Source organism: Rhizobium sp. P1_B8, from assembly GCF_056406515.1.
In genome coordinates, this window is record NZ_JBFTZZ010000004.1 from 221446 (window position 1) to 322576 (window position 101131).

General features: G+C 61.0%; 93 protein-coding genes, 1 tRNA gene and 1 pseudogene (1 of these 95 cut by a window edge). 73 read left to right on the forward strand and 22 right to left on the reverse strand.

The window, feature by feature from the left end; all coding sequences use genetic code 11:
- Window positions 1-675: the beginning of a YbaL family putative K(+) efflux transporter gene (gene ybaL / locus AC1D2N_RS07945; protein ID WP_130651729.1), read on the reverse strand. It extends 1146 nt beyond the left edge of the window; only the first 675 of its 1821 coding nucleotides appear in the window; the start codon lies at window positions 673-675; the stop codon falls past the left edge of the window.
- A gap of 34 nt (window positions 676-709) precedes the next feature.
- On the opposite strand from ybaL, the gene AC1D2N_RS07950 reads away from it, so the two are divergent.
- Complete coding sequence (locus AC1D2N_RS07950) at window positions 710-1015, forward strand: helix-turn-helix transcriptional regulator (RefSeq protein WP_018244791.1); 306 nt, start codon at window positions 710-712, stop codon at window positions 1013-1015.
- 6 nt (window positions 1016-1021) lie between these two features.
- On the opposite strand, the gene AC1D2N_RS07955 is transcribed toward AC1D2N_RS07950, so the two are convergent.
- A complete protein-coding gene (locus AC1D2N_RS07955; protein ID WP_018244792.1) occupies window positions 1022-2443 on the reverse strand; it encodes an ArnT family glycosyltransferase in 1422 nt (473 codons plus the stop codon).
- Window positions 2444-3273: 830 nt separating this feature from the next.
- Here AC1D2N_RS07955 and AC1D2N_RS07960 point away from each other — a divergent pair.
- From AC1D2N_RS07960 to visR, 13 genes are all read left to right on the forward strand, one after another.
- A complete protein-coding gene (locus tag AC1D2N_RS07960; RefSeq protein WP_477981061.1) occupies window positions 3274-4902 on the forward strand; it encodes a globin-coupled sensor protein in 1629 nt (542 codons plus the stop codon).
- A gap of 63 nt (window positions 4903-4965) precedes the next feature.
- Window positions 4966-5262 (forward strand): STAS domain-containing protein, encoded by a 297-nt coding sequence (locus tag AC1D2N_RS07965; RefSeq protein WP_003545491.1) that lies wholly within the window; start codon window positions 4966-4968, stop codon window positions 5260-5262.
- Window positions 5259-5624 (forward strand): chemotaxis response regulator CheY1, encoded by a 366-nt coding sequence (gene cheY1, locus AC1D2N_RS07970; RefSeq protein ID WP_003545492.1) that lies wholly within the window; start codon window positions 5259-5261, stop codon window positions 5622-5624. The genes AC1D2N_RS07965 and cheY1 overlap by 4 nt, the downstream gene beginning before the upstream one ends.
- Before the next feature lie 17 nt (window positions 5625-5641).
- Window positions 5642-7933 (forward strand): chemotaxis protein CheA, encoded by a 2292-nt coding sequence (locus AC1D2N_RS07975; protein WP_018244794.1) that lies wholly within the window; start codon window positions 5642-5644, stop codon window positions 7931-7933.
- 4 nt (window positions 7934-7937) lie between these two features.
- Complete coding sequence (locus tag AC1D2N_RS07980) at window positions 7938-8405, forward strand: chemotaxis protein CheW (protein WP_012756045.1); 468 nt, start codon at window positions 7938-7940, stop codon at window positions 8403-8405.
- Window positions 8402-9310 carry a protein-glutamate O-methyltransferase CheR gene (cheR, locus tag AC1D2N_RS07985; RefSeq protein WP_026230582.1) on the forward strand — a complete coding sequence of 303 codons (909 nt, stop codon included), beginning with the start codon at window positions 8402-8404 and terminating at the stop codon, window positions 9308-9310. The genes AC1D2N_RS07980 and cheR overlap by 4 nt, the downstream gene beginning before the upstream one ends.
- A complete protein-coding gene (gene cheB / locus AC1D2N_RS07990) occupies window positions 9307-10350 on the forward strand; it encodes a protein-glutamate O-methylesterase CheB (protein WP_018244795.1) in 1044 nt (347 codons plus the stop codon). Before cheR ends, cheB begins: the two co-directional genes overlap by 4 nt.
- On the forward strand, window positions 10351-10740 hold the full coding sequence (locus AC1D2N_RS07995) for a response regulator (RefSeq protein ID WP_003556488.1): 390 nt from the start codon (window positions 10351-10353) through the stop codon (window positions 10738-10740).
- A complete protein-coding gene (cheD, locus tag AC1D2N_RS08000; RefSeq protein WP_018244796.1) occupies window positions 10737-11291 on the forward strand; it encodes a chemoreceptor glutamine deamidase CheD in 555 nt (184 codons plus the stop codon). The genes AC1D2N_RS07995 and cheD overlap by 4 nt, the downstream gene beginning before the upstream one ends.
- Before the next feature lie 16 nt (window positions 11292-11307).
- Window positions 11308-11697, forward strand: a complete 390-nt coding sequence (gene cheT / locus AC1D2N_RS08005; RefSeq protein WP_018072555.1) for a chemotaxis protein CheT — start codon at window positions 11308-11310, stop codon at window positions 11695-11697.
- A gap of 211 nt (window positions 11698-11908) precedes the next feature.
- Window positions 11909-13600 (forward strand): flagellar basal-body MS-ring/collar protein FliF, encoded by a 1692-nt coding sequence (gene fliF, locus AC1D2N_RS08010; protein WP_018244797.1) that lies wholly within the window; start codon window positions 11909-11911, stop codon window positions 13598-13600.
- Window positions 13601-14047: 447 nt separating this feature from the next.
- On the forward strand, window positions 14048-14794 hold the full coding sequence (gene visN / locus AC1D2N_RS08015) for a transcriptional regulator VisN (protein ID WP_026188624.1): 747 nt from the start codon (window positions 14048-14050) through the stop codon (window positions 14792-14794).
- 8 nt (window positions 14795-14802) lie between these two features.
- On the forward strand, window positions 14803-15549 hold the full coding sequence (visR, locus tag AC1D2N_RS08020) for a transcriptional regulator VisR (RefSeq protein WP_018244799.1): 747 nt from the start codon (window positions 14803-14805) through the stop codon (window positions 15547-15549).
- 110 nt (window positions 15550-15659) lie between these two features.
- Here the strand turns inward: visR and AC1D2N_RS08025 are convergent, their stop codons facing one another.
- The 6 genes from AC1D2N_RS08025 to motA form a co-directional block, all read right to left on the reverse strand.
- Entirely contained in the window at window positions 15660-16103 is a 444-nt protein-coding gene (locus AC1D2N_RS08025; protein ID WP_018244800.1) for a hypothetical protein, read from the reverse strand.
- A gap of 5 nt (window positions 16104-16108) precedes the next feature.
- A complete protein-coding gene (gene flhB, locus AC1D2N_RS08030) occupies window positions 16109-17188 on the reverse strand; it encodes a flagellar biosynthesis protein FlhB (protein ID WP_026188625.1) in 1080 nt (359 codons plus the stop codon).
- Window positions 17189-17521: 333 nt separating this feature from the next.
- Entirely contained in the window at window positions 17522-18562 is a 1041-nt protein-coding gene (fliG, locus tag AC1D2N_RS08035) for a flagellar motor switch protein FliG (protein ID WP_018244802.1), read from the reverse strand.
- A gap of 28 nt (window positions 18563-18590) precedes the next feature.
- Window positions 18591-19178 carry a flagellar motor switch protein FliN gene (gene fliN, locus AC1D2N_RS08040; RefSeq protein WP_018244803.1) on the reverse strand — a complete coding sequence of 196 codons (588 nt, stop codon included), beginning with the start codon at window positions 19176-19178 and terminating at the stop codon, window positions 18591-18593.
- 65 nt (window positions 19179-19243) lie between these two features.
- Window positions 19244-20194, reverse strand: coding sequence for a FliM/FliN family flagellar motor switch protein (locus AC1D2N_RS08045; protein WP_018244804.1), 951 nt, complete (start codon window positions 20192-20194; stop codon window positions 19244-19246).
- Window positions 20195-21067: a flagellar motor stator protein MotA gene (motA, locus tag AC1D2N_RS08050; RefSeq protein WP_018244805.1), complete on the reverse strand. Its 873-nt coding sequence runs from the start codon at window positions 21065-21067 to the stop codon at window positions 20195-20197. It abuts the gene before it with no gap.
- A 254-nt stretch (window positions 21068-21321) separates the two neighbouring features.
- Between motA and flgF the strand changes: the two genes are divergently transcribed.
- The 13 genes from flgF to fliP all read left to right on the forward strand — a co-directional run bounded on the left by flgF (window position 21322) and on the right by fliP (window position 30284).
- Window positions 21322-22056, forward strand: coding sequence for a flagellar basal-body rod protein FlgF (gene flgF / locus AC1D2N_RS08055; protein ID WP_018244806.1), 735 nt, complete (start codon window positions 21322-21324; stop codon window positions 22054-22056).
- Window positions 22057-22077: 21 nt separating this feature from the next.
- Window positions 22078-23475, forward strand: a complete 1398-nt coding sequence (gene fliI, locus AC1D2N_RS08060) for a flagellar protein export ATPase FliI (protein WP_130651731.1) — start codon at window positions 22078-22080, stop codon at window positions 23473-23475.
- A gap of 2 nt (window positions 23476-23477) precedes the next feature.
- Window positions 23478-24020 carry a hypothetical protein gene (locus tag AC1D2N_RS08065; RefSeq protein ID WP_018244808.1) on the forward strand — a complete coding sequence of 181 codons (543 nt, stop codon included), beginning with the start codon at window positions 23478-23480 and terminating at the stop codon, window positions 24018-24020.
- A 180-nt stretch (window positions 24021-24200) separates the two neighbouring features.
- Window positions 24201-24593 carry a flagellar basal body rod protein FlgB gene (gene flgB, locus AC1D2N_RS08070; protein WP_018072565.1) on the forward strand — a complete coding sequence of 131 codons (393 nt, stop codon included), beginning with the start codon at window positions 24201-24203 and terminating at the stop codon, window positions 24591-24593.
- Between the two features lie 4 nt (window positions 24594-24597).
- A complete protein-coding gene (gene flgC / locus AC1D2N_RS08075) occupies window positions 24598-25014 on the forward strand; it encodes a flagellar basal body rod protein FlgC (RefSeq protein ID WP_130651732.1) in 417 nt (138 codons plus the stop codon).
- Window positions 25015-25016: 2 nt separating this feature from the next.
- A complete protein-coding gene (gene fliE, locus AC1D2N_RS08080; protein WP_018244810.1) occupies window positions 25017-25358 on the forward strand; it encodes a flagellar hook-basal body complex protein FliE in 342 nt (113 codons plus the stop codon).
- Window positions 25359-25377: 19 nt separating this feature from the next.
- On the forward strand, window positions 25378-26166 hold the full coding sequence (flgG, locus tag AC1D2N_RS08085; protein WP_018244811.1) for a flagellar basal-body rod protein FlgG: 789 nt from the start codon (window positions 25378-25380) through the stop codon (window positions 26164-26166).
- A 15-nt stretch (window positions 26167-26181) separates the two neighbouring features.
- Complete coding sequence (gene flgA / locus AC1D2N_RS08090; RefSeq protein WP_018244812.1) at window positions 26182-26664, forward strand: flagellar basal body P-ring formation chaperone FlgA; 483 nt, start codon at window positions 26182-26184, stop codon at window positions 26662-26664.
- On the forward strand, window positions 26661-27782 hold the full coding sequence (locus AC1D2N_RS08095) for a flagellar basal body P-ring protein FlgI (RefSeq protein ID WP_018244813.1): 1122 nt from the start codon (window positions 26661-26663) through the stop codon (window positions 27780-27782). Before flgA ends, AC1D2N_RS08095 begins: the two co-directional genes overlap by 4 nt.
- Window positions 27779-28321, forward strand: coding sequence for a MotE family protein (locus AC1D2N_RS08100; protein ID WP_018244814.1), 543 nt, complete (start codon window positions 27779-27781; stop codon window positions 28319-28321). Before AC1D2N_RS08095 ends, AC1D2N_RS08100 begins: the two co-directional genes overlap by 4 nt.
- The gene (gene flgH / locus AC1D2N_RS08105) at window positions 28318-29034 is read left to right on the forward strand and encodes a flagellar basal body L-ring protein FlgH (protein ID WP_003556536.1); all 717 of its coding nucleotides are present in this window, start codon (window positions 28318-28320) and stop codon (window positions 29032-29034) included. The genes AC1D2N_RS08100 and flgH overlap by 4 nt, the downstream gene beginning before the upstream one ends.
- 12 nt (window positions 29035-29046) lie before the next feature.
- The gene (locus AC1D2N_RS08110; protein ID WP_018244815.1) at window positions 29047-29550 is read left to right on the forward strand and encodes a flagellar basal body-associated FliL family protein; all 504 of its coding nucleotides are present in this window, start codon (window positions 29047-29049) and stop codon (window positions 29548-29550) included.
- The gene (gene fliP / locus AC1D2N_RS08115) at window positions 29547-30284 is read left to right on the forward strand and encodes a flagellar type III secretion system pore protein FliP (RefSeq protein ID WP_018244816.1); all 738 of its coding nucleotides are present in this window, start codon (window positions 29547-29549) and stop codon (window positions 30282-30284) included. The genes AC1D2N_RS08110 and fliP overlap by 4 nt, the downstream gene beginning before the upstream one ends.
- A 242-nt stretch (window positions 30285-30526) precedes the next feature.
- Here fliP and AC1D2N_RS08120 read toward each other — a convergent pair whose 3' ends face one another.
- Window positions 30527-32443 carry an O-linked N-acetylglucosamine transferase, SPINDLY family protein gene (locus AC1D2N_RS08120; RefSeq protein ID WP_065276529.1) on the reverse strand — a complete coding sequence of 639 codons (1917 nt, stop codon included), beginning with the start codon at window positions 32441-32443 and terminating at the stop codon, window positions 30527-30529.
- A gap of 445 nt (window positions 32444-32888) precedes the next feature.
- On the opposite strand from AC1D2N_RS08120, the gene AC1D2N_RS08125 reads away from it, so the two are divergent.
- The 26 genes from AC1D2N_RS08125 (at window position 32889) to folD (ending at window position 58541) form a co-directional block, all read left to right on the forward strand.
- Window positions 32889-33794, forward strand: coding sequence for a flagellin N-terminal helical domain-containing protein (locus AC1D2N_RS08125; RefSeq protein ID WP_018244818.1), 906 nt, complete (start codon window positions 32889-32891; stop codon window positions 33792-33794).
- Between the two features lie 281 nt (window positions 33795-34075).
- Window positions 34076-34984 carry a flagellin N-terminal helical domain-containing protein gene (locus AC1D2N_RS08130; protein ID WP_018244819.1) on the forward strand — a complete coding sequence of 303 codons (909 nt, stop codon included), beginning with the start codon at window positions 34076-34078 and terminating at the stop codon, window positions 34982-34984.
- A gap of 247 nt (window positions 34985-35231) precedes the next feature.
- Window positions 35232-36143 carry a flagellin N-terminal helical domain-containing protein gene (locus AC1D2N_RS08135; RefSeq protein ID WP_018244820.1) on the forward strand — a complete coding sequence of 304 codons (912 nt, stop codon included), beginning with the start codon at window positions 35232-35234 and terminating at the stop codon, window positions 36141-36143.
- Window positions 36144-36443: 300 nt separating this feature from the next.
- A complete protein-coding gene (locus AC1D2N_RS08140) occupies window positions 36444-37406 on the forward strand; it encodes a flagellin N-terminal helical domain-containing protein (protein ID WP_018244821.1) in 963 nt (320 codons plus the stop codon).
- 203 nt (window positions 37407-37609) lie between these two features.
- A complete protein-coding gene (locus tag AC1D2N_RS08145; protein ID WP_112905970.1) occupies window positions 37610-38239 on the forward strand; it encodes a hypothetical protein in 630 nt (209 codons plus the stop codon).
- On the forward strand, window positions 38236-39564 hold the full coding sequence (locus tag AC1D2N_RS08150; RefSeq protein WP_130651733.1) for a MotB family protein: 1329 nt from the start codon (window positions 38236-38238) through the stop codon (window positions 39562-39564). The genes AC1D2N_RS08145 and AC1D2N_RS08150 overlap by 4 nt, the downstream gene beginning before the upstream one ends.
- A 4-nt stretch (window positions 39565-39568) precedes the next feature.
- Complete coding sequence (gene motC, locus AC1D2N_RS08155) at window positions 39569-40864, forward strand: chemotaxis protein MotC (protein ID WP_112905972.1); 1296 nt, start codon at window positions 39569-39571, stop codon at window positions 40862-40864.
- Window positions 40861-42303, forward strand: a complete 1443-nt coding sequence (fliK, locus tag AC1D2N_RS08160; protein ID WP_130651734.1) for a flagellar hook-length control protein FliK — start codon at window positions 40861-40863, stop codon at window positions 42301-42303. Before motC ends, fliK begins: the two co-directional genes overlap by 4 nt.
- Window positions 42251-42808, forward strand: coding sequence for a transglycosylase SLT domain-containing protein (locus AC1D2N_RS08165; RefSeq protein WP_112905974.1), 558 nt, complete (start codon window positions 42251-42253; stop codon window positions 42806-42808). Before fliK ends, AC1D2N_RS08165 begins: the two co-directional genes overlap by 53 nt.
- Before the next feature lie 280 nt (window positions 42809-43088).
- Window positions 43089-43760, forward strand: coding sequence for a transcriptional activator Rem (gene rem / locus AC1D2N_RS08170; RefSeq protein WP_003545558.1), 672 nt, complete (start codon window positions 43089-43091; stop codon window positions 43758-43760).
- A 126-nt stretch (window positions 43761-43886) separates the two neighbouring features.
- Window positions 43887-45191, forward strand: a complete 1305-nt coding sequence (locus AC1D2N_RS08175) for a flagellar hook protein FlgE (protein ID WP_130651735.1) — start codon at window positions 43887-43889, stop codon at window positions 45189-45191.
- A 19-nt stretch (window positions 45192-45210) separates the two neighbouring features.
- A complete protein-coding gene (flgK, locus tag AC1D2N_RS08180) occupies window positions 45211-46698 on the forward strand; it encodes a flagellar hook-associated protein FlgK (protein WP_130651736.1) in 1488 nt (495 codons plus the stop codon).
- A 3-nt stretch (window positions 46699-46701) separates the two neighbouring features.
- The gene (locus AC1D2N_RS08185; protein ID WP_018244829.1) at window positions 46702-47748 is read left to right on the forward strand and encodes a flagellar hook-associated family protein; all 1047 of its coding nucleotides are present in this window, start codon (window positions 46702-46704) and stop codon (window positions 47746-47748) included.
- A gap of 34 nt (window positions 47749-47782) precedes the next feature.
- Window positions 47783-48130, forward strand: a complete 348-nt coding sequence (gene flaF, locus AC1D2N_RS08190) for a flagellar biosynthesis regulator FlaF (protein WP_003545562.1) — start codon at window positions 47783-47785, stop codon at window positions 48128-48130.
- Window positions 48127-48576 (forward strand): flagellar biosynthesis repressor FlbT, encoded by a 450-nt coding sequence (gene flbT, locus AC1D2N_RS08195; RefSeq protein WP_018244830.1) that lies wholly within the window; start codon window positions 48127-48129, stop codon window positions 48574-48576. Before flaF ends, flbT begins: the two co-directional genes overlap by 4 nt.
- Complete coding sequence (gene flgD / locus AC1D2N_RS08200) at window positions 48567-48995, forward strand: flagellar hook assembly protein FlgD (protein WP_018244831.1); 429 nt, start codon at window positions 48567-48569, stop codon at window positions 48993-48995. Before flbT ends, flgD begins: the two co-directional genes overlap by 10 nt.
- Before the next feature lie 105 nt (window positions 48996-49100).
- Window positions 49101-49367 (forward strand): flagellar biosynthesis protein FliQ, encoded by a 267-nt coding sequence (gene fliQ, locus AC1D2N_RS08205; protein ID WP_017967052.1) that lies wholly within the window; start codon window positions 49101-49103, stop codon window positions 49365-49367.
- A gap of 150 nt (window positions 49368-49517) precedes the next feature.
- Entirely contained in the window at window positions 49518-51605 is a 2088-nt protein-coding gene (gene flhA / locus AC1D2N_RS08210; RefSeq protein ID WP_018445802.1) for a flagellar biosynthesis protein FlhA, read from the forward strand.
- The gene (fliR, locus tag AC1D2N_RS08215; protein ID WP_018244833.1) at window positions 51602-52354 is read left to right on the forward strand and encodes a flagellar biosynthetic protein FliR; all 753 of its coding nucleotides are present in this window, start codon (window positions 51602-51604) and stop codon (window positions 52352-52354) included. The genes flhA and fliR overlap by 4 nt, the downstream gene beginning before the upstream one ends.
- Before the next feature lie 7 nt (window positions 52355-52361).
- Window positions 52362-52775: a hypothetical protein gene (locus tag AC1D2N_RS08220; protein WP_028734008.1), complete on the forward strand. Its 414-nt coding sequence runs from the start codon at window positions 52362-52364 to the stop codon at window positions 52773-52775.
- Window positions 52776-52807: 32 nt separating this feature from the next.
- Window positions 52808-53371, forward strand: coding sequence for a rod-binding protein (locus tag AC1D2N_RS08225; protein WP_018244835.1), 564 nt, complete (start codon window positions 52808-52810; stop codon window positions 53369-53371).
- Window positions 53372-53495: 124 nt separating this feature from the next.
- Window positions 53496-53861, forward strand: coding sequence for a hypothetical protein (locus AC1D2N_RS08230; RefSeq protein ID WP_003556590.1), 366 nt, complete (start codon window positions 53496-53498; stop codon window positions 53859-53861).
- Window positions 53861-54400, forward strand: coding sequence for a hypothetical protein (locus AC1D2N_RS08235; protein ID WP_130651737.1), 540 nt, complete (start codon window positions 53861-53863; stop codon window positions 54398-54400). The genes AC1D2N_RS08230 and AC1D2N_RS08235 overlap by 1 nt, the downstream gene beginning before the upstream one ends.
- A gap of 290 nt (window positions 54401-54690) precedes the next feature.
- Window positions 54691-55530: a WecB/TagA/CpsF family glycosyltransferase gene (locus AC1D2N_RS08240; RefSeq protein WP_028734007.1), complete on the forward strand. Its 840-nt coding sequence runs from the start codon at window positions 54691-54693 to the stop codon at window positions 55528-55530.
- A gap of 221 nt (window positions 55531-55751) precedes the next feature.
- Window positions 55752-57521, forward strand: a complete 1770-nt coding sequence (locus AC1D2N_RS08245; RefSeq protein WP_130651738.1) for a GumC domain-containing protein — start codon at window positions 55752-55754, stop codon at window positions 57519-57521.
- A gap of 120 nt (window positions 57522-57641) precedes the next feature.
- Window positions 57642-58541: a bifunctional methylenetetrahydrofolate dehydrogenase/methenyltetrahydrofolate cyclohydrolase FolD gene (gene folD, locus AC1D2N_RS08250; protein ID WP_018244838.1), complete on the forward strand. Its 900-nt coding sequence runs from the start codon at window positions 57642-57644 to the stop codon at window positions 58539-58541.
- A gap of 16 nt (window positions 58542-58557) precedes the next feature.
- On the opposite strand, the gene AC1D2N_RS08255 is transcribed toward folD, so the two are convergent.
- Window positions 58558-59583, reverse strand: a complete 1026-nt coding sequence (locus AC1D2N_RS08255) for a LacI family DNA-binding transcriptional regulator (protein WP_028734005.1) — start codon at window positions 59581-59583, stop codon at window positions 58558-58560.
- Between the two features lie 297 nt (window positions 59584-59880).
- On the opposite strand from AC1D2N_RS08255, the gene AC1D2N_RS08260 reads away from it, so the two are divergent.
- The 6 genes from AC1D2N_RS08260 to AC1D2N_RS08285 all read left to right on the forward strand — a co-directional run bounded on the left by AC1D2N_RS08260 (window position 59881) and on the right by AC1D2N_RS08285 (window position 67057).
- A complete protein-coding gene (locus tag AC1D2N_RS08260; RefSeq protein WP_130651739.1) occupies window positions 59881-61242 on the forward strand; it encodes an ABC transporter substrate-binding protein in 1362 nt (453 codons plus the stop codon).
- Between the two features lie 187 nt (window positions 61243-61429).
- Complete coding sequence (locus tag AC1D2N_RS08265) at window positions 61430-62443, forward strand: carbohydrate ABC transporter permease (protein WP_018244841.1); 1014 nt, start codon at window positions 61430-61432, stop codon at window positions 62441-62443.
- Window position 62444: 1 nt separating this feature from the next.
- On the forward strand, window positions 62445-63608 hold the full coding sequence (locus AC1D2N_RS08270) for a carbohydrate ABC transporter permease (RefSeq protein WP_018244842.1): 1164 nt from the start codon (window positions 62445-62447) through the stop codon (window positions 63606-63608).
- Between the two features lie 34 nt (window positions 63609-63642).
- On the forward strand, window positions 63643-65295 hold the full coding sequence (bglA, locus tag AC1D2N_RS08275) for a beta-galactosidase BglA (RefSeq protein ID WP_112905980.1): 1653 nt from the start codon (window positions 63643-63645) through the stop codon (window positions 65293-65295).
- 143 nt (window positions 65296-65438) lie between these two features.
- Complete coding sequence (locus AC1D2N_RS08280; RefSeq protein ID WP_018244844.1) at window positions 65439-66527, forward strand: ABC transporter ATP-binding protein; 1089 nt, start codon at window positions 65439-65441, stop codon at window positions 66525-66527.
- A gap of 176 nt (window positions 66528-66703) precedes the next feature.
- Window positions 66704-67057 carry a hypothetical protein gene (locus tag AC1D2N_RS08285; protein ID WP_018445791.1) on the forward strand — a complete coding sequence of 118 codons (354 nt, stop codon included), beginning with the start codon at window positions 66704-66706 and terminating at the stop codon, window positions 67055-67057.
- A gap of 118 nt (window positions 67058-67175) precedes the next feature.
- Here the strand turns inward: AC1D2N_RS08285 and edd are convergent, their stop codons facing one another.
- The 5 genes from edd to AC1D2N_RS08310 form a co-directional block, all read right to left on the reverse strand.
- A complete protein-coding gene (gene edd / locus AC1D2N_RS08290) occupies window positions 67176-68999 on the reverse strand; it encodes a phosphogluconate dehydratase (protein WP_018244845.1) in 1824 nt (607 codons plus the stop codon).
- Between the two features lie 77 nt (window positions 69000-69076).
- Window positions 69077-69775: a 6-phosphogluconolactonase gene (pgl, locus tag AC1D2N_RS08295; RefSeq protein ID WP_018244846.1), complete on the reverse strand. Its 699-nt coding sequence runs from the start codon at window positions 69773-69775 to the stop codon at window positions 69077-69079.
- Window positions 69776-69785: 10 nt separating this feature from the next.
- Window positions 69786-71261, reverse strand: coding sequence for a glucose-6-phosphate dehydrogenase (zwf, locus tag AC1D2N_RS08300; protein WP_018244847.1), 1476 nt, complete (start codon window positions 71259-71261; stop codon window positions 69786-69788).
- Between the two features lie 134 nt (window positions 71262-71395).
- Complete coding sequence (locus AC1D2N_RS08305; RefSeq protein ID WP_130651740.1) at window positions 71396-72694, reverse strand: NAD(P)/FAD-dependent oxidoreductase; 1299 nt, start codon at window positions 72692-72694, stop codon at window positions 71396-71398.
- Between the two features lie 9 nt (window positions 72695-72703).
- The gene (locus AC1D2N_RS08310) at window positions 72704-74140 is read right to left on the reverse strand and encodes a glutamine synthetase family protein (RefSeq protein ID WP_130651741.1); all 1437 of its coding nucleotides are present in this window, start codon (window positions 74138-74140) and stop codon (window positions 72704-72706) included.
- Between the two features lie 88 nt (window positions 74141-74228).
- Between AC1D2N_RS08310 and AC1D2N_RS08315 the strand changes: the two genes are divergently transcribed.
- The 4 genes from AC1D2N_RS08315 (at window position 74229) to AC1D2N_RS08330 (ending at window position 80813) form a co-directional block, all read left to right on the forward strand.
- Window positions 74229-75449 (forward strand): BaiN/RdsA family NAD(P)/FAD-dependent oxidoreductase, encoded by a 1221-nt coding sequence (locus AC1D2N_RS08315; RefSeq protein ID WP_130651742.1) that lies wholly within the window; start codon window positions 74229-74231, stop codon window positions 75447-75449.
- Between the two features lie 270 nt (window positions 75450-75719).
- A complete protein-coding gene (locus tag AC1D2N_RS08320) occupies window positions 75720-75863 on the forward strand; it encodes a hypothetical protein (RefSeq protein ID WP_003556626.1) in 144 nt (47 codons plus the stop codon).
- A gap of 311 nt (window positions 75864-76174) precedes the next feature.
- Window positions 76175-78706 carry a methyl-accepting chemotaxis protein gene (locus AC1D2N_RS08325; protein WP_018244851.1) on the forward strand — a complete coding sequence of 844 codons (2532 nt, stop codon included), beginning with the start codon at window positions 76175-76177 and terminating at the stop codon, window positions 78704-78706.
- A gap of 259 nt (window positions 78707-78965) precedes the next feature.
- Window positions 78966-80813, forward strand: a complete 1848-nt coding sequence (locus AC1D2N_RS08330; protein WP_028733999.1) for a methyl-accepting chemotaxis protein — start codon at window positions 78966-78968, stop codon at window positions 80811-80813.
- On the opposite strand, the gene AC1D2N_RS08335 is transcribed toward AC1D2N_RS08330, so the two are convergent.
- A complete protein-coding gene (locus AC1D2N_RS08335; protein WP_028733998.1) occupies window positions 80786-81022 on the reverse strand; it encodes a hypothetical protein in 237 nt (78 codons plus the stop codon). The genes AC1D2N_RS08330 and AC1D2N_RS08335 overlap by 28 nt on opposite strands.
- Window positions 81023-81112: 90 nt before the next feature.
- On the opposite strand from AC1D2N_RS08335, the gene AC1D2N_RS08340 reads away from it, so the two are divergent.
- Window positions 81113-81982 (forward strand): LysR family transcriptional regulator, encoded by an 870-nt coding sequence (locus AC1D2N_RS08340; RefSeq protein WP_130651743.1) that lies wholly within the window; start codon window positions 81113-81115, stop codon window positions 81980-81982.
- Between the two features lie 138 nt (window positions 81983-82120).
- Here the strand turns inward: AC1D2N_RS08340 and AC1D2N_RS08345 are convergent, their stop codons facing one another.
- Together AC1D2N_RS08345 and aceA are read right to left on the reverse strand one after the other, a co-directional pair.
- Entirely contained in the window at window positions 82121-82357 is a 237-nt protein-coding gene (locus AC1D2N_RS08345; RefSeq protein WP_018244855.1) for an SMc00767 family acetate metabolism repressor, read from the reverse strand.
- Window positions 82358-82378: 21 nt separating this feature from the next.
- Complete coding sequence (gene aceA / locus AC1D2N_RS08350; protein WP_018445780.1) at window positions 82379-83668, reverse strand: isocitrate lyase; 1290 nt, start codon at window positions 83666-83668, stop codon at window positions 82379-82381.
- Between the two features lie 190 nt (window positions 83669-83858).
- Between aceA and AC1D2N_RS08355 the strand changes: the two genes are divergently transcribed.
- From AC1D2N_RS08355 to AC1D2N_RS08375, 5 genes are all read left to right on the forward strand, one after another.
- Complete coding sequence (locus AC1D2N_RS08355; protein ID WP_113544477.1) at window positions 83859-85268, forward strand: helix-turn-helix domain-containing protein; 1410 nt, start codon at window positions 83859-83861, stop codon at window positions 85266-85268.
- A 126-nt stretch (window positions 85269-85394) separates the two neighbouring features.
- Window positions 85395-86492 carry a polyamine ABC transporter substrate-binding protein gene (locus AC1D2N_RS08360; protein WP_018244858.1) on the forward strand — a complete coding sequence of 366 codons (1098 nt, stop codon included), beginning with the start codon at window positions 85395-85397 and terminating at the stop codon, window positions 86490-86492.
- A gap of 95 nt (window positions 86493-86587) precedes the next feature.
- Window positions 86588-87730, forward strand: a complete 1143-nt coding sequence (locus AC1D2N_RS08365; RefSeq protein ID WP_012756109.1) for an ABC transporter ATP-binding protein — start codon at window positions 86588-86590, stop codon at window positions 87728-87730.
- Between the two features lie 4 nt (window positions 87731-87734).
- On the forward strand, window positions 87735-88646 hold the full coding sequence (locus tag AC1D2N_RS08370) for an ABC transporter permease subunit (protein ID WP_115157041.1): 912 nt from the start codon (window positions 87735-87737) through the stop codon (window positions 88644-88646).
- Between the two features lie 3 nt (window positions 88647-88649).
- Window positions 88650-89468: an ABC transporter permease gene (locus AC1D2N_RS08375; RefSeq protein ID WP_028733994.1), complete on the forward strand. Its 819-nt coding sequence runs from the start codon at window positions 88650-88652 to the stop codon at window positions 89466-89468.
- An 89-nt stretch (window positions 89469-89557) separates the two neighbouring features.
- On the opposite strand, the gene AC1D2N_RS08380 is transcribed toward AC1D2N_RS08375, so the two are convergent.
- Window positions 89558-91450, reverse strand: coding sequence for an AsmA family protein (locus AC1D2N_RS08380; RefSeq protein ID WP_028733993.1), 1893 nt, complete (start codon window positions 91448-91450; stop codon window positions 89558-89560).
- A 276-nt stretch (window positions 91451-91726) separates the two neighbouring features.
- Between AC1D2N_RS08380 and AC1D2N_RS08385 the strand changes: the two genes are divergently transcribed.
- Window positions 91727-93679, forward strand: a complete 1953-nt coding sequence (locus AC1D2N_RS08385; protein WP_028733992.1) for an acetoacetate--CoA ligase — start codon at window positions 91727-91729, stop codon at window positions 93677-93679.
- Between the two features lie 221 nt (window positions 93680-93900).
- Here the strand turns inward: AC1D2N_RS08385 and AC1D2N_RS08390 are convergent, their stop codons facing one another.
- Window positions 93901-97698, reverse strand: coding sequence for an ATP-binding protein (locus AC1D2N_RS08390; protein ID WP_130651744.1), 3798 nt, complete (start codon window positions 97696-97698; stop codon window positions 93901-93903).
- A gap of 213 nt (window positions 97699-97911) precedes the next feature.
- Between AC1D2N_RS08390 and AC1D2N_RS08395 the strand changes: the two genes are divergently transcribed.
- Window positions 97912-98361, forward strand: a complete 450-nt coding sequence (locus AC1D2N_RS08395; RefSeq protein WP_018244864.1) for a phasin — start codon at window positions 97912-97914, stop codon at window positions 98359-98361.
- A gap of 130 nt (window positions 98362-98491) precedes the next feature.
- Window positions 98492-98568, forward strand: a tRNA-His gene (locus AC1D2N_RS08400).
- 117 nt (window positions 98569-98685) lie between these two features.
- Here AC1D2N_RS08400 and AC1D2N_RS08405 read toward each other — a convergent pair.
- Window positions 98686-98867, reverse strand: a pseudogene (locus AC1D2N_RS08405) (IS481 family transposase); the annotation flags it as partial.
- A gap of 44 nt (window positions 98868-98911) precedes the next feature.
- Entirely contained in the window at window positions 98912-99925 is a 1014-nt protein-coding gene (locus AC1D2N_RS08410) for a nucleotidyltransferase and HEPN domain-containing protein (protein ID WP_130651745.1), read from the reverse strand.
- 298 nt (window positions 99926-100223) lie between these two features.
- Between AC1D2N_RS08410 and AC1D2N_RS08415 the strand changes: the two genes are divergently transcribed.
- On the forward strand, window positions 100224-101131 hold a 908-nt coding region (locus AC1D2N_RS08415), incomplete at its 3' end, for a MobA/MobL family protein (protein WP_477981082.1).

Below are 101131 nucleotides of genomic sequence, written 5' to 3' on the forward strand. Positions count from 1 at the left end.
AATGAGCTTACGACCGAAGACCAGCATCAGCGCCACGAACAGCGCCACCTTGACCAGCGTCATGGCTATCATGCCGCCGATGCCGAGATCGAGGTCGAACAGGCGGCTCAGCGCGGCCGAGAGCGGCTCGACGGGAGCGTGACCCTCACCGCCGATGCTGGCTGCGGCCGGAATCAGCACCAGCGCCAGCACCATGGCGAGATCCTCGACGATCAGCCAGCCGACGGCGATCCTGCCGCGCTCCGTCTCGACCAGGCGCCGCTCCTGCAGCGCTTTCAAGAGCACAACGGTGGAGGCGACCGAAAGCGCCAGGCCGAAGACCAGACTGCCGCCGGTCGGCCAGCCCATGAAGGCGCCAAGCCCCCAGCCGAGCAGTGTCGCAAAGGCGATCTGCACGATCGCGCCGGGCACGGCGATGCCGCGCACCGATAGCAGGTCTTTCAGGGAGAAGTGCAGCCCGACGCCGAACATCAGCAGAATGACGCCGATTTCGGCCAGCTCCGGCGCAAGGTTCTGATCCGCCACATAACCTGGCGTATGTGGCCCCACAAGCACGCCGGCGATGAGATAACCGACGAGCGGCGGCATCCGCAGCCGATGGGCGAAGGCGCCGAAGATGAAAGCCAGCACGAGGCCGCCGACGATTGTCGAAATCAAGGGCGTATCGTGTGGCATTGCTGTCTCCCGATCTGGAAATCCCGTTCGTAATATGACATATATGGTCTATATCGACCAATATGGGCAACTTGAAATCATGGGTCAAGGCGCAAGGGAAACAATTCTCACTCCCCCTCTCTGTCGCGCGGCGCGCGGACTGCTCGACTGGACTCAGACCGATCTTGCCGAGAGGGCTGCCGTCTCGCGCAGCACCATCCGCGATTATGAAGGCCGGCACCACGACATCCACCGCGCGACGGAGGCGCAGCTCCGCCTCGCCTTCGAGGAGGGCGGCGTCAAATTCGTGGAGATCGAAGGGGCGGGCACCGGCCTTTGCCTGCCTGATCCAGCCGGCTGAACCGGCTTAGGGTGCCAGGCAGGTGGCCGAGACCTTGTAGATGGAAAGCGTCTTGCCCTTGTAGTTGCCTTCCGTCGGCTGCCAGTTCTTCAGCACCTCGGGCGTCTCGGTGGCGCAGGTGAAGGCCCCGTCCGTCAGGAAAAGCACCTTGCCGCTGATGTCGGCAGGCAGAGCGAATTCCTGCTCGTAATAGCTCTCCGGAAGGCCCGCGGGCGCTCGCGCATAGATCCTGTAGGACGCATCGCGGAGCGTATAGAAGAGATCGGCGACCATGTCGCGATTGTCGGTGACGATGATGTCGGTGCCGGCTTGAGCGGCGAGTGCGGCGGCCTCGCGGCTGACCTCGGCGCGGCCGAGATAGCGCTTCATCAGCTCGTCGCCGTTCGGCAGCAGCAATTGATGCGGAAAGATCGTCGCCAGCGGAAAAAGCAGGCTGGCGATGCCGTTGATGGTCAACGACAGCCTGAGGCCCTTCGGCCACATCCGGTAAAGCAGCCAGACGGCAAGGATGGTCCCGGCGACATAGGCGGTCACCGCCCAGTTGGCGTAGGCCTTGGCGACCGTTGCCTGTAGCGTGATGAGCACCACCACCGGCATCGACAGCCAGACCAGTATCTTTTCCCGATCGTCGCTCCTGCCCTTGACCATACGGTAGACCGCCCAGAGCATCGCGAAGAAGATGATCGGCCCGACGACGCCGAACTGGGCGGAGAAGAATTCAAGCCCGCGACGGACATTGATACCGAGTTCGCTCCAATGGGCGATATCCTGCGTATGCCGCACCGTCGTGTTGTCGTGCTGCAGGTTCCACCAGAGGTTCGGCAGGGCGACGACGGCCGCGACCGCGACCGCGATGATGCAATCCCGGATGGCGATGCGCGCCGCCGGAATGAGGAGGAGGGCAAGCGCGCCGCCCGGAACGACGAACAGCACGGCATATTTCGTCAGGAAGGCGAGGCCGACGCTAAGGCCCATGACGAGCGCCAGCCCGACCGAGCGTCGCTGCGTCAGGCCGAAATAGGCAAGCAGCGCGATCGCGATGAAGAACAGCAGGATCACGTCGGTCGAGAAGAACACCGAAGAAAGCGCAACGCCGGGGAGCGTGATGTAGGTGGCGCCCGTCCAGCCTTCGATCTCCGGCCCGACGAAACGTTTTGCCGTCTTCATCAGCACCAGTGCCGCCGCCATGTGGATCAGCGGTCCGAGCAGCCTGATCCAATAGATGGCGTTGGAGCCGGAAAGCTCGGTCATCGCCCGGATCACCCAGGCAATCATCGGCGGCTTGGAATAATAGCCGAGATCGAGATTCTGCGACCAGAACCAGTACTGCGCCTCGTCGACGAAAAGGTCCGTCGCATCGAAATTGAGCGTGACGACGCGCCAGAGCGTGAAGCCAAGAACGATGAGGAGACCAGATCTGGGGGACATGAACCGATAGTTCCGCTGACATGAAAGGCGCGAGTGCGATACACCAAAGGTGCCGGACTGCCAACGGGGAAGGGTGGGTCTAGTGCATCGGCCCGAAAATAGGAATCGATTTTCGGAAAGCACGATGCGTAGATTCAAAGTGTTAGAGCGTCCTTTGTGCGTCCGAAAGGACGCACGGCGCTCTAATGCATGTCGCGCAAAACTGTGCAGCGGTTTTGCGACAACAACATGCGTAAAACAGAGAGCTAAATCGCGAGGAGCGAATCCGAAAGAATCGCGATGCGCTTTAGAACACCCGAAGCGCGCGGAGATCGCGGTTTGCAGCGAGAAAATCGAGACGGGCGACGGCGGCAAGCAGCGTCATTGCAATCAAGCAGGAACCCAATCCGAGAACAATCATTGCTCTGTCCTTGTCGACGTCATGTCTTGGTTATCGACCGGCATATAACACGGAGCTTGCGTGTGCCTTGTAGCAGCCGTGCAACTCCGCAGCAGTATTTGCTGTGAACGGCCTTGAATTGCTTCAAAAGCCTGCACCGCGAAAGGCTTATTAACCTTCAAGCAAGGAATTAACCATAAACATTGGGTTACACGTCGGAATGGGAAGATGCACTCGTTCCCACCAGGCATGACGCCGTCCCGCCGTACCGGGTTGATCCGGTATCCATCTCTTCAGACAGCTCCGAAACATAGCTGATCAGGGGGCTCGATCCGCCGGTTGCGACCGGTGGTGAGGACCGTCTCCACGCTTCGCGTTCATCGGATGCTGCGAAAGTTTTTGGCCGGGCCTTTGCCCGGAAAGTGGTTGGGGACAGGCGTTGAGGCAGGATATGCCATCAGATCAGGCTCGTGGCGCGCAGGCAGGCAGCTTGCGCGACCGCCTGCGCTTTGCCGGTCTCGACGCCGACCAGTGCGATCTGGTGCGCCGCAACCGGCCGGCCCTCGAAGCGCATCTGAAGGCGGGCCTCAGGGATCTCTTCCACAGGTTCCAGTCATTCCCCGACGCCTCGCGCAATTTCGAGAGCGAGCGCCAGGTCGACCGCCTGCACGATCTGCAGTCCTCGCATTGGGACGTGCTGACGGATGCGCGGTTCGACAGCCTCTATGCCGAGCGCGTCAAGGTTCTCTCCGATACCGAAAGCAAAATGGGCCTCGACCCGCGCTGGCACGTGGCCGGCCATGCCGTCATGCTGGAGCATGTCGTTTCCGGTCTCGCCGAGGAGATCGCCGGCCGTCCGCTGTTGCCGTCGGCCAAGCGCCGCACCCGCGAAATCTCCGACCTGATGACGGCGATCATCCGCATTGTCATGGTCGATGTGGAAATTGCCGTCTCGCTCCGCTTCAACGCGCTGCGCGCCGGGGAGCAGCGTGCGCTTGCCGACCAGCGCGCCGACAACGAGGCCGAGATCGCCCGGATCTTCGGCGATGTCATCGACGGTCTTTCCGCACGCGACCTGACGCGACGCGCGCCCGTCGACGGCGTCTATGCCGGGATTGCCGCCGCGCTGAACGGAGCGTTGGATGGCCTCCAGGCCGAGTTCGCCGCCATCACCGAGTGCACGGTCAAGGCGGAAGCGGCGACGGGCTCGCTTGCCGGTCTGTCGCGGCAGTTCGCCGGCACGGCTTCTGGCCAGGCCGATCGGCTGCAGCTTTCCGCTGCGGCCCTTGCCGGCATCGCCGGCAGTGTGCGCGATGGTGCTGCCGACAGCCGCGCTGCAGAACAGGCGGCCGCCACGACGCGCGCTGCCGTCGAGGCAAGCGGCGAGGTCGTCGGCCGCGCGATCAGCGCCATGGCCGATATCGAGCAGTCGGCCGAAAAGATCGGCCAGATCATCGGCGCGATCGACGAGATCGCCTTCCAGACCAATCTTCTGGCGCTGAATGCCGGTATCGAGGCCGCTCGCGCCGGCGATTCCGGCCGCGGTTTTGCCGTCGTCGCCCAGGAAGTTCGCGCCCTTGCCCAGCGCTCGGCCGAAGCCGCCCGCGAGATCAAGACGCTGGTGACGACGACCAAGGCGCAAGTCGACGCCGGCGTGCAGATGGTCGGGCGCACGCAGGATTCGATCGGCAGCATCGTGCGTCAGGTCACCGACATCAACGCCGCCATCGCCGGCATCGCCACTCGAACCGGCGAACATGCCGCCAACCTCGACAGCGTGACTTCAGACGTCAAGGGCCTGGGTGGCGAAGTGGCGGATAGTGCCGGCCTTGCGGAGCGCTCCGCTGAAGGCGCCGACCACCTCCACACCGTCATTCTCGAGCTCGGCCAGACGATTCGCGAATTCCGCATCGCCCGGGAAAATGCCACTGCCGGGCGTCAAGCACCGGTTCGCGTGACACCGCCGCGCGCCATCGAGGCCGCCGCCCGTCCGGCACCGGCCGTGGACGAATACGAAAATGACGATTTTGGCCTTCCACAGCCCTTCGCAGGCGTCGGAGGTGGGCGGAATGTTTACTAACCTATCGGATGATTGCCTCAGCTCGTCTTTTTGGGCCGGGGATAAGGGGACAAGGAAAAGCTGATGGCAGCAAAGAAGAGTGGCAAGACGCTGGATTTGACAGCGGTGCTCGACCTCAACGAGGCTTCCGCCTTGCGCGATAAACTCCTCTCCCTCCGGGGTAGCGGTCTTTCGATAGACGCTTCCGGCGTCGAACGGATCGGTGCTCTTTGCGCCCAGGTTCTGATGTCCGCCGAGAAGACCTGGGAGCAGGACAAGCAGCCGTTCACCTTCTCCAAGGTGTCCGACGCATTTCAGAAAACGATGCAGCTGGTTGGCGTCAATATTGACCACCTGCTTGCCAAGGAGATTCGGCAATGAAGAAAAAAGTGCTCACCGTGGATGATTCCCGCACCATCCGAAACATGCTTCTCGTGACGCTGAACAATGCCGGCTTCGAGACGATACAGGCGGAAGACGGCATCGAGGGCCTCGAGGTTCTCGAAGAGTCCAACCCTGACGTCATCGTGACCGACATCAACATGCCGCGCCTCGACGGTTTCGGCTTCATCGAAGGTGTCCGCCGCAACGAGAAATATCGGGCGATCCCGATCCTGGTCCTAACCACCGAAAGCGATGCGGAAAAGAAGAACCGCGCCCGCCAGGCCGGTGCCACGGGCTGGATCGTCAAGCCTTTCGACCCGGCCAAGCTGATCGATGCCATTGAGCGTGTAACCGCTTAAACCCAGGATTTGCTCCTATGGATATGAACGAAATCAAAGAGATCTTTTTCCAGGAGTGCGAGGAACAGCTCGCCGAGCTGGAATCCGGTCTTCTGAAAATGAATGATGGCGATCGCGATCCGGAAACCGTCAACGCGGTGTTCCGTGCCGTGCATTCGATCAAGGGTGGCGCCGGCGCCTTCGGCCTTGACGATCTGGTAGCCTTCGCCCATGTTTTCGAGACCACTCTCGATTGCGTTCGATCCAACAAGCTTGAGCCGAATCAGGATGTCCTGAAGGTGATGCTGAAGTCGGCCGACGTGCTCGCCGACCTGACGAACGCCGCACGCGACGGCGGCAGCGTCGATGAAAGCCGCAGCCGCGGCCTCGTCAAGGAACTTGAGGCGTTGGCCAACGGCGAATTGCCGTCTCCCTCGGCATCGTCCGAAGCGCCGGCGCCGAAGGCCGCCGCAAAGGCTGCTCCGGCCGCTCCGGCGCCGACCCCCAAGCCGACCGACGACAGCGGCTTCCAGCCAGTCCCCTTTTCCTTTGACGATTTTGGCGGCGAGGGCGATGCGGGCGGCATGCCGGCCTATGAAGTCATCTTCAAGCCGCGCTACGAACTCTATTCCAAGGGCAATGACGCCACCCTGCTGCTGCGCGACCTCTCGCGCCTCGGCGAAATGACCATCTACTGCAATACGGATGAGCTGCCGGGCCTCGAGGAACTCGATCCGGAAGGCGCCTATTTCTTCTGGAACGTCACGATCAAGACGGACAAAGGCGAGGACGCTATTCGCACCGTCTTCGAATTCGCCGAGTGGGATTGCGAACTGACGGTGAAGCCGGTCGAAGAAGCAAGGGCGGACGCGACCAGCAACGACGAACTGCCGATGGTGCCGGTCCCCTTCGATCTGTCGATCCTGGACGAAACGGGCGCAACGGAAGAGGTTTCCGCCTCAGACGCGCGGGCCGAGGAGACGGCCGCAGCCGTTGCCGCCGCCGAAACTGCCTCCAACGTCACGCAGATGGCCGCAGCCGCCGCCCGCGTCGAGAAGAAGGAATCGGCAGCCGCCGCAGCGGCCGCAGCAAGTGCTGCCGCCCAGAACAATGCCGCCGGTGCCGGCCAGACGATCCGCGTCGATCTCGACCGTGTCGACCGCCTGATCAACCTCGTCGGCGAATTGGTCATCAACCAGGCGATGCTGTCGCAGAGTGTCATCGAGAATGACACGACCGGCACCTCCTCGATCAATATGGGCCTCGAAGAGCTGCAGCAGCTCACCCGCGAGATCCAGGACTCGGTCATGGCGATCCGCGCGCAGCCGGTGAAGCCGGTGTTCCAGCGCATGTCGCGTATCGTCCGCGAAATCGCCGACATGACCGGCAAATCGATCCGCCTCATCACTGAAGGTGAAAACACCGAAGTCGACAAGACGGTCATCGACAAGCTGGCCGAGCCGCTGACCCACATGATCCGCAACGCCGTCGACCACGGCATCGAAACACCCGAAAAGCGCGCAGCTGCCGGCAAGAACACCGAAGGCACGGTCCGCCTCACCGCCAAGCATCGTTCGGGACGCATCCTGATCGAGCTTGCCGACGACGGCGCCGGCATCAACCGCGAGAAGGTCCGCCAGAAGGCGATCGACAACGACCTCATCCCGGCCGACGCCAACCTGTCGGACGAGGAAATCGACAACCTGATCTTCCTGCCGGGCTTCTCGACGGCCGACAAGATCTCCGACATCTCCGGCCGCGGCGTCGGCATGGACGTCGTCAAGCGCTCGATCCAGGCGCTCGGCGGCCGCATCAACATCACCTCGAAGCCGGGCCACGGTTCGGTCTTCACCATGAGCCTGCCGCTGACGCTCGCCGTCCTCGACGGCATGGTAGTCACCGTCGCCGGCCAGACGCTGGTCGTGCCGCTGACCGCGATCGTCGAAACCCTGCAGCCGGAAGCTGCCGCGATCCATTCCTTCGGTGCCAACCACCGGCTGATCTCGATCCGCAACAGCTTCTGCCCGCTGGTCGATGTCGGCCGCATCCTGAACTTCCGCGCCACCCAGGCCAATCCGGTCGAGGGCGTGGCGCTTCTGGTGGAATCCGAAGGCGGCGGCCAGCGCGCCCTGATGGTCGACGCCATCCAGGGTCAGCGCCAGGTGGTCATCAAGAGCCTGGAAGCAAACTACACCCACGTGCCGGGCATTGCTGCCGCCACAATCCTCGGCGACGGCCGCGTGGCTCTCATCCTCGATGTCGACGCGGTTGTCGGCGCCTCGCGCGGCCAGTCGCTCAAAGCGGAAATGTCGTTAGCAGCGGTGGGCTAAGGGAATGTCGTACACTGTAAAAAATCTGAACGAGGGGGATCGCGAGCTGATCGCGTTCCGCATCGGGGATCAGGAATTTTGCGTGAACATCATGTCGGTTCGCGAAATCCGGGGCTGGACCCCGGCGACCGCGATGCCGCATTCGCCTGGCTATATGCTGGGTGTCATCAACCTGCGCGGCGCGGTGCTGCCGATCATCGATCTTGCGGCCCGGCTCGGCATGAAGCCGGCCGATCCGACTGCCCGTCATGTCATCATCGTCGCCCAGGTCCGGCGTAAGGTCGTCGGCCTCCTGGTCGACGCCGTTTCTGATATCCTGACGGTGACCGACGAAACCATCCAGCCGACGCCCGAGATCTCCTCCGAACTCGAGCGTCAATTTGCCCGCGGCATTCTCGCCATCGAGAAGCGAATGATCTGCCTGATCGAACTCGAATCCCTCTTTCCAGAGACCGAAAGCGAAGCCGCATGAGTGTAATGGGCGCAAAAGATCAGAGGCAGGGATCCGACGAGGTCCTGGCGAGCGGAGAATATCCGCTGACGCGCCGCGACCTCACCGAGATCGCCGCGATGATCTATTCCGATGCCGGCATCTTCCTCAACGAGACGAAGGCGTCGCTGGTCTATTCGCGTCTATCGAAGCATATCCGCAATCTCGGTCTGTCCGGCTTTCGGGAATATTGCGAGCTCGTCGCTTCGCCGGCGGGTGCTGCGCCGCGCCGCGAGATGCTTTCGCACCTGACGACCAATTTTACCCGCTTCTTCCGCGAGAACCACCATTTCGACCACCTGCGCGACCATGTCCTGCCCGAACTTCTACAGCGGGCGAGATCGGGCGGCAGGGTGCGCATCTGGTCAGCCGCCTCCTCCGATGGGCAGGAACCCTATTCGATCGCGCTGACGGTGCTGTCGCTGATGCCGAATGTCGCGGACTACGACTTCAAGATCCTGGCAACCGACATCGATCCGAAGATTCTCGCGATCGCCCGGGCCGGCGCCTATGACGAGAGCGCGCTTGAAACCGTGTCGCCGGCTATGCGCAAGCAATGGTTCAGCGAAGTCGAGATACAGGGCCGCAGGAAGTTCCAGGTCGACGACCGCGTGAAGCGGCTGATCACCTACAACGAGCTGAACCTGATGGCGCAATGGCCGTTCAAGGGCAAGTTCGACGTCATCTTCTGCCGCAACGTCGTCATCTATTTCGACGAGCCGACGCAGATGAAGATCTGGCAGCGTTTCGCCGGTCTGCTGCCGGAGGGCGGGCATCTCTATATCGGCCATTCCGAGCGCGTTTCGGGTGAGGCAAAACACGTCTTCGACAATATCGGCATCACGACCTATCGCTATACGGCCAAAGGTCTCGGGAGGAAGGCATGAGCGCTCCGGCAAGAGTTCTCGTTGTTGACGACTCCCCGACGATGCGGGGCCTGATCACCGCCGTGCTGAGTTCCGACCCCGAGGTCAACGTCATCGGCCAGGCCGGCGATGCGCTGGAAGCGCGCGAGGCGATCAAGCGGCTGAACCCCGACGTCGTGACGCTCGACATCGAGATGCCGAACATGAACGGTCTCGATTTCCTCGAAAAGATCATGACGCTGCGTCCGATGCCGGTGATCATGGTGTCCACCATGACCCATCGCGGCGCCGAGGCGACGCTTGCGGCGCTGGAGATCGGCGCCTTCGACTGCGTCGGCAAGCCGGCGCCGGGCGAACTCAGGCCGTTTGGCGACCTCGCCGAGAAGGTCAAGGCCGCCGCGCGCACGCAACGCCAGTATACCCAACCTGCTGCCGCCGTCGCGCCACCACCCTCGGTCGCCGATTTCCGCGTCGGCCGCAAGATCGTCGCGATAGGCTCGTCGACCGGCGGTGTCGAGGCGCTGATCGCCGTGCTGCAGAAATTTCCGGCGAATTGCCCGCCGACCGTTATCACCCAGCATATGCCGCCGACCTTCACCAAGAGCTTCGCCGAACGGCTGAACCGCCTCTGTGCGCCGGTGGTGCAGGAAGCGACCGATGGTGCCCGTCTCGAAATCGGCAAGATCTATCTGGCGCCCGGCGGCGAGCGTCACCTCCAGGTCAGCAGCGCCTCGGCGCCGTGCTGCCGTCTCATTGACCGGGCACCGGTCAACGGTCACCGCCCCTCGGTGGACGTACTTTTCGATTCGGTCGCGGAACTGGCGGGCCGTAATGCCGTCGGCGTGATTTTGACCGGAATGGGCCGCGATGGCGCCGCCGGATTGTTGAAAATGCGCCACGCCGGCGCCAGAACGCTCGGCCAGAACGAAAAAACCTGTGTCGTTTACGGAATGCCAAGGGTTGCCCACGAACTTGGCGCCGTTGAGCAGCAGCTCCCGCTGTCTGCCATCGGTGAAGAAATATTGAAAATGACAGCCGCCCGAAAGGAAGGGACCGAATAAATGTCGATCGCGGAGAAAATCAAAGTTCTGATCGTCGATGATCAGGTAACGAGCCGGTTGCTGCTCAGCGACGCGCTGACCCAGCTCGGTTTCAAGCAGATCACCTCGGCCGGCGACGGCGAGCAGGGCATGAAGATCATGGCCGAGCAGCCGCACCACCTGGTGATCTCGGACTTCAACATGCCGAAGATGGATGGCATCGGCTTCCTTCAGGCTGTTCGCACCAACCCGAACACCAAGAAGGCGGCCTTCATCATCCTGACCGCCCAGGGCGACCGCGCGCTGGTGCAGAAGGCGGCCCAGCTCGGCGCCAACAACGTGCTCGCCAAGCCGTTCACGATCGAGAAGATGAAAGCGGCCATCGAAGCCGTGTTTGGAGCCCTGAAATGATCACTGAGGGGGCAGCCCGCCGCGTGCACATCATTCAAGGCGAGTACAAGGTTCTGAGCGATCCGAATGCGGTCCTCTCGACCATTCTCGGCTCGTGCGTGGCTGCGTGCCTCAGAGATCCTGTCGCCGGTGTCGGCGGCATGAACCACTTTCTGCTACCCGGTTCGGCGACGTCGCCGACTTCAGGTGGCGATGCCACGCGGTACGGCGTGCATCTGATGGAACTGCTGATCAACGGCCTCCTGAAGCAGGGCGCCCGGCGCGACCGGCTGGAAGCAAAAATCTTCGGCGGCGCGAAGACGATCTCGACATTCTCCAATGTCGGTGAGCAGAACGCGGCCTTCGCCGTGCAGTTCCTGAGGGATGAAGGCATTCCGGTGGTCGGTTCCTCGACCGGTGGAGAGCATGGACGCAAGCTTGAATATTGGCCGGTCTCCGGTCGTGCGCGGCAATACCCCCTGACCGGCGCCGAAACGCAGAGAACTGTCGCTCTCGAGCAGCGTCCCGCCGCTCCGCAGAAGCCCGTCGAAACCAGTATCGAATTTTTTTGATGGCGAGGATTTTCATATGACATTTAACCCGGTGATGGAGCCGCCTGCGCCTGTTGAAGCGCTGAGCGACATCCTGATGCGCATCGTGTCCGAACTGCACGATGTCGCCTATCTCATCGAGCGCATCGAGCCGCAGCTTCTCGAAATCGGCGGCGCCGAAATCCTGAATTCGCCGGATGCCATGAAGGTCATGCAGGGCATTGATCTGGCCGTGCAGAAATCGCGCGGCCTTGCCGAATTTATCGATACCATCACCGGTGAAATCCCGCACGGCTGGGCAGTCGATGTCGCAACCGCGCTCAGCCTCGTCAAGCTGGCAGAGATGCAGAAGGCATTGGGCGGCGCCACACGCCACGGCCATTCCCAGCCATTGAGCAAGGCAGCCGGCGACTTCGATTTCTTCTAAAGCGCGTCGCAATCTTCAGATTCGCGCCTTGCGCTTTAGGCCCATTTTGCGCATGTCGTTTTCGCAAAACCGCTGCACACTTTTGCGCGACATGCTTTGGAACCTTTTCGGCCCTGCCGTTCTTCACGAAACGCTCGCACAAGTTTCGCCGACTATTCGTCTGATGAGGCAATAAGCCTGCTTTGTCTTTGACGGATCGTGCGAGAACAGAATGAATCTGTTAAATCAATTAGTTCAGATATTTAAGAACTTCGGCGCCTTGGGCCGAACGCGCCTGATGATTCTTGGAGGCGTCGGTGCCGTCTCTATCGCAATCGTCCTTGCGGCTGCCCTTTTCGTCAACAAGCCGGCACAGGAAACGCTCTATGTCGGTCTGGACTCGCCGGATCTCAACCAGATCAGCATGGCGCTTGCCGAAGCCAACATCAATTTCCAGGTCGGCACGGACGGCACCAGCATCAGCGTCCCCGCGGGGATGACGGGCAAGGCCCGCTTGATGCTTGCCGAGCGCGGCCTGCCGAACAGCGCCAATGCCGGTTACGAACTCTTCGACAATGTCGGCTCTCTCGGCCTGACCTCCTTCATGCAGGAGGTGACGCGGGTTCGGGCGCTGGAAGGCGAAATCGCCCGCACCATCCAGTCGATCTCGGGCATAACAGCCGCACGCGTCCACATCGTCATGCCGGAGGTCGGAAACTTCCGGAAGGCGGAGCAGAAACCGACTGCCTCCGTCATGATTCGCGCCAGCGCGACCACCGGGCGCAGCGCAGCGACCTCGATCCGCCACCTCGTCGCCTCGGCTGTGCCGGGGCTTGACGTCGATGACGTGACCATTCTCGATTCCGCCGGCCAGCTGCTCGCTTCCGGCGACGAGGCGAGCAACAGCTCGCTGAACCGCTCGCTCAACATCGTCCAGAACGTTCAGCAGGAAGTCGAATCCAACATCGACAAGGCGCTGGCACCCTTCCTCGGCATGGACAACTTCCGCTCCAGCGTCACCGCCGATCTCAACACGGACGCCCAGCAGATCCAGGAAACGACCTACGATCCCGAATCCAAGGTCGAACGCTCGGTTCGCTCGACGAAGGAAGCCCAGCAGTCGCAGCAGAAGCAGTCCGATAGCGCGACGACGGTCGAGCAGAACATTCCGCAGGCGGCCCCCGAGGCCGGCGGTTCCGCCGGGCCCGAATCGCAGGACAAATCCGACAAGCGCGAAGAGCAGACCAACTACGAAATCAACAGCAAGACGACGGCGACGACCCGCAACAGCTATAAGGTCGAGAAGCTGTCGATCGCTGTGGTGGTCAACAAGGGCCGCATCGCCAAGATGGTCGGAGAACCCGCCGACCAGACCAAGGTTGACGCCTATCTTGCCGAAATGCAGAAGATCGTTGCTTCGGCGGCTGGCATCGACGCCAAGCGCGGCGACGTCGTCACCGTCACGGCCATGGACTTCCTCGAAAACCAGCTGCTTGAAGACGCCACCGGTGGCGTCCGAGTCATGGACATGCTGAGCCGCAACCTTGCCGGCATCATCAACTCGCTCGCCTTTGTCGCGGTCGCCTTCGTGGTGGTCTGGATGGGTCTGCGGCCGCTGGTGCGCAGCGTCAGCGGCAACGGCAGCTCCGCGGCTTTCGGCGACGCCACGCCGGAAGCGGCCGGCCTCGAGCTTCCGGACTTCGCGCCTGCATCAGGAGCCGCCGGTGGCGCCCTCATGGACGGCTTCGGGTCCGATTTCGGCTTCGACAGTACCGAAGACCTGCTCAGCCTCGGCGACGACGATGGAAACTTCAATCGGCGCGTCAAGGAAGGTCCGGAACGCAAGCTTTCCCGTATGGTCGAGATCAACGAGGAACGCGCCGCGAAAATCCTCAGGAAATGGGCGATCGACGACGCAGCGTAAAGCAAAGGCCGGGCAACCGGCCTTTTTTCATGTCGGTACCGAAGCTTGATTCCCCAACCGCTGTTTGCTGAAAAGCCGTGGCTGGAGATGCGAGAGACCTGGCATGACAATCAGGGTCGGGAATTCGAATAAGACGATAGACCCGACCACTGAAATGCGGCTGTAGCGCGACATGATGAGATTGACTCGCGTAAAACGCGAAGCAAGTTGCGATGCCGCCAGAATCACCTTAGCCTCCCTATATCTTGAAGGCTGGAACGAGTGATCGAATCAGTGCATTGGCGACAGCGAAAGTAAATCCCTAGAAGTCGGAGATGGTGATTTGCATCGGCTGGCTTACCCTTAGGTGATTCGAAATGGGATTCGAGCGGGACTTGAATTGAATCCCTTACAGAAAAATTGCTGTTGCACCGAGTTCGATCGTTTCTCAGCCGCAGGACGTTGCCAATGGATATGAATGTAATTCAGGCGAGCAAAGGCGAGAGGCAGATGGCGAATTTCGCGAGCGCGGTGGTGCCGGATCTGTTGCCGCGCGATAAGCTGCTCCAGCGCCTCCACGGTGTCACCAGCAGCGGCAGGTTGCAGTCTGGTCTGCGCGCACTGACGGACTACGTGGGTGCTTCGCACTACCTTCTGGCGCGCTGCGATCTCCTTCAGGAAAGTGGCCTCGATTTCATCGTTTCGTCTGATTGGCCCTTCGACCTGGTCAGGGACATCGCCAATGATCTGGTCCGCGGCTATGCCCGTTCCACCGAGCTGGAAAGATGCATGCAGGTCTTCCAGCCGAATTTTGCTCTTCTGCCTGACAGTGCCGAAGTTCCGGACGGCGCCAGCCGCCAATATTGTTCGGTGACCTTCAATGTCGGCCGGTCGCGGCTGGCTCTGATGTTCCTGTTCGGCGAGGGATTCATTCTTTCGCCGGAGCGGTTGCGCGATGTCGGTCTGCTTGCAGGTTATGTCGCGAGCTTCCTTCGCTGCGGCGGGACGAGGGTCGATCGCGATTTCGAATTGACGGACCGGGAACTGGAATGCCTGTTCTGGATTGCCGAGGGCAAGACCAGCGACGAGATCGCGATGATCCTCGGAATTTCCCGCAATACCATCAACAACTACATCACCAGTGTGATGCGCAAGACGGCGACCAAGACCCGGTCCGAGGCCATTGCTTTCGCCGTCCGGAATAATCTCGTATAGGGGGATCTATGGGGCACCCATCAGGCAGGACGATGAGCAGCGCTGAGCAGCTGCGCATGGTGCGTGTGAGCAGGATTTCCAGCCGGTCCGATCTTTTTCCGCGGCTGATCGCGATGCAGAAGCTCGTCGATGCGCAAGGATTCGCGATCTTCCGCGTCAGCGGTTCGGGCCTTCCGGCAAAGCAGCGGCTTGTCTGCGAGCTTGAGAACTGGGGACCGTCCAATGCCGGTTTCGGCAAGGCCTTCACGGACGCCTATGGCGATATTCTTCTCGACCATATCGACAAATCGCTGCTGCCGCTTTCATGGGCCGGCGGTTACGACCGTGCGGCGCCCGGTCCGGCGGACTTCGCGCCGTTCATGACACGGCTGCAGGACGGTATTCTGCCTTTCTCCGGACTTGCCTTTCCGGTGCGGCTCGGCGCCGTCGGCAACGGTTTCATCCTTTTTACCGGCGATGAGATCGATCCCTCGAGCGATACCATCGTCGAGCTGCACGGCCGCTGCTGCCATATCATGATGGATCTACTCTCGCTCGACGAACGCCGCACGGCCGCCGCCGAGGCGCTCAGCGAACGCGAGATCGCCTGTCTGCAGCTTGCGGGCGACGGCCGCATCAGCGAAGAGATTGCCGACAAGCTCGGCCTGTCGGTGCACACCGTGAACGCCTATCTCGGCTCGGCGACCATCAAGCTCGATTCCGTCAACCGTATTCAGGCGATCGCCAAGGCAATCCGGCTCGGTTATATCAGCTGAACCCGCGCAGTCCTTCCAGCGTTGCGCGTCTTTTAGACGCGCAAGCGACGCTGTAACGCTTTGAATTGCGGTCCAAGGCGAATGTGAAAGCTCGGTTGTCTTGAAAGTCGTCAGCCGGCCAGCGACTGAGGCAGCTGGTTCACGCTGTAACGCGCTTCCCGAAGGCTCTTTTTGAGGAAGATGGTGTTCTCGTCAGGATCGGCCGAGGGATCCTGGAAAGCGATATGATTGATCTCGATGCCGGCGTGATCTTCGGCAAGGGTGAGCTGCGCGTAGACGGTGACGCCGCGCGGTTTGATTTCCAGGTCGAGAACGACTTCGGGCTTGCCACCCCACTCCAGCGTATAATTGCCGCCCAGGCCGAAATTCACCGTGCCCGGATGAAAGAAAAGCTCCGCCGCCGAAGCGACGAGATCGGAAAGATTGCCGTAATACTCGAAGCGCAGCAGTGAAATAAGGTCAGAAGCATCCAGTAGGCGCAGTTCAGTGGCGACCGGGCTGATCGCGTCTGCGAGGATCTTTTCACGCTGGGTAGAGTGGGGACATTTTTTCATTCGGCTTATCTGACCCGTTTGTTCTTGGCGTCTGCGGCGTAGACCCGGTGGATGAGCTCCGCAACCGCCTTATAGAAGACTGACGGGATGACACTATCGATCGAGACTTGCGCAAACATGGAGCGCGCAAGCGGCGGATCCTCGAACACCGGTATACCGTTCTGCTCGGCAATCTCCCTGATTTTGAGCGCAATAAGGTCCTGACCCTTGGCCAGCACCACCGGCGCATCGTTTTCTTCACGCGCGTAACGCAGCGCCACCGCATAATGCGTCGGGTTTGCAATCACCAGCGTCGCGCGGTGCACGTTGGCGATCATGCGCCGGCGCGCGCGGTCGCGCATCAGCGAGCGCTGCCGGCTCTTGACGAAGGGGTCGCCCTGCGCCTGCTTGTTTTCTTCCTTCACCTCGTGCCGCGTCATCTTCAGCTCTGTGAACCAGTGATGGCGCGTCCAGAAAAGATCGGCGATCGCCACGATCGCGGTGGCGATCAGCATGACGATGATGATCTTGCGCATCGCTGCCATCATTCGCACGAGAATCGTCTGCGGATCGGAGAACATCGCGTCGATCGAGCCGAAATATTCGCTCCTGAGCACGAAGAACAGGATCACCCCGACGACGACGACCTTGAACAGCGATTTTCCGAATTCGACCAGGCCGGGCACGCTGAACAGTCGTGACCAGCCTTTGATCGGCGAGATACGCGAGGCCTGCGGGCGGATGCGTTCAAGCACCAGTGTCGGCAGATTCTGGAAGACGGAGGAGGCGATGCCGAACACCATGAACAGGATGAAGGCGGGCGCCACCAGCGCGGCACTTGCCCAGCCGAGCCGCCCGAACAGCGCTAGCACATCCGGCCCCGTCTCGATCTTCCATTGATCGGGCTGTTCGAAGATGTCGCGCAGCGTTTCACTCATGCGTCCGACGCTGTCGGGAAGGAAGAATACGAGGTAAATGAAGGTCGCGAGGATCGTCGCAAAGATGGAAAGTTCGCGCGAAGACGGCACGTTGCCCTTTTCCGCGGCATCGCTTTGCTTTTTCGCGGTTGGGGCTTCTGTTTTGCTGTCCTTGTCATCGTCTGCCAAGTCGCGGCCCTCCGTCAAAGAAATAGGCCGCAGCTAATGCATGCCGCCCAAAAAGGTGCAGCGGTTTTGCGATAACGACAGGCATCAGAACAAAGATCTAAAGCGCGTCGCAGGAACCGAGTTCTATGCGACGCGCTTTAGAGCGGTCTATGGCTGGAAGGGTAGTCGCCTGTGGCACGGCGATCAACAGCCGCCTTTCGGCATGCCGGATTTGTCAACAGTCTCGACGTGCCGATGCATGTCGCCTGGAAGTGTGCAGCGGTTCCGGGATAACGACGTGCATAAAACAAGGAACTAAAACGAGTCGCATGAATCAGTTCACTGCGACGCGTTTTAGGCGGCTGCCGAAGCGTCGCCTTCCTTTTCCTTGAGCTCGATCTGGCCGGAATTGGCCAGGCGAATCGCTTCCTGGGCCACGGCGCGGCGGGCAATCGCGATCTCGCGCGGATTGACGCCGCCCATGCCGCTCTGCAGATCCGATTCGATCATGCGGCGCTGGCGTGGGCTGATGGCGGAGAGAACCGATTCGCGAATCTCGGGGGGCGACCCGCGCAGCGCGACGGTGAGCACATCCGTCGAGATGTCGTTGAGCAGCATGACGCGGCTGCGCTGCGGCATGTACATGAGGTCCTCGAACAGGAAGATCTTCGGGCGAACCTTATTGACCGACTCGCGGCTGATCGATTCGAGCGAGCTGAGCAGCGTGTCGACCTGCGGCTTGTCGAGCTCGTTCATGAGATCGGCGACCTTCGTCGAGCCGGCTGCATTGCGCTCTGCCTCGACCTCGGCAAGCAGCGTCATGACCTGGTTTTCGATGATCTGCGCAGCCTTGGGGCTGACCGCCTTCATGTTGACCGTTCTGTTCATGATGTCGGCACGGCGGTTGTCGGGAAGCTGCAGCAGCACCTTGGCGCCGAAGGAGGAGGGCATCATCGAAAGAATATAGGCGACGGTCTGCGGATGTTCGCGCAGCAGGAACTGTGCGACGAATGCCGGCTCCGCCTCGCTGAGGCGATCCCAGATCGAGGTTTCGTAAGCCTGGAATGCGGTGCGGCGGCCGAGCAGGCTATCGACTTCGTCGGGCGTCAGGCCTTCTTCCAGAATGGCCTCGATCGCCTTGGCGTTGTCCATCAGCCCGGCACCCTCGGTGAAGAGGTCTTCGAACTCGGAGACGAGCAACAGCAGCTCGTCCGGCGGAATGGCGCGCAGCGACTGGGCGGATGAGATAATGGTCTGCAGTTCGGCCTGGGTGAAATACTTCAACAGCCGGCCGGCGACACCCTTTCCCATAGCGAGAAGAACAGCCGCCGCCTTTTCAGCCTGGGTCAACGGTTTCCCGGCTAGCGCGCCGCCGAAATCGTCAAAGTCCATCATGGTCTAACCTCTCCGTCCCACACAGGGATCAGGCTTTTTTCGTACTCAAAACTTCTATCAGTTTCACACCGAATCGCGTGTCGTCGTTATCAAGCACCGTAATTTCGCCGCGGGCAATCCTGCGGCCATTCACCATGATCTCGACCGGTTCACCGATCTTCTTGTCGAGGGCGATCGTCGCCCCTTCATTGAGGTTCATCAGGCCGGATACCTGCATGCGGCTGGTGCCGAGCATGATCTGGACGTCGATCGGGATGTCCATGATCAGGTCGAAGTTGGAATTCAAAGCGCTGCCGAGCGGGGCCGGGGACGCCTCGAAGGAGGAGCTGCTGCCGAAATCCATGCCGGCAGCCGGGCTGGCATCGCCGCCGCCGAAGTCGCCGCCGAAATCGTCGCTGCCAAAGGGGGTTTCCGAAGTCTCGCCACCAAAGGCCGCCAGGTCCGTTCCTGCTGCGAAGGGGTCGCTCTGCAGGTCGTCGCCAAACTGCGACAGGTCGCCGTCGGCATCCTGCTTCAGCACGCCGCGCAGATCGTCGATCGCCTGATCGAGATCCGCTTCGCTGCCCGGAAGATCCAGGGAGAGGTCGCTGTTCTGCTGTGTTTTCTTCGTAGCCATGAAATCACTATTCCAGTTGAAACTTGCCTCAAACTGCCTTTGCAGCCCAAAAGCCAGAGAACCGATTAATTCATTAAATGACGGATGAGTTCATCATCCGAGTTCATCGTATCCTTGACGCGGACCATGTAATTTTCGCCTGAACGCCCGAACTCGCACACATACAATTCCTTGCTGTTGGCGCTGACCTCGACACGCACGTCGCCGTGGTCGCGGAACGGAATGACGTCACCGACCATCAGCTTCGATATCGTGCGCAGCGTCAGGTCCTGCAGCCTGATCTTGGCCTCGAGCGTGACATGTGAGCGGCGGACCTGGTCACCGAGCTGTTCGGTCCATTCCGCCGAGTTGCTGCTGGCCTGGCGTTTCGGCTTCGGCGGCGTCACCTTGGTCTTGAGCAGTGCCGTCTGCGGAACGATCAACGAAAATTCCGAAACGATGCCGGCAAGCGTGATCGACATGTTGATGGCGGCCGCGAATTCATCCGGACGATCCTCCTGCGGCCGGGCGCGCATGTCATGGGCGTGCGGGGCCGAAAGGCTCGGTTCGAAACCGCCCGGCGCGTTGACGGCCGAGCGCAGCACCTTGGCGATCTTGTCGAAGACCATGACCGCCAGATCGAGCTCGATGATCGAAAGCATTCGGTCGGCCGGTTCCTCGATCGTATCGGCGGTGGCGCCGAGCAGATGCTCCATCAGCGTGATGACGAAGCCGTTGCCGCAGGCAAGCGTAATGTTCTGCGACCAGTTGCGCAGCGTCGCGTCGACGAGTGTGACGTTCGCGCTCAGGTCTTCGATGAGGTGGTTCTTGTAGCCGATCTCGCAGCCGAGATAGTTGACCGTCACATCGAGGCCGGTCTCGCTTTTGATGACGTCGGGAAAGAATTCGCTGTAGATTTCCCCGAAGGAACTGCAGATCTTGGCGACCCTGCCTCTGTCGCCAAGCCCGCCTGTCAGCTTGGCGAGGAGGGCAGGATCCATTGTCGGTTTGTCGTGCGAAGCATTGCTCATAGTCATTTAAGCCGCCTTGTTTTCGCCACCTGGGTTCATCATTTCCTGCTCGACCGCATCGATGGACGGACGCTCGTAAGCCGAGATCGTCTTGCGGCCGTATTCGAGAGCGACCTGCGGCACCGAGCCGTTCATATAGGCAAGCAGTGTCTGCTTGACGATGACGTAGAGGCGGTGCTGCTTGTTGCGCACGACCTTGATCTGGGAGACCAGCGGCGAGCAGACGCAGTAGGACAAGAGAATGCCGAGGAAGGTGCCGACGAGCGCCGAGCCGATCAGGTGGCCGAGCACTTCAGGCGAATCGTTGATGTGGGCCATCGCCTTGATGACCCCGAGAACGGCCGCGACGATGCCGATCGCCGGGAAGGAATCGCTCATGATCTGGATCGAGTGGTAGGGCTTCATCTTGTCGTGCATGATGGTGTTGAGCTCTTCGTCCATCAGCGCCTCGATCTCGTGGCTGCGAGCGTTGCCGATGATGATCAGGCGCACGTAGTCGCAGATGAACGCCGTAAGCTCCTTGTTCTTCAGAACCGTCGGAGCCGCCTGGAAGATCGTCGATTCGGCCGGATTGTCGATATGGGCTTCGATTTCGTTTCGCGACTTGGTGCGCAGGTCGCGCATCAGCGAATAGAGCACGCCGAGCGTATCGAGATAATTGCGTTCCTTCGGCACAGCGTGCCTGAAGGCTTCGCTGAGCGCCTTGCCGGAGTCCTTCACCACCTTCATCGGGTTCGCCATGATGAAGCTGCCGAGGCCGGCGCCGCCGATGATGAGGAATTCGAAGGGCTGGAACAGCGCGTCCACTTCGCCGCCCATGGCCATGAAGCTGCCGACGATACAGCCGCAAGTCACTATAAATCCGATAATGATATTCATCGTCAGCCCAATCTGAACGTTGCTTTTCTTTGAGACGGATAGGGTTTCTGCCTTGCGTGAGGCTGATGAAAGGCCCGATCGCGAGGCAGTTCCGCGTGCCAGCTTCGCGCAAGCATCTGCCGTCAGTCTAAAGGAGACGAATGGGTGCCCGCGCCCGTTTCTGAGATGCCGCCTCAGCGAAATCCCGGCCGAACCACTCAAGACGACGCCCGGCTTTTCGTCCCGTTCATCGCCAATGCTTGGAGCTTACCGACATGCAATCCGGTCTTTATGTTTCTCTGTCGTCGCAGATGGCCCTCGAAAAGCGTCTGAACACCATCGCAGACAACATGGCGAACGTGAATACGACCGGTTTTCGCGCCACCGAGGTGAAGTTCGATGAGATGGTGGCGAATACCAAGAACAAGCTGAACACCAAAGTCGCCTTCGTTTCCCAGGGCAACGACTATCTGAACGAGGGAAACGGCGAACTGCAGCACACCGGCAACATGCTGGATTTCGCCATCAAGGGCGATGCCTGGTTTTCGCTCGAAACGCCGGCCGGCCAGGTGCTGACGCGGGACGGTCGCTTCACGATCAAGGATACCGGCGAGCTCGTCTCGATCAGGGGATATCCCGTGCTCGACGCAGGCGGTGCGCCGATCCAGCTTAACACGAAAGGCGGCGAGCCGGCCGTGGGCACCGACGGCATCATCTATCAGGACAAACGCCAGGTCGCTTCGCTCGGCTTGTTCGAGGCCGATATCAGCAAGGGTTACCTGCGCTACGAAAACAGCGGCATCATGACCACCGACCAGCCGCGCGCCGTCGTCGACCGCTTCAATGTCGGTGTCGAGCAGGGTTATCTCGAAAACTCCAACGTCAACGCCATGCGCGAGATCACCCAGCTGATTGAAGTCAACCGCGCCTTCGAAAGTGTCTCGTCGCTGATGCGCGACAGCGAAGATTCCTTCAAGGAAGCCGTCCAGACACTTGGGGGCAGCCGCTAGGCGAAAGTTGAAAGTTAAAGTATGAGCACCACGCTACTGTCTGAGGACGGCCTCTCCCCTAAGCTGGCGCATCTGGCGGGCCTCGTCGACCGATACGCATCGCCGGAGTTCGCGGTTGCCCATGGCGGTCGCGTGCAGACCATCGCCGCCGGCCACTACACGGTTCACGGTCTCTCCCGCCATGTTCGTCTCGGCGAGTTCGTGGCCCATAAATCGGCGACCGGCATCCATCTGGGCGAAGTCGTGCGCGTCGAGCCGGAGCTGATCTATGTCTGCCCGATCGAACCCGGCGAGCCGATCGGCATCCACGATACCGTCATCCGCAAGGGCGCCTTCCGCATTTCACCGTCAGACAGCTGGTGTGGACGCACCGTCAACTCGCTCGGCGAGCCGATCGACGGGCTGGGTCCGGTCACCGAGGGGCTCGATCGCCGCTCGATCTCCAATACCGCGCCGCCCTCGATGACCCGCAAGCGTGTCGAGACCGGCTTCAAGACCGGCGTGCGCGCGATCGACATCTTCTCGCCGCTCTGCCTGGGGCAGCGCCTCGGCATCTTCGCCGGCTCCGGTGTTGGCAAGTCGACGCTTCTGTCCATGCTCGCCCGCGCCGATGCTTTCGACAAGGTTGTCATTGCGCTCGTCGGCGAACGCGGCCGCGAGGTGCGCGAATTCATCGAGGATACGCTCGGCAGCAATATGAGGAAGGCGATCGCGGTCGTCGCAACCAGCGACGAGAGCCCGATGCTTCGCAAGATGGCGCCGCTGACGGCCGTCACCATCGCCGAACATTTCCGCGACAAGGGCGAGAACGTCCTCTTCATCGTCGACAGCGTCACGCGTTTCGCCCATGCGATCCGCGAGGTGGCGACCGCCTCCGGCGAGCCGCCGATCGCGCGCGGCTATCCCGCTTCCGTTTTCACCGAGCTGCCACGCCTGCTGGAACGCGCCGGTCCCGGCCCCGAGGCCGCCGGAACCATCACGGCGATCATCTCGATCCTCGTCGACGGCGACAATCACAACGACCCGATTGCCGATTCGACGCGCGGCATCCTCGACGGTCATATCGTCCTGCAGCGCAGTCTCGCCGAAGAAGGGCGTTATCCTCCCATCGATCCGCTCGCCTCGATCTCGCGTCTTGCCCGCAAGGCCTGGACGCCGGACCAGGAAAAGCTGGTGTCGCGGCTAAAGGTGCTGATTCACCGCTTCGAGGAGACGCGCGACCTGCGCCTGATCGGCGGTTACCGCCAGGGTGCCGATCCCGATCTCGACATGGCGGTCAAGCAGGTGCCGATCATTTACGACGTCCTGAAACAGTCTCCGGGCGATCGCGACTCGCCCGATGCCTTTGCCGATCTCGCCGGCGCGCTCAAGGCTGCAGCCGGCATGGGCAATCAGGGCGGACCCATCCAGAGGAGATAGACGTGACTGAATTCGACGACGAACGCATCGCTTCCCTGAAGCAACGCAAGAAAACCGTCATCCTGGATCGGCTGCTGACCTATACCGGCCTGGCGCTTGCCGGCGCCTCCGCTTTCTTCCCCTGGTACGTGTTCTTCAACGCGGACAAGTTCGGCATCAATGTTGCCACCAGCAGCAATTCGCGCGAACTGCCGGATTGGCCGGCGCGCAACGTCTTCAGCGTCTCGCCGCTTGCCATGGTCAACAAGAACGAGGGGGACAAAAAGGCCCCGCCGATTGATCCGCTGACGACCGCAACGGTGTCCGATCTCGGCAAGGAGCGCGATGGCGGCCCCATATTGGAGGATCAGCCCTTCCCCGGCAAATCATCCTTCCGCCTGCTGCATGTTTCCAACGGCCGGGCGCTGATCGAGGATCCCTCCGGGATGTATGTGGTGCGCATCGGCTCGATCCTGCCCGATGAAAGCCGCCTTGCGACGCTCGAGCAGCGCGACGGCAAATGGGTGATCGTCACCTCCAAGGGCGAGACCTACCAGAACAACTGAACCTGTCCGCAAACCCAGGCAACAGGGGCTCCGCCGCGAACCGGCCGGAGCCCCTGTTCTTTTGCCCCTGTTCTTTTGATAGCGGCGGCGTTCGCACAAAAGCCTCTCGAAGCCTGAATTCCCGTAAGTCCCACGCAAGATTACCGCACTAGGTTCGGGACAGTAAAAACGGAGAGTTTCATGCAACCAATCCAACTTTTCGACTTGGCTTCGCGACAGGCGGAATGGCTGACGATTCGTCAGCAGGTTGTTGCCGGCAACATCGCGAATGCCAATACCCCGAAGTTCCACGCCAAGGACGTCACGCCCTTTGACGCTGTGCTCGACAAGTCCGACATCGCCATGGCGCGCACCAATCCGGCGCATCTCAGCGGTAATGATTTCAGCAACAGCGGCGATATCGACGTCAAGGAGGCTGCACTCGACCAGGAAATCGGCGTCCAGGAATCCGGCAATACGGTCGGTTTGGCCGAGGAGCTTTCCAAGTCGGGCGATATCAAGCGTCAGTACGATCTGAACACCTCGCTGGTCAGTTCCTTCAACCGCATGATGTTGATGACCGTCAGAAGGTAAAGTCATGGATCCGCTTTCAGCAGCAATGAAAATCGCCGGCTCCGGGCTCGAAGCGCAGTCAACGCGCCTGCGCATCGTCTCGGAAAACATCGCCAATGCCCGCTCGACTGGCGACACGCCCGGCGCCGAGCCCTATCGGCGCAAGACGATTACCTTCGGCCAGCAGATGGATCGCGCCAGCGGCGTCGAGACGGTCGGCGTCAAGAAGGTCGGCGTCGACGAAAGCGACTTCAGCACTGAATTCGATCCCAGCAACCCGGCTGCGGACAAGAAGGGCGTCGTCAAGCTGCCGAACGTCAACATCCTGGTCGAGATGGCCGATATGCGCGAAGCCAACCGCTCGTATGACGCCAATCTGCAGACCATCAAACAGACCCGCGATCTCATCTCCTCCACGATCGATCTCCTGAAGAGCCAATAATCATGATCAGCAGCGTCCAGAATGTCAGCAACCTGTCAATGACCCGTGCGCTCGGCGCCGCCGACGCCGAAAATTCCGCCTCGTCGTCTGCCGCCACCATGCCGGGCGCCGCTGGTGCCGCCAATGGCATGAGCTTCGCCTCGGTCATGGGCAACATGGCGAGCGACGCGGTCACCAGCCTGAAGGGTGCGGAAAGCATGTCCTTTGCCGGTATCAAGGGCACGGCCACGACGCGTGAAGTCGTCGATTCCATGCTCCAGGCCGAGCAGACGCTGCAGACCGCGATTGCCATCCGCGACAAGGTCGTCTCGGCCTTTCTCGAAGTCACCAAGATGCAGATGTAACTGATTTGAGGACGAACACATGAGAGCGCTCGCCATCGCAGCAACGGGCATGGATGCCCAGCAGACCAATCTGGAAGTCATTGCGAACAACATCGCAAACATCAATACGACGGGTTTCAAGCGCGCTCGCGCCGAATTCTCGGATCTTCTCTACCAGACCGAACGTGCTAAGGGTGTCGCCAACCGCGCCAACCAGGCCGTCGTTCCGGAAGGTGCCAATATCGGCCTCGGCGTCCAGACCTCGGCGGTCCGCAACCTGCATCTCCAGGGCGAACTGACCCAGACCGGCAACGATCTCGACGTGGCGCTGATCGGCAAGGGCTTCTTCCAGATCCAGTCGACCGACGGCACGACGCTCTACACCCGCGCCGGCGCCTTCAACAAGAACGACCAGGGCCAGCTCGTCACCATCGACGGCTACGAGGTCCTTCCCGGCATCACCATTCCAACAGGCTCGACCGAGCTGACGATCAGCCGCTCCGGCCAGGTTTCTGCCAAGCTGCCGGGTGCGACGGATGCGACCGTGCTCGGTCAGTTGACGCTTGCTGACTTCGTCAACGAGGCGGGTCTCCAGCCGCTCGGCGACAATCTCTTCCAGGAAACGGCGGCCTCCGGCGAAGCGGTCATCGGCAATCCCGATGAGGAAGGTTTCGCCTACATGAAGCAGGGTTACCTGGAATCTTCGAACGTTGACCCGGTGAAGGAAATCACCGAGCTGATCTCGGCCCAGCGCGCTTACGAAATGAATTCCAAGGTGATCACCACCGCTGATGAAATGGCCTCCATCGTCAGCAAGAACCTGAAGTAAGGGAAGGGCCGAAACATGATGTTTTGCCGGGCAGGACACATCTCAGGATGGGTGGCGGCAGCCACGATCGCAGTCGCGGGCATTATCTTGCCCGCGAACGCGGATGCCGGCATGGGTTATGCCGTCGTCCCGACCACGATCATCTACCCCGGCGACACTTTGTCGGCCAGCCAGCTTCAGGAGGTCGAGGTCACCAACCCCAACCTCGCCGGCGATTATGCCAAATCCGTTTCGCAGGTCGAAGGCATGGTTTCCAAGCGCACGCTGTTGCCGGGCCGCACCATCTCGGTTTCGGCCCTGCGCGAGGCCTATACCGTGACCCGTGGCTCCTCGATCCGCCTGGTCTTCTCGCTCGGGGCGATGACGATCTCCGCCGCCGGCACGCCGCTCGAAGACGGCGCGACCGGGCAGGTCGTCCGCGCGCGCAATATGGATTCCGGCGTCATCGTCAGCGGCACGGTGCTTGCGGACGGCACGGTCCATGTGAGGGCAAAATGAAATTGTTCTTCCGTTTCGTTACTCTTGTCGCGGTTCTCGCCATGAGTTTGGCTGATGTCGCGCCCGCCTGGGCGCTGACCTCCCGCATCAAGGACATCGCCTCCCTTCAGGCCGGCCGCGATAACCAGCTGATCGGTTATGGCCTCATCGTCGGCCTCCAGGGGACCGGCGACGGCTTCCGGTCCTCACCCTTCACCGAGCAGTCGATGCGCGCGATGCTGCAGAATCTCGGCATCTCGACGCAGGGCGGCCAGTCCAACGCCAAGAACACGGCGGCCGTGATGGTCACCGCCAACCTGCCCCCTTTCGCAAGCCCTGGCAGCCGTATCGACGTGACGGTGAGCTCGCTCGGCGATGCGACGTCGCTGCGCGGCGGCACGCTCGTCATGACCTCGCTTTCCGGCGCCGACGGCCAGATCTACGCCGTCGCGCAGGGTGCTGCCATCGTTTCCGGTTTTCAGGCGCAGGGCCAGGCGGCGACCGTCACCGAAGGCGTCACCACCGCCGGCCGCGTGCCTGGCGGCGCGATCATCGAGCGCGAACTGCCGTCCCGCTTCAAGGATTCGGTCAATCTCGTCCTGCAGTTGCGCAACCCCGACTTCTCGACGGCGATCCGTATCGCCGACATCGTCAATGGTTATGCCTCGGCGCGCTTCGGCGGCCCGGTTGCCGAAGCCAAGGATTCGCAGGAAGTCGTGATCCAGAAGCCGCGCACGGCCGATCTCACTCGGCTGATGGCCGACATCGAAAATCTCATCGTCGAGACCGATACGCCGGCCAAGGTGGTCATCAACGAACGCACCGGAACGATCGTCATCGGCTCGGACGTCCGCGTCTCGCCGGTTGCCGTCAGCTACGGCACCCTGACGGTTCAGGTCACCGAAACGCCGCAGATCATCCAGCCCGAACCCTTCTCGCGCGGCGTAACCGCCGTCCAACCGCAGACCGATATCGCCGCGCAGCAGACCGGCGGGCGCGTCGCGATCATCGACGGCCCTGACCTCCGGACCCTCGTCGCCGGCCTCAACAACATCGGGGTGAAACCGGATGGTATTATCGCCATTCTCCAGGGCATCAAATCGGCAGGCGCCCTGCAGGCGGAGCTTGTGCTGCAATGATCAAGATCATCAACCCTGACATGACGGTCCTGCAATTGCTGCGCCGGCTGGCGCTGCCGGCCGCGGGCCTCGTCCTTGTGTCGATCCCCGGCGCCTTCGCGCAGGAACATGCGCCGGCTGGCGACATCACGTCCCAGGACGAGATCAAGCAGTTCTGTACCAACATTGCCGAGCCCGCCCGCGACCAGCGTTATCTCCTGCAGAAGCAGGAACTGGAAAAGCTTCGCGCCGACATCGACGCCCGCATGGCGGAGATGGACAAGCGCAAGGCCGAATATCAGGACTGGCTGAAGCGGCGCGACGATTTCCTGAAGCAGGCGGAAGCCGGCCTCACCGAGATCTACAAGAAGATGAAGCCGGATGCGGCCGCACTCCAGTTGCAGGACATGAAGATCGAGGTGGCCTCCGCTGTGATCATGCGGCTCGGCCCGCGGCAGTCGAGCCTCATCCTCAACGAGATGGACCCGCAGAAGGCCGCTGCCATCGCCAGCGTCATTGCCAGTGCGTCCGATCCCAATACGTCGAAGGATCCTTCATGAATATGCGTTTCCCGGCCGCGATCGCCGCCCTCGCACTCCTTGCAGGTTGCCAGTCTCCGACGGCGGTCAGCGAGATCGGCCGCGCGCCCGCCATGAGCCCGATCGGAAGCGGTCTTGCCTACGGCCAGACGCCGCAGATGGCGCTCTATCCGAAGCAGCCGCGCGCCGTGGCGCAGGGCTACTCGCTGTGGAGCGATTCGCAGGCCGCTCTCTTCAAGGATGCGCGCGCGCTCAACGTCGGCGACATCCTGACCGTCGACATCCAGATCAACGACAAGGGCTCCTTCGACAACGAGACCAACCGCAGCCGCAAGAATTCGAGCGGCATGAACTGGGACGTCAACGCCCAGATCTTCGGCTGGACGCCCGAGTCCAAGACCGATCTGACCTATGGTTCCGACACCAGCACCGACGGCAAGGGCAAGATCGAGCGCACCGATAAGCTCACCCTTCTGGTCGCCGCCGTCGTCACCGGCATTCTCGAGAACGGCAACCTCGTCATATCGGGCTCGCAGGAAGTCCGCCTGAACCAGGAACTGCGCATCCTGAACGTTGCTGGTATCGTTCGTCCGCAGGACGTCAACGCCGAAAACCAGATCTCCTACGACAAGATCGCCGAAGCCCGCATTTCCTATGGTGGCCGCGGCCGCCTGATGGAAGTGCAGCAGCCTCCGCGCGGCCAGCAGGCCGTCGATCTTTTCTCGCCGCTTTGAGGCTGAACGACGATGGCAGAACCAGACGCAAGCGCAGGCCAACCGAAGAAATCCGGCACGCTGATGACGATCATCGGCGTCGTCGTCCTGACCCTGCTCGGCGCCGGCGGCGGCTGGGCGGTCGGCACCATCGTCGCGCCCAACATTAAGGGTGCCAAGGAGGTCGAGCAGGCCAAGGATGCCGAGGCCAAGAAGAAGGCCGAGGAAGGTCTGGCGCGCATCTCGACCGAGGCCAACAGCGTCGTCCAGCTCGAGCCGATCACCTCGAACCTCGCCTACCCCTCAGAAAACTGGGTGCGACTCGAAGTCGCGCTGCTGTTCAACGGGCCGCCGGATGTCAAGGTTTCCGAGGAAATTCATCAGGATATCCTCGCCTACATCAGAACCGTTTCCCTTCAGCAGATCGAGGGGCCGCGCGGCTTTCAATATCTCAAGGATGACATACAGGAACGTGTTGACCTTCGCTCGCAAGGGCGGGTATCGAAGGTCATGTTCAGGACATTTGTCATCGAATGATTCGTCTCATAGTTTTCCTTGCCGCCATGATGGCGGTACCGGAACTGGCGGTGGCACAGCAGCTGCCGACTGACTTGTTGAACGTGCCGGTCGATGGCTCCGTCGCCGCCTGGATCATCCGCACATTCGGCCTGCTGACCATTCTTTCGGTCGCGCCGGGCATCCTGATCATGGTGACGAGCTTCCCGCGCTTCATCATCGCCTTCTCGATCCTGCGCTCAGGGATGGGCCTCTCCTCGACGCCTTCCAACATGATCCTTTTGTCGCTGTCGCTGTTCATGACCTTCTATGTCATGTCGCCGACCTTTGATCAGGCCTGGCAGAACGGCGTGCAGCCGCTGCTTGCCAATCAGATCAACGAGACCGAGGCGGTCCAGCGTATCGCCGAACCCTTCCGCACCTTCATGGCGGCCAATACCCGCGACAAGGATCTGGCGCTCTTCGTCGATCTGGCGCGCGAACGCGGGCAGAATATCCAGACGACCAATCCGATCGACTACCGCGTGCTGATCCCGGCCTTCATGATTTCTGAGATTCGCCGCGGCTTCGAGATCGGCTTCCTCGTCGTGCTGCCGTTCCTCGTCATCGACCTCATCGTCGCCACCATCACCATGGCGATGGGCATGATGATGCTGCCGCCGACCTCGATCTCGCTGCCCTTCAAGATTCTCTTCTTCGTGCTGATCGACGGCTGGAACCTGCTCGTCGGCAGCCTGGTGCGCTCGTTCAGCTAGAGCGGTTCAGCTTTTAACGGAAGCGCAGAACCGCTCTATCCTTTTGTTTTTACGCAATTCCGGACGGAAAACCGCTTCGCATTTTTCCTGGAATTGCTCTAGCCGGCTGCCGCAGCTTGATATTCGCCAATGAGAAAACCCGCCGGATCGCTCCGGCGGGTTTCTAATTGTGCAGCCATCCCAAAGTGCTGCAGCGCCCGTTGCGCGCCTGAACCGACGCGCAACGGAGTGCGGATCGAACCTCACTCGGCCGCGAACGGCGCCGTGCGCGGCGGCAGCGCCGGAATGTCCATGTGATCGGGTGCAAGACCCTGCTTGGCACGCTCGGCCATGATTTCATAGGCCTGCTCCAGATGGTCGCAGAACCGTTCGGCATCGAAGAGCGGCGCGATATAACGCTTCTCCTTGAGATGCGCCTTGTATTGCGCGATCCGCGCGGGATTCTCAGCCAGTTCGACGGCAAGGTCCTCATAGGCCTGCAGGTCGCTTGCCACGAGTTCGGGCAGGTCGATGGCCCTGAGCAGGCTCTCGCTGACGCGTGAGGCGAAGTTGGTGCCCTTGACGGTCAGGACCGGCAGGCCGCCCCAGAGCTGCTCCGAAGTGGTCGTGTGGCCGTTGACGGGGAAGGTGTCGATGCCGATGTCGGCCGCCTGCTGACGGTCGATGTGCTCTTCGTAGGGCGCGCGCGGGCAGAAGATGATCCGCTTGGCGGAGATCCCCGCCGCCTGGAATTGCTTCAAGAGGTTCGCCTGGTTGCGCGGCGTGTTCGCCATCAGCCAGAGCACGCTGTTTGGCGCGCGCTTGAGGATGCGGCACCAGCTGTCGATCGTCTCCGGCGTGATCTTGCGGTTGCCGTTGAAGGACGCGAAGATGAAGGCGTCTTCCGGCAGGCCGAGCTGCTCGCGGGTGACAGGACGCGGCTTCGGGCGATGCATCGGGTCGTTCGGCTGGTAGCTCTCCGGCAGCCGGCAGAATTTCTCATGGTAGAAGGGCTTGGCCACCTCGGGCAATACGGAATGGTCGCCGATGACGTAGTCGAGATCGATATTGACCGTGCTGCCGGGGAAACCGAGCCAGCCGACATGCACCGGCGCGAGCGGCAAATTGAAGGCCGACGCGCGGCTGCCCGAAGTATGGCCCTTCAGGTCGACCATGATGTCAATATTATGCTCGCGCACCGCCGCCAGCATCCCCTGGTCGGAGAAGCCATGAACAGTAACGATCCGGCCCCAGCGGCTGCGATCGGTATTGTTGTGCTTGAGGTATTCAGGGCCAGTATGGCAGAAGAGCGTCACCTCGAACCGGTCCTTGTCGTGCAGTTCGAGGATGCGCTGCAAGAGCTTCATCGTGGCGTGGCGATCCCAGAAGTCCGATGACATGTAGCCGATCCGGATCTTGTCCGACCAGCTGTGCGGCTGGTTGCGGCGGAGGGCCACCCGTTCCGGGTTGAGGGGGGTGGTGCCGATCGTCGCATATCGGTTGAAATCCTCGTTGCCGCACCAGTGCAGATGATAGAACGGGTTATCCTTGCGCAGGATCTCGACATCGCCCTTTGCGAGTGAGGCATCGATCACCGCCTGATGTTTGCTTGCCTCTTCGAACTCATTGAATTCGCGGGCGAAAACCAGATGCAGGAAGCGGAATGCAAGATTGCCTGGAAACCGCTTGAAGAGGTTGCGCGAGAGGCTCTGGTTGGTTGCATCGTTCAGATCGTCGCTCAGTAGCAGGGCTGCCAGGCGCATATGATCGGGATTGGCGCTCTGCGACAGCACCGTCTTGAACGGGCGGATGATATCCCGCTGCTGCCGCTTCAGATAGATCGCGGTGATGATGAAGGCGAGTTCCGGGTCTTCCTGCGCCTTGCTAAGGTTTCGCATGGCGATCAGCAGAGCATCGTCCTCGCTGCCGGTCTCGTAGTGCAGCTTGGCCGCCTGTTTCTGGTATTCGTAGGAGTTCGGTCCTTCGCAGTTGCCGGCCAGGCCATAGGCTTTCGCGGCATCGGCCTTGAAGCCGAGCTGCACGAGGTTCTTGGCCAGCAGCGCATAGGTCTTGGCGTCCTGCTGAATATCCATCAGCTGGTTGAGCGTTGCCAAGGACTGTGTGTAGCGGCCCATCTGGTAATCCTTGGATGCCGCAGAGAACGAAACTTTGCTGTTCAAAACCCAACTCCGTGAAGGAAATGTTCTGGCGTCGACCGCCGAGGCACGGACAGGCCGTCCTCCGCAAAAACGGGCGGATCGGTCCGATGGTGCTATCCCGGCGCCTGCCACATTGGCATTCGAAGCTTGCTTGAAACCGGTGCGCTTGGTGAACCTCTGTTTTCGAGGGGAAATGCCGACTTTTGCCTAGGGAAAACGCTTGGTTTTCAAGAGAATTAGAGTGCCAAGGAATATATTCAGCAAGCATTAACTATCCCCTGCGAGGAGCCGGCCTGCGCCTGTATTTTTAAGGAGTTGGCAAGCATTGGCTGCGAGATTGCCCTGGACATGACGGGTTTGGGCCAAACAAAAAAGGCGCCGAGTAGCATGAAGCTGGTCCGTCATCGCCGGTACTATAGTCCGGTATGTCCTCCTTTTTGTATCTAGTTTTCCAGGGGACAGACTTATGACAAGCATTAACACCAATACTTCCGCGCAGGCCGCTCTCCAGACGCTGCGTAGCGTTAACCAGAGCCTCAACAACACGCAGAACCACGTTTCTTCTGGTTACCGCGTTGAAAAGGCTTCGGACAACGCTGCTTACTGGTCGATCGCAACGACCATGCGCTCGGACAACAAGGCACTTTCCGCCGTTTCCGACGCTCTCGGCGTAGGCGCTGCCAAGGTCGACACCGCTTACACCGCCATGGACAGCGCCATCGATGTCGTCGGCGACATCAAGGCCAAGCTGGTTGCCGCGACTGAAAACGGCGTCGACAAGGCCAAGGTCCAGGAAGAAATCGGTCAGCTGCAGCAGCAGCTCCTGAGCATCTCTCAGTCGGCTTCCTTCAACGGCGAAAACTGGGTTGCCGGCGCCTCTGGCACCAAGAGCGTCGTCTCCTCGTTCGTCCGCGACGGCTCCAACGCCGTTTCCATCACCACGACCGACTACGTTCTCGACAGCGGCTCTGCGGGCAACGTTCTGTTCGGTATGAGCGGCGGCTCGGTCGAAACCTCCACGGGTATCCTCGGTACTTCGAGTGGTGCGACCGGTTCGATCTACGCGATGGACATCACCAACTTCACCGCCGGCCAGATCCAGTCGGCTCTGACCAACGTTGAAGCGGCTCTGAAGGCCATGACCAGCGCCGGCGCTGCTCTCGGTTCGCTCTCCAGCCGCATCGACGCCCAGGACGACTTCGTGTCTGCTCTCAGCGACTCGATCGACTCCGGTGTCGGCCGTCTCGTCGACGCCAACATGGAAGAAGAATCTTCCAAGCTCAGCGCCCTGCAGACCCAGCAGCAGCTGGCGATCCAGTCGCTGTCGATCGCGAACTCCTCTTCGCAGAACATCCTGTCGCTCTTCCGCTAAGACCGGTCGGCACAAGGTTTCCAAGTTTCGCGGCCGGGTCATCCCCGGCCGCGAAATGTTTTAATATAAGGTTAATGAAAATCCTTCTAAGTCTCAGATATTTTTAAGTAATTTCCGATCTCGGTTTAGCTTTCCTTAACCATCTTGCTGTTTTCTAGGCCCATCGAAACGGCGAGTTAACCTTAACAGAGATGGTTAACAGGCATGATGCTGATCGCTGTGGGCCGGCCGAAATCCGGAATGTCCCTTCTTAAAATCTGCCAACAAGGGGCAAGCAAACTATGACGAGCATCAACACCAATAACGCTGCAATGGCAGCCCTCCAGACTCTCCGTGGCATCAACCAGGGTCTCCAGGAAACCCAGGCTCACGTTTCGTCCGGCTATCGCGTCGGCAAGGCCTCCGACAACGCTGCTTACTGGTCGATCGCAACGACCATGCGTTCGGACAACAAGGCACTTTCCGCCGTTTCCGACGCTCTCGGCCTCGGCGCTGCAAAGGTCGACACCGCTTACTCCGCCATGGACAGCGCCATCGATGTCGTCGGCGACATCAAGGCCAAGCTGGTTGCCGCGACTGAAAACGGCGTCGACAAGGCCAAGGTCCAGGAAGAAATCAGCCAGCTGCAGCAGCAGCTGATGAGCATCGCGCAGTCGGCTTCCTTCTCCGGTGAAAACTGGGTTGCCGGCGCTGACGGTACCAAGAACGTTGTTTCGTCGTTCGTCCGCGACGGCTCCAACGCCGTTTCGGTCGTGATGACCGACTATATTCTCGACGACAGCTCCACGGGCAACGTTCTGTTCGGTATGAGCGGCGGCTCGGTCGAAACCTCCACGGGTATCCTCGGTACTTCGAATGGTGCGACCGGTTCCGTCTACGCAATGGACATCACCAACTTCACCCTCGGCCAGATCCAGTCGGCTCTGACCAACGTTGAATCGGCTCTGAAGGCCATGACCAGCGCCGGCGCTCAGCTCGGCTCGATCTCCAAGCGCATCGAGCTGCAGGAAAACTTCGTGTCCGCCCTCAGCGACTCGATCGACTCCGGTGTCGGCCGTCTCGTTGACGCCAACATGGAAGAAGAGTCCTCCAAGCTCAGCGCCCTGCAGACCCAGCAGCAGCTGGCGGTCCAGTCGCTGTCGATTGCGAACTCCTCTTCGCAGACCATTCTCACGCTGTTCCGCGGCTAATAACCCTCGGAAATATCGGCCCGCCGGTCTCCGGCGGGCATCTCGGAATCGAGCCGCGCTTCAATGGAGCGCGGCTTTTTTAATTTCCGTTAACTGTTGATTAACCATAATGCTGTCTTCTGCGGTCAACGAGACGGCGAGTTAACCAAATTTAAGAACCGGTTAACAGGCATGAGGCTGATCCCCGTTCCCGGTAGCTTCCCGGAATGTCCCTTTTTTCCATTTGCCAACAAGGGGCAATCATTTCATGACCAGCATTTTGACGAACGTCGCGGCGATGGCCGCGCTTCAGACACTCCGCGGAATCAACGACAGCCTTGAGACGACGCAGAACCACGTATCGTCGGGTTACCGCGTCGAAAAGGCCGCCGATAATGCCGCCTACTGGTCGATCGCAACGACCATGCGTTCGGACAACAAGGCACTTTCCGCCGTTTCCGACGCTCTCGGCCTCGGCGCCGCCAAGGTCGACACCGCTTACTCCGCCATGGACAGCGCCATCGACGTCATCAGCGAAATCAAGGCGAAGATCGTCGCCGCGACCGAAAAGGGCGTCGACAAGACCAAGATTCAGGAAGAAATCAGCCAGTTGCAGCAGCAGCTTCTGAGCATCGCGCAATCGGCTTCCTTCTCCGGTGAAAACTGGGTTGCCGGCGCTGACGGCACCAAGAGCGTCGTTTCCACCTTCGTGCGCGATGGCAACGGCAATGTCTCCGTCAAGACGACGGACTACATTCTGAACTCGAGCTCCGCGGGCAACGTCCTCTTCGGCATGACCTCGACTGGCACGATCGAGACGAGCTCCGGCATTCTCGGCACATCATCGGGTACGATCGGCTCGATCTACTCGATGGACATCAGCACTTTCGGCTCGGTTGAGATCTCCATGGCCCTGACGTCAATCGAGGCCGGCCTGGACGCGATGACCAAGGCTGCATCGCAGCTCGGCTCAATATCCACTCGCATCGAGCTGCAGGAAAACTTCGTCGGCGCGCTCAGCGACTCGATCGACTCGGGCGTCGGCCGCCTCGTCGATGCCGACATGGAAGAGGAATCGAGCAAGCTGACGGCGCTGCAAACGCAGCAGCAGCTGGCCATCCAGTCGCTGTCGATCGCCAACTCCAGCGCTCAGAACATCCTCACGCTGTTCCGCAGCTAAATCAGGCGCTGAAACTGGACCGAATCTTGCGCCACCGTCTGGCAGCAAGCGCAAAGCCTCCCGGACCGCGCCCGAAATGGCGCGGTTCTTTCTTTTATATCAATGCTTTGGTCGGAATTGCGATCGCCGCGCCAGGCTCAGTGCTGCGCTCTTGCCCAATAGGTTGGTAACGAGTTAACTTCGCCTCGAGTTGATTTGCTTTTGCGACACGCCGGTAGAAACTCTGCCGGAGGCATGACGCCACTTCAGTCGCCGCCGGTAATCCGGCCTGCCCTTTCACCCCGATTCCGAGACCTGTCGATGACCGTTAAGATTACCAGCGCGGCCGCGGTGAATGCGCTTGCGGTGCTGCGCAGCATCAACAAAGAAGCCAACCAGACCCAACAGCAGGTGTCCTCGGGATATCGTATAGAGACGGCCGCCGACGATGCGTCCTACTGGTCGGTCGCGACGGTGATGCGTTCGGACAGCACCAATCTCGGAACGATCGGAGATGCGCTCGGCCTCGGCGCTGCCAAGGTGGATGCGACCTACACGGCGATGGACTCGGCGATCGATCTCATCGGCCAGATTCGCGCCAAGCTGGTTTCGGCAAGAGAGCCTGGCGCCGACAAGGACAAGATCAACGCCGAGATCAGCGAATACAAAGAGCAGTTGCAGACCGTCGTCGAATCGACGTCGTTTGCGGGTGAAAACTGGCTGTTGAACGGTGACACCGCTGCGCCGCCGACATGGCAGGTGATCTCTGGTTTCGTGCGCGCTCCGACCGGCGAATATCAGGCCCAGACCATCGATTTCCCATCCTCGCAGACCATCCTCATCGACAAGAACAATGCCAGCGGCGGCCTGCTGACCAAGCCGGTCGATGCCAATGCGATCAATAACAGCGGCACGACGTCGCGGAACTATTATTTGCTGAACGCTAACTCCACCACGCCGGCGACAGGTACGGAAATTGCGATTGGCAAAACCACGACCGATGCACAACTCACCGACATGCTTGACGTCACCGACTCGCTGCTCTCCTCGCTGACGACGACGGCCGCGTCCATCGGGGTGATGAAGACGCGCATCGATGATCAGATCGACTATACCGCCGATCTGTCCGATTCGATCGACAAGAGCGTCGGTGCGCTCGTCGATACCGACATGGACGAGGCTTCGATTCGGCAGAAGGCGATCGAAACCCAGAAACAAATGGCCGTCGAAGCGATCTCGATCCTCAACACGGCCGCAAGCAAGATCCTGATCCTGCTGGAATAGGGGCGGGCGCGATCACGGGTGGCGGCGGCGCCATTCATCCTCGCGCAAGTTTGACTTCCTAGTTTCCGGCATGAAGGCATCGTCCGAATCCGTGCCGGCGCAAGGTCAGGCCCTTGTCCGTTTCGAAGGGGATGGCGGCGCGCAAGGTCACTTTGAGCGGGGGCGGGCATGTTGCATGCCTCCCGAATGCTGGATGGTTTTTTATGAGCATTTCGCTTTCCCGGTATTTGAAGGATTTCGGTGAACCGGAATCGTCAGCGCCGATCCTCGACATGGATGATTTCGGCGGCGACGCATTCCCCGAAATGCCGAGCGAACCGGCGATCGATATCGAGGCAGAGCGCCGCGAAGCCTATGCGGAAGGTCATGCCGCTGCGACCGCGGAATTGACTGACAAATACGAACTCGAGGCGCGGACGCTGGCGGAGGTCCATGCGCGTGAACTCGAGGAACTGAAGCTTCGCTACGAAGTCGAGGCGGCGGCGGTCATTGCATCCCGCATCCGCGATATCGCCGAAGAGGTGGCGCAGCTGGTGAGCGCCGGCGCCGCCGCCGCCATCGCGCCTGTTGTGACGGACGCGCTCGCCGCCAAGGCTGCCGAAAGCCTCGCGGCCCTGCTGCGCGACGCGATCCTCGAAGGCGCGGCCGGAGCGATCGTCGTCAGGGGGCCGACCCGGCTTTTCGACATAGTGAAGGCCGAGCTCGGCGAACATGCCGGGGCGGTTCGCCACATTGAGACCGACGATATCGATCTCGCCGTCGAAATCGGTGAATCCGTCATCGTCACCCGTATGTCCGCCTGGGCAGCCAGCTTGAAGAAAGTTCTCGAATGAGCGAAGGCGAAAACCACCACCACGGCAAGAACGAGATCATCATCGTCAAGAGACATGGCGGCGGTGATCACGATGGCGCCCATGGCGGTGCGTGGAAAATTGCCTATGCCGACTTCATGACGGCGATGATGGCGTTCTTCCTTGTCATGTGGCTGGTCAATGCCGCCAACGAGGAGACCAAGGCGTCGGTCGCGACCTATTTCAATCCGATCAAACTCTCCGACGAAAAGCCCACCGAGAAGGGCCTGAAGAAGCCCGTCGACAACGCCGAGGGCGAAGAGAAGCAGGAGAAGTCGAAGCAGAAGGAAGAAGATCCGAACGACGGCAAGGCTGCGGCCGATGGTGACGACCAGACATCGACATCAGGCGACCAAACCAATTATTCCGAGGCCGATTTCTTCGAAAATCCGTATTCGGTTCTTGCCGAGATCGCCCAGGAGGTCGGCCAGCAGGCCAATGTCAGCGCCAAGGGCGACGGCGGTGCCGCCGATTCGGGCCCGGCCACCGGCGCCGACGGCGGCGAGGCCTATCGTGATCCCTTCGATCCGGATTTCTGGACGAAGCAGGTCGAGGTCACGACGGCCGGCAAGACGTTGCCGCCCGGCAAGAGCGACGACCAGCAGGCGGTCGAGAGCGAGACAAGCGAGATCGCCAAGGTCGAGGATATGCAGCCGATACCGCTGACCACCGATCAGAAGGCCGCCAAGGAAATCAAGGAAACTAAGGAAACTAAGGAAACCAAGGGCCCGGTCGAAGCCAAGGACGGCAAGTCGCCTGAGGACAAGAAGGCCGACGCTCAGAAGGCCGCCGATCATCAGAAGGATGCGGACAAGAGTGCCGCCGAGACCGAGCAGCAGCAGAAGAAGGAAGCCGAGCAACTGCAGGCGCAGATTGCCCAGCAGATCGGCGGTGTCGCCGGCAAGCTCGCCGAAGGTCTGACCGTGACGGCGTCCGAGGGCGGATTGCTGGTCAGCATCTCCGACCAGACCGACGATTCGATGTTCAATATCGGTTCTGCGGTTCCGCGCCAGGAGATGGTGCTCGCCATGGAAAAGATCGGCGCGATCCTGAAGGCGAGGGGTGGTGCAATCGCCATCCGCGGCCACACGGACGGGCGCCAGTATAAGGGCACGCAGAACGAGAATTGGCGGCTTTCGATGGATCGCGCCCAGAGCGCCTACTACATGCTTGTGCGCGGGGGGCTCGACGAGAAACGCATCTCCCAGGTTTCCGGCTTCGCCGACCGTCGGCTGAAGCTGCCGTCTGACCCGTTCAACGCGACCAACCGCCGGATCGAGATTCTGGTGCAGGCGGATCAAGGATAGTCGAATGGCGCGTCGGCAGCATCGCTACGTCGGATTTGTGGCCCTTGGCCTGGCGATGCTTTCGCCGGCCGCAGGCAATGCACAGGATCCGGATGATCTCGCGCCGTACAAGATGCTGCGGTCGCTGCAATTCGTGCAGGATTCCGTCGTCAGCGGCGATCATTCGGCCGGCGAGATGCAGCGCTTCATGCTGGGCACGATCGACGAGCGGTTGCGCACTGTCGATCCTTCGACGTTCGACGACGACCGCAATGTCGACGCAGCGCTGATCTACGCGATGAGCGGCGGCAATCCCCAGACGCTCGAATATCTGATCGCCCACGACGTCAACGGCTATTTCGACAACCGCGTCACCGATGTGCTGCGCAAATATCTGAGCGGCAAGGGGCTGCTTGTCGCCAAGACGCTGGAGGAGACGGCCAGGGAATATCGCGACAAGAAGATCGGCCCCTATCTTGCGCTGATCGGCGGCAACGTGCTGATCGCGACGAAACCGACAGACGCGCTGGATCTCTACGACCAGGCGCGTCTTGCAGCACCCGGTACGATCGTCGAGGAAGCGGCGTTGCGCCGCTCCGTAGCCATCTGCGTCGACAAGGGCATGCTCGACAAGGGAATGGCCTATTCGCAGCGTTATGTCAGACGCTTCCTCCATTCGCCCTATGCCAGCCAGTTCGCCGATCTTTTCGTCACGCTCGTCGTCGGCCACGATCACGACGTGAAACCGCAGGACGTCATCGATATCCTGTCCTTCATGGACGCTCCGCGCCAGCGCGAGGTCTATCTGCGCATCGCCCGCGCCGCCGCGATATCAGGCAAGCCGGAGCTGGCGCGCATGGCGGTCGGACGGGTGCAGTCGCTTGGCGGCGGCACCGACAATGCCTTCGGTCCGCTCGCGGATTTCTATGGCGGCATGGCCGGCCTTCCCACAGAGGATATCGACCGGGCGGCGAAGAATGTCAGCGGCATCGACGGCAACACACTTTCGCCGCGGGATCAGGCGCTGCAGGAGGCCGCGCGATCCGTTGCCGAGCAGATCCTGCGCGCTCCCGAGCCGGCAAGCTTGACGCAAGCCTCCAACCCTAACACTGATCATCAAGAAATCACTTCTGAAAAGGCTGTGGCAATAGCCACGCAATCGGAAGCGCCAGGCGCGCTTCCCGAGCCTGTTCCGGGAGGTGTGGCATCGACTGGCCAGAGCCAGGATACCGACCCCTCATTCAACGCATTTGTGACGACCAATCGATCCAAGCTCGACGAGATCGACGGTCTTCTGGCGCAGGAAGGCAACGAACAATGATGGATATGAGCGTCTCGGGCGGAGCCCCCGGTGCGGAGTCCGCCGCGATTGCGAAATCTGCGCGACCGGTCGGAAAAGACGATGCCGCCGGCCAAAAGAATGGCTTCTCCGACGCGCTGGCCAAGGCGAGCAGCGGTACCGCCAATGACGATGCCGATGATGCGCAGGGGGATCAGGGCGTGGTTGCCGATGGAAGCGCCGACAAAGTGGCGCAGACGATCCGCGGCCGCAGCAGCGCAAAGCCATTGATCGATCTTAGCGACGCCGCGCTGAAGGCGCAGGCTGATGTTCAGCCGGCAACGATCGCCAGTGTCGACAAGGTCGCAGCAAAACCCGCAAAGGCTGAGGTCAAAGTGCCGGCAGATCTCGCCTTGGGCAAGCTCGATCCGAAGGACCGTTCCGCAGATGAGGTCGCTCCGGCCGCCAAGGGCGCCAAGCACGCCAAGGGCGACGCATTGGAAACCGATACGGACAAGACCAGCGATGACGATGACGGCGGCATTTCGGATGTTCTCGGCTTGCTGAAGCAGGAACCTGCCGATGGTGCAGTGACTTTGCCGGCGGCGGCAGCCGCGCATCACGTCTCCGCCAAGGTCGATGAGGCTGGAACGGCCGACAAGAAGCTCGACGGTATCGACGCCAAGATGGGCGGCCATGCGTCCGACGCCCTGGCGGCGGTCAGCAGCAACATCGAGAGCGGCAAGGCGGATGACAGCAAGGTTCCTGGATCGGAGAATGCCGAAGCCGCCGATGGCAAGACATTCAGGATCAGCCGCGCCGATGGCCGCGGCGTGTCGATGGATGTTCACATCGGCACCGATCAGGCCGGACCGAAGGATGGTTCGAAGAAAGCCGATGTCGAAAACGTTTCAGTGCTCGAATCGCGACGCTATATCGGCCTGATGCAGAATTCGAATTCCGCCGCCGTGACCGCTGCTCTCTCGGGCGATTCCGAATGGGCGCGCGCCATGGAGCCGAGCTCGGCGCTCTCCAACGCAGCGGAATGGACGAGCACCGGCAAGGTGGTCAATACGCTGAAGATCCAGATGAACCCGCTCGACCTCGGTCTGGTGACGGCGACCATGCGCCTGTCCGGCGACGCTCTGAACGTCGACCTCAAGGTCGAAACCGGGGCGGCTTATCGTCAAATGAAGGAGGATCACGGCAAGATTCTCGAAGCTCTGCGCAGCCAAGGCTACGCGGTCGAAAACGTCACCATCAGCATGGCGCCGGTCGAGCGTCCCGACGCCGGCAACCAGGCGGGCAGCCAGGCCTCTCAGCAGCAGTCGCTCCCCCAGCAGGGGCAGGGCGGCGAGGCGCGCGAGCGCCACAATCAGACGGCACAGCGGACGGACGGAGGCTTCAATGGCGCAGGCGAGACGGGTATTGAAGACGCTCGTGCTGGCGGTAGCAGCGGCACTGGCGGCGTTTACCTCTGAGGCGGTCGCTTCTACCGGCGCCTGCGAGCGCGAGATCCAGTCGGCAGCGGCCAAATACGGTATCCCGGAAGGCATCCTCTATTCGGTCGGCCTGACGGAGACCGGCCGCAAGGGCTCACTCTATCCCTATGCCATGAACGTCGAAGGCAAAGCGATCTTTCCGCCCTCGGAGCAGGACGCGATGAGGCAGTTCGATGTCGCCCGCAACAGCGGCGCGAAGCTCATCGACATCGGCTGCATGCAGATCAACCATTACTTTCACGGCGAGAATTTCCGCTCCGCTGAGGAGATGTTCGACCCGCATCGCAACGTGGAATATGCTGCAAAATTTCTCCGCAACCTACATGACCGTCACGAGACATGGACGATGGCGGTAGCCAGATACCATGCCGGACCCAACAATAATCCGGCACAGAAGCAATATGTCTGCCGCGTCATCGCCAATCTGGTCGCCACGGGCTACGGCAAGTGGACTCCCAATGCGAGTAACTTCTGTCAAAATTGATTCAACCAAAGATGGAAGAGGCGTATTGTGACGAAACTGTGTCACAATGTGGCAGGAATCAGGCGTGAATCCTGTGCGCAAGCCATAATTAACGGAGCGTTAACTTTTCCACGAAATTTTGGTGTGCATAAACAGGTGCACCCACTAGATATAGATCAAATCGCTACCCAGATCTTAATCAATTATTAGTTTCTGCCATTAACTTTAACGAGTTGTCGCCGATTCGTGCGATTCGTACCCATAGATCATCGAAGTGCCACACTGATTCGGAGGCGGACGAATGATCGTAGTGGTTGATGAGCGTGAGCTCGTGAAAGATGGATACACATCTCTGTTTGGTCGTGAGGGCATTCCCTCCACCGGCTTTGATCCAGCGGAATTTGGCGAGTGGGTACAGACCGCCGCCGATTCCGATATAGCTGCAGTCGAGGCCTTTCTGATCGGTCAGGGCCAACGCAACTTCGAACTGCCCCGGGCGATCCGGGATCGGTCGATGGCGCCGGTGATTGCGGTCAGCGACCAGCACTCGCTCGAAAACACCCTTGCGCTGTTCGACTGCGGCGTCGACGACGTGGTGCGCAAACCGGTGCACCCCCGCGAAATCCTCGCAAGGGCGGCTGCGATCCGGCGCCGGCTGAAGGCGATCACCAATTACACAGAGATCGGCGGGATCCGCGTCTTCTCGGATGGCCGTGACCCCGAGATCAACGGCGAAGTCTTCGCGCTTCCCCGGCGCGAGCGGCGCATCCTCGAATATTTGATCGCCAATCGCGGTCGCCGGGTCACCAAGACCCAGATCTTCAACGCCATCTACGGCATCTTCGATGAAGAGGTCGAGGAGAATGTCGTCGAAAGCCATATCTCGAAGCTGCGCAAGAAGCTGCGCAAAAAGCTCGGCGTCGATCCGGTCGATTCCAAGCGCTTCCTCGGCTACTGCATTGATTGGGCTTGATTTTCTCGGCCGGGCGGCGGTGTCCGGCTGAACCTCAAAGTTGGCCTCGCAACTCGCCACGACAGACAGCTTCACGCAAGGCCCGACAAATACTCTCGTGCATAACAGGTAAAACGAGGTTTTCAGATGAGCATTTTCGGCAGCATGAAGACGGCAGTATCGGGGATGAACGCGCAGGCCAACCGCCTCAGCACCGTCGCCGACAACATCGCTAACGTTAACACTACCGGTTACAAGTCAGTGTCGACGAGCTTCTCGTCGCTGGTTCTGCCTTCCTCGGGCGGCAATTACAATTCCGGCGGCGTTCAATCCTCGGTCCGCCAGTCTGTCTCCGACCAGGGCGATATTTCCTACACCACCTCGAGCACCGACCTTGCGATCTCGGGCGACGGCTTCTTCATCGTCCAGGGAGCAGACGGCACGCCGGTTCTGACCCGCGCCGGCGACTTCCAGAAAGACGACGAAGGTAACCTCGTCAATGCCGCCGGCTTCATGCTGATGGGCTACTCCTACGACTCCGGCTCTCCTGCTGTTGTCGTCAACGGCTTCGATGGCCTGGTTCCCGTCAATGTCAACCAGGAAGGGCTGACCGCCATCGCCTCGACATCCGGGATATTCAAGGGCAATCTCGATTCCGGCGCCAATGTCGTTGCGGCCGCTGCGACGCGGCCGAGCGCCAACCCCGCCACGCCGACAGCCGACACCAAGAAGTTCTCCATGGTCGCCTACGACACACTCGGCAACAAGGTGATGTACGACTTCTACTTCACCAAGACATCGGTCGCGGCAGCGCCGCCGCCGGTACCTCCCGCCGTTAACAGCAGCTGGGAGGTTTCGATCTACCGCAACGCCGATGCGGCGGTAGGCGGCACGACTTCCTTCCCCTACACAACCGCCGGCGGCGATGTCGGCTTGGGAACGCTCAACTTCGACGCCAACGGCAAGATGGTCTCGGGCGGCGCCGTCAACATCGTCGATCCGGTGACCGGCCAGACGATCAACATGGATCTTACCGGCTTCACCCAACTCGGCGCCGATTTTGCCGGCACCGGTACGCCGAACGGCCAGGCTGCAAGCCCGGTCAAGGACGTCACGATCGATGGCGACGGCATCGTCTACGCCAAGTACGAGGATGGCACTAACAAGCCGCTCTACCGTATCCCACTCGCCAACGTCGCCAGCCCGGACAAGCTGACGCTCCAGAGCGGCAACGTCTACAGCGCCAACGGCCAGTCGGGCGTCACCGTCACTGGCTTCCCGCAGACCAACGGCCTCGGCACGATCAAATCAGGCGCTCTCGAAGGTTCGAACGTCGACCTCGCCGGTGAATTGACCGAGATGATCGAATCGCAACGCAGCTATACCGCCAATTCCAAGGTCTTCCAGACGGGGTCCGACATTATGGACGTCCTCGTCAACCTCAAGAGATAAGCAAGGTACCGGGTAAGCCATGTCGCTCACATCCGCACTTAATACCGCGCAGAGCATATTCAACAATACCGGCACGCAGAGCAGTGTCGTATCGAACAATATCTCGAATGCGGGCAACAAAGATTACGTGCGCCGGCAGGCGATGCTCACCACGTCCTTGAACGGTGCGCAGGTCGTCAAAATCGATCGGGCGCAGGAAGATGCCCTGCTGCGCCAGTACCTGAAGACATCCTCTCAGGACAGCGCCCAGCAGGCGTTGCTCGGCGGTCTCGAAGACCTCAAGTCGATCATGGGTGGCAACGACTACGAAACGTCGCCATCCACCTATCTCGGTGTTTTCCAGCAGAAGCTTCAGGCCTTCCGCACGGCGCCGGGCAGCACTGTCGCCGCTCAGGGCGCCATCACGGCCGCTCAGGATGTCGCCAACTCGCTGAACAATGCCTCGCAATCCGTTCAGGACGTTCGCGCCACAGCCGACAAGCAGATCGCCACCGACGTCGATAAGCTGAATACGCTCCTCGGTGACTTCGAGAAGGCCAATAACGCGGTGAAGACCGCCACGGCTTCGGGTGCGGATGCATCCGGCGCCCTCGACGAACGCGAGAAGGCACTCAAGCAGATTTCGCAGATCGTTGGCGTCAACGCGACGACGCGCGACAATAACGACATGGTGTTGAGCACGTCTGACGGGACGATCCTCTTCGAGACGGTTCCGCGCACCGTGACGTTCAAGTCTCAGGACATCTATACCGCCACCACTGTCGGCAATTCGGTCTATGTCGACGGTGTGGCCCTTCCGCGCGGTAGCGGGTCGACGACGACAGGGCAGGGGAGCCTTCAGTCTCTCCTCCAGGTCCGCGACGAGATCGCTCCCAACTTCCAGAAGCAACTCGATGAAATCGCCCGCGGCATGGTCTCGCTCTTCAAGGAGCAGAGCACGTCGGGCACGCCGGCCTATGTGCCCGGTCTCTTCACCTGGAGCGGCGGCACGGTCGATACCGGCAGCGCTGCGGTTGCCGGCATGGCGTCGACCATCAGCGTCAGCAGCACCGTCATCACCTCGCAGGGCGGCGATCCGATGCGCTTGCGCGATGGCGGTGTCAACGCCAACGGCGTCGTCAACAACCCTACCCACCTCAGCGGCTATACGACGGACCTCGATCGTCTCTATACCGCCTTGGGCTCCGACATCGATTTCGATCCGGCAGCGGGACCGGCGGTCGGCTTCGACGCCACGACCGGCATCGATTCGAACGTCAGCATCATGGAATACGCCACGAATTCCCTCGGCTGGCTCGAGCAGTACCGCAGCAACGCGACGACGGCGGCGGAAAACACCTCGGCGGCGCTGTCGCGCTCCGACGAAGCGTATTCCAATGAGACCGGCGTCAACCTCGACGAGGAGCTGACGCTGCTCCTTGACATAGAGCAGTCCTACAAGGCGGCGACCAAGATCCTGAACGCCGTTGACGAAATGTTGAAGTCATTGCTGGATATTGCGAGTTAAGCCATGAAGAGCTCATTTATTTCAAGTTCGGCCATTCAGAACGCGATGCGGTTGACGATCCGTCAGGCGCAGAACCAGATGACGAAGGCAACGATGGAGGCGACGACGGGAGTCTATGCGGATATCGGTGTCTCGCTCGGCGGCAACGCCGCCAGGAGCGTCGACTTCAGCCGCGAGGTCGACAGGATAGCCTCGATCAAATCAAGCAATTCGCTCGTCAATGCACGCATGGAATCATCGCAGCTCGGCCTTTCCAAGATGAAGGACGTCGGCGACGGCCTCGTTTCGAAGCTTACGGCGCTCCAGGGCAGCCACGATCCCGGCAGCATCACCGTCGCCATCCAGTCCGCCACCAGCGCCCTGTCCACCATGATGGACACTGCCAATACCATGGTGAACGGCGAATATCTGTTCTCGGGCATTAACACCGACGTGCAGCCGCTGACCGACAAGACGACAGCGACGAGCGCAGCCATCGTCACGCAGTTGAACACTTATGCAACGGGCCTCGGCAAGGCGGTTAGTGATCTCACCGGCGCCGAAATGAGCACCTTCATCACCACGACGGTAGAGCCGATGTTCAGCGAGACCGCCTGGACCGACCCAACGACCGGCTGGTCGCAGGCATCGAGCCAGAACATGACGAGCCGCATCAGCAACTCGGAAGTGATCGAATCCTCGACCAACGCCAATTCCGAAGGCATGCGCTACTTCGCGCTCGCCTCGGTGATGACCTCGGCGCTGTTGGGCCAGAACCTCAGCAGCGATGCGATGAGCACGGTGTCCAAGCAGGCGATCAGCTATACGACGAAGGCGACCAGCGGCCTTGTAACGCAGGCAAGCCAGCTCGGCCTTTCCCAGGAGCGCGTCAAGAAGTCCAACGACGCTCTCGACGCCCAGTCGAACATCATCAAGAACAAGCTGGTCGATCTCCAGGGTGTCGATCCCTACGAAGCCTCGACCCTCGTCAAGACTTTGGAAACGCAGCTTGAAACCGCTTACACGATCGTCTCGAAGATCCAGCAGTTGAGTCTTGTAAACTACCTTTGATGAGCAAAGGCGCGCAATAAAGAAGGATGCATGAATGTATCAGTTCTCATATGCCGAAGTCATGCAGGACTCGGTGGCCGACGCGAAAGAGCGGGAATGGCAGGTTCTTGACCGGTCCATAGACCTGCTGTCGTTGGCGCGCGAAAAGGAAAAATACGGCCGCGAAGCCATTGAAGCCCTGTTTTATACACGCCGGGTGTGGATCAGCTTCATCGAGGATCTGAAACATCCCGACAACCAGCTGGAGATCGAGCTCAGGGCCAACCTCATCTCGATCGCGATCTGGATATTGAAGGAATGTGACAGGATCAGAAAACGTCAGTCCAATAACTACCAGGGCATCATCGACGTTACCACCATCATCAGGGATGGACTTAAATGAAAAGTACACTTCGCATTTCTCTGAAAGCCGGAGAAAGAATCTTCATCAACGGCGCCGTCCTGCGCGTCGACCGCAAGGTCGCGCTGGAATTCCTGAATGATGTGACGTTCCTTCTCGAAAACCACGTCCTTCAGCCGGAGGGCGCCACCACGCCCCTGCGTCAGCTCTATTTCATTGCGCAGATGATCCTCATCAACCCTGAGGGCAAGGACCACTCGACGGCGATGTTCCGCAAGTCGATCACCATGCTGCTCTCCTGCTTCAAGAATGAGGAGATCCTCGCCGAACTGAAGCGCATTGATGCGCTCGTCTCGACGGGCCGCGCCTTCGATGCGCTCAAGGCGATCCGCGGCCTCTACACGATTGAAGACAGTATCCTCAACAACCACGAAATGCCGCCGACAATGGTCGAGCAGATTCGCAGGGAGATTGCACCATGGCGGTAGATGCCACATCGAGCGTGAGCACGACGGGCACTTCGAACTCGACGAGCTCGGCCCAGCAGAAGGCAACGCTGAATTACGACAATTTCCTTCAGCTGCTCATCGCGCAGATGAAGAACCAGGATCCGACGGATCCGGTCGACGCCAGCGAGCAGATGTCGCAGCTGGCGAGCTTCTCGCAGGTCGAACAGACGATCCAGACCAACACCAAGCTGGACACCCTGCTCGCAAGCTCGAGCCTCACACAGGCCAGCAGCTACGTCGGCAAATACATGGAAAGCGCCGACGGCACCGTCAAAGGCACCATCGAATCCGTCAAGGTTTATTCCGACGGAATCATAGCGACGACCACGGCTGGCGGTAATATACTGGTGCAGGCGGGAATCACTGTTGCCGACAAGGCTCCCAGCAGCGATACCTGATACGACAGCGCCGCGCGCCTTAGCGGCCCATGCGTCGAGTGATACCAACCAATGGTGGTCCGGCCGCGGCGGGGCTGCTTCAAGGCGATATGAGGTTGCCTTCGGATGAATGAAGCTGATGCATTGGATCTGTTCCAGGCGGCGATCTGGACCGTCCTGATTGCCGCGGGTCCCGCCGTCATCGTCGCGATGGCAGTGGGTCTCATCATTGCCTTGATCCAGGCGCTGACCCAGGTGCAGGAAGCGACGCTGACCTTCGTGCCGAAGATCGTCGCCGTGCTGATCACGGTCGGCGTCACCGCACCTTTCGCCGGCTCGCAGATCTCCATTTTCACCAATCTGGTCTTCTCGCGCATCCAGTCCGGCTTCTAGAGCAATTCCAGCAAAAGTGCGCAGCGGTTTTGCGTCCGGGATTGCGTAGAACCGCTCTGAGCCACCTTCGCGCAAGCTTCGCCATTTAACTCTCGATCCGAATTGGGCGGGCCGCATGTCCGCCTCCTCTCATGAAGAGACGGAATCGTCATGGCGCAACCACCTGCACTCCCCCTTCCAAAAGTCGCCCCGAGCCTGCGCGATGTCGGTTTTGCCCTTGGCATCATCGGCATCATCTGCATTCTCTTCCTGCCGATTCCGCCGTTCCTGATCGATATGGGACTGGCCTTCTCGATCGCCTTCTCGGTGCTGATCCTGATGGTCTCGCTGTGGATCCAGAAACCGCTCGATTTCTCGTCTTTCCCGACCATTCTGCTGATCGCGACGATGACCCGGCTGGCGCTGAACATCGCGACAACACGCGTCATCCTGTCCCACGGCAATGAAGGCCATGAAGCAGCGGGCGGCGTCATCGCCGGTTTCGCAAGCCTGGTGATGTCCGGCGACTTCGTCATCGGTCTGATCGTCTTCCTGATCCTCATCACCATCAACTTCATCGTCATCACCAAGGGCGCCACGCGTATCGCCGAAGTCGGTGCGCGTTTCACCCTGGATGCCATCCCCGGCAAGCAGATGTCGATCGACGCCGACCTTTCAGCCGGCATCATCGACGAAAAGGAAGCCCAGCGCCGGCGCAAGGAACTCGAGGAAGAAAGCTCCTTCTTCGGCGCGATGGACGGTGCGTCGAAGTTCGTGCGCGGCGATGCCGTCGCCGGCCTCATCATCACCTGCATCAACGTCTTCGGCGGCATCATCATCGGCTACTTCCGCCACGGCATGCCGATCGGCGAAGCGGCCGACGTCTTTGTCAAGCTCTCCGTCGGCGACGGCCTCGTCTCGCAGATGCCGGCCCTGATCGTTTCGCTCGCCGCCGGCCTTCTCGTTTCTCGCGGCGGCACCGTCGGCTCCACCGACCAGGCGGTCGTCAACCAGTTGAGCGGGTATCCCCGCGCGCTTTCCGTCTCGGCCGTGCTGATGTTCGTCCTGGCCCTGATGCCGGGCCTGCCGTTTGTCCCCTTCGTGGTCCTCGGCGGTCTTCTCGCCTTCGGCGCCTGGTTCATCCCGCGTCAGGTCGAAGCTGAAAACAAGCTTCGCCGCGAGCAGGAGGAAAAGAAGGTCGTCCAGAACAAGGAGCTGGAAAAGGATTCGGTCAAGTCGGTGCTGCGCACCTCGGAGATCGAACTCGCACTCGGCAAGATGGTCTCGACGCGCCTGCTCGGCGCCCACCAGGAGCTCGCCTTCCGTGTCGGCAAGATGCGCAAGAAGTTCGCCACGCAATACGGTTTCGTCGTACCCGAGATCAAGGTGACCGACGATATCGCCATCGCCGAGAAGTCCTACCAGATCCGCATCCACGGCACGACGGTCGCCTCCAACCTGCTGCGCGTCGGCGAAGTCCTCGTGGTGACCGGCGCCGGCCGCCGGCCGAGCATTCCCGGCGACGAAATCCGTGAACCCGCTTTCGGTATGCCTGCCGTTTCGATCCTTGAAAACTTCGCCGACGATCTGAAACGCGAGGGCTTCCAGCCGATCGACAACGTCTCCGTCGTGTTGACCCATATGAGCGAGGTCATCCGCAACAACCTGCCGCAGCTTCTGTCCTACAAGGACGTGAAGGTGCTGATCGACCGGCTCGATCCCGAATACAAGAAGCTTGCCGACGAGATCTGCTCGTCACACATGTCCTATTCGGGCCTGCAGGCGGTGCTCAAGCTGCTGCTTGCCGAGCGCGTCTCGATCCGCAACCTGCATCTCATCCTCGAAGCGGTGGCCGAGCTCGCCCCGCATGTCAGGAAGACCGAGCAGATCGTCGAGCATGTCCGCATCCGCATGGCCCAGCAGCTCTGCGGCGACCTCGCCGACAACGGCGTGCTGCGTGTGCTGCGGCTGGGCAGCAAGTGGGATCTGGCTTTCCACCAGGCGCTGAAGCGCGATGCCAAGGGCGAGGTGATCGAATTCGACATCGATCCGCGCAGCCTGGAAGAGTTCAGCGAGCAGGCCACCAAAGTTATCCGTGAGTTCATGGATCGCGGCCTGCCATTCGCCCTTGTCACGTCGCCGGAAACACGCTCCTATGTGCGCATGATCATCGAACGGCTGTTCGCCACGCTCCCGGTCCTGTCGCATGTCGAACTGGCCAAGGGCATCGAGATAAAGATTTTGGGCTCTATTTCATGATAACAGACCCGCAAGGGACCGTTCTCGCGCTGTTTCTGGTTTTCTGCCGGATCGGTGGCTGTGTGCTGGCTCTTCCGGGTTTTTCCTCGGCGCGCGTGCCCGAACAGCTGCGCGTCTTCATCGCCGGCGCGCTCTCGATCGCTGTCATGCCGTTGCTCTGGGACACTGTCTACCCGGCCGTTCACACAAGCTCGGGAACCTATATCGGCCTGATCTTCAGCGAATCGCTGATCGGCGTGATGTACGGCATGCTGGCGAGGATCTACACGATCGGCATGCAGTTCGCCGCGACGATCATCGCGATGATGGTCGGCTACACCCAACCGGGTTCGGCCGACATCCTCGAAGACACGCCGGAGACCAGCCTTTCCGGCTTCATTACCTTTGCCGGCATCATGATTCTCTTCATCATGGATTTCCATCACATCGTCTTCCGCGCGCTGATCGATTCCTACACGACCATGCCTTTCGGCGGGTTGATGCAGATGCGCGCGACGCTGATCTCCTTTACCGACACGCTGGAACAGACCACCTACATCATGCTGCGGCTGTCGAGCCCGTTTTTGATCTACGGCATGATCTTCAACGTCTCGATCGGTTTCATCAACAAGTTGGCGCCGCAGATCCCGGTCTACTTCATTTCCACGCCCTATCTGCTGATGGGCGGGCTGTTCCTGATCTATTTCTCGATTGCGGCGTTGCTCAGCCAGTTCGGCCAGTCCTTCGGCTCGATCTATATCGGGCGATGAGGCTGATATGATCGAAAAGAAGCGCTCCCAGAAGCTCAAGCGACTGCTCTCGGTGCAGCGGCATATCGAAAGAATGGCCGAGAACGACCTGGCCGAAACAAGCCGTCAGCGTGTCGAGGTCAATACGGCGATGGACGACGTCATCCTCGCGCTCGGCTCGATGGACCCCGTCCACCACGCCTTCTCGCAGAATTACGCCGATCGATTCGGCAGGCTCAGCATCAAGGACCAGCAGCTGACCGGCATGCAGCAGATCCACGAGATGCGGCTGGCGCGCGAGCGCGCCAAGGGCGACCGCTTTGAAGAGGGCATGCAGGAAGCCCTCGACGCCGAGCGCCGCGAGGCCGATGACAACGCCGTCTACGATGTCATCGACCAGCAATTCGCAACGCCAGCCTCCAGCAAGCTTCAAAAACCATAGTCGTTACGATCATAAATTCAGAGGATTGTAACGTGGCTATTTCGCCCCCCAGTGATCTGGTCCTGGACGTTGTCAAAGCTGCCGACCCCATGGAGGTTCAGGCGGCCCAGGAAAAGTTGAAGGCAAATCGTGCGGCCTTTGCCGCAACGAGTCTCGCCGAGAATGGCAAGGGCTTCTCCAATACGGTCGACGTTCTCGACCATATCGGCCAGAAGAGCGGCCTCGCCAACATCCAGAACCGCACCAAGGCCGAGGAAGTTCCGGAAAGCTACCGGAAGTTCGAAGCCATGGTCTTGCAGAATTTCGTCAAGTCCATGCTGCCGAGCGAAAGCGAAGATGTCTACGGCAAGGGCGCGACCGGCGATATCTGGAAAGGCATGATGGCCGAACAGCTCGGCAACACCATGGCCAAGGGTGACGGCATCGGCATTGCCAAGCAGATGTACAGCGAGCAGTTGCGCCGGCAGGAAGGCAAGATCGTCAATGCCTCGACCGATGACGATGACCGCAACACCGCGCTCAGCATGATCGATGACTTCCAGCGCAAGACTTTTGGCACGCCGACCGCCGAAGCCAAGTCCGATAGAACAGGATGACTTTAGGCCCGTTGGCCTAAAATCTGAATCTCGTTCTCAATTAAATAGTTAGAGCATGATGTCGTCCGAAAACCGCGCACACTTTTCGGCATCATGCTCTAAGCGACGCATAACCGGGGGTACAATGGAAATAGTTTCGAACGAATACAGGATCAAATCCGTTCTCGGACGCCTCGAAATGATCATCGACAATGAGAACACCCGGATCGGCAACGATCCGCAGTTCGATCTCAAGGTCTCCAATGCGCATAAGAGCCGCTGCCTCTACGAGCTGTCGATGCTTTTCCGCGACACCGATCCGGCCGAGCTTGCCGCTGCCCATCTCGATCAGCTGCACGGCCTGAAGAAGAAGCTGGTTCTCAATGCCCGTCGCGTCGAGGCGCATCTCGAAGCGGTTCGCGCCGTGGCCGACCTCCTGAAGAACGCAGTTCAGGACGCCGATGCCGACGGCACCTATTCCCAGGAACAATTCGCCGCGCGTGGAAACTGATGATCAAGCTCGTCCTCACCGGTGTCTGGGTTTGCGCCATCACCTTGGCATCGGTCTATTTCTCGGTGTACCTGGCGACCGCGCCGGCGCCGGCGGCAACGGATTCCAAGCAGAGCGCGCTCGAACTGGTGAAGGGCGAAACGATCACGGTACCGATCATCGGTAACGGTGCGATCACCGGTTACTTCCTCGGCCGCGTTTCGTTCATGATGAACAAGGACATGCTGAAAGGCGTGACATTGCCGCTGAGCGAGATGACGACGGACGAGCTTTTCAGCCTGCTCGTCGGCAACAAGATGGTCGATATCGCCCACATCAAATCCTTCGATCCGAACGCCTTCCGCGAGGAGATCAAGAAGGGCATGAACGAGCGTTTGGGTGGCGAATACATCGCCGAAGTGATGCTGGAGCAGCTCGACTATCTCTCCAAGGAAGAGGTCAAGGAAAGCTCCGCCGGTCAGCCAAAGAAGGTCGGCACGCCCGTCAAGATCGTCGAGACCGCACCGGCCGGCGAAGCACCGGCGCCAGCGGCCCACTAAGGACCATCATATCATTGACGACAAACGGCGCCTGAGGGCGCCGTTTGTCGTTGGCGCACGTGGTTAATAAACCACTTATACGAGCATGGAAATTCAAGGAATTTTCCTAAGGGTTGTTTGAAGCCGTCCTGTTATATCAGGTGTCACAGCTTGGCATGCGCCGCTTATCCGGGATCGGAGCGACGCGTCCCGGCGGGACGCGACCGGTCCTTTCGAGACCTCCGGTGCGGAAATATGGGCTTGTTTTCCGGGATGTCGGGCGCATGCAGCACCCTCGGCAGGAGGTAGGAATGAATCTGATTGCAAACTTCGCGGTGCTCGCATCGCGGCGGACGATCTTCGATCTGCCGGTCTGCGATCTCGGCTGGGACGACGCCCTCGTTTTCATCAACGAGCTGGCCTCCATTCCCGTCGGCCAGACCGTGGTTTGTTTCGTCAACGCCCACAACATGCTGACCACGCTGCGCGACGACGAATATTACCGGATCATGTCGCACAATCTGGTGCTGCCGGATGGCATCGGCCTCAACATCGCATCGCAGATCGCCCATGGTTCGCCGTTTCCGGCCAATCTCAACGGCACCGATTTCGTGCCGGCCTTCCTGACTTTCATGGAGGCCCCGCGCCGCATCGGCCTCATCGGCGGCAAGCGTTCGGTCGTCGAGGCGGCGGCGGAAAATTTCCGCAGGCACACGCCCTGGCACGAATTCGTCGTCGTTTCCGACGGTTACTTCGACAAGGTCGATCCCACTGATGTCATCGAGGAGCTCGAGCGCCAGAAGGTCGATATCCTGATCGTCGGCATGGGGACGCCGCTGCAGGAGAAGTGGGTTCACGATCATATTCGCACCGATCATGCGCGTCTGGTGTTGACGGTGGGCGCTCTCTTCGACTTCGTCTCAGGCGCCGTCCCACGCGCGCCGAGGACGGTGCGGATGATGCGCCTGGAATGGGCCTATCGCCTGCTGCAGGAGCCGGCGCGCCTCTGGCGCCGTTATGTTATCGGCATCCCGGTCTTCCTCTTCCATGTCCTGCGCTATCGCTTCCGCCGGCGCGAAAGGATCCTCAGCTATCCGGAAGACCACGGCAGCGCGCTGCAGCCGCAGTCGGATCGCAAGAAGGCGAGCTGACCCACAGCGCCACGCGTCTTTTGAGACGCGCAAAGGACGCTGCAGCACTTTAAATTGCCGCATAGTTTTGTCCTCAAATCGTTTCCGATTTAAGGGACTATGCTTAGTTCTTACCCGCTGCGGTTAACCATTTCTTTGCCATGATTATTTAGAGTGGCTTAATCATCTGCGTCCGTGCGGATGAGCGAACTCGGCCATCATGTGCATGAGATGTGGCGCAAATGTACGATATCAGGGCCAGAAACAGCTTCCAGGATCGCGCAGCCGCAGGGCAGCGCCCCCATGAGGGTTCCTTCGGGGTGCCCAGGTCGAGCCGGCCTGATATTGCGCCGCCCGAGGCCGAATTGCTGCGCGCCATCGGCCGGGTGCTGGAGGAGCAGCGCGCCAGGGCGGCGCGCACCGCACCGCTGGTCGACCGCATCGAAACCATCCTCGGCAACAGCCTCCGGGCCGCCAACGACGTCGGCCATCCGCTTCTTCAGGAGCCGGCGGGCGATGAAGAGCTGAGCGTTCCGGCCGACGAGCCGATGGTCTCACAGGAACCGCTGGCCGCGATCCGTGAAGAACCCGCCGAGCCCCGGCCGGTGCCGCGCCGCCGTGTCGGCGGCATCGGTCTTGCGACGATGGTCGCGGCTGCGACGATCGTCGGTGCGGGCCTGCCGGCGCTGATGCCGGCTTCACCGGCCCTCTATCGCGCCGAAACGACGCTTTCCGTGAAGGCGGATGCGGCAAGCCGTGCTGCTTTCACCCAGGCTGCTGCGAAAGGGCTGCTGTCGGCGCGTACGGTTGCTTCGACGGTCGCCGCCCTGAAACTCGATCATGATCCCGAATTTGCCGGCGCCAGCGCCAATGCGCTCGGCGTCGCGCTCGATCTCCTCTCGGCCACCGGTGCTGCTGCCGATCCGGCCTCGCGCGCCGAGGCGACGCTGAAGCATGCGGTCGAGATACTGCCCGATGCCGCGACAGGCACGATCCTCGTCAGGGTGACGACCGGCGACAGCGGCAAATCGATGCGCATCGCCACCAGGCTTGCCGAAGCGGTTTCCGCAGCAGACGGCCCTGGCGGCAACGCCGAAACCGATGCCGCCTTGCGTAAAACCTATGACGAGGCGAAGGCGGAGCTTGCCGCTTTCACGGCAAAGAGCGGCGAGGGCAACGTCAAGGTGGCGATTGATCTTCGCCGCCAGATCGACCAGCTCGATGCCGATCTGAAAGCGGCCGACCAGAATATTCTTGCCGCCAAGGCGCAGACCGACCGGCTGAAGGCCGCAAAACTTGCCGAGGTGCTCGACGGTTCGTTGCCCTCCGATATGCTATCGCCGGCGCTGCAGGACTGGCGCGACAAATATGCCGTCGCCAAAACGGCGCTTGCGCAGCTTTCGGCCGAGCTTGGCCCGCGCCATCCGCGCCTCTTGCAGCAGCAGGCCGAAACTGATGGTCTGAAGGAGAATATGGGCAAGGAGCTTGCCCGTCTTGCCCAGACCGCCAACCTCGCCGCCAAGGCCGCCGTCGATGCGCGCAAGGGTCTGAATGACCGCCGCAACACGCTGATCGCCCAGAGCCGGGACACCGGCGTCGATTTGTCACGTCTGACCGAGCTGCGCGAAAAAGCCAATGCCGCGCGCTCGCGCTTGGAAGAGGCGACGTCCGCAGCGGTGGGAGCGGCCGCCGACGGTCGTATCGTTCTCCTGAAGCCGGCACTGGCGACGGCGGTATCGGCAACGGATGGCCGCATCGGTCGCTCGCTGATGGGCGCGGCCGCGGGTCTTGCGGTCGGTCTTGCCGCGGCTTTCCTGCTGCGCCTGCGTCAGCCGGTCGCCGATCCTGCAAGGGAGAAAATGCCGGTATCCCCGCCGCAGACCCCACTGCCGCCGACGTTCGCGGAGGACCCCGCCCAGGTCGACGAGATGGAGGTGCTGCGCTCCGAAATCTCCGGCCTGCGCGACCGGCTTCGTGTTCATGCGCTCGACGCGCGGCAGCCGCTGCGTTGAACGAACATTTCCTTGCATTTTTGATATTGCGTTGCCGCTTTCCGACAGGATAGGGCGTTAGCGGGCATTTGACGCTCGTCAACTATCCATAGATTGACGCGAAACAGGGCGGAGAGACGTGTGACGACAGTAATCGACGGCAAGAACGTAGCAGCATCGGTCATTCAGACGGTCAAGAGTGCGACGGCAGCGCTGGAAAAGAGCAGCGGCGTCACCACCGGCCTTGCGGTCGTCATCGTCGGCGACGATCCGGCAAGCCACGCCTATGTCGGTTCCAAGAGCCGCATGGCCAAGGAATGCGGCTTCAAATCCGTCCAGCACACGCTGCCGGCCGAGACGAAGCAGGAGGAGCTGGCAGCCCTCGTCGCCACCCTCAATGCCGATCCGTCGATCCACGGCATCCTGGTGCAACTGCCCCTGCCGAAGCCGCTCGACAGTGAGGCGATCATCCAGTCGATCCTGCCGGAAAAGGATGTCGATGGCCTGAGTGTCGTCAATGCCGGCAAGCTCGCAACCGGCGACCTGAAGACCGGACTGGTCTCCTGCACGCCGGCCGGCGCCATGGTTTTCGTCCGCCGCACCCATGGCGAGGATCTGTCCGGCCTCAACGCCGTCGTCATCGGCCGCTCCAACCTGTTCGGCAAGCCGATGGCGCAATTGCTGCTCAACGCCAATGCGACCGTGACGATCGCTCATTCCAGAACCAAGAATCTCGCCGAGGTCTGCCGCAACGCCGATATCCTGGTGGCCGCCGTCGGCCGGCCGGAGATGGTCAGGGCCGATTGGGTCAAATCAGGTGCGACGGTCATCGACGTCGGCATCAATCGGGTGCCAGCCCCCGAAAGAGGCGAGGGCAAGACCCGGCTCGTCGGCGACGTCGCCTTCGAGGAGGTCTCAGCGGTCGCCAGCACCATCACCCCGGTTCCCGGCGGCGTCGGGCCGATGACCATTGCCATGCTGATGGCGAACACGGTCATCGCCGCCCATCGCACCGCAGGGCAGACACCACCGCAGTTTTGATTAGACCAGAAAGGCTCTAGGCCCGGGGAACAGGACCGGTCGAGGCCCTGACGATCAGCTCGGTCTTCCAGAGCTCCTGGTCGGGGAAGGGGCCGGCCTGCTTGACCGTACCGATCAGCCGCTGCGCGATGCGAACGCCGGCCGCCCGCAATGACGATCGCGTCGTCGTCAGCGGCACGGAAAAGCTTTCCGGTTTCAGCAGCGGCAGCACGTCGTCATGGGCGATCAGCGAGATATCCTCACCGAGCCGCAATCCGGCCTGGTTGACCGCGCGGATCGCACCGAGCGCCAGGACCGTGCTGGAGCAGAGGATCGCCGTCGGCCGCTCCGGCAACTGCAGAAAGTGTTCCATCGCCAGCAGGCCTTGCTCGTCCGTCATCAGCGCGTGGCTCATGCAACTCTCATCGAGCGCAAGCCCGCGCTCGGCAAGGGCTGATATGACGCCGTTCTTCCTGCGGATGGCGAAATCGAGATGCATAGGTCCGTTCATCAGCGCAAAGCGCGTATGGCCGAGTTGCAGCAAGAGCCGCGTCGCATCGTAGAAGGCCCCTTCATTGTCGATGTCGAGATAGGGATAGTCCGGCTCCGAACCGAAGGAGCGGCCGTGCACGACATAGGGCATGGAGAGCGATTTCAGCATGGCGAGCCGTGGGTCGTGGCCGCGCATATAGGCGACAAACAGGGCATCGACATTGCCGCTGATGGCAAGGCGCCTCAGCGCCGCCACTTCGTCATCCGGGTCGGCCGGCATGATCACGAAGTGGAAATCGTGGCGTACGGCCTCTTCGCCGAGCCCGGCCAGGAATTCACCGAAATGCACGTCGGACTGGTGGCCGGGCGCCGTCGGCATGACGAGGCCGATCGAGCCTGCCTTGCCTGTCGCAAGCCGCTGCGCCGCCTTGTTGGGGCGGTACCCGGTTTCCTTGACAGCCTGGAGCACACGCTCCCGGGTCGCCTCGTTGACCTCGGGATAGCCGTTCAGCGCTCGGCTCACCGTCGTCTGCGACAGCCCCAGCAATTCCGATAGCTGCTTGAGATTCACCTGCTATGCTTCCTCCCGGCCCGCCCGTCCGCCGTCCTGAAAAGGCCTGCCGCCTCCCAGTGGCATCCAAAGCGCTTTCAATTATGTATCATCTGGCGCGCTTGACTCAAGAAAAATCGCTCCATATTTCCCGATAGACGTTGCTGCGCTGCGATATCTAGCATGTTCACCGCGGGTTTTCGCGAATTGACTTGACTCCATTCCCCCGAAAGTGAAATGAGTTGGCTGTCAAAGCGCTTTGAAATTTCTTTTGGAGGGAATTCGGCGCGGTTGGGATTGTGATGGGAGGTTGATCACATGAAAAAGTCATTTTTGATGGGCGTTGCCGTGGCAGCGCTTTTTGCCGGTACTGCGTCTGCAGCCGATCTGAAATTTGCCCCGGGACAGGATGCCAAGTTCAACTGGAAGAGCTATGACGAATTCAAGGCTGCTCATGCCGATCTGAAGGGCCAGCCGCTGACGATCTTCGGGCCGTGGCGCGGCGAGGACGAGGCGTTCTTCCAGAGCGTTCTTGCCTACTTCACCGAAGCCACCGGCATCGATGTCAAATACTCCTCTTCCGAAAACTACGAACAGCAGATCGTCATCGATACGCAGGCAGGCTCGCCGCCGAACATCGCCATTCTGCCGCAGCCGGGCCTCCTGGCCGATCTCGCCAGCAAGGGCTTCCTGACGCCGCTCGGCGATGACAACTCCAAGTGGATCAAGGACAATTACGGCGCCGGCGACAGCTGGGTCGGTTACGGCACCTACAAGGGCAAGGACGGCAAGGAAGCCTTCTACGCCTTCCCATATAAGGCCGACGTAAAATCGCTGGTCTGGTATGTTCCGGAGAACTTCGAGGAAGCCGGCTACAAGATCCCGACGACCATGGAAGAACTGCATGCCCTGACGGATCAGATCGTCAAGGATGGCGGCGTTCCCTGGTGCATCGGTCTTGGTTCTGGCGGCGCCACCGGCTGGCCGGCGACCGACTGGGTCGAGGACATCATGCTGCGCATGCAGCCGCCGGAAGCCTACGACAAGTGGACGACCAACGAGCTGAAGTTCACCGATCCGGCCGTCGTTGCCGCGATCGACGAGTTCGGCAAGTTCGCCAAGAACGCGAAATACGTCGATGGCGGCGTCGCGGCCGTGGCCTCGACCGATTTCCGCGACAGCCCGAAGGGCCTCTTCGCGGTTCCGCCGAAGTGCTACATGCACCATCAGGCGTCGTTCATTCCGTCCTTCTTCCCTGAGGGCACGAAGCTCGGCCAGGATGCCGACTTCTTCTACATGCCGACCTTTGCGTCGCATCCCGAACTCGGCAAGCCGGTTCTCGGCGCCGGCACGCTCGTCTCGATCGCCAAGGACTCGAAGACGGCCCGCGCCTTCATCGACTTCCTGAAGACCCCGATCGCCCATGAGGTCTGGATGGCGCAGTCGAGCTTCCTGACGCCGTATAAGGGCGTCAGCACCGAGGCCTATGCCAACCCGCAGATGAAGAAGGAAGGCGAGATTCTGACCTCCGCCACCACCTTCCGCTTCGACGGTTCCGACCTGATGCCGGGCAAGATCGGCGCCGGCGCCTTCTGGACGGGCATGGTCGATTTCGTCGGCGGCAAGTCCGCTGAAGAGGCTGCAGGCGAAATCCAGAGCGCCTGGGACGGCATCAAGTAATCTTTCAAAATTATGCCGCCGGCTTGCCGGCGGCATGGCTTGCATGACTGGCCGGGCTCGCAAAGAGCCCGGCCATCGCAGGATATATTGTGATTGGGCAACACAAAAATATTGACGATGACCGGCGCTGATCCGTCAGCATAACAACCGGTCGGAATAAGATCAGGGGAAGCAGGGGAGGGACGAAATGCTGTCGCAGATAGTGTCCGCTTTGGGCGTCGTGGTCGTCGCCGTTTTCGCGTGCTCGGCCTATTTCTATTTTTCGAACAAGATCCTGGATCTCGCTCTGCCGGTGAAGGATGGCGACATCCGCGCCGCATCGCGCAATCTCAACCGTCGTGCGCTGGTCCGGCCGTGGTTGTTCATCGGTCCGGCGCTCTTCCTGCTTCTCGTCTATCTCGTCTATCCGGTCGTTGCGACCTTCATCCTCTCCTTCTACGACCGCGCCGGTCTGCAGTTCGTCGGCCTCGCCAACTACAAATGGGCGCTCGGCGACCGCGAATTCCGCCAGTCGATCTTCAACAACATCCTCTGGCTGGCCGTCGTGCCGGCCGCCTGCACCTTCTTCGGCCTCGTCATCGCCGTGATGACCGATCGCATCTGGTGGGGCAATATCGCCAAGAGCATCGTTTTCATGCCTATGGCGATCTCCTTCGTCGGCGCCTCGGTCATCTGGAAATTCATCTATGAATATCGCGGCGGCAACGACGTCCAGATCGGCCTGTTGAACGCCATCGTCCAGACTTTCGGCGGAACGCCGGAAGTGTGGATCTCCATTCCCTTCTGGAACAACTTCTTCCTGATGGTCATCCTGATCTGGATCCAGACCGGTTTCGCCATGGTCATCCTGTCGGCCGCTCTTCGCGGCATCCCCGAGGAGACGATCGAAGCCGCCGTCATCGACGGCGCCAATGGCTGGCAGATCTTCTGGCGCATCATGGTGCCGCAGGTCTGGGGTTCCATCGCCGTCGTCTGGACGACGATCACCATCCTCGTGCTCAAGGTCTTCGACATCGTGCTGACCATGACCAACGGCCAGTGGCAGACGATGGTGCTGGCGAACCTGATGTTCGACTGGATGTTCCGCGGCGGCGGCGATTCCGGCCGAAGTGCGGTGATCGCCATCATCATCATGCTCGCCGTCACGCCGATCATGGTCTGGAACGTGCGCCGCGCCAATCGCGAACTGAAGGGGCACTGAGATGACCGCTATCGGAAGCTACTTCAAGATCGGCCCCGCCCGCCTCTTCGTTCACGCAGCCGTCCTGCTGATCGTCATCGTCTGGCTGATCCCGACGCTCGGCATCTTCGTCAGCGCGCTGCGCGACAAGGACCAGATCGTCGTCTCCGGCTGGTGGACGGCCTTCGTCGGCTCGACCCAGACGGCCGCGGTCCGCCTCGGTACACCAGACCAGCAAAAGCAGGAGGGTACGACCTACGTCATCTCGGGCAATGTGTTGGAAGGCCAGACCGGCCGTGCCGTGAAGGCCTTCGGCAACCGCATACAGCAGCCGGCCGCCTTCAAGGCCGGCGAGACCGCCGATCTCGGCGACGGCGAAACGCTGCAGATCAACAGCGACGGCAGTTATCGCTATGTGAAGAATGCCGCCTTCTCGCCCGACGAACGCCCGAAGCGCATCTATGCGTCCGTCTCCGCACCGCCGGAATTCACCATGCAGAACTACAACACGGTTCTGACCGGCGAGGGCATCGGCCAGTCCTTCATCAACTCGCTGACCGTGACGATCCCGGCGACGATCATCCCGATCCTGATTGCCGCTTTCGCCGCCTATGCCCTGAGCTGGATGGAATTTCCCGGCCGCGGGCTGCTGATTGCGCTCGTCGTCGGCCTCATCGTCGTGCCGCTACAGATGTCGCTGATTCCGCTGCTGCGCCTCTATAACGAGATCGGCAATCTGCTCGGCCAGCCGTCGAAGACCTATCCCGGCATCTGGCTGGCCCACACCGCCTTCGGCATGCCGCTCGCCATCTATCTCTTGCGGGCCTATATTGCCGGCCTGCCGAAGGAGATCATCGAATCCGCCCGCGTCGATGGCGCGAGCGATTTCGAGATCTTCGTCCGCATCGTTTTGCCTCTGTCCTTCCCGGCACTCGCCTCCTTCGCCATCTTCCAGTTCCTGTGGGTGTGGAACGACCTGCTCGTCGCCATGGTCTTCCTCGGCACCGACAAGGACCACCTCGTGCTGACCGGCAGCCTCAACGCGCTGCTCGGCTCTCGCGGCGGCAATTGGGAGATTTTGACGGCGTCGGCCTTCGTCACCATCATCGTGCCGTTGCTCGTCTTCTTCGGGCTGCAGCGTTACTTGGTGCGCGGTCTGCTGGCGGGTTCGGTCAAGGGAGGCTGACCATTCCCGACCGTGACTTCAAACAGGATATTCCATGAACGTGGCTTCTCAATCGATCTCGACCCCCGACAAGGACTGGTGGCGCGGCGCAGTGATCTATCAGATCTACCCGCGCTCCTACCAGGATTCGAACGGCGACGGCATCGGCGATCTGAAGGGCATCACCGCCCGGCTGCCGCATGTGGCAAGCCTTGGCGTCGATGCAATCTGGATCTCGCCCTTCTTCACCTCGCCGATGCGCGATTTCGGTTATGACGTTTCCGACTACGAGAATGTCGATTCGATCTTCGGCACGTTGGTGGATTTCGACACGATGATCGCCGAGGCTCATCGCCTCGGCATCCGGGTGATGATCGACCTCGTCATCTCCCACAGCTCGGATCAGCATCCCTGGTTCGTGCAAAGCCGCTCGAGCAAGACCAACGCCAAGGCCGACTGGTATGTCTGGGCCGACGCCAAGCCGGATGGTACGCCGCCGAACAACTGGCTGTCGATCTTCGGCGGCTCGGCATGGGCGTGGGATCCGACGCGCATGCAATATTACCTGCACAATTTCCTGACCTCGCAGCCGGACATGAACCTGCATAACCCTGAGGTGCAGGACCGTCTGCTCGATGTCGTGCGCTTCTGGCTCAATCGCGGTGTCGACGGCTTCCGCCTCGATACCATCAATTTCTATTTCCATGACACGCAACTGCGCGACAATCCGGCGCTTGCTCCCGAGCGCCGCAACGCCTCGACGGCGCCGGCGGTTAATCCCTATAATTTTCAGGAGCATCTCTACGACAAGAACCGCCCGGAGAACCTTGCCTTCCTGAAGCGCTTCCGCGCTGTTCTCGAGGAATTCCCGGCAATCGCCGCCGTCGGCGAAGTCGGCGACAGCCAGCGCGGCCTTGAAATCGTCGGCGAATACACCTCCGGCAACGACAAGATGCATATGTGCTACGCCTTCGAATTTCTGGCGCCCGATCCGTTGACGCCGGAGCGCGTCGAGGAGGTGATGCAGGATTTCGAAGCCGCCGCACCCGATGGCTGGGCCTGCTGGGCCTTCTCCAATCACGACGTCATGCGCCATGTCAGCCGCTGGGGCGGGTTGGTCGCCGATCACGACGCCTTTGCCAAGCTTTATGCCTCGTTGCTGATGAGCATGCGCGGCTCCGTCTGCCTCTATCAGGGCGAGGAGCTGGCGCTGACCGAGGCCGATCTCGCCTATCAGGATCTGCAGGACCCCTACGGCATTCAGTTCTGGCCGGAATTCAAGGGCCGCGACGGCTGCCGCACGCCAATGGTCTGGGACAGCCAGGTCGCCCAGGGCGGCTTCTCGACGGTCAAGCCCTGGTTGCCGGTGCCGGTCGAGCATATCCTGCGTGCCGTCAGCGTCCAGCTGGGCGACGAGGCTTCCGTGCTGGAGCACTACCGCCGGTTCATCGCCTTTCGCAAGCTGCACCCGGCTTTTGCCAAGGGCGAGATCGAATTCGAGGAACAACAGGGCGATAGCCTGGTCTTCACCCGTGAATACGGCAATGAGAAACTGCTCTGCATCTTCAACATGAGCCCGGCCGAGGCCGCCGTCATTCTGCCTGCTGGAGAATGGCAGGCATTGACGGGCCATGGCTTTACCAGCAACAACTATGGCGACAAGATCGATATTCCGGCCTGGGGGGCGTATTTCGCCCGTCTTGCCTAGATCAGGATGATTTTAGGCCCGATGGGCCTAAAATCTGAATCCTGATCTAAATCAAAGAAATAGAGCATGATGCCGGAAACGGCGCACACTTTTCGGCATCATGCTCTAGGAACACAGGCCTAAGGAACACAGGGGAGAGAGAAATGACTGGACTGACGCTGAAGGATATCCGCAAATCTTACGGTTCCGTGGACGTTCTCCATGGTATCGACCTCGATATCAAGCAGGGCGAATTCATCGTCTTCGTCGGTCCGTCCGGCTGTGGCAAGTCCACGCTTCTGCGCATGATCGCCGGTCTCGAGGCGATCACCGGCGGTGAGATGTATATCGACGGCCATCTCGTCAATGACGTGCCGCCCTCCAAGCGCGGCATCGCCATGGTCTTCCAGTCCTATGCGCTCTACCCGCATATGACCGTGTTCGACAACATGGCTTTCGGCATGAAGATCGCCGGCGAAAGCAAGCAGGAAATCGACCGCCGGGTCCGGGCGGCGGCCGAGAGCCTGCAGCTGACCAAATATCTTGATCGCCTGCCGAAGGCGCTTTCCGGCGGTCAGCGCCAGCGCGTGGCGATCGGCCGGGCCATCTGCCGCGATCCGAAGGTCTTCCTCTTCGACGAGCCGCTCTCCAACCTCGATGCCGCTCTGCGCGTCGCGACCCGCATCGAGATCGCCCGTCTGAACGAACAGATGGCCGATACGACGATGATCTACGTGACCCACGACCAGGTCGAGGCAATGACGCTCGCCGATCGCATCGTCGTTCTCTCAGCCGGCAATATCGAGCAGGTCGGCGCGCCGCTGGACCTCTACGAGCGCCCGGCAAACCTCTTCGTCGCGAAATTCATCGGCTCGCCGGCGATGAACATCATTCCGGCGACGGTCGCCGGAACCGGAAGCCAGACGACGGTGACGCTGACCGGCGGCATGTCGGTGACCCTTGATGTGGCGACCGACGCGTCGGAAATGGGCAAGCAGGCAAGCTTCGGCGTTCGTCCGGAGGATCTCCGGGTTGCCGATGGCGGCGACTACCTTTTCGAAGGTGAAGTGTCGATCGTAGAAGCGCTCGGTGAAGTGACGTTGCTTTATATCGAGGGCCTGGTTCCGGGCGAGCCGATCGTCGTCAAGCTGCCCGGCATCTATGATGTGAAGAAGGGACAGAGGATGCGGTTTGCAGCCGACAGGCAGAAGTTGCATCTCTTTGACGCAACCGGCCATACCTACCGGAAGTGAGGCGGCCATTTTTGGGGTGATGGCCCCAAGAATTGTGCGGGACGGGCCTAATTCTCACTTTCTGTTAAAGATCGGCTGCTACCTTTTCCTCGTCAATTTATGAGGGGGATAAGCACGTGGCCGCTTCCAATCCGTCACAGCCAAAATCTCATTTCCTGAGCAAGGAAGAATCCTTCATGTATGACCGCGAGGCGCGGTTCAAGATGGAGGACACCATGAACGCCGCGCGCATCGAATATACGGAAAAGGGCGTCATGCATGCGGCTTCGCGCCGCTGCGACATTGTCCGGATTTCGATGAGCAGCGCGACGCTCGCAATCCTGACCCAGTTCAGCCTGCCGAAGCAGTTCTATCTGGATATTCCGGATGCCCGCATCACCAAGGTCGGCTGCCTGCTGATGAAGGTCAACGCCAACAATACGATCGACGTCCGCTTCCTGCGCCTGCTGACGCAGAAGGAGCTGAACAAGATCTTCGTCTACAGCACCCATCCGGCGCACCGCGACTACGTTCTCGATATTCGAGCCTAAAGCCGCGCGTCCGCCAGGACGTGTGAATGGCTCACTACTTCAGTAAGCCGGATTGAAATCAAAAACCCGCGGGTGCTTCATGCTCCCCGCGGGTTTTTGTTTGCCAGAAGCCACCCACTCAGTGGTGGAAGAGCACGCTTGCACCCTGGTCCGAAGGTCCGACGGCGCGGCGGAACGGCGCGAAGAGTTCGCGGCCCATGCCGAATTCATTGTCGGAGAGATCGACGGTCACCGGCTCCCGCTCGGCCAAATCAGCCGCATCGACGAGCAGCTCGAGCGTGCCCTTGATCGCGTCCAGCCGAATGATGTCGCCCTCGCGGATGCGGGCGATAGGACCGCCGTCGACCGCTTCCGGCGTGACGTGGATCGCTGCCGGCACTTTGCCGGATGCACCGGACATGCGCCCGTCGGTGAGGAGCGCCACGCGGAAGCCGCGATCCTGCAACACGCCGAGCGGCGGCGTCAGCTTGTGCAGTTCCGGCATGCCGTTCGCCTTCGGGCCCTGGAAGCGCACGACGGCGATGAAATCGCGGTTGAGCTTGCCTTCCTTGAAAGCGTCCTGCAGCTCCTGCTGGCTGTGGAAGATGATCGCCGGTGCCTCGATGATGTGGCGTTCCGGCTTGACGGCGGATATCTTGATGACCGCCTTGCCGAGATTGCCGCGCAGCATCTTCAGCCCGCCATTCGCCTGGAACGGCGTCTCGATGCTGGAGAGCACTTTGGGATCGACGCTTTTTTCCGGCGACGGCTCGCGCAGGACGGCACCGTTTTCACCGAGACGGGCATCGACCGTATAGGCTTGGAGACCCTGGCCGAAGACCGTGCGCACGTCGTCATGCACCAGTCCGTGCTTCAAGAGTTCCTTGATGAGGAAACCCATGCCGCCGGCCGCCTGGAAATGGTTCACGTCGGCAAGGCCGTTCGGGTAGACGCGGGCAAGCAGCGGGACGATTTCCGAAAGCTCGGCGATGTCCTGCCAGGTGAGCTGGATGCCGGCCGCCCGCGCCATGGCGACGAGGTGCAGCGTATGATTGGTCGAACCGCCGGTCGCATGCAGGCCGACGACGCCGTTGACGACCGAGCGCTCGTCGATCATTTCGCCCGCCGGCGTGAATTCGTTGCCGAGTGCGGTGATCGCCAGCGCCCGCTTGGCGGCTTCACGCGTCAGCGCTTCACGCAACGGCGTGCCGGGATTGATGAAGGACGAGCCGGGCATGTGGAAGCCCATGATCTCCATCAGCATCTGGTTGGAATTGGCGGTGCCGTAGAAGGTGCAGGTGCCGGGGCCGTGATAGGATTTCGATTCCGCCTCCAGCAGTTCGGCGCGTCCGACCTTGCCCTCGGCGAAAAGCTGGCGCACGCGCGACTTCTCATCGTTCGGCAGGCCTGTGGTCATCGGACCGGCCGGAACGAAGATCGACGGCAGGTGCCCGAAGGACAGGGCAGCGATCACCAGGCCGGGCACGATCTTGTCGCAGACGCCGAGGAAGAGGGCGGCATCGAACATATTATGCGACAGGCCGACGCCCGCCGACATGGCGATCAGGTCGCGCGAGAAGAGCGAGAGCTCCATGCCCGGCTGTCCCTGGGTGACGCCGTCGCACATCGCCGGCACGCCGCCGGCCACCTGCGCCACGCCGCCTGCTTCGGCTGCCGCCTCGCGGATGATTGCCGGATAGGTCTCGAATGGCTGGTGGGCAGAGAGCATGTCGTTATAGGCGGTGATGATGCCGAGATTGGGGATGCGGTCGCCGGCGAGCGCATCCTTGTCGGCGGGGGAACAGACCGCGAAGCCATGGGCAAGATTGGCGCATCCGAGCACCGAGCGCGCGACACCCTTGGAAGCGGCGGCGCGCAGGCGTTCCAGGTAGCGCTCGCGGCTTGGCTTCGAGCGTTCGACGATGCGATCGGTGATCGCAGAAATGCGTGCGTGAGCGGACATGGAAAATCCCTGCCTTGTTCGTTGTCTCTATCTGTTTCGGCGGCTCTGGCCTGAATCTCAATCCGGATGACGGCTGATCAGGGAGCCCAGTAGATCTCGACCGGGGAAGTGGCCCGGCGCAGAACGGCGCGGATCGGCATTTCTGCCTCGTCACCGCTGCCTTCCGCCTTGGCGAGAACGTCTTTTTTGCCTTCGCCCTCAATATGGAGAACCAGGAGTGCGGCATCCTCAAGACTGGAGAAGGTGAAGGTCAGGCGCGGCTCGCCGGCTCCTTCCGCTTCCATGGTGATGATGCCGCGCGGCGTCGATGCATCGAGCGCTTTGGCAAGATTGCTGCCGCCGGGAAAGAACGAGGCCGTGTGGCCGTCGCCGCCCATGCCGAGGATGACGGTGTCGAAGGGGGAGCTGATCGCCTTGGTCTTCTCGGTCGCGAGCGAGGCTGCCTCCTCCACCGAAGCCACGTCCTGATAGAGCGGCAGGAAGTGTGCCGCCTTTGCCTTGTTCTGCAGCAGATTGGCGTCGACCAGCAAATGGTTCGAGCGCGCATTGTCGGCCGGCACGAAGCGTTCGTCGACAAGGGTGATCGTCACCTTGTCCCAGGCGATGTCGCGCGTCGAAAGCACCTGGAAGAAGGCCTTCGGCGTGGAGCCGCCGGAAACGGCGATGGACGCCGTTCCACGAGCGGCGATCGCCGCCGAAAGCGTATCCGCGACCTTGTCGGCGAGGCTGCCGGCGAGGTCTGCGGCGCTGGCGAAGGAATGCAGGGTCGATGCCATCGGTTTCGTCCTAGATCTCGTCATGCCAGGTACGGCCGTCGCGCTCGATCAGCGCGATGGCCTGGCTCGGGCCCCAGGTGCCGGCCGTATAGCCCTGCACCTGCTGGCCGGTCGTTTCCCAACCCTTGAGGATCGGATCCACCCATTTCCATGCGGCTTCGACTTCATCGCGGCGCATGAACAAGGTCTGGTTGGAGCGGATCACGTCCATCAGCAGGCGCTCGTAGGCGTCGGGATTGCGGACGTTGAAGGCCTGGGCGAAGCTCATGTCGAGCGACACGTTGCGCAGGCGCATGCCGCCCGGGCCCGGATCCTTGATCATCAGCGACTGCTTGACGCCCTCATCCGGCTGCAGGCGGATGATCAGCTGGTTGGCAACGATGCGCCCGGCCGCCTGGTCGAAGATTGCATGCGGGATCGGCTTGAAGGTGATGACGATCTCCGACATGCGCCCGGTCAGGCGCTTGCCGGTGCGGATGTAGAAAGGAACGCCCGCCCAGCGCCAGTTGTTGATCTCGGCCTTGATGGCAACGAAGGTCTCGGTATTCGACACGCCGCCTTCGAGCTCTTCGAGGTAGCCCTTGACCGGGCCGCTGCCCGATGCGCCGGCGCGATACTGGCCGCGAACCGTCGCCTGCTCGACGTTTGAGGCATTGAGCGGCTTCAGCGCGCGCAGCACTTTCAGCTTCTCGTCGCGAACGGCTTCCGAATCCATCGACGAGGGTACTTCCATCGCCGTCAGGCAGAGCAGCTGCAGGATGTGGTTCTGCACCATGTCGCGGAGCGCGCCAGCCGTATCGTAATAGCCGGCGCGGCCTTCGAGGCCGACCGATTCAGCCACGGTGATTTGCACGTGGTCGATGTAGTTGGCGTTCCACAATGGCTCATAGAGCGCGTTGGCAAAACGCAGCGCCATCAGGTTCTGCACCGTCTCCTTGCCGAGATAATGGTCGATGCGGAAGATCTGTTCTTCCTTGAAGGCACGGCCGATCGTGTCGTTGAGCTGCAGCGCCGAGGCGAGGTCGCGGCCGATCGGCTTCTCGACGACGATGCGGGTCGATTTGGTGATCAGCTTGTGGTCATGGATCTTCTGCGAGATGTCGCCGAAGATGCCCGGAGCGACGGCGAGATAGAAGGCGCGCACGCGATCCTTGCCTTCGTCGAGCAGCTTCTTCAGCTGATCCCAGCCGGCATCCGTGCGGGCGTCGACCGAGACGTAGTAAAGGCGGGCACAGAATTTCTCCACCTCCGCCTCGTCGTATTCACCCTTCTTCAGGTGCTCGTTCAGCGCGTCCTTGGCGAATTTGCGGTATTCCTCGTGCGTCAACGGGCTGCGCGAGGCGCCGATCACGCGGGTCGGTTCCGAAAACTGGCCTTCGATCTGGCGATGATACAGCGCGGGCAGAAGCTTGCGTTCTGCAAGGTCGCCGCTGCCGCCGAAGACGACATAATCAAAGGGCTCAACGGGAATGATTTGGCTGCTCATGAGCTTGTCTCTCAATCAGGCTGGTTGGCGGCCCTTTTAATCTAATCGATTTAAAAAAGCCAGTGTGCAGTGCAATGAATCTCTCAGGAACCGGTTTTAGAGCGAATTTCCGGAAGAGGAAATCCGCAATCGGACTAAAACTTGTCGCGAAGCGCAAACCACGACAAGGCGAGGAAAAGCAACGGGGCGCGCATGCGGGCCCCGCCGGGAAAGGCGGGAATATCGAGCGATGTGAACAGGTCGAGATCGCCGGATTTTCCAAGCACCGTTTCCGCGTAGAGCTTGCCACAGTAGTTTGACAGCATGACGCCATGGCCGGAATAACCGCCGATCGAGATGACCCCGGGCATGACCTCGCGCACGAAGGGCTGACGCGGCATGGTGATGCCGACGCTGCCGCCCCAGGCATGGGTGATGTCAATGTTCTTCAGGTCAGGATAGATCTCGGCGATCTGCCGGCGGATGTGCTCAGAAATGTCCCGCGGATTGTCCGACGTATAGGCCTCGCGTCCGCCGAACAGCAGGCGGCCGTCGCCGAATTTGCGGAAGTAGCGCACGACGAAGCGCGAATCGGCCACAGCCTCGCCCCCCGGCAGCACACCGGGATGCCCATCGAGCGGCGCCGTGGCGCCGATGAAGGAGCGGATTGGCATGACATGGCTTGCCGTCACCGGTTCGAGGCCGTCGATATAGCCGTCGCAGGCGATCAGCGCGCGCTCAGTGGTGATCGTTCCCCTTTCGGTTTCGATCGTCACCTTGCCGCCGCCCTGGCGGATCGCCGTTGCCTTGGTCATCTCGAAGATTTCAGCACCGGCATTGGCAGCGACCCGCGCGAGCCCGACCAGCAGCTTCAGCGGATGGATGTGGCCGGTGCCGACATCGCGCACGCCGCAATGGAAACGCTTCGAGCCGAGCCTGTCCTGCGTTTCCTTCTCGTCCATGAAGCGCAGATGCGGATAGTCGTAGCGGAAGGCGGCGATCTCGGCATTTTCGTAATAGGCGCGTTTGTAGCTCGCCTTATGTGCGACGTTGAGCTGGCCGGGTACATAGTCGATCTCGATCTGATGCTCGCGGGCGAAATCGATGAGATGGCGCTTGGCCGCCTCGGCAAGATCGAACAGCGCCTTCGAGCGTTCGTAGCCGATCTTCTCCTCGAGTTCTTCCGGCCACCATCGCTGGCCAGTGCCGAGTTGGCCGCCATTGCGCCCGGACGCCCCGTCGCCGAAGCGGCAGGCCTCGATCAGGACCACCGAAACGCCTGATTTGGCAAGATTATAGGCGGCCTGCAGGCCGGTATAGCCGCCGCCGACGATGGCGACGTCACATGTTCTCGAGCCGTCGAGAGCGGCATAGGTCGGCCGCTCCCCGACGGTTGCCTGATACCAGGATAGCCCCGGCGCGATCGGGCTCTGCCATGTCTCCTGCGATGCCATGATAGTCCCTCACACGTTGAGCAGAAGGAATTCCCGCTCCCAGGGGCTGATCACCTGCATGAAGGTCTCGAACTCGCCGCGCTTGACGCCGGCATAAAGGCCGATGAACTGCTTGCCGAACATTTCCTCGAAAGCGGGTTCGTCCTCGAGCAGCGCCACGGCCTCCAGCAGGCCGCGCGGCAGGTCGATCGAGCCCTCATTGGCCGAATCCTCGGTCGGCGCCGTCGGCTCGATCTCCTTCATGATGCCGAGCAGGCCGGAGGCGAGCGAGGCGGCGAGTGCGAGATAGGGGTTGGCGTCCGAGCTCGGCAGCCGGTTTTCCACGCGCCGCGCCTGTGGATCGGAAACCGGAACGCGGAAAGCCGTCGTCCGGTTGTCGTAGCCCCAGGCATTGTTGACGGGGCAGGACATATCCGGCTGCAAGCGCCGGTAGGAATTCACATAGGGCGCAAGCATCGCCATCGCACTCGGCACGAATTTCTGCATGCCGCCGATGAAATGGAAGAATTCTTTTGAAGCCGATCCGTCGGGATTGGAGAAGATGTTCTTGCCCGTCTCGATATTGACCACCGACTGATGGATATGCATCGCCGAACCCGGCTGACCCTGCATCGGCTTGGCCATGAATGTCGCGTAGATGTCGTGCTTCAGCGCCGCCTCGCGGATCGTTCGCTTGAACAGGAACACCTGGTCGGCAAGTTCGATCGGATTGCCGTGGCGCAGGTTGATCTCGAGCTGCGCCGGTCCCTCTTCGTGGATCAGCGTATCGATCTCCAGCCCCTGCTTCTCCGAGAAATGATAGACGTCGTCGATCAGCTCGTCGAACTCATTGATGCCGGCGATCGAATAGCCCTGACCGCCGAGGATCGAGCGGCCGGACCGGCCTTTGGGCGGGTGCAGCGGATAGTCGGGATCGTCGTTCTTGGCGACGAGATAGAATTCGATCTCGGGCGCCACGATCGGTTTCCAGCCGCGCTCGTGATAAAGACTCATGATGCGCTTCAGCACGTTGCGCGGCGTATAGGGCACTTCGCCGCCGTCCGAATCGACGATATCGCAGATCACCTGCGCCGTCGGGTCGGTCTCCCAGGGCACGACCGAAAGCGTCGAAAGGTCGGGCATCAGCTTCAGGTCGCTGTCGCGCGGCTCGTAGCGGAAGCTCTCCGTCTCGTCGGGATATTCGCCCGATATCGTATGCCGGTAGATTGCCGAAGGCAGTGCCAGCGACGTGTTCGAGGTGAATTTCGAGCTCGGCATCATCTTGCCGCGCGCAACGCCGGCAAGGTCCGGCGTGATGCATTCGATGTCTTCGATGCCTCTGTCCCTCAGCCACCGCGCTGCTTCCTTCCAGTTCGCAACGCCACGCAGGGATCCGAGTTCCGGGGGAGTTTTCTTCGAGGCGGGTACGTTTCTGGCAGGTTTCAGCGTCGTCTTTTTTGGGGACATGACACACCGGTTTGTGTTGATCGTGGCACCATCATAACCAGACTTTGCCAATTGGCGAGGGGTGGCAAACGTTGACTTTCGCCCTTTGATGGAAAAAGAAGACGTGATTTTGATCGGGGAAACGGATTTGCAGCGCAAAAGCGACGTCATCGTCATCGGCGCCGGGGCGGCGGGCATGATGGCGGCCATTGGCGCGGGAAAACGCGGTCGCTCGGTCGTGGTCCTCGACCATGCCAAGGCGCCTGGCGAGAAGATCCGCATATCGGGCGGCGGCCGCTGCAATTTCACCAATATCCATGCCGGACCGAAGAATTTCCTCTCCGCCAACCCGCATTTCTGCAAATCGGCGCTCGCCCGTTTCACACCTGCCGATTTCATCGCCATGGTCGACCGTCATGGCATTGCCTGGCACGAAAAGACGCTCGGCCAGCTTTTCTGCGACGATAGCGCCAAAGACATCATCCGCATGCTGCTGGCCGAGATGCGGATAGTCGGTGCAATGCTGCATCTCGGCACCGAGATATCAGGTGTCGAAAAGACCGAAGTCGGCTTCCGCGTATCGACCGGCGAAGGTCATTATGAAGCGGTATCGCTGATCGTCGCCGCCGGGGGCAAGTCGATCCCGAAGATGGGTGCCACCGGCTTTGCCTATCGCCTCGCCGAGCAGTTCGGCTTGGCCGTGCTCGAAACCCGGCCCGGCCTCGTGCCGCTGACGCTCGATCCCGGCCTGCTGGAAAGCATCGCCCCGCTTGCCGGCATCGCCGCCCCGGCAGAAATTCGCCATGGCAGGACCGGCTTCCGCGAAGCGCTGCTGTTCACCCATCGCGGGCTGAGCGGCCCGGCCATCCTGCAGATTTCTTCCTATTGGCGCGAGGGCGACGAGATCGTGGTCGCCATCGAACCGGATATCGATATTGCGGCGCATTTGAAGACGGCAAAGCAGCTCAATGGCCGCCAGTCGCCGCAGACAGCCCTTGGCGACATCCTGCCGAAGCGGCTGGCACAATTTCTCGTCGAACGCGAAAAGATTTCCGGCAACATGGCCGACCTGCCAGACAAGGCGCTGCTGCGTCTTGCCGCTGGCGTCCAGAATTGGGCGGTCAAACCGTCCGGCTCGGAAGGTTATCGCACCGCCGAAGTGACGCTCGGCGGCATCGACACGGCAGCGCTCGATTCCCGCAGCATGGAAGCAAAAGCAGTGCCCGGCCTTTATTTCATCGGTGAATGCGTCGACGTCACCGGCTGGCTTGGCGGCTATAATTTCCAGTGGGCCTGGGCCTCCGGTTTTGCCGCCGGTGAATGGGCCTGATGCATGTCGCCCAAAAGTACGCAGCGGTTTTGAGATAACGACATACATGAAGCCGAGGAGCACAGCGCTGATCAGAAAGCAAGACCTAAAGCGCGTCGCATGATTCCGATTCAACGCGACGTGCTTTAGAAAAGCCGATTCAAGACTTTTTAATAGAGGTGCGCCATCCTGTCTCAATTGGCGGTTTGCAAGGTCGTTCCTAAATTAAGCTTTACCGGCAAGCCGATTTGTTGGATTGTTGTTGTGTTAGAGAGAAGTGAGGTTTCGACCATGACCAGAAACACACGACGCGCCCGCGCCATCGCAATTGCCGAGGCAAAGCCGAACGCTCGAATGGTCGCCCTGCGTTATCTGATGCTTGCCGCTGGCGCCACCGCCGCCAGCATCGCGCTGCTGCTCTCGCACTTCATCTGATCCCGTCCGCAGATCTGGAATGAACGTTGCGACGTGACTATTGTCGCACCGCGGCGTCGCGGCCCATAATTTGCAACTATTTCACTGCCTTGGCTTAACCCGCCATAACAGCTTATCCGAAAATTAATATCTAATCTGACACAATTGCTCGCGAATATTTGGGCATCTCCAAGTTGTTTGGACATGAACTGGCAATGACTGCCGCCTGGCCTCCGGGTTCCCCAATGTAATTAAGAATAGCTCGATGTGCACCCGGCTGGCGCCATGTGGCTGCCTGCGGGAGGAGTGGTGTATGAAAGGCCCGGAACGCCATGTTGATTGACAAGATTCTTTCCCGTTTCAGGATCAAGACGAAAGTCCTGATCTTCGTTCTGCCTTTCGTCGTCACCATTTCGGCGGTGGGCCTGACGGGCCTCTACGCTTCGGGGCTGCTGCAGGGCCGCATGGAAATATCCAACAGCGTGCTGCAGTCGCTCAGCGGCTTCAAAGATCTCTATGGTTCGATGGACGATTTCCTGCGCGTCACCAGCCCTGAGGCGCGCGACAAGCTGCTCGCGGATCTGAAGACCCAGCAAGGCGTGCTCGACCAGACGCTGAACCAGGTCGGTGATGAGGCCGCCGGTCGCGACAGCCTTGCGGAGGCATCGCGCCGCACCAAGGACATTTCGGGAGTCGTTGACAAGCTCTGGGCGCTGCACGAGCAGGAGCGGGCATTGCATGAGCAGATCGATGCAGCGCAGAAGAGCGTGATCAGCACCCGCTTCACCGTGTCCTATCAGGCCGAGGAATTGCAGAGCACAGTCCAGAGCGACGAGAGCGCCGCCACCAGCACCCTTCGCACGGCCGACCGCCTGTTGAAGGGCGGCGATTTTCTCGGCACCGTCGCCAGCGGCTTCAGCAAGCCGCAGACACCGCAGGACAAGATCGCCTTCATCAACGAACAGATGCCGGAGATCATCAAATCGCAGCGTCTGATCGCCATCTCGGTTCCGAGCAATCAGAAGAATGTCATCGACGCCCTGGCTGCGACCATCGACGGAATCAAGGCGATCGTCCAGACGCCCAATCCGACCGACGAGACCGCCACCGAACTCGGCCGCCTGGTTTCGCGCTTCCGCCAGACCTCGACCTATACGCAGCTGACCGCCACGCAGAAAATGCGTGACGCGACCCAGGAATTCGCCGCGCTCGACGGCCGGATTGCCCAGGCCAACTCGGTCCTGCAGGATACGAGGCGTCTCGAAAATTCCGTCTATTCGCTGCAGATCGTTCTTTCCGACTTTCTCGCCGACTCCAGCAAGGAAAATCTCGTGCGTCTGCAGCAGCAGGCCGGCACGCTCGGCAAGGACATGCAGGTACTGATCACCAGCGCCAAGGGCATGGGTTTTGCCGAAGGCATATCAGGCGCGATCCAGCCGGCGCTCGACATCATCTCCGGCGGCGGCTCGAAGATCGTCGACACGATCGGCGAGCGCGTCACCGCCTATGCCGCCGCCCGCCAGGAGCTCGACCAGATCTGGAAAAAGCTGACTGATTTCGCCGAGCTGCAGAAGCAGACGGCCGGCACCGAGCGCACCCAGGCAAACAGCATCTCCGTCATGACCACCGGTCTCGGCATCCTGTTGTCGATCCTCGGCGGCATTGCCCTGGTGCTGACGCTGCAGCGCCCGATCAGCCATATCACCGCCGCCATGCGCCGCATCGCCGAAGGGGCGCTGGATACCAGCATCTCCGGCGAGCAGCGCCACGATGAAATCGGCGACATGGCCCGCGCGCTCGGCATCTTCAAGGAAAACGCCATCTCGAAGATCCGCATCGAGGAGCAGAGCGACGAGGAACGCGCCGCGGCCGAACATGAGCGCCAGCGCAACGACGCCGAAAAGCGCGAGATGGATCGTCAGATCGAATTTGCGGTCAACGCGCTCGCCGCCGGCCTCGAACGCATGTCGCAGGGTGATATCTCGACGACGATCGAAACGCCCTTCATCGGCCGTCTCGAACAGCTGCGCCAGGATTTCAACGGTTCGATGATGCGCCTGCAGGCGACGATGAGCCAGATCCGCGACAATGTCGAACTGATCCAGGGCAACGGCAACCAGATGGCCCAGTCCGCCGAGGACCTCTCCAAGCGCACCGAACAGCAGGCTGCCTCGCTCGAAGAGACCGCGGCCGCCGTCGATGAAATCACCGTCACGGTCCGTTCGTCGGCTGAACGCGCCAAGGATGCCGACCAGATCGTCCGCCAGGCCAAGCGCAGCGCCGACGATTCCGCCGTCGTCGTCAGCAATGCGATCGACGCGATGGGCCGCATCGAGGATGCCTCGCGCCAGATCGAGCAGATCATTGGCGTCATCGACGAGATCGCCTTCCAGACCAACCTCCTGGCGCTCAACGCCGGCATCGAGGCGGCGCGCGCCGGCGAAGCCGGCAAGGGCTTCGCGGTGGTTGCGATGGAGGTCCGCGAACTGGCCCAGCGCTCCGCCGCCGCGGCGCAGGAGATCAAGGGGCTGATCAACAAGTCGACCAACGAGGTCAATTCCGGCTCGCAATTCGTGCAGGAGACCGGCACGGTGCTCGCCAAGATCAGCGCCCAGATCGTCACGATCAGCCAGCATGTCGAGATGATTGCCCGCGCGAGCCACGACCAGTCCAACGCGCTGCAGAGCGTCAACGCGACCGTCAACCAGATGGACCAGATGACGCAGCAGAACGCCGCCATGGTGGAGGAAACAACCGCCGCCAGCCGCGAACTGGCCGACGAGGCCGATTCGCTGCGCCGGCTCATCCAGCAGTTCAAGATCGACGGTGAAGCCACCGGTGCGCCGGTCTACCGCGCCGCCTGATCATCGATCGATCCGTCTTCATGCGAACGGCCCCGGACTTTCCGGGGCCGTTTTTCTTTATTCTGCAAAACAGTGCCTCGATTGAGAAGATTTGAACGATGGAAGAATAGCTCGAATGCCGGGGCAGCCTATCACGCCGGGATAATCGAAAAACGCCTGGAAACGAGGCGATGAATATCTCCGACAGCCATGATTTGCGGAGAATCTTCCTTAACGCTTTTAGTCTAATTTAACCTTGGTTTATCTCCCGGGGGTCTCGATGCTGCGCCTTTTCTCTACGTCGATCGTACGCCAGATCGTTGCGATCACGCTGTTTCTGCTGGCCATCAGCACGGCCGCCATCGTCGGCGTGACCTATTACAATCTGAGCCATCAGGTCATGGACGGGGCCGTCTCCGACGCGAAGGACGCCGCCCGTGCGATGGCTGTCCTCTACGGCGCGGCTGATCAGGCTGCAAAGATCGAACTGAAAGACAATCAGCTCTCCGCCGTCACCGAAGACGCCATTCCTGCCCTTGCCGATCATTCGCTGGTTGACCGCACCGCGCAGTCGATCGCCGGCGTTGCGACCATCTTCCAAAAGCAGGGTGGCGACTACGTCCGCATATCCACAAACGTCAAGAAGGAAAACGGCGACCGCGCCGTCGGCACCAAGCTGGTCGCCGAGCACCCGGCCCAGCCGGTTCTCGCCAGGGGTGAAGCCTATTACGGACCGGCGGAGCTTTTCGGCCGCAAGTTCATGACCGGTTATTTCCCCATCAAGAACGCGTCGAACGCCAATGTCGGCATTCTCTTCATCGGTATTCCGATGGAGCTCTATTACCAGCGCATGTATGAGCTGCAGATGCTGGTTCTCGGCGTCGGCGCCATCGTCATGCTCATCGTCGGCATTCTCGCCTTCTATGCGATCCGCCTGTCGGTGAAGCCTTTGCAGGCGCTGACGACCAGCGTCCACGAGATTTCCGCGGGCGATCTCGAGGGAGCGATCCCCTGTATCGAAAAGAAGAACGAGTTCGGCGACATCGGCCGGGCCCTGGCGCTTTTCCGCGACAGCGCCCGCGCAAGGCGCGACCTGGAAACCCAGGCCGCCGAACAGCGCGCCTTGAGCGATGCCGAACGCGCCAGGAACGATGCCGACAAGCGCTCGCTTGACGGCCAGATCGACTTTGCCGTCAACCAGCTTGCCGCAGGCCTCGGGCGCCTGTCGCAGGGCGACGTCTCGCAGACCATCGGCACGCCTTTCGTCGGCCGGTTGGAGCAGTTGCGCGTCGATTTCAACGCTTCCCTTCTGCGGCTCCAGGATACGCTGTCCGGCATCCGCGACAGCGCCTCGAGCATCCAGCGCAGCAGCGGCGCCGTCTCCGCCTCTGCCGGCGAACTTTCGAAGCGCACCGAGGCACAGGCGGCGAGCCTTGAGGAGACTGCGGCCGCGGTGGAGGAGATCACCGTGACGGTTCGTTCTTCCGCCGAGCGTGCCCGGGAAGCCAACAATGTCGTGGCCGCGACCAAGAAGACGGCCGACAATTCCGGCGCCGTCGTCGGCGATGCCGTCTCCGCCATGGAGCGCATCGAGCAGGCCTCGCAGCGCATCGAGCAGATCATCGAGGTGATCGACGACATCGCCTTCCAGACCAATCTTCTGGCGCTGAACGCCGGCATCGAGGCGGCACGCGCCGGCGAGGCGGGCAAGGGGTTTGCCGTCGTCGCCCAGGAAGTCCGCGAACTCGCCCAGCGTTCGGCCGATGCGGCGCGCGAGATCAAGTCGCTGATCGAGACATCGAGCCGGGAAGTGACGGCAGGTTCCGAACTGGTCCAGAAGACCGGCAGCGTCCTTGCCTCGATCAGCCAGGAGATCATCGCAATCAGCGGTCATGTCGAAACCATCGCCACGGCGAGCCGCGATCAGTCGGCCGCGCTGCAGGAGGTCAATGGTTCGGTCAACGCCATGGACCAGATGACCCAGAAGAACGCGTCGATGGTTGCCGAGACGACGCAGGCAAGCCGCCTGCTCGCCGGCGAGGCCGACACGCTGATGGCGCTGATCGAGCGTTTCCGCATCGTCGCAGAATCCGCACCGGCTCATCTCGGGGCAAGAAAAGTCGCTTGAACCGCGCAGCCGCAGCTGCCACGGGAATGCGCCGCGGCCTTGCGTCGCCTTCCCAGGTTGAGATCGAGCGACGTCAGCCAAGCGGCGAAGCCAATGAGGCTGCTGTTTCCGAATTCGGTGTAGAATCTATCCTCCTCCGCCTTGCAACCGCATCGCTTGGGAGAGTGCCGATAGCCGATGGTGCCTGCGATGGTGATCATGTCGATCATGACGATGTCCTTTCCTATGTAAGACATCACCTGATCTAGGCATCGAATTTCTCTTTATAAACGGGGAAAATCCCGCTATGTTTTTCATTAATGAAAAATGCGAATTGGGATTCCTATCAGCTTTTCCTGCAGGTGGCCCGGCTCGGCGGGTTGACGGGAGCAAGCACCGCAAGCGGGCTTAGTCCTGCGACCATCGGCCGGCGCATGCTCGATCTCGAACAGGAGATCGGCCGTGCATTGTTTGTCCGCAGCCAGACCGGATACCGTCTGACCCCGGATGGTCAGGCGCTGCTCGATCACCTTCAGGAAATGGAAGCCGCCGCCCGCAAGGTCGAGGCGTGGCGGCAATCCGGCGAGGGCGGCACGACCGTCAGGATTGCCGCAGGCACCTGGGTCGCCTGGCTGCTGACGGAGAATTTCGCCGCAATCCGCATGCCGGGCGATGCCTTTGCCATTTCGCTCACCATCGGCGAGGCGCGGGCGAGCCTTGCATATCGCGAGAGCGATATCGGTATTCGCGCCTTCGAGCCTGAGGAGGCCAATCTCGCCGCACGTCAGCTTGGGGAGGTGGCCTATGCCGTCTATATCAGACGCAACACCGCCGAGACCGACGAGCGCTGGATTGCAGTCGCCGAGGATGAGGCGATATCGGCCTATCTGCGCTGGCCGCACGCCAAGGCCGCGACGGGGATCGTCGCCACCGTCAATCGGCCGCGTTCGCTGCCGGATCTGGTGCGCGCCGGCGCCGGCAAGACCGTGCTTCCCTGTTTCGTCGGCGATCTCCATCCTGAACTGCAGCGGCAGGGCGGCGAGTTGCCGGAATTGCGCCACCGGCAATGGATCGTCATGAATGCCGAGGATCGTCATCGCCCGGAGATCCGCACGGTCGCCGACCGCATGACCAAGCTCATCAAAAGTTATGCCGATCTCTTCGCTGGAAAACGACCGAGCCGCGGCTAATGCATGTCGCCCAGAACTGTGCAGCGGCTTTGGCGCCACGACATGCATCAAATAGAGACGTAAAGCGCCGCGCACACGATCGGTCGCGCGGCGATTGAAGAAGCGGGCCGACTTCGCCGGCCAACGGTCGGCTTTTCGTCAATGCCGGTTGGTGACGACGATGGGGATCAGCAGGTCACCCCAGTTACCGTCGCCGCCGTGATGACGGGCCGAGCGCACCAGTTCGACCGAAACGCCGGCCTCGACGGCTTTCATGACCGATTGGTTCAGCCGATGCAGGTCGTTGGCGAGCATGCGGATCGTCGTCTGCTGATCCTCGCTCATGCTGCTTGCCTGCTCTTCGGCCCGTTCCCTGACGCGTGTGATGGATGCCATGATCATCTCCTCCTCTTCGAGTTATTCCGCAGCCGGTTTGAACTGCGCATGTTCGGTCGAGCCGTGCATCGCCGTGGTCGAAGACCGGCCGCCGGTGATGGCGAGCGACACGGCGTCGAAATAGCCGGTGCCGACCTCGCGCTGGTGTTTGGTCGCGGTATAGCCATTGACCTCGGCGGCGAATTCCGCCTGCTGCAGCTCGGAATAGGCCGACATCTGCCGTTGCCGGTAGCCGCGCGCCAGTTCGTACATGCCGTAGTTCAGCTGATGGAAGCCGGCGAGCGTGATGAATTGGAACTTGTAGCCCATCGCGCCGAGTTCGCGCTGGAACCGCGCAATCGTCGCCTCGTCGAGATTCTTCTTCCAGTTGAAGGAAGGCGAGCAATTATAGGCGAGCAGCTTGCCGGGATGCACCTTGTGCACGCCTTCGGCAAAGCGCCGCGCCTGATCGAGGTCCGGCTTCGAGGTCTCGCACCAGATGAGATCGCAATGCGGCGCATAAGCGACGGCACGCGCGATGCAGGGCTCGATGCCGTTTCGCACCTGATAGAAACCTTCGACCGTGCGGCCGGCATCATAGTCGACGAAGGGCTGGTCGCGTTCGTCGATGTCTGACGTCAGCAGCTTTGCCGCTTCCGCGTCGGTGCGGGCGATGACGAGCGTCGCAACGCCCATGACGTCGGCGGCAAGCCGCGCGGCGTCGAGATTGCGGATATGGGCGGCCGTCGGGATCAGCACTTTGCCGCCGAGATGGCCGCATTTCTTCTCCGAAGCGAGCTGGTCCTCGAAGTGAACGCCCGCGGCACCCGCCTCGATATAGGCCTTCATGATTTCGAAGGCGTTGAGTGGTCCGCCGAAGCCTGCTTCCGCATCGGCAACAATCGGTGCGAACCAGGTCTCGACGGAAAGTCCCTGGGCTTCCGAGGTCTCGATCTGATCGGCGCGCTGCAGCGTGCGGTTGATGCGTTTGGCAAGCTCCGGACCGGCATTGGCCGGATAGAGAGACTGGTCGGGGTACATCGCCGATGCCGTATTGGCGTCGGCCGCCACCTGCCAGCCGGAGAGATAGATCGCCTTCAACCCGGCGCGCACCATCTGCATGGCCTGGTTGCCGGAAAGTGCGCCGAGCGCATTGACGAAATCCTCCTGGTGCAGAAGCTGCCACAACCGGTCCGCCCCCATTTCGGCCAGCGAATGGCGCAGCGCCACCGAGCCTCTGAGCCGCCGCACGTCATCGGTCGAGTACGGTCTCTCGATGCCGTCGAAACGATCAGCTGTTGCGTTTGGAACAAGCTTGTAAAAATCCGTCATGCTGCTCTCCTTACTAAAAAGCCCGACAAAGGTGCTGCATGACAAGATTGACAATATGAGCCGATATGGCCAGAAAAACCTTTGATTTCTTGCTTGGAAAGAGGTTAAGATGACGAGGATTGACAGAGCGGCGCTGTGAATTTGTAAAATTTTGTAAATATGGCGCTCCTTCCTTGTCAAAGGGTGTGACATGGCGGAACGAAAGATATTCGCAGGCCCGAAAGTCAGGCGCATCCGCAATGCGCTGGCGCTGACGCAGACCGCCATGGCCGAAGCGCTTGAAATATCACCGTCCTACCTGAACCTGATCGAGCGCAACCAGCGTCCGTTGACGGTGCAGCTCCTTCTCAAGCTTGCAAGCGTCTATAGGGTCGATCTGGAGGAATTGCGGGGGCAGACCGGCGGCAGTCTCGATCAGCTCAAGGAGATCTTTGTCGATCCGCTGCTGTCGGGCGAGTTGCCGGGCGATCAGGAATTGGTGGAGGTGGCCGAGGCAGCACCCAATGCCGCGAGCGGCATGATCAAGCTCTATCGCGCCTATCGCGAGCAGGCGGCAAGGCTGTCCGATCTGACGGCGCTGATGGCCGCCGAAGGACATGCACCGGTCGCCGCCGGCCGGTTGCCGCTGGACGAGGTGCGCGAGACGCTGGAGCGCAGGTCTGGATATTTCGGACGGATCGAGACGGCGGCGGAAGCCTTTGCCGCGACGCTCCCCGGCGGCCTCGATCTTGCTGCCGGGCTGAAGGATTGGCTGCGTTCCGAGCGCGGCATCGCGGTACGTGTTTTGCCCGTCCACGTGATGCCGGATCTGCGCCGCCGTTTCGATCGCCATTCGATGCGGCTTTTCATCTCGGAGCGCCTGTCACAGGCCGACCGCGCGCATGAGATATCAATCGAGGCTGCGACCCTTGCTTTGCTGCCGGCAATCGATGCCGAGCTCGCCGATCTCTCGCTCTCCTCCGCCGAGGCACGCCGCATCGCCCGTTTCGAGCTTGCCCGCATCGCCGCACTGGCGCTTGCAATGCCCTACGAGGCCTTTCTTTCGGCCGCCAAGGCAACGCGCTACGATATCGACATTCTGCGTGCACGCTTCGGCGTCTCCTTCGGCCATGCCGCCGCGCGCCTTGCCATGCTGCAGCGTCCCGGAGCGGCGGCCATTCCCTTCTTCCTGATCGAGATCGATGCCGCTGGCCACCGGCTGCGCAGGGCAGGCGCCCAGGGCTTTCCGCAGGCCCGTTTCGGCGGCGGCTGTCCGAAGCTCAATATCCATGCCGCCTTCCTGCAGCCGGGCCAGATCCTTGCCGAAACGGTGGTCATGCCGGACGGGGCATCCTTCCTGACGGTCGCCCGCACCCTGGAGGGACCGAGCGTCGAATTCGGCGAAAGGGTCAGGCGCACCGCGATCCTGATCGGCTGCGACGCTGCCCTTGGCGAGGGTGTGGTCTATGGGCAGGCGATGGCGCTCGATCCGGTCACGATCGGTCCGGCATGTCGCCTTTGCGAGCGACGCGGCTGCCTTTCCCGGGCCGAGCCGCCGGTGACGAGACCGCTCGGGCTCGATGAGATGGTGGCGGGGCTCAGCGCCTTTGATTTCCAGTGATTGTGAAATCATTGAGGGCGCAGGATTTTGCGCTTGTGGGCTGTGAAATTCCTTCTTAGTCTGCGTGGAAAACCAGAGGGAAAAGATGTCCGGGGGTGCGGAATCTTTGAACAAACAGGAGAAGTCATGAGGTCAACCATTCTATGCGTGACAGCCGCCGCCGTTACCGCACTCCTTGCTGCCGCTCCGGCCTTTGCCCAGGAACGCGTGGTCAACGTCTACAACTGGTCGGATTATATCGACAGTTCCATCCTCGAGGATTTCACCAAGGAAACCGGCATCAAGGTCGTCTACGACACTTTCGATTCCAACGAGACGCTGGAAACCAAGCTCTTGGCCGGTGGTTCGGGGTATGACGTCGTCGTCCCCACCGTATCCTTCATGCAGCGCCAGATCGCCGCCGGCGTCTACCAGAAGCTCGACAAGTCGAAGCTGCCGAACCTGGTCAATATGTGGGACGTCATCATGAAGGGCGTGGCGTCCTTCGACCCCGGCAATGAATACAGCGTCGACTACATGTGGGGCACGACGGGCATCGGCTATAATGTCGACAAGGTCAAGGCGGCCCTCGGCACTGACGACAAGCCCAATTGGGACGCGTTGTTCGATCCGGCGAAAGCGGCGAAACTCAAGGATTGCGGCATCTATATGCTGGATTCCCCGACTGACGTCGTGCCCTCGGTGCTCGCCTATCTCGGGCTCAATCCCAACAGCACCGATCCAGCCGATCTCAAGAAGGCACAGGAGGTTCTCACGGCCGTCCGTCCCTTCGTCCGCAAGTTCCATTCGTCCGAATATATCAGCGCGCTGGCGAACGGCGATATCTGCATCGCGCTCGGTTATTCCGGCGACATGTTCCAGGCCCGCGACCGTGCCGCGGAAGCCAATGCCGGCGTCAAGGTCGATTATTCGGTGCCGTCGCAGGGAGCCCAGATCTTCTTCGACGTCTTCGGCATTCCGAAGGATGCGCCGCATGTCGCAGAAGCCCATGAATTCATCAACTACATGATGAAGCCGGAAGTGATCGCCAAGGCCTCGAACTTCGTCTTCTACGCCAACGGCAACAAGGCGTCGCAGCAGTTCCTCGACAAGGAGGTCCTCGACGATACGGCGATCTACCCGACGCCCGAGGTGATGGCGAAACTCTTCACCGTTCCGCCGCTCGATCCGAAGACGCAGCGGATCGTGACGCGGCTATGGACCACCGTGGTCACCGGCCAATGATAGCATAACGGCCCGGACGGAAACGTCCGGGTCTTTTTTTGACGATTCCGGCCGGGTGAAGCCGGGAGCAAAAGAATGTATTTTCGGGGAACAATATGAAGTCTCTAGGCAATATTCGCCGCTCTTTCGCACCTTGGACCGATCCGTCCGCCAAGCCCTTCATATCCATCAAGAACGTCACCAAGCGTTTCGGTGATTTCACCGCCGTCGATAACCTGTCGCTCGATATTTATCACCGCGAGTTCTTCGCGCTGCTCGGCGCTTCCGGCTGCGGCAAGTCGACGCTTCTGCGCATGCTCGCCGGCTTCGAGCAGCCGACCTCGGGCGAAATCGTGCTCGACGGCACCGACATGGCCGGCACGCCGCCCTATAGGCGCCCCGTCAACATGATGTTCCAGTCCTATGCGCTTTTCCCGCACATGACGGTCGAGAAGAACATCGCCTTCGGCCTGAGACAGGACGGCATGGCGAAGGACGAGATGACTGACCGCGTCTTGCAGATGCTGAAGCTCGTCAAGCTGGAGCAATTTGCCTCCCGCAAGCCGAACCAGCTTTCCGGCGGCCAGCGCCAACGCGTGGCGCTGGCCCGCTCGCTCGCCAAGCGCCCGAAGGTGCTGCTGCTCGACGAACCGCTCGGCGCGCTCGACAAGAAGCTGCGCGAGGAAACCCAGTTCGAGCTGATGGACCTGCAACAGAATCTCGGCCTCACCTTCGTCGTCGTCACCCACGACCAGGAAGAGGCGATGACCATGGCGGACCGTATCGCCGTCATGAGTCACGGCAAGGTCGTGCAGGTGGCGACGCCGGCCGAGATCTACGAGGCGCCGAATTGCCGTTTCGTCGCGGATTTCATCGGCGACGTGAACATCTTCGACGGCAAGGTCGCCTCATCGGGCAATGGCACCGTCGAGATATCAGTCGACAGCGGCTTCAGCGTGCGTGTCGCCGCCGCCGAAACACCTTCTGCAGGCAGCGCCGTCGGTTTCGCCATCCGGCCGGAAAAGATGCGGGTCGGGCGCACGCCGCCCGCCAACGCCTCCGTCAACGCCGCCAGAGGCGAACTCTGGGATATCGCCTATCTCGGCGACATGACCGTCTTCCATGTGAAATTGCAGAGCGGCAACGTCGTCAAGGCCTCGTCGCTCAATGCGCAGCGCTCCGTCGACGACCCCTTCACCTACGATCAGGAAGTCTGGGTCTCCTTCGACGAGAATGCCGGCGTCCTGCTGAAGGATTGACATCATGGGGAAGTTCACGTCCGGCCTCTACAATCGCCTCGTCATCGTCATCCCTTATGCTTGGCTGCTGCTCTTCTTCCTGGCGCCCTTCTTCATCGTCTTCCGCATTTCGATGTCGACGACGGCGATCGCCATGCCGCCCTATGAGCCTGTCTTCTCCTTCGCTGACGGCTGGGCCGGCCTCTTAAGCAAGATCGGCGAATTCTCCCTCGACAATTACACCTACCTCACCGACGACCCGCTCTATTTCAACGCCTATCTGTCGAGCGTGGTGATCGCCGCGATCTCCACCTTCCTGACGCTGCTGATCGCCTATCCAATCGCCTACGGCATGGCGCAGGCGCCACGTGGCCTGCGGCCGACGCTGGTGATGCTCGTCATCCTGCCCTTCTGGACGAGCTTCCTGATCCGCGTCTACGCCTGGATCGCCATCCTCAAGCCGGAGGGCCTGTTCAACCAGCTGCTGCTGTCGCTGCACCTGATCGATACGCCGCTGATCATCCTCAACACCAATACCGCCGTCTATATCGGCATCGTCTATTCCTATCTGCCCTTCATGGTGCTGCCGCTTTATTCGGCGCTCGAGAAGATGGACGGCACGCTGATCGAAGCCGCACAGGATCTCGGCTGCCCGCCGATCACCGCCTTCTGGCGCGTCACCTTCCCGCTGTCGATCCCCGGCGTGGTGGCCGGCTGCATGCTGGTCTTCATCCCGGCCGTCGGCGAATTCGTCATTCCCGATCTGCTCGGCGGGTCGCAGACGCTGATGATCGGCAAGACGCTGTGGAACGAGTTCAATTCCAATCGCGACTGGCCGGTCTCCTCGGCGGTGGCGACCATCCTGTTGCTGATCCTGGTCATCCCGATCGTCTTCTTCCAGAATGTCCAGGCCAAAGCCGAAGAGCGGGGGAAATAAGCCATGCTGAAATGGACCCGCTTCAACATCGTCTCCGTCACGCTCGGCTTCGCTTTCCTCTATCTGCCGATCGTGCTTCTCGTCATTTTCTCCTTCAACGAATCCAAACTCGTGACCGTCTGGGGCGGCTTCTCGACGAAATGGTATGTCTCGTTGATGAGCAATCAGGCCTTGCTCGACGCTGCCTGGGTGACGCTACGCGTCGGGCTGCTGTCGGCAACGTTTGCAACCATCCTCGGCACGATGGCGGCGCTGACATTGGTGCGCTACACCCGCTTTCGCGGCCGCATGTTGTTTTCGGGCATGGTCTATGCCCCGCTCGTCATGCCGGAGGTCATCACCGGCCTGTCATTGCTGCTGCTCTTCGTGGCGATCGGTCTCGATCGTGGCTTCTGGACGATCACGCTCGCGCACACGACGCTGACCATGTGCTTCGTCGCCGTCGTAGTGCAGTCGCGCCTGCTCAGTTTCGATCATTCGATCGAGGAAGCTGCCCAGGATCTCGGCGCGCCGCCGGTGCGCACCTTCTTCGAGATCACCCTGCCGATCATCGCGCCAGCCGTGCTCTCCGGCTGGATCCTGGCCTTCACCCTGTCGCTTGACGATCTGGTGATTGCGAGCTTCACCTCGGGGCCTGGCGCCACCACGCTGCCGATGAGGATCTACAGCCAGGTCCGCCTCGGCGTGACGCCCGAGATCAATGCGGTGTGCACGATCCTGATCGGCATCGTCGCCTTCGGCGTCATCTGCGCCTCGATCATTACCAAGCGCCGCGAAACGCAGCGGCAGAGGGACGAACGCGCCGCCGCCGCAGGGGCGTGAGGTCTAAAGCGCGTGCTCCTTGCGCTTTATGTCTCCATTTTACGCATGTCGTTCTCGCAAAACCACTGCACGCTTTTGCGCGACATGCTTCATTGCGCGTGGGGTGTATTGCCGAAAAGTGGAACCGGCGAGATCACCGGGTTCGGCCATGAACCGCCGACGAAGAACGGCAGAAGCGGCAGCTCCGCCGCCTTGGCAGGATCGGTTGCCTCCAGCGATCCGGAAAGCGCCAGCCCGTTCGACTGATAGGTGATGACGCCGGAAAGCGTCAGCGTCTGAGTGGCGCCGGCGATACGGGCGTCGTGCATCTCGGCGGTGCCGTTGGCGAAATCGGCCTGCAGGTTCAGCTGGTTGAAGGCGAAGGCGCCGCCTGCTGCCGCGCTCAGCGGAAAGAACGGCTTTTCGGCTGCCTGCGTGCGCAATGCCGCAGCATCAATGCCGGGAATCGTGCCTTCCCTGGTCCAGAAGTGCAGCTTGCCGGTGACGTCGGCAAGGCCGGTCGTCCAGATCGCCTTCGGCGACTGCAGGTCGAGATCGAGCGATCCTGTCGCAAGCGGCAGCGGACCCTTCAGTTGCAGGCGCTCTGCAAGGGCCGCGAAGTCGGCATTGCGGATCGACAGCTGCAGCCTGCCGCCGCCGTCGAAGTCGCGCTGCGTCGCTTCCAGATGCGCGGTCATCTCGCCGCCTTCGAACTGGCTGTCGCCAATATCGAATTTCGCTTCGCCGCCGGCAACGATCACGCTGGCGCCAACGTCGGAAAGCTCGAAGAGACCCATCTGCGCGCGCCGTGCCGAAAGCCTGACGTCGACATCGAGCAGCCGCAGCGGCCCGGTTATGCCGGCGGAGATTTCCTCCGCCTCGCCGGCGGCGAGCCTGAGGGCGAAGGCATCGAGGAAGGGCTTGAGGTTCATCTGGTCGAAGGCCAGCGTGCCGCCGATCTTCGGCCGTTTTCCGGGTTGGGTGAAAAGGTCCATCACCCCGGTGGCACTCGCTTCGTTCAGCGAGAGACTGAGATTGTTGAAGCGCAGCCCGTTGCCCGACGACATGATGTCGGATTCCAGCGAAGCGCTCTTCAACGTTGCGATGCCGGGGATCGATTTGCCCGACCATGTCAGCAGTGCCGGCACATCGGGAATGCTGGCGGTGATATTGCCGGAAAGGGCCGAAAGGCTGGCGATGCTGGCAATCCCCTGGAAGTGCGCCGTCAACAGGTTTGATGTGAGCGACGTCCGGGTCTCGGCATTCCTGCCGGCAAAGGCGAGCAGCGGCTGGCGCGAGGCGAAATCGACCTTCAGGTCCTCGCCGTTGATGCGGGCGATGACGACCGCCGAGATCGCGCCGGATAGCCTCGGCCAGGCGATATCTGCGGTGACGCTATCGAAATGATAGGTCTTGGCGGACTTGATGTCGGTGACCACAAGCGTCCCGTCCTCGACCGTCACTGCGCCGATCTCGGCATCGAGATCCCGAGCAAGCACCTCAGCTCCGTTTTCGGAGCGTACGCCGTTGATCGCGCGTGCGAGCAGGCCGGCATAACTCCAGTCGATCAGCCCTTTCTCGTCGCGCGTCAGCGCCAGGTTGGGGCGCACCAGGTGGAATTCGTGGAAGCTCGTCCGGCCTCGCAACGCATCGATGAGGCTGAAATCGGCTGACAGGCTTTCGATACTGCCGAGCAGCTTGTCGCCGCTTTCGCGCGGCTGGCGGATGGTGATCTGGTTCAGTGTGATGCGCGGCGTCGGCCAGAATTCGAGAACCGGACTGCCCTTGATCTCGGCATGGTAGCCCGTCCATTTCGACAGCGCGTCCTCGATGCCGGAGCGCACGAAGCCGGTCGAGATGAGATAGGGTGCGGCGACCCTGAGCGCTACGAAAAGCGCGAGCGCTATCAGGAGGAATACCGTCGACAGGCGGGCGAAGGCCGGAAGCCAGCGCGAAACGGGTCCGATCTTCCTGCGCCACCTGCGATGTCTTGACGTGCTCATGATCTCCGCCGGCAAATTCAGCCGGTCATCCCGTTATGCGCTGAATTCGGCGGATATAGGAAATATCGGGCATATGCAAATCCCATACAGCGCCGCGCGTCTTTTCAGACGCGCAAAGGACGCTGTAGCACTTTCAATTAAATAGTTGGAGCATGATGTCGTCCGAAAACCGCTCACACTTTTCGGCATCATGCTCCAGGCGACGGATCGCGTCGGTTCCGCACTTTATAATGCAATGCAGCATGATATAAAGACGGCATTGGGGAGGAGGATTGAATGCAGGATAACAGACCACTTTGGGTGCCCTCGGGGGATGCCGTTGCAAAAAGCCCGATCCATGCCTTCATGGAACGCTGCAATGCCGATTTCGGGCTTTCTCTTTCTGGCTTTGAGGAGCTGCACGCATGGTCGGTGGCCGAGCGGGAGAATTTCTGGTCGACCGTCTGGGATTTCTGCGGCGTGAAGGGAGAGCGCGGCGTAGAGGTGCTTGCCAATGGCGATCGCATGCTGGACGCCCGCTTCTTTCCTGACGCGACACTGAACTTCGCCGAGAACCTGCTGTCTGGCCGCGGTGAGGGCGATGCCATCATCTTCCGCGGCGAGGACAAGGCCGAGGACCGCTGGTCGTGGGACCGGCTGCGCGCGCTGGTCTCGAAGCTGCAGCAGGCCTTCGCAGCACTCGGGATCGGCAAGGGCGACCGCATCGCCGCCATGATGCCGAACATGCCGGAGACCGTCGCCGCCATGCTCGCCGCCGCCTCGATCGGTGCCATCTGGTCGTCCTGCTCTCCTGATTTCGGCGAGCAGGGTGTGCTCGACCGCTTCGGCCAGATCGGCCCGAGGCTGTTCATCGCTTGCGATGCCTATTGGTATTCCGGCAAGCTGCAGGATGTCGGCGCCAAGGTCGCCACCGTCACAAAAAGTCTGGGTATTCCCTCCGTCATTGTCCACTACGCCGGCGATGCGGAGGCAGTGGCGCGCAAGACGCCGGGGGCTTCAACGCTCGAGGCCTTTGTCGCGCCCTATGAGGCAAGGGAAGTCGAATTCACGCGGCTTGGCTTCGCGCATCCGCTTTACATCCTCTTTTCGTCAGGCACGACAGGCGTGCCGAAATGCATCGTGCATTCGGCCGGCGGCACGCTGCTGCAGCATCTGAAGGAGCACCGGCTGCATTGCGGCCTGCAGGCGGGCGAGAAGCTGTTCTACTTCACCACCTGCGGCTGGATGATGTGGAACTGGCTGGTCAGCGGTCTCGCCAGCGGCGCAACGCTCTGCCTGTTCGACGGCTCGCCCTTTGCCCCCGATGGCAACGTGCTGTTCGACTATGCCGAGGCCGAAAAATTCGCCATCTTCGGCACCTCGGCGAAATATATCGACGCGGTGCGCAAGGGCGGGCTGACGCCGCGCGCAAGTCACGATCTTTCCAGCCTGCGGCTGATGACTTCCACCGGTTCGCCCCTGTCGCCTGAGGGGTTCACCTTCGTCTATGAGGGCATCAAGGAAGACGTGCAGCTCGCCTCGATCTCAGGCGGCACCGATATCGTCTCCTGCTTCGTGCTCGGCAATCCGCTGCAGCCGGTTTGGCGCGGTGAGATCCAGGGGGCCGGCCTCGGCCTTGCCGTCGACGTGTGGAACGATGATGGCAAGCCGGTGCGCGGGGAGAAGGGTGAGCTCGTCTGCACCAAGGCCTTCCCCTCGATGCCGGTAATGTTCTGGAACGACCCCGACGGCGCCAAATATCGCGCCGCCTATTTCGACCGCTTCGACAATGTCTGGTGTCACGGCGACTTCGCCGAATGGACGGAGCATGGCGGCCTTGTGATCCACGGCCGTTCGGATGCGACGCTCAATCCCGGCGGCGTACGCATCGGCACGGCGGAGATCTATAATCAGGTCGAGCAGATGGAGGAGGTGGCCGAGGCGCTCTGCATCGGCCAGGAGTGGGACGACGACGTGCGCGTCATCCTCTTCGTTCGCCTTGCCCCCGGTGTGACGCTGACGGAGGATCTCGTCAAGGCGATCAAGACGCGTGTTCGCACCGGCGCCTCGCCGCGGCACGTGCCGGCGAAGATCATCGCGGTTGCTGATATTCCCCGCACCAAATCCGGCAAGATCGTCGAGCTTGCCGTTCGCGAGGTCGTTCACGGTCGGCCGGTTAAGAACCAGGAAGCGCTTGCCAATCCCGAGGCGCTGCGGCTCTTCGCCGGGCTAAGCGAACTGAAGGATTGACAGCGATCGGAAACTACAAGCTTTCACCCTCTATCAATCTCCTGTCATGGAAACCTTTCGTTAAGAAAGGTTTGTCAAAGGTGAAGCCATCTTGGGGGTCGCACATGAACGAGGCGGCCTGGGGCTTTCAAGCCTCCGAAACATGACGTTGATCGACTGAGCTCTTGTTGAACAGCACCAAATTCTAGGCAGCCTCTGGCTGCCTTTTCTTTGCGCTCCGATCAGCCGGCCAGCACCCGCTGCGACGGGAAGGTGATCTCGACGAGCGTGCCCTCGTTGGGCGTCGAATTGATCGAGAACGTTGCCCGGTTGGCATCCACCATCGCCTTGGTCAGCGGCAAGCCGAGCCCGGTGCCGTCGCCGCGATGGCGCGATTGGGTCGAGGAGACCTGCCGGAACGGCTTCATCGCCTGGTCGAGTTCGCTGCGCGTCATGCCGATGCCGGTATCGCGGACCCTGAGGACGACGCTGCCATTGGCCTCATAAGATGTGGAAACGACGATCTGCCCGCCGGATGGGGTGAAGCGGATGGCGTTCGACAGGATGTTCAGGGCGATCTGCTTGATCGAGCGCAGGTCGGCCACGACATCGGGCACCGATTGCGACAGCGCCGTGCGGATGATGACGCGCTGGCCATTCGCCTGCGGCTGGATCAGCGCCACGGCCTCGGAGACCGCCTCGTTGAGACCGACGGCATCGAAATCGAGATCCATCTCGCCCGCCTCGATCTTCGAAATGTCGAGCAGGTCGTTGACGATGTCGAGCACATGCCGGCCGGAGCGGCCGATGTCGTTGGCATATTCTATATAACGCGGATGGCCGATCGGGCCGAAGCGCTCGCCCGCCATCATGTCGGAAAAGCCGATGATGGCGTTGAGCGGCGTGCGGATCTCGTGGCTGACACGGGCGAGGAAATCGGTCTTGTGGGCGTTGGCGGTTTCAGCTGCACCCTTGGCGTTGCGCAACTCGTCCTCGGTGCGCTTCCACTGGGTGATATCGCGGATGACGGCGCAATAGCCGTTTGAGGAGGTGAGCTGGCCCATCGTCATGAACAGCGGCACGAAGCCGCCGGCGGCCTCGCGGCCGATCACTTCACGCCCGTCGTTCAGCACACTTGCCACGCCATGGCCGGAGAGGCCGTTCAGATAGTCGATGACCGCTTTCTGGCTCTCATGGGCAAACAGCATGACGAAGGGTTTGCCGCGCGTCTCCTGCTCGTCGTAATTGAAAAGCGCGCTGGCCGACCGGTTCATCGAGCGGATGTCGCCCTCGGTGCCGATGACGACGACGCCGTCGGTCGCCGTTTCCAGGATCGAGCGCAATTCCTCCACTTCGACTTGAAGCTTGGCGACTTTCTCGACCATCCGCTCGGGGCGGCCTTCGGAACGGCCCTCGGACCGGTTTGCTTCGCCACGGCCATCTTCCTTGCCTTCCACCGGCATCAACGCCAGCATCAATGCGTTGGCGTCTTCCCAGCGCACCGATTGTAGCCGCGCGGTCACCGGGGCCAGCGTATCATCGGCCTTGACAAGTATCATGGTGCCGGTGCCGACAGACTTTTCCTCGAGTTCACGGCGCTGCAGCAGGGCTTCGATGCCGCCCACCTCGCGCAATGCCTCGAGCGAATCGTAGCCCGTCAGCCGCATGAATTCCGGATTGGCATGGATCAGCGCATCGCCGATATGGATGAGCACGGCAACAGGCAACTGGTCGACCGTGCCCACCGAAAGCCCGTCCGTCATCTTGACGCGCGGCGGAATGAAGCTGGTGAGAACCTCGATCTGGCTGACCGTCTCCTCGAGCCCTTCCGTTGCCTCGTCTTCGGCGATGACTGAAGGCTCTTCGGTGGCGTCGTCGTCTTCGCTCTGCGCCTCGACGGCATTCTCGAAGATCGCCTCCTGCGCCGCCACCTCTTCGAGCGACAGTGTTTCCGCCTTCTCGGAGATGGGTGTTTCGGCCTCGACCTCTTCGGGTCCGGAGGCCTTTTCGAAGCCGGCGGTTTCGGTGACGGCGGTTTCTATCGGCGCCGGAACGGCAGGCTCGTCCTTGCTGGCGCCGAAGGCTTCGAGGCGCTTGGCGATCTCGCGGAAATTGGCCTGTTCGGCGGCCGTCAGCGCAGCACCGCTGTTGTGGAGCTGAACGATCTTGTCGGAGAAACGGCGATTGGGCGTTTCCGAAATGCGAAGCGCCGGCGGCTCTTGCGGAAGATCGGCTGGGGGCTCTGCAGCGGAAACGTCGCCGGCATCGACGCTGCCTTCCGCTTTTTCTGCTGCACTTTCCTGGGCAGGTGTCTCGATGGCCACCTGCTCGGTGGCAATCTCTTCTGGCGCTGGCTCCGTCTGCGGCGCCTGATCCTCGACCTCTTGCGTCAGGGCGGGTTCGATCAGCGGTTCTTCAAGCGCTGTCTCCGCTTCATCTACCACCTCGGCAATGGTTTCGGCAGGTGGGCCGAGGCTCGCTGCGTCATGGCCGATACCATCAGGGCCGAGTGTCAGACCGAGCGCCAGCGGATCTTCCTGGGCATCGGAAAGCCGGACGACGCCGAAGCCGCGGAACCCATCGAAGTCGCGGTTGCGGGTATAGGTCGGCAGCGCCGCCAGATCGACCGGAACGACGAGGCTGGTGCCTTCGACCGGCCAGAGGATCGTCTTGCCCGACCAAGTGTCGCGGCGGGCGAGCGCCTCGGAAAGCTTGCCGTCAGGATCGAGATTGAAGAGGGCGGCGACATCGCCGAAGGCAGATCCGATGATATCGGAGGCGTGCGGACCGACGGCCTCGGCAAATTCGTGGCTGACCTCGTTGAACCGGCCTTCGGCGTCGATTTTCCAGACGAAGCGCGTGGCGCGGCTGTTCGGCCTGAAGACGAAGCCGGGCTCAGCCGCAAGCGGGGGCAGGTCGGCGACCACAGACTTTGCGATGACGGGCTGTTCATGGACCGCTTCCGGCGTTTCTTCGATAGGCGTTTCGCTGGCTTCAACAGGCGGTTCCACCGTATCGGCAACGGAGGCCAAATCGTCCTCGATGACCGCGACGGGCTCGGAGGCTTCAGCCGCGCTGCTGTCGATCGTGCTCTCGTTGCTCTCCGGCTTCGCATCCGCGGCAGGATACAGCCCATCGTCAACCGCCTCGTCTGCGGATGCTAGAGCTGTCCCGGCCGGCTGTTCGCTTTCGCCGGCGATCTCCTCGAGCGTCTCCTCGACCTCTTCGATTCCCGAGACCGCGTCGATGATATCGGTGAAGCCTGTAGCGGCAACAGGCTCGTCCTGAAGCGCTTCGGCCGGCGGCACGCTTTCTTCCTGTGCGGGCGCATCGACCGGGTCGAGCGCGGGCGCATCGATCCCGTCGAGATGACCGATCGCAGTCTCCACGGCAAAAAGCAGATTGAACGCCGGATCGTCGCTGAGCTTGCCGACGGCGGCCGGAAGATTGCCTCTGCTGGTGGCGACGGGTCGTTTCACCAACCGGTCGGGATGCGCGCCGGCAAGGTTGATCAAGGTTTTTGCCGTCTGCTCGGAGATCCCGAGCGAGGCAAAGCCCGGCGAGGCCGCGATGACCTCGCCATTGGCGCCGATCACCGCCATATGTGTGTCGGGATCATCAAGTCCCTGCAGCATCTGGGCCGCCGATGCGCCGGCCGCGAGTGGCTTTGCCGAGATCGGCACTGAAAACAGGATGGCCTTTTCGCCCTGGGAAAGGCGGATCAGTTCGGCAGCCGCCTGTACCTGCGCACGCTGAAAGCCCTTGGCAACGCGGATCATCAGGCTGCGGCTGTCGCCGATATCGGTCAGCTGGCGCGCGGCGGTTTCCAGCTGGCGGAAGGTGATGTCGGCGCGGTCGACCCCCTGATCGAGCAGGTCATAGACAGCCGAATGGCCGAAAAGCTCGGCACCTGCACCGTTCGCCCAGAGCAGACGGGCAAGATCGGCCGAAAACAGCACCATGGCCTCGCCGCGTGAAAAGCGTTCCCGTACCCGTGCATGCACGGCGATATCGATGAACGGATATTGGACTGCGGGCATGTTCGAACCTTGTCGCTGTCGGCCTTCTTAAATTAACGGCTTATTAATAACTGCGGGGCGCATGCCGGTCCAGAAGAGGAGGGGGTTTTCGGCCGGAAAGGTTAACGTCTTGTGCGCCGCACAATAATTGTTGCAATGCACAATGAAATGTCTTATATAAGCATCATCCAACAAACGCAGGCAGCGGCTGCCTCAACCCAAAGGATGCGACCCATGGCTACCATAAAGACCGACGACGTTTTTTCAATCGCTTCTTTCGACCCGTCCAAGTTCACGGAATCTTTCCGTGAATTCGCCGAAAAGGGCGCTCAGCAGTCGAAGGATGCCTATGCCAAGCTGAAGACCGCCGGCGAGGAAGCCGGCAAGACGCTCGAAGCCACCGTCCAGACGGCTCAGGCCGGCTCGGTCGAGATCGGCCTGAAGGCGATCGACATCCTGCGCGTCAATTCCGAGAACTCGCTGTCGCACTTCGAAGCGCTGCTCGGCGTCAAGTCGCCTGCCGAATTCTTCGAGCTGCAGACCTCGTTCATCCGCAAGCAGGCCGAACTCACCGTCGAGCAGGCGAAGTCGATCCAGGAAACCACCAAGCAGGTGGCCGAGAAGCTCGCAAAGCCCTCCAAGGACGCCGCCGAAAAGGCCATGGCTTCCTTCAAGGTTGCCTGATCGGTTTTTACCGATCGGAGATAAAAGGCTGGACCTCGCGTCCAGCCTTTTTGTATATTGGCGAGGAATGGGGCTTGAATTCGTCGCCAAGTCCTCGTATGTGACCCCCGTCGCGCCAAGCGCGATTTATGCGGTTGTAGCTCAGTTGGTTAGAGCGCAGGTTTGTGGCACCTGAGGTCGGAGGTTCGAGACCCCCCAACCGTACCATCTCCCACTTGTCCATATCGAAGAAATAGGTAACAGAGCGTCCCTAAGACATAAGTGACAACCTCGTGGCGAACGGGTTGCCGATCGGACGCAAAGTCCTTTGCTCGACCGCAGGCCGACATCGCCGGCCACGCGCTTGACCAGCAGTTCTCTGATCTTCCTGGCAGCCCAATGCGGCTTCTTTTGCGAGATGATCATCGCCTCGACCGGTTCACGGAGTGGTTGGCGCAATGCTTCGGCCGTCGCGACCGATCCGCCACGGCCTCCAGGCCGTCATCTTTGTAGCAATTGAAAATTTTTTAGCCGGTCGTGCCGAGATGCCGAATTACATTCATACGGCTGGTCAACCGCATGACAGCGAATCTCGTTTGACTACGTCGCTGCAAACTATTCCTTTAAGGACCTCCAGGTGCCCTTCGCAAACCGTCTTGACCAGTTCGAGCAGTAATGCAGTTTGTTCAGCGAGCCAGCCAAGCGCTTCCTCGCTAATTTCGAAATGTTTCGAATAGCGCGCCTTCACGTATGCCTCGTTCAACGTGTTGAACCAGGCGCGCTCACGATGCTGATCACGCGGAAAGGCTTCGGCCAGCCGGCGGTCCTGCTCCTCAGCGAGCGAGCGCAGAAACTTGAGGTTGTGCGATGGCGGGCCGTAGTTGGTTAGGGTCAACAGGACGCAGGAGTAGGCTTGTTCGAGCGATTGATGCAGGCTGAATGCCGACCAATTTATCCAGGCGTCCCCGGTCCTTTCCGACCTGCTGAGTTGAAATTTAGCTGTCTCCAGGATGGTTGTGGCTTCGGCAAACCTTTGCTCAAAAATCTCTTTTGCCAACCGCAGTCGATCCTCCGCCGAAAGAGGCTCGGGCTCGGCCAGCGGCTCATCGTCGAGTTCGTAGAGAACGATGCCTTCCTTGCGGATATCGGAGAAAAAATACTGTCCTTCCTTGAGGTAGGTGTTCACCTCGCGTCTGGAATGGACGATGAAGCTAACCGGCGTTTCGATCGAGGCTTCGTGGATCAGCCGGTCGGCGGCCTTGTGCCAATATTCGGTGAATTCGCAGAGCTTGCGGTTGTTGACGATGATCAGCAGATCGAAATCGGAGCGATACCCCTTCATGGTAAAGGGTTCATCGACCCATCCACCCTTCGCGTAGGAGCCGAACAGGAGAATCTTCAGGATCCTGCCGCGCTTCTTGAAATCGGCCGTACCTTCCTTCAGCGCATCCTCGAATTCCTCGTGCAGGATTTCGAGAACCCGGCCGAGTTCTCGCTGCTTGCGAAGCGGCATATGATCGAGCGACGATTTCATGAGCAATCGATAGGCGAAAGATCCAATATCGTCTACTGGCAAATTTAGCACCGCTCAACTCCAGCTTTGCCCTTGTGTCTCATCCGGTTGCCAACCCACGCTCGAGATTGATGAAAAACTTCAGTCGCTTAGGGACAAGTACCGTCTGATCGCGGCGTAGTCGGAACGCCGTGCACAGCCCGAACAAAGCGTGAATTAAGTATTCGATTATACTATCTTGAAAAAATCAGTTAAATTGCTTATTTGTCGCAGCTGATAAGGACCCGGCGCAAAAACGTCGTTCGGCCTGACCATTGCAAGAGAGCGGCGTCGCTTGTTGGTGCACTGCTCCGAATATGCGAGGACAATCATGGCGATCATGTTCGTCAGAGCGCAGGTGATCAGCAGGGGAGCGGGACGCAACATCGTCTCGGCCGCCGCCTATCGTCATCGCACGAGGATGATGGACGAACAGGCCGGTACGTCGTTCAGCTATCGCGGCGGGGCTTCCGAACTGGTGCACGAGGAACTGGCCCTACCGGATCAGACGCCGGCCTGGCTGCGGTCGGCGGTCGAGGGGCGTTCCGTCGCTGGTGCCAGTGAAGCGCTGTGGAATGCTGTTGAAGCTTTCGAGAAACAGGCAAACGCGCGGCTGGCGCGCGAGTTGATCATCGCGTTGCCGGAAGAGCTGACGCGGGCCGAGAACATCGCGCTGGTGCGCGAGTTCGTCCGTGATAACTTTACGTCCGAGCGAATGGTCGCCGATTGGGTTTATCACGACAAAGACGGCAATCCGCATATCCATCTGTTAACGACCGTGAGACCGCTGACGGAGGAGGGCTTCGGGCCGAAAAACGCTCCTGTTTTGGGAGAGAATGGCGAGCCATTGCGTTTTGTCACGGCCAGGCGGCCCACTGGTCGGATTGTCTATAAGTCCTGGGGCGGCGACAAGGAAACCTTGCAGGCGTGGAAGATCGCCTGGGCGGAAACGGCCAGCCGGCACCTGGCGCTTGCCGGTCACGAGATCCGGCTCGATGGCCGCTCCTATGCCGAACAGGGCCTCGATGGCATCGCGCAAAGACATCTCGGTCCGGAGAAGGCAGCCCTCTCCCGCAGGGACGCGGAGATGTATTTTGCTCCGGCCGACCTTGCCCGTCGCCAGGAGATGGCCGACCGGCTGCTTGCAGATCCTGCGCTCCTGCTGAAGCAGTTGAGCAATGAACGCTCCACCTTCGATGAGCGCGATATCGCCAAGGCGCTGCATCGCACTGTCGACGA

Bases quoted from the DNA above. Each gene is read 5' to 3' on its own strand.
- flgG (WP_018244811.1), top strand. From the start codon at position 25,378: ATGAGAGCGCTCGCCATCGCAGCAACGGGCATGGATGCCCAGCAGACC.
- pgl (WP_018244846.1), bottom strand. From the start codon at position 69,775: ATGGCATCGACCCTGCATTCCTTCGCCAGCGCCGCAGACCTCGCCGGC.
- cheD (WP_018244796.1), top strand. From the start codon at position 10,737: ATGATCACTGAGGGGGCAGCCCGCCGCGTGCACATCATTCAAGGCGAG.
- AC1D2N_RS07975 (WP_018244794.1), top strand. From the start codon at position 5,642: ATGGATATGAACGAAATCAAAGAGATCTTTTTCCAGGAGTGCGAGGAA.
- AC1D2N_RS08265 (WP_018244841.1), top strand. From the start codon at position 61,430: ATGCTGTCGCAGATAGTGTCCGCTTTGGGCGTCGTGGTCGTCGCCGTT.
- AC1D2N_RS08305 (WP_130651740.1), bottom strand. From the start codon at position 72,694: ATGGCATCGCAGGAGACATGGCAGAGCCCGATCGCGCCGGGGCTATCC.
- flgK (WP_130651736.1), top strand. From the start codon at position 45,211: ATGTCGCTCACATCCGCACTTAATACCGCGCAGAGCATATTCAACAAT.
- AC1D2N_RS08390 (WP_130651744.1), bottom strand. From the start codon at position 97,698: ATGCCCGCAGTCCAATATCCGTTCATCGATATCGCCGTGCATGCACGG.
- AC1D2N_RS08335 (WP_028733998.1), bottom strand. From the start codon at position 81,022: ATGATCGACATGATCACCATCGCAGGCACCATCGGCTATCGGCACTCT.
- cheY1 (WP_003545492.1), top strand. From the start codon at position 5,259: ATGAAGAAAAAAGTGCTCACCGTGGATGATTCCCGCACCATCCGAAAC.
- AC1D2N_RS08285 (WP_018445791.1), top strand. From the start codon at position 66,704: ATGTATGACCGCGAGGCGCGGTTCAAGATGGAGGACACCATGAACGCC.
- AC1D2N_RS08025 (WP_018244800.1), bottom strand. From the start codon at position 16,103: ATGAAAAAATGTCCCCACTCTACCCAGCGTGAAAAGATCCTCGCAGAC.
- AC1D2N_RS08260 (WP_130651739.1), top strand. From the start codon at position 59,881: ATGAAAAAGTCATTTTTGATGGGCGTTGCCGTGGCAGCGCTTTTTGCC.
- motA (WP_018244805.1), bottom strand. From the start codon at position 21,067: ATGAATATCATTATCGGATTTATAGTGACTTGCGGCTGTATCGTCGGC.
- fliQ (WP_017967052.1), top strand. From the start codon at position 49,101: ATGAATGAAGCTGATGCATTGGATCTGTTCCAGGCGGCGATCTGGACC.
- AC1D2N_RS08395 (WP_018244864.1), top strand. From the start codon at position 97,912: ATGGCTACCATAAAGACCGACGACGTTTTTTCAATCGCTTCTTTCGAC.
- AC1D2N_RS08185 (WP_018244829.1), top strand. From the start codon at position 46,702: ATGAAGAGCTCATTTATTTCAAGTTCGGCCATTCAGAACGCGATGCGG.
- AC1D2N_RS08330 (WP_028733999.1), top strand. From the start codon at position 78,966: ATGCTGCGCCTTTTCTCTACGTCGATCGTACGCCAGATCGTTGCGATC.
- AC1D2N_RS08140 (WP_018244821.1), top strand. From the start codon at position 36,444: ATGACCGTTAAGATTACCAGCGCGGCCGCGGTGAATGCGCTTGCGGTG.
- flgF (WP_018244806.1), top strand. From the start codon at position 21,322: ATGCAATCCGGTCTTTATGTTTCTCTGTCGTCGCAGATGGCCCTCGAA.
- flaF (WP_003545562.1), top strand. From the start codon at position 47,783: ATGTATCAGTTCTCATATGCCGAAGTCATGCAGGACTCGGTGGCCGAC.
- AC1D2N_RS08320 (WP_003556626.1), top strand. From the start codon at position 75,720: ATGACCAGAAACACACGACGCGCCCGCGCCATCGCAATTGCCGAGGCA.
- cheB (WP_018244795.1), top strand. From the start codon at position 9,307: ATGAGCGCTCCGGCAAGAGTTCTCGTTGTTGACGACTCCCCGACGATG.
- fliI (WP_130651731.1), top strand. From the start codon at position 22,078: ATGAGCACCACGCTACTGTCTGAGGACGGCCTCTCCCCTAAGCTGGCG.
- AC1D2N_RS08365 (WP_012756109.1), top strand. From the start codon at position 86,588: ATGAAGTCTCTAGGCAATATTCGCCGCTCTTTCGCACCTTGGACCGAT.
- flgD (WP_018244831.1), top strand. From the start codon at position 48,567: ATGGCGGTAGATGCCACATCGAGCGTGAGCACGACGGGCACTTCGAAC.
- AC1D2N_RS08135 (WP_018244820.1), top strand. From the start codon at position 35,232: ATGACCAGCATTTTGACGAACGTCGCGGCGATGGCCGCGCTTCAGACA.
- flgB (WP_018072565.1), top strand. From the start codon at position 24,201: ATGCAACCAATCCAACTTTTCGACTTGGCTTCGCGACAGGCGGAATGG.
- AC1D2N_RS08240 (WP_028734007.1), top strand. From the start codon at position 54,691: ATGAATCTGATTGCAAACTTCGCGGTGCTCGCATCGCGGCGGACGATC.
- flgA (WP_018244812.1), top strand. From the start codon at position 26,182: ATGATGTTTTGCCGGGCAGGACACATCTCAGGATGGGTGGCGGCAGCC.
- fliE (WP_018244810.1), top strand. From the start codon at position 25,017: ATGATCAGCAGCGTCCAGAATGTCAGCAACCTGTCAATGACCCGTGCG.
- AC1D2N_RS08345 (WP_018244855.1), bottom strand. From the start codon at position 82,357: ATGGCATCCATCACACGCGTCAGGGAACGGGCCGAAGAGCAGGCAAGC.
- AC1D2N_RS08125 (WP_018244818.1), top strand. From the start codon at position 32,889: ATGACAAGCATTAACACCAATACTTCCGCGCAGGCCGCTCTCCAGACG.
- AC1D2N_RS08270 (WP_018244842.1), top strand. From the start codon at position 62,445: ATGACCGCTATCGGAAGCTACTTCAAGATCGGCCCCGCCCGCCTCTTC.
- AC1D2N_RS08230 (WP_003556590.1), top strand. From the start codon at position 53,496: ATGGAAATAGTTTCGAACGAATACAGGATCAAATCCGTTCTCGGACGC.
- aceA (WP_018445780.1), bottom strand. From the start codon at position 83,668: ATGACGGATTTTTACAAGCTTGTTCCAAACGCAACAGCTGATCGTTTC.
- flgC (WP_130651732.1), top strand. From the start codon at position 24,598: ATGGATCCGCTTTCAGCAGCAATGAAAATCGCCGGCTCCGGGCTCGAA.
- AC1D2N_RS07980 (WP_012756045.1), top strand. From the start codon at position 7,938: ATGTCGTACACTGTAAAAAATCTGAACGAGGGGGATCGCGAGCTGATC.
- AC1D2N_RS07965 (WP_003545491.1), top strand. From the start codon at position 4,966: ATGGCAGCAAAGAAGAGTGGCAAGACGCTGGATTTGACAGCGGTGCTC.
- rem (WP_003545558.1), top strand. From the start codon at position 43,089: ATGATCGTAGTGGTTGATGAGCGTGAGCTCGTGAAAGATGGATACACA.
- AC1D2N_RS07960 (WP_477981061.1), top strand. From the start codon at position 3,274: ATGCCATCAGATCAGGCTCGTGGCGCGCAGGCAGGCAGCTTGCGCGAC.
- fliF (WP_018244797.1), top strand. From the start codon at position 11,909: ATGAATCTGTTAAATCAATTAGTTCAGATATTTAAGAACTTCGGCGCC.
- AC1D2N_RS08235 (WP_130651737.1), top strand. From the start codon at position 53,861: ATGATCAAGCTCGTCCTCACCGGTGTCTGGGTTTGCGCCATCACCTTG.
- edd (WP_018244845.1), bottom strand. From the start codon at position 68,999: ATGTCCGCTCACGCACGCATTTCTGCGATCACCGATCGCATCGTCGAA.
- cheT (WP_018072555.1), top strand. From the start codon at position 11,308: ATGACATTTAACCCGGTGATGGAGCCGCCTGCGCCTGTTGAAGCGCTG.
- fliK (WP_130651734.1), top strand. From the start codon at position 40,861: ATGATGGATATGAGCGTCTCGGGCGGAGCCCCCGGTGCGGAGTCCGCC.
- AC1D2N_RS08150 (WP_130651733.1), top strand. From the start codon at position 38,236: ATGAGCGAAGGCGAAAACCACCACCACGGCAAGAACGAGATCATCATC.
- AC1D2N_RS08045 (WP_018244804.1), bottom strand. From the start codon at position 20,194: ATGACTATGAGCAATGCTTCGCACGACAAACCGACAATGGATCCTGCC.
- fliN (WP_018244803.1), bottom strand. From the start codon at position 19,178: ATGGCTACGAAGAAAACACAGCAGAACAGCGACCTCTCCCTGGATCTT.
- flgH (WP_003556536.1), top strand. From the start codon at position 28,318: ATGAATATGCGTTTCCCGGCCGCGATCGCCGCCCTCGCACTCCTTGCA.
- AC1D2N_RS08375 (WP_028733994.1), top strand. From the start codon at position 88,650: ATGCTGAAATGGACCCGCTTCAACATCGTCTCCGTCACGCTCGGCTTC.
- AC1D2N_RS08095 (WP_018244813.1), top strand. From the start codon at position 26,661: ATGAAATTGTTCTTCCGTTTCGTTACTCTTGTCGCGGTTCTCGCCATG.
- AC1D2N_RS08130 (WP_018244819.1), top strand. From the start codon at position 34,076: ATGACGAGCATCAACACCAATAACGCTGCAATGGCAGCCCTCCAGACT.
- bglA (WP_112905980.1), top strand. From the start codon at position 63,643: ATGAACGTGGCTTCTCAATCGATCTCGACCCCCGACAAGGACTGGTGG.
- AC1D2N_RS08220 (WP_028734008.1), top strand. From the start codon at position 52,362: ATGATCGAAAAGAAGCGCTCCCAGAAGCTCAAGCGACTGCTCTCGGTG.
- AC1D2N_RS08385 (WP_028733992.1), top strand. From the start codon at position 91,727: ATGCAGGATAACAGACCACTTTGGGTGCCCTCGGGGGATGCCGTTGCA.
- AC1D2N_RS08175 (WP_130651735.1), top strand. From the start codon at position 43,887: ATGAGCATTTTCGGCAGCATGAAGACGGCAGTATCGGGGATGAACGCG.
- visR (WP_018244799.1), top strand. From the start codon at position 14,803: ATGGGGCACCCATCAGGCAGGACGATGAGCAGCGCTGAGCAGCTGCGC.
- AC1D2N_RS08245 (WP_130651738.1), top strand. From the start codon at position 55,752: ATGTACGATATCAGGGCCAGAAACAGCTTCCAGGATCGCGCAGCCGCA.
- AC1D2N_RS08100 (WP_018244814.1), top strand. From the start codon at position 27,779: ATGATCAAGATCATCAACCCTGACATGACGGTCCTGCAATTGCTGCGC.
- fliP (WP_018244816.1), top strand. From the start codon at position 29,547: ATGATTCGTCTCATAGTTTTCCTTGCCGCCATGATGGCGGTACCGGAA.
- AC1D2N_RS08380 (WP_028733993.1), bottom strand. From the start codon at position 91,450: ATGAGCACGTCAAGACATCGCAGGTGGCGCAGGAAGATCGGACCCGTT.
- AC1D2N_RS08340 (WP_130651743.1), top strand. From the start codon at position 81,113: ATGAAAAATGCGAATTGGGATTCCTATCAGCTTTTCCTGCAGGTGGCC.
- AC1D2N_RS08145 (WP_112905970.1), top strand. From the start codon at position 37,610: ATGAGCATTTCGCTTTCCCGGTATTTGAAGGATTTCGGTGAACCGGAA.
- fliR (WP_018244833.1), top strand. From the start codon at position 51,602: ATGATAACAGACCCGCAAGGGACCGTTCTCGCGCTGTTTCTGGTTTTC.
- AC1D2N_RS08355 (WP_113544477.1), top strand. From the start codon at position 83,859: ATGGCGGAACGAAAGATATTCGCAGGCCCGAAAGTCAGGCGCATCCGC.
- fliG (WP_018244802.1), bottom strand. From the start codon at position 18,562: ATGATGGACTTTGACGATTTCGGCGGCGCGCTAGCCGGGAAACCGTTG.
- flbT (WP_018244830.1), top strand. From the start codon at position 48,127: ATGAAAAGTACACTTCGCATTTCTCTGAAAGCCGGAGAAAGAATCTTC.
- visN (WP_026188624.1), top strand. From the start codon at position 14,048: ATGGATATGAATGTAATTCAGGCGAGCAAAGGCGAGAGGCAGATGGCG.
- AC1D2N_RS07950 (WP_018244791.1), top strand. From the start codon at position 710: ATGACATATATGGTCTATATCGACCAATATGGGCAACTTGAAATCATG.
- AC1D2N_RS08110 (WP_018244815.1), top strand. From the start codon at position 29,047: ATGGCAGAACCAGACGCAAGCGCAGGCCAACCGAAGAAATCCGGCACG.
- AC1D2N_RS08325 (WP_018244851.1), top strand. From the start codon at position 76,175: ATGTTGATTGACAAGATTCTTTCCCGTTTCAGGATCAAGACGAAAGTC.
- AC1D2N_RS08360 (WP_018244858.1), top strand. From the start codon at position 85,395: ATGAGGTCAACCATTCTATGCGTGACAGCCGCCGCCGTTACCGCACTC.
- cheR (WP_026230582.1), top strand. From the start codon at position 8,402: ATGAGTGTAATGGGCGCAAAAGATCAGAGGCAGGGATCCGACGAGGTC.
- AC1D2N_RS08315 (WP_130651742.1), top strand. From the start codon at position 74,229: ATGGAAAAAGAAGACGTGATTTTGATCGGGGAAACGGATTTGCAGCGC.
- flhA (WP_018445802.1), top strand. From the start codon at position 49,518: ATGGCGCAACCACCTGCACTCCCCCTTCCAAAAGTCGCCCCGAGCCTG.
- AC1D2N_RS07955 (WP_018244792.1), bottom strand. From the start codon at position 2,443: ATGTCCCCCAGATCTGGTCTCCTCATCGTTCTTGGCTTCACGCTCTGG.
- AC1D2N_RS07995 (WP_003556488.1), top strand. From the start codon at position 10,351: ATGTCGATCGCGGAGAAAATCAAAGTTCTGATCGTCGATGATCAGGTA.
- AC1D2N_RS08310 (WP_130651741.1), bottom strand. From the start codon at position 74,140: ATGTCCCCAAAAAAGACGACGCTGAAACCTGCCAGAAACGTACCCGCC.
- motC (WP_112905972.1), top strand. From the start codon at position 39,569: ATGGCGCGTCGGCAGCATCGCTACGTCGGATTTGTGGCCCTTGGCCTG.
- AC1D2N_RS08370 (WP_115157041.1), top strand. From the start codon at position 87,735: ATGGGGAAGTTCACGTCCGGCCTCTACAATCGCCTCGTCATCGTCATC.
- zwf (WP_018244847.1), bottom strand. From the start codon at position 71,261: ATGAGCAGCCAAATCATTCCCGTTGAGCCCTTTGATTATGTCGTCTTC.
- AC1D2N_RS08280 (WP_018244844.1), top strand. From the start codon at position 65,439: ATGACTGGACTGACGCTGAAGGATATCCGCAAATCTTACGGTTCCGTG.